Genomic DNA, 115,343 nt, shown 5'->3' with positions numbered 1-115,343 from the left:
GAGCTTTATCAGAAAATATTATTGAATACTATTAAACAGTTCGATGTAGTGGTAGGGCAGCAAGTTGAAGTGAAAAATGCCTTTTATGATACGCATGAAGCGGCTGTAACTGACGTTCGGAAAACACACGAAGCGGCGTTGGTTAAAAATGATAGCATTGATATTTATGATTTAATGAATGATCTAATTGCTGCCGATGATCAGGCTGGAATAGATTATTTGGTCAGTCTCATTAATATGAAAAATCCTGTTGATGATGTAAGCTTTGATGAAAGTAGTATCACAGAGGCTGCATCCAGAGTCTATTATTATGATGAAAGTGATGAAAGTAAGTTTGAGCAGAAAAATGTGGATGGAAAAACTATATTTTCCTTACCTACATTCTATGTTACAGAAGAAGCTAAGAAACAGAAGAATATGAATAAAAACAGAGCCACCACCTATGATCAGGCTCTGTTAAATAAAAAAGTTAAGGTTTATTTCGATGTAGCTAAAAGTGATTTGAAAGAGTCATATTATGAAGAATTAAATAGCATACTTCAGACGCTAGAAAAACATCCTGAGCTAGGTATTCAGATATCTGGATATGCTTCTGCTGAAGGAGATAAGGATTTTAACCGAGAGCTTTCTAACAAAAGAGCTATAGAAGTATTAGATTATATCAATAGAAAAGGTATAGTTAGAAGAAGGATTATAGCGCGTGGACAAGGCGTAACAAAAGACGAAAATGGCTCTAAAGAAGAAAGTAGAAGGGTGGAGGTGCAATTTGTAGATCTTAACGAACACGGTAGAGTGGTGCCTCAATAATTGACTTTAAATGATAATATGTAGAAGGAGCTGCTCAAATGACAGCTCCTTTTTTTATGCTTTATATTGATTGTGGTATGAGCAAAGAAGAGTCTCCGTAGCTCAAAAATCTATAATCATTATCAAGAGCCTGCTGATATACTTCTCTCCATTGGGCGCCAATGAAGGCGGCAACTAATAGTACCAATGTAGAACCTGGTAGATGATAATTGGTAACCAGACCCTTTACTACTTTAAAGTTGTATCCGGGAAAGATGAATATTTCCGTGTGACCTGTAATTTCCTGTACACCCTCTTCTTTCATCTTATGTTTTATGGCTGTGAGAGCTTCTTTTGTAGTAGGCAGCTCTGCGTCAGTGTACTTATATGGAAATAGCTTGGCAATAGTAAAATCGGCATTTTTTTCTTTAATGAGCTTCACGCCATACCAGTACAGACTTTCCAGCGTTCTCATAGAAGTGGTACCAACTGCTATTACCTTGGGGTTGTTTAGTAAAGACTGTATATTTTCAAGCTTTACAATTACCTGTTCAGAATGCATAGGATGGTTCAGCACATTTTCTTCTTTTATTGGCTGAAAAGTGCCAGCGCTTACATGCAGTGTGAGATAGTTTAGGGTTACGCCTTTATCTTTGAGTTTATCCACCACGGCATCACTAAAATGCAGGCCTGCAGTAGGTGCAGCTACAGCTCCTTCAGCATGAGAATATATGGTCTGGTAACGCTCTTTATCTTCCTTACTTACATCCCTATCAATGTAAGGAGGCAGCGGGATTTTACCTGCAGCTTCTACTATCTCCACAAAATGATTTGCCGTAGACCATTTGAGTCTGATAATCTGTTTCTCTCTATCAGCAATTTCTGCAGTAAGTGTTACAGGCTTGTCATTAATAAGCAATGATAATTGCAGAGATTGGTGATCTTTCCACTTTTTGAAATTACCCACCATACAGCACCATTCGCATTCATGCGCTACCAGCATGGCTTTAGCAATGTCATTGGTGGGGGAATGGGGCTCTAGGAGGAAGACTTCTATACTGGCTCCGGTGTCTTTTTTGAAATGTAAGCGAGCAGGAATTACCCGGGTGTCATTAAAAAAGAGGTTAGCATCATCAGGTAAATAATCATCTAAATGAAAAAATTGTGTATGATTAATGTTTCCTTCGTTATATACCAATAGTTTGGAATTCATACGCTCAGCTAATGGATGCTTAGCAATTTTCTCCTTAGGGAGGTCATAGTTATAATCACTTAATCTTATCTGTTGGTCTACCTTGTTGCTCATTTGGCAAATATACTTGGCATCTGTTGATTAAATAGGATAAAACTTCCAAATTGTGGCCGAAATAAGAGATTTAGATATGAGCGTGAATACATCTTACCAAAAATATACCCTTAATTTTAAATTTGATGCAGGAACTTCAAGAGGGGTTTTAAAGACAAAGGATACTTTTTTTATTAAAATATGGGATGGTAATGATCCTGAAAAATTTGGCTTGGGAGAATGTGGGCCGCTAAAAGGATTAAGTGTGGATGATCGCCCTGATTTAGAAGAAAGAATTTCGAAAATCCTAAATTTACTCACAGAAAAAGAATCTCTTCCAGAAAATAAAGAGGAAGCATACAAACTGGCCAATGAGTTGGCAGGAGAGGACTTTCCCTCCATAAGATTTGCACTGGAAACAGCCTTTTTAGATCTATTAAATGGAGGAGAAAGGCAGCTCTTTTCTAATGATTTTGTGTTCAAAAAAGAGCCTATTCCTATCAATGGATTGATCTGGATGGGAGAAATGGATTTTATGAAATCTCAAGTAGATAAAAAAATAGAGGAGGGGTATAGCTGCATAAAGCTTAAGATAGGAGCTATTGATTTTGAAAAGGAAATTGAGCTTCTGTCTTATATCAGAAGTAAAGATGCTGAGTGTGTATTGAGAGTAGATGCTAACGGCGGCTTTTCCCCTGAGGAGGCAATGCAGAAATTGGAGAGATTGGCAGAACTGAAACTTCATTCTATAGAGCAGCCCATAAAACAGCATCAGTGGAAAGATATGAGTCGGTTATGTGGTGCTTCGCCCATCCCTATAGCATTAGATGAGGAGCTTATTGGTGTTTACTCTAGGGCCGATAAAATAGAGCTATTAGAAGAGCTTAAACCACAATATATTATTCTGAAGCCAACCTTACTCGGAGGCTTGGAGTCATGCCTGGAATGGGTGTCTTTGGCTGAACCAAGAGGGATTGGCTGGTGGCTAACCTCGGCATTGGAATCCAATATTGGATTAAATGCCATTTCGCAATTTGCCGCTGAGCTACAAGCTCCGGGACATCAGGGACTGGGAACAGGTAAGCTGTATCATAATAATATTGATTCTCCATTAGAGGTGGTAGGTGATTTTATTCGTTATAACTCTCAACTTAAATGGGATTTGAGTGCGCTTCAACTTTAAAGGAAAAATATAAAGAAGTTTCTTCAATCAGATTGATCTTTAAGTGTATTGAATTTGACAATCAATCTGTTAAGTATTGGTAGGATGAAGTATTACTCATGACTTTTTTGTAGGTCATGAGCAATACTTTTTTAGTTATTTAGGAGAAAGCCGACCTATTCCTTTAGCCTCTTAAAATAGTCATTAGATGCTTCTTTTACTTTTGGAGATAGTAAGAGAGCCCCAATCATTGTGGGTATAGCCATAAGTGCAAAAGCGGAGTCTATAATACTGATAATAGTGTCTAGCGATGAAATAGCCCCAAAAATAATCGTGGATACGTAGAAGTAATTATAATAATGCTGTCTTTCTGCCCCTATAAGGTAACCTAAACATTTGGAGCCGTAATAGGAATAAGAGAATAGTGACGTTATGGAGAATATCAGGATACAAACCATCAAGATATAATGTCCCACTCCCGGAATGGCTGTTTCAAAGGCTTTCGCTGTAAGTGATACGCCGTCATTATCTGTTGTTTTCCATACTCCAGTTATTAAAATGGCTAGTGCAGTGAGGGTACATACTACAATGGTATCAATAAATGGCCCGAGCATCGCGACTAGCCCCTCTCTGACTGGTTCTTTTGTCTTGGCCGCCCCATGTGCCATAGGTGCTGTACCTATACCTGCTTCGTTAGAAAAGGCAGCTCTACGTGCAGCTAAGATTATCAAGCCTCCAAGCATACCTCCGAAAATAGGATCACCATCAAATTTGTCTGCAGTGAAATTGTAATTTTCTGCTGTAAAAGCATTTGAAACGATCAGCTTTAAGTATTCTGGTATTTCAGAAGCATTAACCAGCAAAATTCCAATCACTGATATAAAATACACCACTACCATTAGCGGAACCATCTTGCCGGCTACTTTTCCTATTCGCTTTATTCCTCCAAATATTACCAGTGATACAAAGAGCAGAATGGCTATACCTATGTAAAGATCGGTGCTGTTAAATTTAAGTGTTCCAGAGGTGATTTCAGTGCCTTTGACTCCGTTTGGGATGAATAAAATATCTTGTAATGCCTGAGTTAATTGATTGGCTTGAAAGATAGGAAGGCAACCAATTAGTCCGAAAATAGAGAACATAACTGCCAGTGGCTTCCAGGATTTTCCTAGTCCTTCATCAATGAAGTACATTGGCCCTCCCTGTATTTTTCCTGCCGAATCTTTGCCCCTATAAAGTATGGCCAAGGTACAAGTGAAAAACTTGGTAGCCATACCAACAAAAGCACTCACCCACATCCAGAAAATGGCTCCCGGGCCGCCAACAGTAATAGCTACTGCCACACCGCTAATATTTCCCATGCCTACAGTGGCTGCAAGAGCAGTGGAAAGTGCTTCATAGTGGCTAATCTGGCCAGGATCATTTGGGTCATCATACTTGCCCCTTAATACATTAACGGCATGTAAAAAGTATTTGAAGGGCAAAAATCTTGAGTAAATCAGAAAATAAAGACCTCCTCCCATCAGAAGAAAGAGCAAAGGAGTTCCCCAGATCCATTTTGCAAATTGGACGGGATAAATTTCTATGTATTTCAAAGTTATGGTATTTCGTAAATCACTAATATAGAAAATTTTCAGTCTTTTCTGTTTTTAATCTATTAAATGAAGTCTACCCATAGAGGCACCCATTAGGCTGCCTAGCTGATAAAGCAGTCTAGCACCAACATTGGCATCCCATTCATCTTCTCCGGGAGATACTTCATTGAGGTCAAAGCCGATAATCGCTCTGCCTGATCTCACTATTTCTTTAATTAAGTGAATTACTTCATTATATTCCAATCCCCCAGGTACAGGTGTGCCCGTATTAGGGCAGAGCTTCGGATCTAGTCCATCAATATCAAAGCTAATATAAACAAGCTCAGGCAGCTGGTTTATAATTTCTTTGCATATGGTGTGCCAGGCTACTCCTTCAAAAAGAGCTCTTTTTATATCTTCGTCATAGTAGGTTAATACCCTTCCATTGGAATTATTAATAAAGGCCGCTTCTTCTTCACACAAGTCTCTTACTCCTACCTGCACTAGTCTGGTGATATTAGGATTTTTAAGTACGTTATACATAATTGAAGCATGTGAATAGTTGAAGTCCTCATAAGAGGCCCTCAAGTCTGCATGAGCATCAAATTGTAGTACAGCAAAAGATCCGAATTTCTCTGTTAAGGCATTAATATACCCTAGCGGAGTGCTATGATCTCCTCCTAACAGAGCTACCATTTTACCTGCGTTAAGGTATGCGGTGGCTTGCGACTTAATGAAAATATTTACCTTTTCACATATTTCGTTAATGGCATTAGGGATAATTTTTAAATTATCGGTAATCCATTCTTCTTCATTGCTTTCGAGCCACTGTATATATTTCATGGCCAAGTCTCTGTACTTTCTGTTCTCCTCCTCAAATCCTTCAGCCACTGGTAATAGATGCATTCCCATTTTCCAGGCGTCTGGTATGTCTCTTAAAAAAAGATCTACCTGAGTAGATGCTTCTAAAATAGCTTTAGGAGCATCTGCCGTACCTGCCTTGTAAGATACTGTTACCTCCCAAGGAGCAGGTATAATTATTAACTCAGAGTGTTCCATACCAAACGGTAGCCCATAAAGACTACCGGGAACGCTGGGGCCATTAGGATCAAACTTGGCTATTATTTCTTCTTTACTAACCATAAGGTTGCAAAAAAAAATAATATTAATGACTTTGTACTGACTAAAGCAGATTAAAAGTTCAGAAGATCAGGGTATTGGTAAGAAATTAGCTCTCCTGTGCCCTCTGAGACTAATGACCAATCATCAAAGTCAAATTCAATTCTTACTACTCCGCAAGTAGTCATGTTACCTATTTCCTCTTTGGTAATATATTCTGCCAGGTAGCTGATAGAAGGGTTATGTCCCGTTAAGATAACATTAGACCATTCATTTTTAAATTGATTGATCACCTGAAGCAAAGTCCTTGTAGAAGCTTCGTAAATCTCAGGATTATGGTGTATCTTACTTGTATCATATTTTATTTGCTCTGCAATGAGAGAGGCGGTAGCATGAGCTCTAAGTGCCGGACTAGATATAATGATATCAGGGCGTACATTTTGATGTTCCAGGTTCATGCCCATACGGGTAGCATTCTGTAAACCAACAGAGTCGAGCTCTCGCTCACTGTCTGGTTGATTATTTTGCCTGTCCAAAGCTTTGGCATGACGGATAAGAAATAAAGTCTTACTCATAACTTTTGTAAAAATAGAGTTGTTAATTTGCCATTCATAATCTAATCTAGCAAATGTCAGCTCGATTATGTAATTACCACAAAAATTTTATCTTTATAAAAAATATAGATATTTGAATTAGGCAACGAGTATTAACGGAGTTATATGGCGAAGAATTTAGTAATAGTAGAGTCACCAGCAAAAGCGAAAACAATAGAAGGCTATTTAGGCAAAGATTATAAAGTAACTTCGAGTTACGGCCATGTGAGAGATCTGCCTAAAGGCGATAAGGCTATTGATAAGGAAAACGGGTTTAAACCTACTTATGAAATTACGGCCGATAAGAAGTCCGTTATTAAGGAGTTGATGAAATTAGCGAAGGATTCTGAGACAATCTTCCTCGCGAGTGATGATGACCGTGAAGGAGAGGCCATTTCCTGGCATTTAAAAGAAGCTCTAAACCTGGATGATTCTAAAACAAGAAGAATCGTTTTTAGAGAGATTACTAAAAATGCCATTGAAAACGCTATAAAAACACCAAGAGGTATCGATATAGACTTGGTAAATGCTCAGCAAGCACGTAGGGTGCTGGATAGACTTGTGGGGTTTGAGCTTTCGCCTATCTTATGGAAAAAAATAAAGACAGGTCTTTCTGCCGGTAGGGTACAGTCTGTGGCTGTAAGATTAGTGGTGGAAAGAGAACGTGAGATAGATAAATTTGAGCCTAAATCAAGCTTTAGAATAACAGCTATTTTTGATTTGGGCAATAAAAAGGAGCTGCATGCAGACCTTGCCCATAGGTTTGACACCGAAGAGGAAGCTACAGCCTTTTTAGAAGCCTGCAAAGAAGCTGAGTTCTCTATTACTGATCTTCAGAAAAAACCATCTAAGAAATCTCCTGCACCGCCATTTACAACCTCTACTTTACAGCAGGAAGCCAGTAGAAAATTAGGCTTTTCTGTTTCTCAAACCATGACTATTGCTCAAAAGCTTTATGAGTCTGGGATGATATCTTATATGAGAACAGACTCTGTAAACTTATCAGATGAGGCAGTTAACGGTGCTGTGGCTGAAATTAAAGCTGAATTTGGAGAGAAGTACGTTAAGGTAAGGAAATATAAAACCAAGTCATCGTCTGCTCAGGAGGCTCACGAAGCTATCAGGCCTACCAATTTTGCTGTTTTAAAGCCGTCGGTAGATCGTAACGGTCTTCGCTTATATGAGTTGATCTGGAAAAGAGCTATCGCCTCTCAAATGGCTGATGCAGAAATAGAAAAAACAACCGCTACGATTGGCATTTCTACTGTTCCTCAGCACCTTACTGCTACTGGTGAAGTGATTAAATTTGATGGATTCCTCTCTGTTTATTTGGAGTCAACTGATGATGAGGATGATGCCGAAGACCAAAAAGGAATGCTACCTCCGTTAGAAATAGGGCAGAAGTTAGAGCTAGATGAAATGAAAGCGAGGCAAGGTTTTAGTAGGCCTCCTGCCAGATATACAGAAGCCAGCTTGGTGAAGAAATTGGAAGAAATGGGGATAGGAAGACCTTCTACTTATGCGCCTACTATTTCTACAGTGCAGAAGAGAAACTATGTGGTAAAGGAATTTAGAGAAGGTAAGGAAAGAGAATACGCTGTAGTTCGATTAAAAAACAAAGAGATTAAAGCTACTAAGCTTACTGAGGTTACTGGTACCGAAAAAAATAAGCTTTTCCCTACCAATGTGGCCATGGTGGTTACTGATTTTCTAGTGGATCATTTTCCCAATGTAACTAATTATAGCTTTACGGCAGAGGTAGAAAAACTATTTGACGAAATAGCTCATGGCAAGAAGGAGTGGGATAAGATGATAGAGGATTTCTATTCTGAATTCCATTCGAAAGTAGAGGATACTGAGAATATAGAACGATCTGCTGTGCCGAAATCCAGAGAGCTCGGTGTAGACCCTAAAACTGGTAAGAAAGTTATTGCTCGTTTAGGTAGATTTGGTCCTTTGGCCCAGCTAGGCGATGAGGAAGATGAAAAACCTCAATATGCCAGCCTGAGAAGTGGGCAGTTTATAGAGAGTATTACACTAGAAGAGGCTCTTGAATTATTCAAGCTACCAAGAGATTTAGGTGAGTTTGAGGAGAAAAATGTTCAGGCCAATATAGGTAGATTTGGCCCTTACGTAAGGCACGATAATAAATTTGTTTCTATACCTAAAGGCGAAGATCCATATGCCATAGAGCTAGATAGAGCGATAGAGCTTATTAAAGCGAAGAGAGAAGCCGATGCGAACAAATTCATTAAATCATTTGAAGAAAATGAAGATGTGCAAGTGCTTAATGGAAGATTTGGTCCTTATATCAAAATAGGTCGTAAAAACGTTAAAATTCCTAAAGATAAAGATCCAAAAGAGCTTACGCTGGAAGAGTGCCTGGAATTAGCAGAAAAGGCGCCGGCAAAAAAGGGAAAGGCAAAGAAAAAGACGAAATAAAAAATGTCTCGTAAGCCCAAGGTAGTGGTACTTACTGGCGCTGGTATTAGTGCTGAGAGCGGCATTCCTACTTTTAGGGATGCCGACGGATTATGGGAGGGGCATGATGTTATGGAGGTGGCCTCTCCTCAAGGATGGAAAAAGAATAGAGAGCTGGTGCTTGATTTTTACAACCAAAGGCGAAAAGCGGCCCTTCATGTTAAACCTAATGAAGGGCATATGGCACTGGTGCGAATGGAAGAGCATTTCGATGTGACCATTATAACTCAAAATATTGATAACCTTCACGAAAAAGCAGGCTCATCTAAAGTTCTTCACCTACACGGTCAGCTTTTTCAATCACGCAGTACGTTAGACGAAAACCTTGTTTATGACATGGATCATTGGGAACTAAAGGTTGGGGATAAGTGTGAAAAAGGCTCACAACTAAGGCCTAATGTGGTTTGGTTTGGAGAAATGGTTCCCATGATGGAGCAGGCTACCAAAGAAACATATGAGGCAGACTATTTTATTGTAGTAGGTACATCACTGTATGTTTATCCTGCAGCGGGCTTACTCGATTTAGTAGATGAGTCTATTCCTAAATTTATTGTTGATCGAAAAATCCCTTCAGTACAAAGAAAACCAAATTTATTTCTATTTGAAGAGTCTGCTTCTTCTGGAGTAGAACGGGTGAGACAACAGCTTGTATCTCAGTATATTTAGTTTATTTGTGGTTATATTTTTTTTCTTAATATTGGAGTTTTTCTTGATTAATAGGAAAAAAACCAGTAATATCATTAAACTAACCAACCTACTCAACCTAAACTAAAATTAATAAGCTGTTAAATTTACTTTCAAGTTTTTATGAGAAAGTTTCCCAAGTTTATAGAAACTACTGATAGAGAAATATTGGATATAGACCAATATCGTAAGGGCAGGTTTAAGATTCTTACAAATAATGGATTGATTATTTACGATATCCATGATGGGCAATTTTACAAACGTGTGACTTCCGAAAAAGAAAACAAAGATGTGGAGGTAGCTTTAGAAATGAAGCCACGGTTTCCTGATTTATACAGAGACTGGTTGGCTAGCTATAGACATAGATATCCGCATGAAGATAACTAATTGGCAAGCTTATTTAGAAAGCGTCTGTACTTTTTAGTGTCATAATTTTTCATTCCCACTTCTTTAGCCACAATTTCACCTTCTGGCGAAATAACTAATGTTGTAGGGATAGAATTTGGTCTATATATCTCAGGTATTCGTCTGCCCAAGGGCGTGTATGCAGGAAAGGTGTATCCGAAATGTTTTAGGTAGCTTTTAACCTTGCTTTCAGAGTCTAAAGCTAGCATTATAAAAGTTACTTTATTACTTTCGGAAAAGTCTTTGTATAGATTTTCTATGCCAGGCATCTCTGCTTTGCAAGGTGGGCACCACGTGGCCCATATGTTCATAAAGATGACTTTGCCTTTTAGTTCAGAAAAATGCAGTGTATCTCCTTGAGTAGATTTTAAGGTTAGGTTATAATCTATTTTTTCTTTGGCTACATACTCTGTGTTAGCATCAAATGCTCCGGTAAGCAAAAGACCTTTTTGTAGAAATACAGCAACCTCTTTATACCATCCGGTGAAATAGAGTACACCGATAATAATTATGATTAAAAGCCATTCGCTGAGCTGTTTTTTCATGTTTTATAAGCCTAAATTTACAACAAAGTTATGGTTGCATAGATCAATCTATAATCATAACACCTTTTAAATTAAAAGAATTTATATTAAAACATCTTGCTGGCAATTGGAATAGCACTATGTGTATAACTTTTGACTGGCAGGTCCGTCAGGTACATCAATATTTCATAAATTTGCAGGCTTCAAAATCGAATAACCTTTAAATATTTAAAATGGATAAGAATATCTCAATCATCGCTCAGGAGCAAGGAGTGAGTGAAAAGCAGGTGGTTTCAGTAGTTGATCTGCTGGATGAAGGGGCTACCATTCCCTTTATTTCCAGGTATAGGAAAGAAATGACTGGTAGCTTAGATGAAGTAGCTATTACTTCCATCAGAGACAGGGTAGAGCAGCTTAGAGATCTGGATAAGAGGAGGGAGGCAATCTTAAAATCAATAGAAAAACAAGAGAAGCTGACCCCTGAGCTAGAGAAAGCCATTAACATGGCTGAAACTATGGCTGAGTTGGAAGATATTTATTTACCATATAAGCCTAAGAGAAAAACCAGAGCTACTAAGGCCAAGGAAAAAGGTTTAGAGCCATTGGCAGAGCGTATTTTTAAGCAGGAAGATTTTGATCTGGAAGCATATGCTGCGGAATATGTGAGCGAAGAAAAAGAAGTGGCTAGCCTGGAAGAAGCATTACAGGGAGCTAGAGATATAATTGCTGAGTGGATCAACGAAGATCAGGAAGTGCGTAAAAGCATGCGTCAGCTGTTTGAAAATGATGCCGTAATTGTTTCAAGAGTTATTAAAGGAAAAGAGCAGGAGGGGCAGAAATATAAGGATTATTTTGAGTGGGATGAGCCTATTTCTAAAACTCCTAGTCATAGGCTGTTGGCCATGAGGAGAGGGGAGAAGGAAATGATTCTGACACTGGATATTGCTCCTGATGATGAGCCTGCTCATCAGATTCTGAAAAGGAACTTTGTAGAAGGTACTAATGAAGCTAGTAAGCAAGTAGAAATGGCTGCTGAAGATTGTTATAAGAGGCTATTGAAACCTTCAATGGAAACGGAAATCCGTATTAACTCTAAAAACAAGGCAGATGAAGAGGCTATAAGAGTATTTTCTGATAACCTTCGTCAGCTATTATTGGCAGCTCCACTGGGGCAAAAGAATGTGCTGGCCTTAGATCCAGGCTTTAGAACGGGTTGTAAAGTAGTAGTTATGAACAAGCAAGGTAAATTGCTTCATAATGATGCTATCTTCCCCAATGAACCTCAAAAAAGAGTAGCCGAATCGGGAGCTTTAGTGAAATATCTTTGTGAGCAGTACGACGTGGAGGCTATAGCCATTGGTAATGGTACAGCTAGTAGAGAGACTGAGAGCTTTGTGAAGAGCCTTGGCTTACCAAAGAGCATTATGGTAATTATGGTAAATGAGAGTGGAGCCTCTGTTTATTCTGCTTCAGAAGTGGCTAGAGATGAATTCCCAGATCATGATGTAACTGTAAGAGGTGCTGTGTCTATCGGTAGAAGATTAATGGATCCATTGGCCGAATTAGTAAAGATAGATCCTAAATCTATAGGTGTGGGGCAGTACCAGCATGATGTTGATCAAAATGCGCTTAAACATGGGCTTGATGATGTAGTGATGAGCTGTGTGAACTCTGTTGGTGTTGAGTTGAATACGGCTAGTAAGGAGCTATTGAGTTATGTGTCAGGTCTGGGGCCACAATTAGCTAAGTCAATAGTAGAGTTTAGAAATCAAAATGGGCCTTTTAAAAATAGAAAGGCTTTGATAGATGTGCCTAGGTTAGGAGCAAGGGCTTTTGAGCAAGCAGCAGGTTTCTTAAGAATTAGAGAGGCAGAAAATCCTCTTGATAGTTCTGCGGTACACCCTGAAAGTTATCATATTGTAGAGAAGATGGCTAATGACTTGGGTTGTGATGTAAAAGATTTGATAAGTGATGTTACACTTAGAAATAAAATAAATCTGAAAAGTTATGTTACCGATCAGGTTGGGCTCCCTACTTTAAATGACATCATGAGCGAGTTAACCAAGCCAGGTAGAGACCCTCGCGAGACTTTTGAGGTGTTTACTTTCCAAGAAGGTGTAAACAGTGTAGGGGATCTTAGAATTGGTATGGAGTTGCCAGGAATAGTAACCAACATTACTAATTTCGGAGCTTTTGTGGATATTGGTGTGCATCAGGATGGTTTAGTGCATGTTAGCCACTTGTCAGACTCATTTGTGAAGAATCCTGCCGAGGTGGTGACGGTACAGCAGCAAGTGAAGGTTACGGTAATAGAGCTGGATCTTAATAGAAAAAGAATTGCTTTATCCATGAAGAGCGATCCTTTTGGTAAGCAACCAGCTAAGCCTAAGAAAAAAAGACAGGAGAATATTCCTGACGGCGATTTTCAGGATAAGCTTAGCCAGTTAAAAGGTCTGTTTAAATAGATATTTAATAATTCAATACATTAGGGATAAGTAAATTGATTGAAATATATAAATCATCTTACTTATCCCTTTTTTATTTTAGGAAGTTTTAAAGGCTTCTTTTCAAGGAAGTTATGGGAGAGGGTCTTTTGTGCGAATTTAAGCTCTGGTGAAGAATAGGAGTTCTTTGAGCAAAGAGTGCTAGATGCATTTATAGAGTCAACTATGTGTCAGCAAACTGACCAATCAAAAGAATAAGTTATTCAGTGAGTAGAGCTCTCACTAATAAGAATTGAAAGAGGGAAAAAGAATGAAGGCACCGAGGGTGCCTTATTGTTTTGCTTTAAGAATTATCCAATAAGTTTTTTCCAATCCTGGAATCTTACGTCTATTCTGTTTTTGATAGATTCATAATTGTCCCATGAATCGTTTACGTGATAAATAGAAGGTAATTTTTTTACAAGTACTTCATCGTAATCATTTTTAAAAAGGCCACCACCATAGTAATAGTAGGTAAACATGTTTCCTGATTTGTTGAATAACTCATAACCTAAGTAACCATCCCATATTTCACTTAAGATAGTACAAGATATCTCTCTTCTCTTGAATCTGAAAATTTGCATTTCAGCTTCTTCTTCAAAGTACTCTGAATACAATTCATTTTCTATAACCCAACCCAGGTACATTCCTATATGTACATAAGCTTGTTCTATGGGCAGAGAGTCTGGGAAGTTACCCAAAAAATGACTCTTAGCATTGTCATAAATGTTCTTTTGAATGTTCGCCTTCTTGTCGTTCGTCATATGAAATACTTATTTAAAGTTTGTTCTTGTTTGAAATATCACTTAAATAGAATCAGCATGAAAAAATAGATACCCAAAAAGAATAGCAGAAATGATTCCTGCAAAGTCGGCAATTAAGCCAGCTGTAACGGCATATCTTGTTTTTTTTATGTTCACTGATCCAAAATAAACTGCTATAATAAAAAAAGTAGTTTCGGTTGCACCTCTTAATACGCTAGCGAGCTTTCCGGTAAACGAGTCAACCCCATAAGTTTCTATAGTTTCTAACATCATACCCCTTGCAGCACTACCACTCAATGGCTTCATAAGTGCTGTGGGTAAGGCTTTTACGAAGTCTGTGTTCATGCCAGTGAGGCCTATTAAATATTCTATTCCTGCCAATAAATAGCTCATAGCTCCACTAGCTCTGAATACACCTATGGCCACCAAAATAGCTACCAGATAAGGAATTATTTTAATTGATATCTGAAAACCTTCTTTTGCACCATCTATAAATGTTTCATAGATGTTAATTTTTTTTCTGATTCCGAGTACAATAAAGCTAATTATAATTGTAAATATAATAAAATTACTAGCTACTGTTGATATAGTACTAACTTGTTCTTGAGGAATATTTGTGAAATAATAAATTAAAGCAGCTATAAAGGTTGTAAAACCTATTAAATAAGCCATAATTACTTTATCCCAAAGGTTGATTTTCTGATATATCGCTACTGTAATTAGCCCTACCAGTGTGCTACAGAAGGTAGCTAGTAAAATAGGAAGGAACACATCTGTAGGATTAGCGGCGCCCAATACTGATCTATCCGCCAAAATCGTAAGAGGGATGATTGATAACCCACTAGTATTTAACACAAGAAACATGATCTGAGCATTAGAGGCTACTTCTTTATTGGGGTTCAGGTCCTGAATTTCCTGCATAGCTTTCAGGCCAATAGGCATGGCAGCGTTGTCTAAGCCAAGCATGTTAGCCGAAAAGTTCATAATGATGGCTCCAGTAGCAGGGTGATCCTTAGGTATATCCGGGAAAAGTCTGCTAAAAAATGGGCCTATTAGCTTAGAGAGTATCTTTACCATCCCACCTCTTTCTCCTATTTTCATTAGACCAAGCCATAAAGACATAACCCCAGTTAAGAAGATAGAGATTTCAAAGCCTGTTTTGGCCATTTCAAAAGTGGAGTTTACAATGGATGGAAATATCTCCGTATCCTGAAAAAATACGAGTCTGAAGAGTGCTATGACAAATGCAATAAGGAAAAAGGCAATCCAGAGGTAGTTAAGAACCATATAATAGTATTTGAGCTAACGAAATTATCAACTTGGTTGAATAATACAACTTAATTTTTAATATCCCTTAAATATGATGGGAGTAAAATTAGATCTTAACATTTAAGATGTGAAATAAGAAAGGAGTAGGGTATGATTTTAATTGAAAAAAGCTTCCATCTTCTGAATAGATATAAGAAAGAGAAAGCTTTAATGTTTAATCTCTTACCAATTCAATAAATTCAAAGTATGGCAAGCGGCAAGGCCGGCGGTTTCCGTTCTTAACGTGCTGGGACCTAGACTTACCATGTTAAATTGATGGTCAAAGGCTGCTTGTAGCTCCTCTTTGGTGAAATCTCCCTCAGGGCCTATAAGTATACAATAATTGCTTTTTGCTGAAGCAGCTTTATGTAAAAATGATTGGTTGCTCTTGTCTACATAGGCAATAAACTTTTCCTCTTGCACAGAATCAGATATGAACTTATCAAAAGAATTGAGCTCGTGAATTTTAGGTAAATAGAATTGCCCGGACTGCTTCATGGCGCTTATGGCCTTTTTTATTAGGCGGTCTATCTTTAACACTCTTCTTTCTGAGTTTTTGCAAAGTATAAAACTTACCTCTTGCACACCTATTTCTACTATCTTTTCTATCAACCATTCCATACGATCCATATTTTTTGTAGGAGATATGGCTAAGTGAATATAATGAGGCGGATGCTGTTTTTTTATGGCTTCAGTAATATTAAACTCGCACTTTTTATGATTAGCATTGGTGATAACTGCAGTGTATTTGCTGCCGTCACCATCAATAATCTCTATTGCATCACCATTAGAATGTCGTAATACTTTTACGCAATGTCTTGACTCTTCTCCATCAAGAAAGTGCTCTCCACTAGTGACGTTAGGTTGATAGAATAGGGGCATTTAAGCGTATTTGGTTTGTAATTCCTGTACGAATTCAATGTAGTTTTTTTCTGCTTCTTGCGAAGACATGCCTTTTAATTCATTCCAGGCATCATGCTTGGCTATAGCTTTGAAGTCAAAACCTCCTGGGCGCTCACCTGTGTTATCTCCTTCTGAGGCTTGCTTAAATAAGGCATAGAGCTTAAGGAGTTCTTCATTAGAAGGGCGCTTAGTGAGCTCTTTTGATTCTTTAACAGCTTTTTCAAATTCCGCATTCATAATAGGTAGATTTTGGTTTAAATGAAAAAAGAGGCTTTGTTACAAGCCCCTTTTATTATGTTATGTTCGTCCTTTGTTGGCTTATCTTTTGTCTACGTCAACGTAAGGTCTGAGATTTTCTCCTACATATATTTGTCTTGGTCTTCCGATAGGCTCTCCATTTTCTCTCATTTCTTTCCACTGAGCTATCCATCCTGGTAAACGACCTATAGCAAACATTACTGTAAACATATTTTCAGGTATTCCTAAAGCTCTGTAAATAATTCCAGAATAGAAGTCTACATTAGGATAAAGTTTTCTTTCGATGAAGTACTCATCGTTAAGAGCAACCTCCTCAAGTCCTTTAGCAATTTCTAATACAGGATCATTAACTCCTAATTTATTAAGAACATCATCGGCTGCTTTTTTGATGATTTTAGCTCTAGGATCAAAGTTTTTGTATACTCTATGGCCAAATCCAAATAGTCTGAAAGGATCATCTTTATCCTTAGCTTTAGCCATCCATTTTTTGGTGTCACCACCATCTTCTTTTATGTTTTCTAACATTTTGATAACCGCTGCATTGGCTCCTCCATGTAGAGGCCCCCATAGGGCGCTTATACCTGCAGAAATAGAAGAATAAAGGCTGGCATGAGAACTGCCGACTATTCTCACCGTACTTGTAGAGCAGTTTTGCTCATGATCTGCATGAAGAATAAGTAATTTGTCTAATGCATTAGCGATTACTGGATCTTCTTCATATCGCTGATGCGGAAGTCTAAACATCATCTGCAAGAAGTTAGAGCAGTAATCAAATTTATTATCAGGGTAATTTACAGGGTGCCCCATCTGGTGCTTGTAAGCCCATGCTGCAAATGTTGGCAGTTTAGCCAAAAGTCTGATAATGTTCAGGTTAACGTCTTCCTCAGGCCTGTTAGGGTTTAAAGATTCAGGGTAGAATGCAGTAAGAGAGGTTACTAATGAAGATAGAACGCCCATTGGGTGCGCTGTAGTAGGGAAACCTTCCAGTATCTTATTGGTATTTTCTGGTACTAGCGTGTGGTGCTTAATGTCGTTTTGGAAATTAGAAAGTTCTTCCTTAGATGGTAACTCTCCATAGATTAGAAGATAAGCTACTTCAATAAAGCTCGATTTTTCTGCCAAATCTTCAATAGAGTAACCTCTATATCTTAAAATTCCTTTTTCACCATCGAGAAAGGTAATAGCACTTGAAGTAGAACCTGTGTTTTTAAAACCTCTGTCTAGGGTTATGATTCCACTTTCGCTTCTTAACTTTCCAATGTCAATTCCCTTTTCACCTTCTGTACCTTCGGTAAGAGGTAACTGAAAGGAATCGTTTCCAATTTTTAATTCAGCCGTATTTGACATATTTATCTTCTGTTTATAGTCTTTTTTGTTGAAAAATAGACCGTGAAATTAATTAAAAAAAGGTTTAAATAAAAACCTCAAAATTCATCTAATTGTTGCTTTAAATCGACTTTAAATCAGCTTATGCCCCTATTTTGTGAGGAAATTCGGGTTTTCACAACATTGTCAATGTTGAAGCAAGTTCTATGTCTCTGATTTTCAGTCTCTCTGATATTTAACTCTTATGAAAATGTTTTGTTTCATAAAAAAGGAGTTTTATCAGTCGTGAAAGCTGTTTTTTAACATAGCTTAACGGAATTTATATTATTAAGGAGATTAAGACTCTATTTATCGTAGAAATCACAGTTAGGAAGGTTGTCTTCTGATGAGGTTTCATGTCCAAGTTGGTTGGCTTTAAGCCAATTATCACAGGCTTTTTCTTTATAGCCGAGAGTCATCAGACATTCTGCTTTTTTTGCGAAATAGCTGCCAACAGTGGAGTTAAGTTTTATAGCTTGATCAAAATCAGACATAGCCTTGTCACAATTCTCTAACTTTTGATAAGTTTTCCCTCTCTTATAATATATGCTATCATCTTCGGCCTTTTTCATTGCGGCTATATTATACATGAATATGGCCTCATTATACTGTTTCAATGAATAGAGTTCATCTCCTTTATATATATAATATAGATAGAATGAGGGTCGCAGACGTATAAGTTCATTGATTGCTCCAAGTGCTTCTTCATACAAGCCTGCCCTGTCCAATTGTAAATATCTGTAGTATTGGAACTTTTCGTGTAGTGGTTGTAGTTCTATACTCATGTCTATAAGAGACTGAGGTTTGAAATGGCCGGTTTCATGAGGAGCCGTTCCGCTGAGTACATAGAAATAAGCAGCAGTATCCTGAGGATGCTTTGAGATATATCGATAAAAAAAGATTTTAGCACTGTCGAGTTTTCCGGTTCCCTGGAAGGCAAAAGCAGTATATATATCGTAGTTGTTTGTAGAGGCAGATTTATTTGTATGTAAAAAATCATGGAGAGCATTTTGGTAATCTCCTAGCTTAAGGTATGCTATGCCTCTCTGGTAAAAAGCTTCGGAATAATTTGAGTCGAGTTGGATGCTTCGTGAAAAAGCTTTGATAGCCATTTCAGAATTATTTGAAAGAGATTGATACCCTTTTGAGAAAAAATGCTCTGAATCTATATCATTTTGGGCATTTAGGCCGTTAGATAACGTGAGAAGAAGTGTGAGGGCAATAATGTGCCATTTACAAGCCTTAAACTTAAGCATTGTAAAGATCATGTTTAGGGTGAGAGCTATATGAGCTATATGAAAGTGTTAAATTAGCATTTAATTAAAATAATTCTAAGCAGTTTAACAAAAAATTCGTATTATGCGAAGTTTCCCGTAAAAAGGGGTTTTGTAGGTGCAAAATTATAAAATTATTTTGGTATTCTACTACTCTAAATTTACATAATTATCAGAAGAAGGGAACAAAATAACAATTTTTTTGTTATTAATAGTTGTATATAAAAAAGGACGTAAATATATTAGGATTAAGGAGAATGAGACAACTTAAGATTACACAGTCTATTACCAACAGGGATAGCAGAACCCTGGAAAAGTACTTTAATGAAATATCTAAGGATGAGTTACTCACGCCTGAAGAGGAGGTTGACTTAGCGCAGAGGATTAGAGAGGGTGATGAGGCTGCTTTAGAAAAGCTGGTGAAGGCCAACTTAAGGTTTGTGGTTTCAGTTGCAAAGCAATATCATTACTCTAATAAGATACCTTTGAATGATCTTATTAACGAAGGTAATTTAGGTTTGGTAAAGGCTGCTAAGAGATTTGATGAGAAGAGGGGATTTAAGTTTATTTCATATGCTGTATGGTGGATCAGACAATCAATTATCCAAGCATTGGCAGAGCATTCAAGAATAGTACGAATACCTTCTAATAAAATTGGTGCTCTTTCTAAAATAGATCAGGCTTCTTCATTATTGGAGCAGCAATTTGAGCGTGAACCAACCGATGAAGAATTAGCAGAATTGCTTGATATGTCAATAGATGAGGTAAGAACAACAGTTCGTTCTCAGACTAAACAAGTATCTATTGATAAGCCATTTTCAGAAGATGAAGGTAGTTCCTTATTGGATGTAATGGAAGATGAAGATAGTAACGAAGTTGATAATATTGTTTATAGTGATTCTTTAAGAAGAGAGGTTACTAGATTACTATCTACCCTTACTGAAAGAGAGAGAATAGTAATCAGTCAATATTTTGGACTTAGTGAAAACACAAGTCTTTCTCTTGAAGACATCGGAGAAAATTTAGGTCTTACTCGTGAAAGGGTTAGACAGATAAAAGAAAAAGCACTTAGAAAATTATCTAAGAATCCTAAGAACGAGTTATTGAAGCCTTACTTGGCTAATTAATACGTCGTTTTTGAAAATACTAAGAAGCTGACTCGGACTCCGGGTCAGCTTTTTTGCTTTTTAGTATTAGAGGCATATACTTATGCTTGTTTTCAATAATTATCCAGGCTTCTATAATTACCAAAGCTATGCTAACGGGTAGTCCGGAAGTGTCGGTAATGGTGTTAAATAATACTATACCGATAAGTATCGGTAATATAACTAAGGCTCCTAATGCTCTGAGTTTTGGGATGATGAAAAGTGTTCCTCCTATTATTTCTGTAATACCAATTAATGGCATTAGCCAACTGATTTGTGACATGGCTTTCATAGCATTTATTGCGGCTTCCGGCAATTCTTCAGGCATAGGCATGTAGTTAAAGAATTTATTGAGCCCTGCATTGATAAACAATAAGCCATATAGGAGAGCTACGACAAAGAGTATTTTTCTTTTCATTATCGGAAGAAGCTTTAGCCTTGTTTAAGATACTGAAAGTAGATTTACTTAGCCATAATTAGTGCTTAAATTATTTTAGGTGGTATGAAAATACCCTGAAAGTATCAGTTTCAGGGTATATATAATTATTTAGAGAACTACACCTATGCTAAAGGCGTTGAGTTTGGGTCCTTTGTTATCTGCGAATAGTTCGTTCAGGTCATAATTAAAGAATAGGTCTATTCCTCGAAATCCTGCTTGTACACGTAAACCGTAACGGAAGTTGTTCAGGTAAAAAGAATCATGATCTTTGTCTTTGTCCTTGTCTCCACCTTCTTTGGTGACTACCTTGGTGTAGCTGCCAATCTTATAACCGGCGTACATACCTGCGCCTATTCGAAATCCTTGACTTTTGTCCCAAAGTTTCCAATGGCAGTTTTTAGAGTTTTTGCTATCTCCAAAAGCAAGCATAGGAACCACACTTGCATTAACATAGGCAGCCGTAAGCTTACTTTTTTTGCTATTTACGTCGCCCTCTTCAACAAAGAAAACGCCATCATCTCCTTTAAGCATTCTGATATCTTCATTTTCAAATTTGAAGTTGTACCAGCTGATGTCTCCGCCCCAAATTAGGTGTAGGGGCCCATTGATATGCGTATTGTTAATGCTTTTTAAGGCTACATACCAGCTGCCAAAAGGTTTTACTGTATAAGGGGCGTCACTATCAGAAGGAGGATTCCCGTTTTCCAAATAATTATTGATGCCTAAATCAATTCCAAAATCATGTGTAGTGCCTTTTCTTTCTTTGTCATCATCGTTATTATCTTGAGCATATGCTGATCCTGATATGATAACAAATAGTAATATGATGCTGATTTTTGAGATTTGAGTTTTCATGGTGTTGTTATTTTATGCTTGATATAGTTTTCCTGTTTCGCTTAGTAAGCGATTATTTTTAATGAGTTTATATATGATGAATGTTTAAAAAATAATGCCGAAACTAATAGCTTTGAGTTCCGGACCCCTGTTTTCAGAGAATAGGTTATTTAAATCATAATTAATGAATAAATCCGTTTCTCTATAGCCAAGTTGAAATCTTAAACCATAGCGAAAGTTATTAAGGTGATAATCTTCATGGTTTCTTTTCTTCTTTTTATCACCATCTTCTTCAAATACAATTTTGCTATAGCTATCAATTCTGTAGCCAACGTAACCTCCAGCTCCTATTCTAAAGCTAGATTTACTGTTGTTATCATGAATATTGAGCCATTTGTTTTTTGGTTCAACATAATTCTCACCGAAAATTAAGGTGGGAACCACGGTAAAGTTGATGTAAGCTACTGTTAGTTTACTTTTTTTAAAATGGGCATCTGGGTATTCGCTGTCCTCTATGAAAGCTACCTTTTCGTCTTGATCATAAATTCGCATGGCATCATTCTGAAACTTGAAATTATACCAGCTTACACCAGGGCCCCATTCTAAGTACAATGGTCCTGAAATGTATGTCTGATTTACCGAATTAATAGCCACGTACCAAGACCCCCAAGGGCGCACAGTATACGGTTCATCAGTGGCATCTGGGAAGTTCCCTTTGCTGAGGTAGTTATTAGTGCCTAATTCGAGATTAAAATAATGGTGAGATTTCTTTATATTTTCTTTATTTTCCCATTTTTCTTCCTTTTTCCATTCGGTGTCATCATCGCTTTCAATGGTGTCAGTCTTTGTTTTTATAATTACGATAGTAGTATCAGTAATGAAAGTTTTTTCCCCATTGTTTTCATTTACCAATGTTTGTTGTTGCGAAGAGTCAGTTTCTAGTTTCAAACTGAGCTCATTCAATATGGCATTTAAATCATAGTTTTTAATGGTATTAAGATCTTGCTTGTCATTGATCAGAAAGATGATTTTGCTTTTGCCTACATTAATTATGACAGAATCTGTCTTTTCTTGTGCCAGGCCCGAGAATGCCAAAAGCATTCCCAGGCTTAGCATGACCGCTTTGAGTGTTGTTGTTATTTTATTTTGAGTAGTCATTTTTTTTAGAATTGATCAACAAAAGTTCATTTTTAGCCTTTCTTAGCTCGCCTAGTCCGTCACTTTCTTTTAGGTCTTTGGCAAACTGAAGCACCTTTTTAAAAGCAGACTTATCTTCATCACTGTTATTTTCTTCTGATCCCGTGGCTATACTTTCTTCTTTCTTCTTCTGAAAATCTTCTATGTTGAAAGTATAGGTCTGTCCTTTTTCTTCCATTTGTTTAGTAGATGCTATTTCTGATTCGGTGGTTGCATCAGGAATAGAAATTTTTTCTTCTTTGATAGTAATAGGTTTATTGACTTCAGAAAGAGCAATAGTTTCTTTTAATGCAGGCTGAGGTTTAACTGGAACTTCTTTCTGTGTTTTTTCGGTGCTTGGTTTAACCTCTTTTTTTGATTCTGTGTTTTTTGAGTTAACGGCTTCAGTATGATTTTGCTTGCTGATGTTATCTTCTTCTATGGTATTAATGGAGGCCTCACTGGCAGTGTCTTTAGGTTTAGTAGTTGGCTCAGGGGCTTGCATGGCGCTATCTTTAGGCTGGTGATTGTTATTGGCTAATCTACCGGAAGTAGGAAATAAGCGCTCATCTTTCAATACCATGATAGATACTGAGATTAAAAGTAAGATGGAGGCAGCTATTCTTATATAAAACCAGACTCCTCTGCTCTTTTTTTGCTGCATTTTAGAGTTTAGCTTAATCCAAGCGTCAGAAGAGGGTTCTTTTTTAATATCCTCTAGTTTGTTTTTGAATAATTTATCTAGCTGTTGATCACTCATAGCTTAATTAAATTGATTTTTCATGTTCTGCTCAGTGGCTAATAATTGCTTTTGCAATAAAGCCCGGGCTCGGCTCAATTGTGATTTAGAAGTGTTTTCGCTTATGCCCAGTTGCTCTGCTATCTCTCGATGCGAAAACCCTTCTACAGCGTACAGGTTAAATACCGTTCGGTAACCTGTTGGCAGTTGTTGAATCATAGTGAGCAAATCTTCTGCTTCTAATTGATTATCTAGCGAAGAATAATCAGGCTCCAGATCTGCTTTTTCTATATCTACCTCCAGGTACATGCTCTTATTTTGCCTGAGGTAGGTTAGCGAATCATTCACCATAATGCGTCTGATCCAACCTTCGAAACTGCCCTCTCCTTTAAACTGATCGATCTTTTCAAATACTTTAACAAAGCCATTGATCATTACATCTTCGGCTTGACCGGGCTCTTTAATGTAACGAACACAGATACCCAGCATAGTAGAGGCATATTTTTCATACACTTCTTTCTGTGCCTGGTTATCCTGCTTTTTACATTGCCGGATTAAAGTATCTTCTTCTGACCGATGTATTTTCAGTTTCATTTTGCGTTCTCAGCAGGAAGATGCGAATATTTCGCTAAAGGTTGCATGGAACGAAAATGAAAATCAGTTTTTTATCGAAGAGTTATTTAACTGCTTCTTTTTGAAAGGAATTTTGATTGTTTTGTTTGCGATCATTAAGCCTATGAGAATAATTAATGCACCAATTATGCTCTCTGATGAGATGCTTTCTTTAAGAAAAATAACGCCAAGAGCTATTCCATAAATAGGAATAAGGTAGGTGACATAAGAGAGGTAAGATGCACTTGCACTTTCTATTATTTTGAAAAAGATTACATAGGCCACGGCGGTTCCAAGCAAGGCAAGAGCGAGTATTGAAGAAATAGAGGAACCCGAAAGCTCCCTGAAATGGGGTAAGCCAACGGTTGAAATACACAAGGGTAGCATGTAAGCTGAAGCTACTAATAGCTGAGCAGCGGGGGCATGTAATGGAGGTACGTTTCTCAGCTTCATTCTGGAATAAACCATACCTATACCATAGCTAACGGCTGCCAATACTACAGCTATTATCCCCAAGAAAGAACTGCTCATGTGGCTAGAAAAATGAGGTGAAATAAGGGTTAAAAGCCCGACAAAGCCTAAGAGTGTTCCTATTACTTTATGTTTGGTCATTTTATCATCTGCTATTAAGAAATTCGCCATGATAATGGTAAATAATGGGGTGAGACCGTTGAGGATAGAAGCTAAGGCGCTGTCGATATGTGTTTCTGCCCATGATATGAGCATAAAAGGTAAAGACAAAGAGAATATGCCTGAAATGGTAATATCTCGCCAAAACTTTAGGCTCTTTTTAAAAGGTGTACCCGCTATTTGCAGAAATAAGTTCAATGCTATGGCAGCAATAAAAATTCTGAAAGTAGCTACATGTACTGGGCTCATTTCCTTAACGGCTATTTTAATGAAAAGGAAAGAAGGGCCCCAAAGTGAGGCCAATACAAACAATAAGATTAAGTTTTTTGATGATGCTTTCATTTGTTGAATAGGGCTAGTGCAATATTGTAACTTTTTATGTTTTTCAGATAATCATATAGATCAAATGAATTAGGAGATTTCTTCTTTTTGTTATTTGAAATCACTTTTACTTTAGGAGTTGGTGCTGAGGTAGTTTGCATAATTTTGAGTTTTGACATGTGCAATTTAACGAGGTAGCTAAGAGGGCGTTCTATGAATACGATGAATAAAATTCTATCTTTATATGAAAATCATTAATACATATGGAGGTTCGTCATTTACGTCTGATCAAAGAGGTAGCAGAAAAGGGAAGTCTCACCAAGGCTAAAGAAAGCTTGTTTCTTTCTCAGTCAGCACTGAGCCATCAGCTGAAAGAGGTGGAGACTAAGCTTGGAGCACCATTGTTTCATAGGGTGAATAAGAAACTAGTGCTTACCGGTGCAGGCAAAATATTGCTGGAATCGGCTGAGCGTATCCTCAATGAGTTAGAGCAGGCTGAGTTGGCCGTAAAAAAATATGTAGGAGGAGACAAGGGTACTTTGAGAGTGGGTACAGAATGTTATACCACCTATCATTGGCTGCCAGGCTTAATGGTGGATTTTCAGAAGGAATTTCCTAATGTAGATATAGAAATATCTCCAGACCCTAACGGTGAGCGTACAGAACAGTTGCTTAACGGAAAGCTTGATTTGGCCATAGTGAGTGGAGAAGTGAATAATCCTAATTTAAAATTGACGGAGCTTTTTATGGATGAGCTATTAGCTTTAATGCCTAAAACTCATCCTTTTGCTAAGCAAAAGTATGTAGAGCCTCGTGATTTTGAAAATGAAAAGCTGATTATACATTCTTTACCTTTAGAATCAGTAACACTGTTTAGCAGAGTACTTATACCTGAAGATGTTCAGCCCAAAGGAGTAATACCTATTCAGGTTACGGAGGCTGCGATAGAAATGGTTAAGGCGGGCATGGGAATAAAAGTAGCTGCCAAATGGATTTTGGACCCTTACCTGCGAGATGAAAAACTTGTGGCCGTGCCTGTAACTAAAAAAGGCCTATTTAGAACCTGGTATGCAGCTACTTTAAAGCAAACAGAACAGCCTCAGTATATCGAAAATTTTATTGGGCACTTGAAGGGGCACTTAGTAGGTCTGTGTAACTAGACTTTCAACTTTTTATTTTATTAGTAATCTCCTCTATAATCTTTTCAGTAGAGTTAGTGCCATCTACAGTATAACCATTTTCTGGTGGCTCTAATATGGCAAATTGAGAGGACACTAAGCTTTTATTCATAAAATGATTTTTCCTGGCTTCTATTCTTTCTTGAATAATTTCTTGCGGTACTCTCAGGTAAATCCATTGGATAGGAAGCTCAGATTTAGACTGTAGCTTTTGTCTATAACTTTTTTTAAGAGCACTGCAAGCGAGTATTGCTCCTTCATTTTGCTGCCATTTTGCAATTTCTACTGATAAATTCTCTAACCATCCTTTTCGGTCTTCATCGGTTAGAGGGATACCCTCTGACATTTTAAGGATATTTTCTTGTGAATGGTATTGGTCTGCGTCATAGTAAGGGATGTTGATTTTTTCGCTTAATGCTTTTGCTATAGTTGACTTTCCGCTGGCCGTTACCCCCATAATTATGATTACCATACACAAATTTTTCTTAAATGATTAGTGGGGTTAAAGATAGGGAGTTAAATGTTTTTTTTAATCATGCTAAAGGTGTGATGAATGGATTTCTTAAAGTAGCACAATTCTTAACCATCGGCTTAAAGCTATAATAGTAATAACAGCTCATGTAGCGCCGATTATAAAATTCGCTACATGAGCCGTTTGAAATTATTCAGGTATTGAAAGTATTGCTCTGTTGGTACTTGGTCTTCTGTCTATAGAGGATGAGGGAAGCTTTTCGAAAGATAATTTTTTTAATGGCTGTGATATCCTGCCATTAGGATTTGAGCCTGTAATGAGTTCAATAGCTCTGCTCAACAATACTTCGTGAGTATCGCCAAGGTCTCTTATAGGGGAATCAAATTCCTTGATATAATTATCTCCTAATGGGGTAAAGCCGTCTTCAAAATCAGAATAGCCCTCACTATTTTCTAACCTGGCTATAATAGGTAGTAAACCATAATTGTTATTAGGATTTTCCTCATCTTGAATAGAAGTAGAGGCTACATTTTTACCAACTGTGGTTTCTCCTATGATGGTTATATCCATGTAAGGATCTAATCCGTTGATTATTAATTCACTAGCTGAGGCTGTGTGACCAGTTACTATAATGTATAAGTGATTAATTTGTTTACCTACATTATTGGCTTTATCTATAAAATTGGTTTTTAGTCGCTTAGATAATTCTGGGTCACTTTTATAATAACTTTGAAAAAGATCATTGTACATACTACGAAAAAATATCTTTTCGGAGTTGACGTCTGTGCCAATTAAGCTGCCCATGTTGATGGCTGAATTAACGCTGCCACCGCCATTATATCTTAGATCTAACACTAATTCATTAATTCCTTCAGATTGGAAGGAAGCTATGATGTCATCCATTTGGTTGTCATACTTATCATTAACACCCTCTGCAAAAAAGTTATATACGTAATAGCCTATTTTGCTATTGTTTATGGTGTATACCGTATCTAAGTAATTGGGATTCTCCTCTATTACTTTTACGGCTAAGTTTACCGTTCCTTTAGTTTCGTATAGTTCTGAAGCTCTATTATACCTGGAGTATGAAGCTGAGAAATTGCTATATACCTGAGGTACTATAGTCTCATAATTATCAATGGTGATAGCAGTGTTGTTAACTTTGGTAATAATGTCGCCTCTTTTTAGTCCAGCATCTTCAGCAGGAGAGTCTGGTTTTACATATAGAATCAACATTAGTACTTCATTACTTCCCGGGGATAAGCGTGAAAGTTGAAATTCAAAGCCAGCCTCATAAGTTACACCATTAAGTTGGTTAAGTAGTTCTTGATAGTTTGGGTGGATTACTGAAAAGCGGTCTCCATTATAAAGAAGGCTTTTGAAAAAATCTGATGGATCAGCTTGTATCTCTACATTGTTCTGGGAAGGCATGGAAGAGGTCCATAGATATATCTGATCCATTGTATTGTAAATCCAGCTATTAATTTCCTTGTTCTGATTATTTGAGCTATCATCATCATTACAGGAAGTGACGCTAAAGGCTATACATATAAGTATAATTAAAAGTGGAGAATGGAGTATATTATGTTTCATTCCTTTGAGATTTAAATATTTATAGTGTTAGATAGTTGAAGCTTGACCACAATATCGTGATTATTGAGATAATAAGAAAAGGCTGATTTTAATATACAGCCATATAATTAATATTGATAGTCACTTCTGTTACCTGATCCTTCTTTACTTCTACCGGTTCTATGTAGCCTTGTCCGTCAGTATTGTTAGCAAATAAACCTTTTTCTTCTTTAGTGAAAATGGAATATTTACCTGCGGGTAGAGATATCATGAATTCCCCGTCTTCATTGGATTGTACTTTAGCAGCTAGTTTGGTGCTTATGTTTTTATAAAAAGTGCCTTCGTGTTCTGTATCGTTAATTTTGGTAGCTTCATAAATGTGAATTTCTCTCTCTACAGGGCGATTAGTTCCACTCTTTTTGCCTGGGCCGGGCATTAAATTGCCTTCTGACCACGTAACGGTTCCTTTTATTCCTTGTTCCATGGTTTCGCTTTGTGTGCCTTTGCAGCTACATATAGTGTAGATAAGGCACAGTAATAATAAGTTGATGTTTTTCATAATTAGATATAAAACAAGAAATCCGGGCTGAAGTTCAGACCGGATTCCTAAGATAATTTATGAGAATTAGTTTGTTGGTTTACTCATTTATAACTTGAGGATTGCCTTTATATTTTATATCGCTGGCAAAATTTTCTTCTTTTCTTAATTTCTTTGTCACAAACACTCGCGCAGAAGAGGCGCCATGAGCTTCAATATCAGCTATTTCTGTTTCAAAATTCATCGCATCAAGTTGTGATGCTCCCTGCATTTCTACTGATAAATTTTGTCCTGTACCATCTATATTCAACTCTGAAGCGCCAGATAAGTCTACAGTTAATTCTCCAATATTTACATCAGAAAGTTTGGCAAATGAAGCACCGGATAAATCAATATCCATATTTTGCTCTGTAAAATCAGATAAATAAATTCTGCCCGCTGTTTCTGATTTTATAGATTGTAATGACGGTGTGTAAACGGTTATGCTAATATCATCTCTAAGGAAATCATTAATCTTAAGCTTAGAACCTCTATTGTAATCTATATACAATTTTTCTCCTTTTACATATATATCAATATTATCCCGGTATTTTCTATTAGCATTTATACCCACCTGAAAGCTGTCTGCTTTTACGATATGTACCACAAATGAATTAGAAACTTCCAGGGCGTTAAAAGATGGAAAAGTGTATAGCTGATCAAATTTGCCGTTTGAGCTTTCATGACGGCTTTCAGAGATTTCTTGGTCATGGCTTTCTTCTCTATTGACCTCTTCTTCTTTTTCTACTATTGGGCACTGAGCGCATTCCAGCGTGCCGTCTTCTGTATATTCAAGCTCAAAATTGTCATTATTATAAAGACTGTAACCTTCTACATAAGGAGTACTTCTTAGTATGTGGCGCATATCATCATCTAAAATGAATTTATGGTTATATGGTACATACAAGGTCATTGATAGCTCTTGAGCATGGAATGTGCTGTTTTCATTAAATTGAATATTTGAATCGAAGTATAGCACAGAGTCTTCTTGTCCTACATTATAGGTTACATCTTTAGAGTTTTCTATAGCTTCTTGTCTAGAGCGGCCACGGGCACTAAAATATTGATTGAGTTTATAGTTATCTCCATCATAGCCTTTTATGGTCAGTTGGGTGATGTCATAGTCATCAAGACCTACTTCTGTTAATTTAAGTACTGCAGTTTTCCCATGTATGTCAAAATGTTTTACTACTTCTCTATCTCCATGTTCTTTAAATTGAAAAGCTATATCAGTGATGTTGATCGATACCAAAATACTGCTTACAATAAATAAGGCTAATAAAGACCATCCTGTAGGTGCAGAGAAAATTATTCTTTTGGCGATAACAGAGGCACCTATTAATATTAATAGCAATGCCGGTATGGCTAATACAAAAAATGCTAATAGCGATGTGAAAGGAGGAACTAACTTTAAGAAGGCTTCTATAGGAAAGTCTATCCATACTCCCCAAGTATAAAAGCCAAGGCTTACTCCTAGCAATATAATAAAGCTAATAGCAAAAGAAGACCCTATAAGAATAAGCATTGTTCCTAGTGCGATCCTAACAAAATCAACTAAAAACATGAGGATAGGGCCTAATGTTCTTCCTATGCCGTTGAGTACTGCTGCGATTAATCTAAAGGGGAAGAGTAATATTTTTACAAATATATTTTCTTCATTTTCATCTACATTGAGGCTTTTTTTTATATTGGTTTCTATATTACTAAGGGTAACAGGATCACCCTCCATTTGCACTTTGTCTGTGATGGTTTTAGCTTCTGGAAGTATAATCCACATGATGAGATACACTAATACTCCCGAGCCAAATACAAAGGTAAAAATGATAAAAAGCAGTCTTATTACCGCTACATCTACACCAAAATAGGTAGCTACGCCAGATGAAACCCCACTGATGACTTTCCCATTAGGGTTCCGGAACATTTTTTTTATTGTCTGGTCCTCATCCAGTTCGGTGTTTTCTGGTAGCACTATCCATAAAATAACATAGGCAATCAAAAAGATGCCGTAACTACCAATCGATAATATGACGAGGAGTAATCTTACCCAAAGAGGGTCAATATGAAAATAATATCCAAGGCCTGCACATACACCGGCTATAATTTTTCTCTTGCTGTCTCTATAAAGTTTTTTGGTGCCAATGTCAGACCAGCTGCTTGTTTTTTCTTCACTATGCTGCTGCTGATAGCTATTACCACTATTATCATTCTCAGTATCTTCCACAGCCTGAAAGTCTTTAATGCTACCCATTGTAGCTATTAGGGAGTCTACGTCTTCGGCGGTTATTATTTGCTTTTCTTCATTAAGCTTAGCTAGAAATATTTCAGCTATTCTGCTTTCTATATCAGCTATGATCTCCTGGCTGCCATCAAAAGAAGAAAAGTACCTGTTAATGGAATCAAGATAATCACGCAATTGCTCATAAGCGTCTTCCTCTATGTGAAATATGATACCGCTTATATTTATGCTAATGTTCTTTTTCATGGGTTTGAGTTTTGATCTTGAGAAGTGCTGTTGTTGTTATCGTTGTCTTTTTCTTTTCTTGAAGTGATTAATTTCGTTGAATTCATCAATTCATGCCAAGTAGTATCTAAATTTTCAAGAAAAGACTGACCTTGCTCTGTGAGTGTGTAATATTTACGCGGAGGACCAGAGTTTGATTCTACCCACTTATATTCGACTAATCCTGCTTTCCTCAGGCGAGTAAGCAAGGGGTACAGCGTACCTTCTACAACCATGATCTTCGCAGTGGTGAGTTCATCTAGCATATCTGATGCATAGACTTCACCTCTGGAGATAATATGCAGGATACAGTATTCTAAAATACCTTTCCGCATCTGCACTTGCGTGTTTTCCAGATTCATAAATTATTATTTTGAGTTTTGACCTATACAATTATACGGCAAAGTACTATGTATGGCCAAGTACTAAGTAACAAATATTAGCTTGTTATATTGAATAATTGAAATATTTATTCGATATATTTGTTTTGTTATATTAAATTGCTTCTTTGCTCTAGAGAGTTTATAGATAAATGAGCAGAAACGCTGGTACATTAAGGGTAGTATTTATAAATTTAGGTCTTGTTCTATGGGTAAAGTGAATAGTTAAGGGATTTGATCATGAGGCTTTTTTTCTCCTTTATTTTAATTTTTTTATGTAGCGCAATTCATGAATTGTTAGCTCAAAGTACTCCTAAGTATAGTAATGAGTTTTTGTCTATTGGTGTGGGGGCCCGAGGTTTGGCCATGTCTAATGCTCAAACGGCAGTGGTTAATGATGTAACCTCCGGGTATTGGAATCCGGCAGGTTTATTAAGTATTAAAGATCAGTATGAGGTGTCTCTCATGCATGCGGAATATTTTGCAGGCATAGCTAAATATGATTATGCCGCTTTTGCTACTCAGATAGATTCTGTTAGTCATTTGGGTATTTCCATTATAAGGTTTGCGGTAGATGATATACCAGATACTCGTTTCTTATATGATGCTAATGGAGCTATTAACTATGATAATATTCAATTTTTTTCAGCGGCAGATTATGCTTTTCTATTTTCTTATGCTCGAAAGCTTTCACTTATTAAAGGGCTAAAAACAGGGGCTACCTTTAAGGTTATTCACCGTATTGCAGGTGAGTTTGCCACAGCGTGGGGGTTTGGGTTAGATGCGGGAGCCCAACTGGAACGCAAGAATTGGAAGTTCGGGTTAATGTTAAGAGATATTACTGGCACTTTTAATTCATGGTCTCATAATACCGAACTGGTGGTAGACGTGTATACTCAAACGGGTAACATAATTCCTGAAAATTCTACAGAAGTTACAGTTCCTAAGGCAATTCTAGGTGTTGGTAAGCAATTTTCAGTATTTAAGAATTTTGGGGTATTAGCTACGCTGGACCTTATCAGTACTTTTGATGGACAACGTAATACCGTGGTTAGTTCAGATTTAATTTCGGTAGATCCTGCGGTAGCAATGGAACTAGATTATAAAAAAGTGGCTTATTTAAGGCTAGGGATGGGTAACATACAGGAATTAACAGATTTCGATGGCTCTAACTATACTACCATGCAGGCTAACTTCGGTATCGGTGTTAAGATAAAAGAGATTTCCATTGATTATGCACTTACAGATATAGGAGATCAGTCTGAATCATTGTATTCACACGTGTTTTCACTAAAGGCCAGTTTAAATAAGAAATGAGAAGTAGAGTAATAATTATAGCACTAGTGGGGGTAATCACTGCCTTAAGTGGTCAGGCTCAGGAATATGGAAATGAGTGGATAGACTATAGCAAGCAGTACTATAAAATACCGGTGGCTCGTGAAGGGATGTACAGGATTACTTATGCCGATTTAGAGAGTGCTGGATTTCCGGTAGTGGCAGTGGATCCTAGGCGAATTCAGATTTTTCATAGGGGAGTAGAGCAGGCTATTAATATTCCTGGACAAGGAGATAGTAGGTTTGACCCCGGTGATTATATAGAGTTTTATGGCCAAAAGAATGATGGTACAATGGATCGGAAACTTTATAAGCCTGAAAATGCTCAACCACATAGCTTTTATAATATATACTCAGATACTACCGTTTATTATCTTACTTATAACATTATTCCTCCCTTAGCAGGTAAGAGGATGGATTCTTTCAAGGAAAATAACATTAATGGCCTGCCTGCTCAGACAGCACATAATGAAACTGTTCTTTCTTTAATGACTAATCAATATTCTGCTGGTCGTAGTTTCAATGTGGGTGATTATACCACCTATTCTTATTTTGACTATGGAGAGGGCTGGACAGGGAGAATGATACAGGAAGGTCAGCAACTTGATTATACTATTAGCGGCATCAGTAATGCCGTTCGTACGGCGGAAAATCCTCAGCTAGAAGTACTTTTAATGGGGCGAGACAATGTAAATCACCTGGTAGAAGTATTGGTGGGTCAAAATACGGCTAGCCTTAGGTCATTAGGTACAGCAACCTGGTCTGATTATACGGCGCATACTTTTCGATCTACTATTAGTTGGTCGGATATAAGTGCTTCAGGCAATCTTTCTGTTCGCATTAGAGACCTGGGAGTGAGTGGTGGAAATGATCGTATTAGTACTTCTTATCTCAACTTGGTCTATTCACAAAATTTCAACCTGGGTGGCGCTAATTCCAAAAAAATATATTTAAAGTCAGAGTCAGGAAACAGGTCTTATGTAGAGATGACCAATGTACCTGCTTCACCAAGCATCTATGATATCACAGATTCCGATAATGTAAGAAAAATTGGCTTTAATTCTTCAGGGTCGTCATTAAACACAATAGTAAATAATACGGCCTTAGACCGCCAGCTTTGGGTGAATGGTAATGATTATCTCACTCCTGTTTTGACCAAGATCGAATTTACAAATATTGATGCTTCTGCATATGACTATATCATTATCTCTAACAAACACCTTAGAAAGGAAGTAGATGGGACTTTAGATCCGGTCGAGGCTTATGCAGAATACCGGCGCTCTATAGAAGGAGGCTCTTACAAACCTTTGTTAGTAAATATGGATCAGCTCTATAATCAGTTCAATTATGGAGAAAAAAGTTCGCTAAGCATTTATCAGTTTATGCGCTATTTGGTGGAAAATGGTTCTCCTCGTTACCTGTTTTTAATAGGCAAAGGGTTAGATCCCTCTGTTAATTTTTTCAGAAACACTAATGGCTTTTATTCAGTGACCAAGCTAGGCGTGACCTATCAAATACGTGATTTAGTGCCATCTGCAGGAAATCCAGGCTCAGATGTTTTGTTTACAGCAGGCCTTGATGGTACTACTTATGAGCCAGCTGTGCCTGTAGGAAGGCTGCCTGCCGTAAATGCACAACAGGTTTTGAATTATCTTAACAAGGTTAAAGAGGCCGAAAGCTTACCCTTTGATGCTCTGTGGAGGAAAAAGCTGCTGCATTTAAGTGGAGGTGCAAGTGCCTCGCAGCTAACTATTTTCAGAAGATATACAGATAGTTTTGCCGCCGTGGCAGAACAAGATTATTTGGGAGGTGATGTAAAGACTATATCTAAGGAAAGAAGTAGCACGGTAGAGCTTATTAATGTGGCTGATGAGGTAAATGACGGGTTGAATTTGATAACCTTTTTTGGTCACTCTGCACCTTCTGTAACAGATATTGATATTGGTTTTGCTACTGATCCGGTATTAGGATACGATAACCCTGGTAAATACCCTATGTTTTTAATTAATGGGTGTAACGCAGGTCAATTTTTCAATGTTAATGTGCTCTTTGGAGAAGATTGGATTTTGGCAGATAATAGAGGAGCTATTGGTTTTGCAGCCAGCACGTCGTATGGTTTTGCTGATAGACTCAGGAAATATTCAGATACTTTTTATCAGACCGCTTATGGAGATTCTTTGTTTATTCATAAGCCTATTGGAGATGTAATGAAGGAAGTAGTAGCCAGATATATGAATAGCACGGCGGCGAACCCTACTAATATTACTCAGGCACAACAAATGGTTTACCTCGGAGATCCGGTTTTGACTTTATTTGGAGCTGATAAGTCGGATTTTGAGACTAATGACGATAATGTTTATGTAGAACCTTTTAATGAAGAGCCTGTTTCTGCTCAGGTAGATTCTTTTGCGCTTAAAATTATTGTAAGAAATTTTGGTGTTACCATTAATGATTCTCTTCGGGTGCACGTATCTCGCTCTTTTAGTGATAATACCACAGCCGAATATGACTCTGTATATGCCAGTGTTCATTTTCAGGACACCTTGGTGATGATAATTAATAATGAGGTAAATAATGCTGCAGGAAATAATCAGTTTCAAATAGATATTGATTATTTCAATGAAATAGATGAGCTGGATGAAACTAATAATTCGGCTACTCTTAATTTATACATTCCATTATTCGGAACTAAGAATTTATATCCGATCAATTATGCTATCGTAAATTCTCAGCCCGTGGAATTGCTGGTTCAGGCCAGCGATCTCTTGTCAGGCAGGCGAGATTATATTGTAGAAATAGATACGACCAATACTTTCAATAGCCCTTTTAAAAAACAACAGACCGTACAGGCTAAGTTATTGGCTAGCTGGAAAACTGACTTGCTGCCTAACGTGCCGGCTAATGATAGTGTGGTTTATTATTGGAGGTCAAAGTTTGCTATGCCAGAGGAGGGAGAAAGTACAGAATGGGTTAATAGTAGCTTCACTTATATTAATAATGGTCCTAATGGTTGGTCGCAAAGAGAATATCCACAGCTTGAGAATAACCTCTTAAGCGGATTAGAGCTTAACGACGGGGGACAAAGGATCGATTTTAAAACTAATACCTTAGATGTATTTGTAAGAACATTTGGTTCCAGTAATGGTAGTGGTATAGCGGATGTCTCTTTAATATTAAATGGTATAGAATATATAATTAATAACGGATACTATTGCCGAAATAATACGGTTAGTTTAGTGGCATTTGATAGAAATACTACACTTCCTTATCTGGGAGTAACTACAAACAGAGGTTGCGGAAGGCAGCCTCAGGTTATCAATAACTTCACTTTTAATGAGTTGGATATTGCTGATGATGGTTTGATGGAGTACATAGACAATGTAAATGTAGGTGACTCTGTGGTGATGTTCTCCATTGGTAATCCCAGGTTTGAATCCTGGTCACCTGCTGTAAGGTCTAAATTAGAGCAAATAGGAGCTTCAGCAGCCAGTCTGGCTACTTTGCAAAACGGAGAGCCAGTAATTTTGATAGGTAAAAAGGGGAGTCCTGCAGGTAGTGCTACTATGCTCAGAGCTTCTACTACTCCCAGAAATGAGGCGCAGCTTTTTACTAACCTTACTATTACAGGGATATTTTCATCAGGTAATATGACCAGTACAGCCGTAGGGCCTGCTTCTAATTGGCAAACGCTGGTTGCTTATGCGGAATCAGACGAAATACCGGTTACTGATAATAATTATTTGGAAGTATGGGGTGTAACCTCTAGTGGAGATGAAGTGATGCTCAAGGGTAACCTGCCTATGGGTAGTACGGATCTTTCAGATATTGATGCCACCCAGTATCCACAATTAAGGGTCAAGTTATATTCTGAAGATAATGATAATCTTACTGCTGCTCAGCTGGTGAAATGGGAGGTTTACTATACTGGAGTGCCTGAAGGTATACTCTTAATTCCTGATGAGGCGGCAAAAGACAAGGAGCTGTCAGAGGGTGAGGTTTTTGAAGCTGATTATGCCTTTAAAAACATATCATCATATACTTTTCCTGATTCTATATCGATAGAGTACTCACTGTTTAATAATTCTACCAGAACATCGGTCAAATATAATAAGAAGGTGCATGCTCCACAACCTGGAGATACATCACAATTTTCTATATCCATGCCTACTTTGGGTAGAGCAGGGGAGAATGATTATAACTTATTTGTTAATCGCTACCAAGTGCCAGAGCAGTATTATGATAATAATATTTTTGATAAGTCTAATTACTTGAAAGTAAAGGCAGACAATATAAATCCGCTGATTGATGTCGCTTTTGATGGGCAGTATATTCTGGATGGTGATATAGTAGCGCCAAGTCCATTGATATCTATTCGACTTAAAGACGAGAATCAATTTATTTTTAAGAATGATACTAGCAATATAAATGTCTTTTTACGTAAGCCTTGTGAGACCTGTGTGTTTACCAGAGTGCCTTTTTCTTCAGGTGAAGTGCATTGGTTTCCGGCAGATGAGTCTAATGAATTTAGAATAGAATATAAGCCAGAAAGTCTTGCGGATGGTGTTTATACTTTGCGTGTAGATGCTGAAGATGCCAGTGGTAATAGTTCGGGTACTGAGCCTTATCAGGTGAACTTTGAGGTAGTTAATGAATCTGCTATAACTAATTTTTATCCTTACCCTAATCCTTTTTCATCCAGTACAAGATTTGTTTTTACACTTACAGGTAGTGAGATTCCAGATCAGATCAAAATACAGATTATGACTGTTTCTGGTAAGGTGGTGAGAGAGATTTTTCAAGATGAATTAGGCCCTATTCATATAGGTAACAACATTTCCGATTTTGCTTGGGATGGACGTGATGAGTTCGGTGATCAGCTAGCAAATGGAGTCTATCTCTACAGAGTGATAGTAAGGCAGAATGGTCAGGGCATGGATCATCGAGAAACTTCAGCAGATAAGGCCTTTAAGCACGGCTTTGGTAAGCTATACATTTTAAGGTAGCAGAAGTTAATGGGCAGTTAGTTTAAAATTTGCCTGATAAAATGGATCGTGGCCATAGGGAGATTCTGGTATTCTGATAATGGAATCTTTTGACTTATTTTAAGAAAGTCAATTTTGGAAGAAAGTGCCGGTTGTAAATTGATTCGCTCAACGGGCTGAGCTGATTCTAGACTGTGGTCCCATTGGTCTCCATGGGTTTGAATGTATAATGGATAAGAAGATTGAATAATGGTATGAGGTAATCGAGTTAATGCAGAGCCTGTTACATGTAAAGTATTACAGAAGAAATTCCCCCACCACATCATGGTTCTATAAGCGAAAATAGATTCTGAAGAAAATAGCCTGGGGTAGTCTAAAATAAGATAGGGAAGACCTCTAAAGTTCTCCCCCTTAGAAATTTTGCCTGATTTCAGAAATGTATTATCGGGGAATTCAAAGTCTGAAGAGTGAATTTCTTGCTTGATTTCACTCTCCAGATTTGACAAATATTGAGTAATCTTATCAATAATCTCCCTTTTAGTTAGGAGAAAGTCTTGATCGGATAGGTATGTAAATTCTCTTTCAGTAAACAAAAATTAGAATTTGTCTGGGGTCTGAATCACTTTTACTACTATCTCGTGAGGATCTCCATCCGTATCATTGATTTTGAATTTCAAGATAGGATTATCCTCTTTAGAGCTGTTCTCCACTTCAATAATTCTACTGCCCGGAAGGTTGCTTTCTAAGATAGATGCTACGTTTTCCAGAGCTTTAGCAAATTGAACTTCAAGTTCGCTGGGGTTGTATACTGTTGTTTTCATTTTTGTCTTTTAGTCGGTTTAAATACACCGAAACGTAATTCATTTTAAATAGTTACCATTGAATGAGAGCTGATGCCCAGGTAAAGCCACTACCAAAAGCAGCCATGCATAAAATATCGTTTTCTTTTATTTTACCTTCAGCCCAAGCCTCACTCATAGCTATAGGAATGGAACCAGCGGTGGTGTTACCATACCTCATTATGTTATTATAAACTTTTTCATTGGGCAATCCAAGTTTTTCTTGAATGTAGTTGCTTATTCGCAAGTTGGCCTGATGGGGTATGAGGAGGTCGATATCTTCTTTTTGCAGTTGGTTGGCTTCCAGAGCTTCCATAATTACTTCGTGAAATTTAACTACGGCATGCTTAAAAACCATATTTCCATTCATATGTACTTTGAAAGAAGAAGTGTCTAGTATCTGATCTGGTTGTCTTTCTTCATGAGGACGACTGCTACCAGGATCTTTTATGTACAATTCTTCAGCATAGTTGCCGTCTGAGTGTAGATGGGTAGACAATATTCCAGGATTTTCTGATCTCTGCACCACCGCTGCACCTGCTCCATCACCAAAAATAACAGCCGTACCTCTGCCCCGAGTGGTGAGGTCAAGGGCGGTAGATTGTATTTCGGCACCTACTACTAACACGTTTTTGTACATACCTGTTTTTATAAATTGGTCGGCTGTAGATAATGCATAGATGAAGCCAGAGCAAGCATTTCTAATATCCAAGGCAGGGATAGAGCCTAAGCCAAGTTCACGCTGCAAGAGCACTCCCGATCCAGGAAAGAAATAGTCTGGGGTTATGGTAGCAAATACAATAAAATCAATTTCTTCAGCTTTGAGATTAGCTCTTTCTAAAGCCATTTTGCTGGCCTTGGCTGCCATGTTGGCCACAGTATCCGTTTTAGGATCTATAAATCTCCTTTCGCTGATGCCCGTTCTCTCAATGATCCACTCATTGTTTGTATCCATGAGTTTAGAAAGGTCATCATTGGTAACTACTCTTTCAGGGACATAATGCCCTAGTCCTGTAATTTTCGAATAATGCATTTGTACTTTTTTGGTAAAGGGTGCAAATATAAGAAAATTAACTAATGTTAGTTAGCTTTAATGGTGAGCTGAAAAATTCCGCAATTATATGCTCTTGCTACTAATTTTCTTCAAAAAAGCAGGTTTTTATTTAAACAACCTGTTTAAACTATAATTTCTATTATGGAAGGGGGTTGGTTTCAGCTAGCGTTGAAAAAAATGATGAAGTAGATTGGAGAAATATTTTCTTATTGGGATAGACTTGAGTAGAGGAGGAGAAATTCTGCATACTGTTGTGTATATTTAGAGAAATAGGCCAATAGGTGAAAGGTCAGCTTTTTTGAGAGTAATGTAAACCGGCCTAGCATTCTTGCTAGTACAATATGAATATGGTTAATGATAGGATTATATTTGAATTAAGGCAAATATTCATCTTTGTCCAGGCTTATTACTTTATGGCACTCTTTAAGTTAAAAATGAGAGAGTATATTGAAAGAAATAAGTTTTTGCAACTATTTTCTGGTACTTGTGTTTTTGTCTATATCGTAATAATGGCATTATTGTTTCGTAAGTATTTATAAACCAAAAGGTAAGAGGCAGCTAGCCAGTAATTTTAACGGATCATTTAGCATGGAATTGAATAAAAGGGAAGTATTGAGTAGTAAGGTGTTTGATGTGCTTATGCATTCACCCACTTTTACGGCTGTTTTATCAGGCCCGGATCATGTTATTGAAATGGCTAATGATTTATATATGCTCACTGTTGGGCCTGAAAGACAAATTGTGGGTAAATCTGTTAAGGAGGCGTTTCCTGAGTTAGAAAGTCAGGGCTTTATTGATTTATTAGATGAAGTGTATACTACAGGCAAGCCTTTTATAGGTAATGAACTTGGAGTTGATCTGTTAAGAGAGCCAGGAAAAGCGACCGTTAAAGTTTATGTCAATTTTATATACTACCCTCAACGAAATGATCAAGGAGATATTATAGGTATAGTGGTTCACGGAATAGATATTACCGATCATGTATTATCAAGAAAAAAGCTCGAAGAGAGCAGACAGACATTGCAAAATCTTATAACCAATATACCTGGTGGCGTTTATCGTTATAATTATTCTGATCCTTGGAATTTTGTCTTCGTCAGTCATGGAATGAAAAGTATATGTGAATACGACATGATGGACCTTGAAGGACCTGATGTGGTGTGGCGAGAGCTTATTCATGAAGAAGATAAGCAAAGAGTTTTAACTGCCTTGGAAGAATCATTAGGTGGGTCTGAAGGCTATAATGTCACCTATCGTATTAAAAGTAAGAGTGGTAAATATCGATGGGTAACTGATAGAGGTCAGGTTGTGTATGATCAATATTCTCACCTCATAGCTGAGGGTATTATTTCCGACATTACGGATAAGAAGCTGGCGGAGGAACTTGACCAGAAGAATCAGTTACTATTTAGGACTTATGCAGAAGCGATGCCTCATATGGCATTTGTGGCTAATGCCAAAGGTGATATTATCTACTACAATAAAAGGTGGTATGATTATATAGAAGGCTTAGAAGGAACTGAAGGTTGGGGGTGGAAGGATAAGTCCATACACCATCCAGATGATTTGGCTAGAACGATTGAAAGCTGGGGGAAATCTTTAGAGAGTGGAGAGTCTTATGAAATAGAATACAGGCTAAGACGCTTTGATGGAGAATATCGTTGGCACTTAGGTAGGGCTGAGCCAATAAGAAATAAAAATGGTGAAATAGAGCTATGGCTTGGAAGTAATACAGATATCCATAACCAAAAGCAAACAGAGGAAGAATTGAGGATTTCCCAAGAGAGGTTTAACCTTATGACTCAAGCCACTAATGATATAGTTTATGATTTTGATGTAAAGAAGAGGTCTTTTTGGTGGAATGATAATCTGGTGACAATTTTTGGTTACCCTACTCAGGAATTGGGCCGGGATGTAGATTGGTGGACTAATAGAATTCACCCTGATGACATACCAAGAGTTAATAAGTTAATTAAGTCTGTTCTAAAAGGATCTCAGGTTTCATGGGCAGCTGAGTATAGATTTAAGAGTGGCGATGGTGCTTATACTGATGTTTTGAACAGAGGATACGTTTGGCGGGAGGATGGCAAGCCGGTCAGAATTATCGGAACCATGATAGATATAACTCCTAGAAAACAGATAGAAAAAGCCCTGCAGGAGAGTGAGGCCAGGTTTCGAGCATTAGCTGATAATATATCTCAATTGGCCTGGATGGCAGATGCTAACGGAAACATACATTGGTATAATAAGCGCTGGTATGATTATACGGGGTATGGCTTAGAGGAGATGAAAGGTTGGGGTTGGAAAAAAGTGCATCACCCAGATTATGTAAATGCAGTAGTAGAAAAGATCAGTATTTGCTTCAAAAACGGTCAAGTCTGGGAGGATACTTTTCCTTTAAGGAATAGAAATGGAAATTATCGATGGTTTTTATCCAGGGCAATACCAATTAGAGATGAAAATGGTTTAATTACTCAATGGTTTGGTACGAATACAGATATTACAGAACAGCTAGGTATTGAAGAAGCACTTAGAAAAAGTGAAGAGTTTAATAGGCGTATATTAGAAAGCACCCCAGATGGTATTAAGACGCTCGATCTTGATGGTCGGCTCCTCTCTATTAATAAACAAGGTCTGAAAATGCTCGAAATTGATGATTTTACACAGCTAAAAGGACATGAGTGGTTTGAGTTATGGTCTGGAAAATATAAGAAGGAGGCTATTAATTGCTTCAGAAAAGCGAAGAATGGTGAGCTTGGTCATTTTGAGGGTACCAAACCTACTTTAAGAGGTAAGCAAAAGTGGTGGGATGTGTTGGTGGCTCCTATTTATGATGGGCAGGGAAATGTAGATCGTGTAATTGAGGTGTCCAGAGATATTACTGAGCTTAAGGAGGTGAACAGGCAAAAAGATGAATTCTTAAGTATAGCTTCTCATGAGCTAAAAACGCCAGTAACTAGTATTAAAGGCTCCATACAAATTATAGAACGTCTGTTAGAAGATCAAAACTATGAACTAATCGGAAAATTTGTTACTAAAGCTGAGCTGCATGTAGATAAACTGCTTAGTCTTATTCATGACCTTTTAGATGTTTCCAAGATACAGTCAGGCAAGTTAGAATTTAATTTTAGTGAGTTTTCTTTAATAGATATTGTAGAAGATTGTGTGGAGCAGATGTCTCATCAGAGTAAAAAGCATATAATAAATGTAAAAGGAGACCTTTCTCAGACCATTAGAGGTGATAAGGTGCGTTTAGAGCAGGTGATGTGTAATTTACTTACTAATGCTATAAAATATTCGCCTGATTATGATATCATAGAAGTAGAGGTGACGGATGCTGTAGATGAGGTGAAAATAGCCATAATAGATAAAGGTATTGGGATTCCCGAAGAGAAAATTTCTCAGATTTTCGAGAAATTCTTTAGAGTTGAAGATGCCTTGCATCAGTTTCAAGGTGTAGGCCTAGGCTTGTATATCTGTGCTGAGATAATATCAAGGCATGATAGTAAACTAGAAGTTTTCAGTGAACTAAATCGGGGTTCTACCTTCTTTTTCAGCCTTCCTAAGGCTTAATTTTGTGAATGTTTTTCTATTCTTTATAACCATTCTTTTTAATTTTTGTTAGCCATAGAAATAACATTACATTTATACCTATGGCTTCAAAAATTTTGGTTTATGATGATGACAGTGATATACTTGAAATATGTAAGTATATTCTGGAGAGCAGGGGATATGAGGTTTTTACACGACAAACGTGCGGCCAGGTATTAGATGACCTTAAAGAAGTGAGGCCAGATGCTGTTATTATGGATAATTGGATTCCTACCATTGGTGGTGTGAGGGCTACCCAACTCATAAAGCAAGATGAGGAGTTCTTTAAAACACCGGTGCTATTATTTACTGCTAGTAAGAATGCGCAGGCTTTGGCTATTGAAGGGGGAGCAGATGATTACATGGAAAAACCATTTAGTTTGAAAGCGATGGAAGAAGCGGTGAAAAGATTATTAAGCGCTTCTAACTGAGAAGAAGCTTCAAATAGAAGGTAGGATTTAGTAAATGCTTCTTCACACTTACATTGGCCAAAGACTCCACTAAAAACTGATGTACATGTTTATTTCTGTTAGCTTTGTTGATAACCAAGTTAAATAACCAAGGATACGCACACAATCTTTGTAGAGCATGGCTTATTCTAAGCTCATTCCATATTTTGCTGTATAAATATTGATCATAAGCTTTGTTAAAAGCTGCGGAATAATCAGCTTTTTCAATGCATTTCAAACTATGCTCTGCAGCTATTCTTCCACTTCTTATGGCATTAGCTATCCCTTCTCCGCTAAAGGGGTCTATGAGGCCCGCTGCATCTCCAGTGAGTAAATAATGATTTCCTGAAACACGTCTCTTTTTCGATCCTAATGGTAAACCGAAACCTTTAACAGTTTCTAATGGTCGGGCATTTTCAAATCTGTGCTTTAAGGAAGGGTGCTGTTTAATTAGCTTTTCTAACACTTGTTTTAAATTTACTTTTTTAGCAGCAATAGCAGAAGAAAGCATACCAATGCCTACATTGGCTTTGCCATCGGGCAGAGGGAAAATCCACAAATAGCCGGGTAGGATCTCTTTGAAAAAGTGCAGTTCTATCTTGTTGTCTTGGGTAAAGCCTTGTACATTTTCATAATAAACTCTTAACCCTCCGCTATGATGTTTTTTGTCAGGCTGCTGTAGGGCAATCTTTCTAGCAACTACTGATTGAGCACCATCAGCACCAATGATAAGTGGTGCTTTCAAAATACCTGAAGAGGTATGAATCTCGTAATATCCATTTTGTAGCTCAAATGAATTTACTTTTTCATTTTGAAATACTGAAACACTGGAATACTTACAAGTATGCTGAAAGAGGAGGTTGTCAAATTCATATCTGGTGCAGATGTACCCGCATTTAGGCTTACCTTCATTGATAAAAGGGATTTCGGTAGATTGTAAATTAGGAGCGAATATTTTCACGCCGTAAGAGGCTATTTTCTCTTTATGCTTTTTGAAATTAGAGGCTAATTCTGGAGATAATTTCTTTAGTTGATTAACCACATCTACACTAAGGGCATCGCCACAGGTTTTATCTCTAGGGAAATGACTTTTATCGATTAGAGCTGTTTTTTTTCCTGCTTTTCCTAGCTCTATAGCTGCGGCACATCCGGCAGGCCCAGCGCCTATAATCACAACTTCGTAAGAGGTTACATTGGTCTCTTCCACTGTTTTAAAAGCATTTTTTAAATAACTTTTTATCAATGTTTTGCTCTTTCATACCAAGATTTATCGCCTGTTCAAGGTCATCGCAAGCCTCCTTGTTTTTGCCTAATCGCCAATAGGTGAGCGCTCTGAAGTAGTAGCCCAGGTAATAATTATTCAATCCTTTCAGTCCATGGTTTAGGTCTGCCAAAGCTTGCTGAGGCTTATCTATTAAATAGTAACTATAACCTCTATTGATGTAAGTGTAAGCTTCTTCAGGATTGTATTTCAAAGCCTTATCAAAGCTCATGATGGCAGAGTCATAGATATTAAGTTGAAAATAGCCAAGCCCTTGGTTTCTCCAAGCTTCAGCGTTGTCCGAGTCCTGGTTTAATACCTTGTGCCAATCATTAATGGCTAGTTTCCAGTTCCTGAGCTCACTGTGAATCACTGCTCTTCTGAAAAAGACTTCTTCATTAGTACTGTCTATAGCCAAAAATTGATCATAGTTATGTAATGCGCTATCGTATTTCTCTTCGCGGGTATATAAAATGCCGCTGTAGAGATAAGGCCATTTTAGCTCAGGGTCGTACTTTATGGCCTTTTTGTAATTGGCTAGCGCACTATCTGGTTCCTGTAGTTTGTTGTAAATGTTGCCGAGGTTGAAATAGCCTTTTGCAAGGTGTGGCTCTTGAGCTATAACGTTCCTTAAAAGTTGAATAGCATCTCTTTGTAAACCCACTTCTAGGTATGCCAGTGCCAGGTCTATAGTCACTTCTGTAGATGGTTTGAGTTCTAGCGACTTTCTGTATTCTTCTATGGCTTCATTTCTTTGATACTGTCTTACTCTTATATTGCCTTTGAGGTGATGTATATCTGCTCGGTCAGATACATAGTGGGAGATCTTTTCATTTTCCAATTTCTCGCTGTCCGGAGCTTCATCTATTCTTTTTCGGGCATCGGCCTGGTAGTTATCAGTAATGTCTATGGCTATGTTGCAATATTGCACGGCTTTATGATAATCTCCTAGAATAAAATAGGTTTCGGCCAGTCTTTGGGCAGCAGTAAAACTTTGTGGGTATTTAGTTAAAATGTAACGAAACTGTTGAATGGCCGTGGTAGTATCACCTTTGCTAATGGTAGATTCTGCTGCTTTTAATAGATCAGTTTTGTCTTGAGTAAAGGATATTAGCGGCAAGCATAGTAGTGCAAAAAGGATAAATTTTTTCATTAAAAAGAAAGCGAATTTTAATCAAATAGAGAATAGTTGCCATGCTGGTCGGCAGGAGCCATAGGTTCTATCAAAGCAGGTTCATTAACCGATGAGTCTGATATTTTTGGAGAAACAGAATAGGTTTTCATTTTATCAGCAGGGTAGGTTTTTAGTACTTCCATAAGCTCCTCTTCTGTTGATTCCTTGTTGAGCCAAATAGCTTCTTCTTTCTCAGTCATAATTACCGGCATTCTTGTGCTCATAGGGAGTATACTGGAGTTGGAAGGGGAGGTGATGAGCTTAAAAGTATGCATGGTATTTTCATTATCATCTTCAAATTCTTCCCATAGCCCGGCAAAAGAGACGATACTCTTATTTTCAAAAATCACTCTATAAGGAATTTTTCCCTTTTTACTTACTTGTTTCCAGCCATAAAAGCCATCAGCTGGCACGGCACACCTTCTACTGAGCAGTGCCTTTTTAGTAATAGCTTTTTCTACTAAGGTTTCCATATTAGTAAAAAGGAGCTTATTACTGATGGCCTTATTTTTAGACCAATCAGGAATCTGCCCCCAGTAAAAAAAGGAAAGCCCTTTGCTGCCCTGAGTGATAATAGGCAATATTTGGGTGGGAGCTGCATTGTAGCTAGGGGAGTAAGCATCAGGTATGTCTACATTAAACCTGTTGGCTAGTTCTTCACTACTGTTTGTTATTGTATATCTGTCTCCCATATTGCTAATTTAATAAAAAAACGACTCTACGTAAGTATCAGATTAATTCTTATTAATAAAACTTAATGCACGTTTCTCAGACCAGTATCGCTTTTCAGTATTGAACTCGGTAAAACCTACATGGCCACCTCTTTCTGGCATTTCAAAGGTGACATGAGGGTGCTGAGCCAGCTCTTCTTCCGGATAACATTCATCTGAAAGGAAAGGGTCATTTTTCGCATTCACGATTAGCGTAGGAATAGCAATATGTTTTAAAAAATGAATAGAGCTACATTGATGGTAATAGTCTGCGGCATTGTCAAAACCGTGTAGTGGTGCGGTAAACATCTCATCAAAATCACGGATAGTTTTCACTGTGTTTAGTTGCGCTACAGATATTTGATTGGGCATTAGCTCTGCCTTTCTTCTGATCTTATTCTTGAGATTTTTTAAAAAGCGGCTGGAGTAAATGACGTTTGATGATTGTGCGATGGTGTCACAGCTAGAGCCTAAATCTAGTGGAACTGAAAAAGCAACCGCTTTTTTTACTTTTGGATTAATATTTTCGCCTTGTTCGCCTACATATTTGAGGGTAAGGTTGCCTCCCAGGCTGAAGCCAATAAGGTGTATGCCTGTATATCCTTCATTTAATGCATGCTTTACTACATGGTCTAAATCTTCAGTAGCTCCACTATGGTAGAAGCGTAGCTGTTTGTTTATTTCTTCGCTGCAACCTCTGAAGTTCCAAGCTAATACATCAAAACCTTCTTCAGAAAATGCTTTTGCCATGCCTTTTATATAAGGGCGTGTGGAGCTTCCTTCCAATCCATGTGAAATGATGACCAGATCTTTATTTTCTTTTTTAACCCAGTCAAGATCAAGAAAATCATCATCAGGAGTAGGAATGCGCTCTCTTGTATAATGTAAATCTTTCACCTTTCTCATTAACGATGGAAATATAGTTTCCAGATGTGGTGAAAAGTAAAATTTGGGTGCTTTATAGTTTAGTTTATCTTTCAAATTATTATTAATATTATTTAATAATTATATTACGGTGCCTCTGTTTTTATAATAGGTCTATTTTAATTTTTTTTAACGTTCATGGAAACCTTCTCTTTTTCGATCCGTCTCTAGCTAAAGTTCTCAAATCAAAAACCAAAACTATCAACACTATTTACAATGACAAGAATTCTAATCTTTATTCTTTTAATACTTTCTTCTTTTGCGCTGAGGGGCCAGAGTAAATACACTCTTAATGGCTACATCACAGACGTGCAAAATGGAGAAGAATTAATAGGAGTAACTGTATATGTTAATTCGTTAAAAACAGGTACAGTAACTAATGTTTATGGCTTTTATGCCTTAAGCTTACCTGCAGGATCTTATGAGATTACTTATAGTTCTGTAGGTTACCAGCCTCAGGTAAAGCAGGTCAACCTCAACAGTGACACTGAGCTTAATCTGGAGCTGGCCGAAGAAGTAACTACTATAGATGAAGTAGTGATTACTGATAAGGCCTTGGATGCCAATGTTTCAGATGTTAATATGAGCCGTAATGAGGTGGATATCAAGCAAGTAAAAAAGTTACCTGCACTGTTTGGTGAGCCAGATATTATTAAATCCATACAGATGATGCCTGGTGTAGTAAGTGCGGGTGAGGGTACATCCAGCTTTTTTGTGCGAGGAGGTAGTGCTGACCAGAACCTCATCCTTATCGATGAAGCTCCCGTTTATGATCCATCGCACCTTTTTGGGCTGTTTTCAGTGTTTAATGCTGATGTTATAAAAGATTCTGAGCTTTACAAAGGTGGTATTCCAGCTCGCTACGGAGGTAGGTTATCATCCATTTTAGAAGTGAGAACTAAAGATGGTAATAGTAAGGAATTTGGTGGAGCAGCAGGTATCGGAACATTAGCTAGTAAGGTAATGCTGGAAGGACCTATTAAAAAGGATAAAGGCTCGTTTATCTTATCAGGAAGGAGATCATATGTAGATTTGTTCTTGAAAGCAGCTGATCAAGATAACTTGGTGCATTTTTACGATGTAAATGCTAAGCTCAATTGGAAACAGAATAATAAAAATCGATATTTTGCCGCCTTCTATTTAGGTAGAGATTCTTTTTCATTTGGAGATGATTTTGGTTTTAACTGGGGTAATGCCACAGGTACCATTCGCTGGAATCACCTTTTTAATGACCGCATATTCTCTAACACTTCTTTAATAGTTAGCAATTTTGATTATGGGCTGGAGATAACTGACCCTACCTCTGGCTTGGATTGGGATTCTAACTTGCAGGAATTTAGCCTTAAGGAAGATCTGAATTATTTTATTAATCCAAGAAATCAACTGGATTTTGGTTATCAGGTCACCTATAGACGATTTTCGCCAGGAGAGGTGAAACCTAACTCAGACAGGTCTATTTTTACCGCTCGTGATTTACCTCATGAATATGCCCTGGATCATGCTTTGTATTTGGAAAATCAGCAAAAGCTGACAGACCGCTTCACCATGGTTTATGGACTACGACTTTCCTTTTTTCAAAACATAGGCAAGGCAACTGTTTACGATTATGAAGATCCCCAGGATAACATCAACCCTACTCGTATTGACTCTACGCGCTATGATAGCTTTGAAACCATTGAAAGTTATATGAATCTGGAGCCTCGTTTTTCTGCCAGGTATATGCTGAATCCATCTAGTTCATTGAAAATATCTTATAACCGGATGGTGCAAAATACTCACTTAATAGCTTCTGGTACGGTGCCTATTCCGTTTAACACCTGGAGCCCGAGTAACAGATATTTAAAGCCTCAAATAGCTGATCAGTTTGCCGCTGGCTATTTTAAAAATTTGGCAGATAATAAATATGAAGTGTCGGTAGAATCTTATTACAAAGACATTCAAAATGTTACTGACTTTGCTGATAATGCTCAACTTTTCTTTAACGATGATTTGTCTACGGAATTCCGTCAAGGAAAGTCATGGTCATATGGAGCAGAGTTTATGCTCCGTAAAAATGAAGGTAAGCTGACAGGGTTTGTCAGTTATACCTGGTCTAAAACAGAAAGAAAAGTGCCAGGAGTAAATCAGAACAGATCCTTTTTGGCTAACTATGATAGAAGGCATGTGATGAACATGGCAGCTACGTATGACCTGAATGATAAATGGTCTTTTGGAGCTAATTTCACTTATACTACGGGTAGACCAATTACCCTACCTGCAGGTAGATATGAATATCAGGATTATCAGGTAGATCTAATTACGGAGCGAAATGGATATAAGCTGCCTAACTATCACAGAATGGACTTTTCAGCTACGCTTACTCCTTTAAAGAATAAACAAAGGAAATGGAAGAGTAGCTGGGTGTTTTCAATCTATAATGTCTATAGCAGAAAGAATCCATTCACTGTGTATACCAGGGTAGAAAGTGATGATGATGGAGATGTAATAAACCCTAATAAAAAGGAAGCCAGGTTGATATCACTATTCCCAATTTTACCTTCAGTAACTTATAATATTAATTTTTAAAGGATCATGACAAGGCAATTATATACATTTATTTTATTGGCAATAGTAGGCCTTAATCTGATAGGCTGTGATGAGCCATACCAGATAGATGAGCAAACTACAGAACCCAAGGTAGTAATTGAAGGACTCGTTACCAATGAAAGCAAGAGGCATTATGTGAGGGTCACTAAAACAGTCGATTTTTATTCAGAAAAAGGGTCGGTACCCGTATATAATGCTTCTGTGATGGTATCAGACAATCAAGGTAATACTTATAACTATAGCTATCAGGCTAATACTGAAGGAGGAGGATATTATTATTCTGATGATATTTTTGCTGGCGAGGTGGGCGTAGCTTATACGCTCAATGTAGCGCTGGATGGAGAGGAATATAGTGGTAGGGATTCTTTGAGAAGAGTAACTCCTATAGACAGTTTAGGAGTTCGATTCGATCAGGAGGAGTTTGATGATCCTGAAGATGAAGGAAGGTACTATGAAGTGCTCTTATATATTCATGAGCCCCAAGAAACCGAAGATTATTATTTGTTTAGGTATTATCTTAACGGATCTACTTTCAAAGATGAAACTTCAGATATATACGTTTCTGATGATTCGTTTTTAGGTGAAAATATAGATGGATTGGCTACTCCAGGCTGGTTTGCTCTTAATGATAGTGTTACTGTAGAAATGTATAGTCTTACTTTAACAGGGTATAAATATTATGCTGATCTGAATAACTTACTCAATAATGACGGAGGCTTTTTCGGTTCGCCACCAGTAAATCCTCAAACCAATATTTCAAACGGTGCCATGGGCTTTTTTCAAGTAAGTTCAGTAGTAAGAAAATCAGTGATAATAGAGGATTGATGCCTTTTTCTTTTAGGTAAGTGAACTTTTAAGATTCTTTGAGGTATTAAAAGAATCACTTACTTACTTAATATGTACTATCGCATTTTTTTTCTAACTCTGTTTTTATGTGTGCTTGGTAGCACTTCGTATGCTCAGAGAAAAGTTACCATTAGTGGTTATATTAAAGATATTGAAAACGGAGAGGCTCTAATAGGGGCTACCGTATATGTAAAAGAAGTAGAAGCCGGCACAGCTACCAATGTATATGGCTTCTACTCTCTCACCTTGCCAGTGGGTAGTTACCACATAGATTATGGTTATGTGGGGTATAATACCCAAACCCAAACTGTAAACCTCAATGCTGATAAAAGAGTAGACGTGGAGCTTAGCACCTCTACTACCGAGTTGCAGGAAGTGGTTATTACAGGTGAATCAGCTGATGCTAATGTCACCAGTGTGGAAATGAGCACCGAGAAGGTAGATATCAAAACCATAAAAAAAATACCTGCCTTTATGGGAGAAACTGATGTGCTGAGAAGCATTCAGCTTTTGCCGGGGGTTAGTTCTGTGGGTGAAGGTTCTTCAGGATTTAACGTAAGAGGAGGTAATGTAGGTCAAAATCTGGTTTTGCTAGATGATGCACCCGTTTATAATTCTTCTCACCTATTTGGTTTTTTCTCCGTTTTTAACCCTGATGCGGTGAAAGATGTTACGCTCATAAAAGGCGCTATGCCTGCTAACTATGGGGGCAGATTAGCTTCTATTCTGGATGTGAGAATGAATGAAGGGAATTCTAAAAGATATGAAGTAGAAGGAGGCATAGGCACTGTCTTCAGCAGATTGGCAGTACAAGGCCCCATAAAAAAAGATAAAGCATCATTTCTGGTTGCAGGTCGTCGTTCATACGTAGATATATTCGCTAAGCCTTTTATTGATGATGCTACCCTGTACTTTTATGACCTAACCGCTAAGGTTAATTATAACTTAAATGACCATAACAAAATATTTCTTTCAGGGTATTTCGGTAGAGATGTTTTCAAATTTGATGAGCAACAAGGCTTCGATTGGGGGAGTATAACAGGTACCTTAAGGTGGAATCATATTTTCAATAATCAGTTATTTTCCAACTTTTCTTTTTTTGTAAGTACCTATGACTATGGCCTTGCCTTTGGAGAAAATGACAGAGATAAATTTGAGTGGGATAGTAGGGTCTTAACTTATACGTTTAAGCCTTCTTTTAATTATTTTCTCAATACCAATAATGAAGTGCTTTTTGGAGGAGAGGCTACTTACTATAACTTTAATCCTGCAGAAGCTAAAGTGGTTTCTGACGGTGAAGTAACTGATATCAGTCTTACAGATAGACATGCTTTAGAAAGTGCTTTGTACATAGATAATACTCAGAAGGTAAATGAAAGGCTAAGTCTTAAATACGGATTGCGATTTTCTTCTTATCAGTACCTAGGGCCAGGAACCGTATATGAGTATGAAGAGAATGTGCCAGGAGAAAGAAAAACACTGGTAAGTACTAGCACTGCTGATGATGGAGAGGTAATAAAGAATTATTATAACTGGGAACCAAGAGCGTCAATAAAATATCAAATAGGAAAAGGTTCCGTAAAAGGTAGCTTCACACGTACCTCACAATATATCCATCTGGTTTCTAATACAGCGGCGTCTACTCCCATAGATATTTGGACACCAAGCACCAATAATATAAAGCCACAGATAGGTATTCAATATGCCTTAGGCTATTTCAGAAATTTTGGTGCAGGAAATGACTATGAAGCTTCTGTAGAAACCTACTATAGAGATACTGATAATCAGGTTGAATATGTAAAAGGGGCTGATTTGTTTATCAATGAATATCAGGAAGGAGATCTTATAAGTGGCATAGGCAGGGCTTATGGGGTTGAGTTTAACCTTAAGAAGAATGTAGGTAAATTAAACGGCTGGATAAGCTATACCTTAGGCAGAACGGAGCTAAAAGTTAATGGAATTAACAGAAATGAATGGTATCCTACACGTTTTGATCAAACTCATAATCTCAAGGTTTTTGGTAATTATGATATAAGTAAAAGATTATCAGCGTCGGCTAATTTTACTTTTATTTCTGGCACTCCTTTTAGTGCGCCTACCAGTAGGTTCGTTATCCAGAATATGGTTATTCCTTACGATTATTATGAGTCTCGTAATGGACTCAGGGTGCCAGCTTCACATCGGTTAGATTTATCTGTGACCTTGCAAATGAAAAGGGTGAAAAAAGGGGAGAAGCGAAAAAATCAAGATGAACTGGTGTTTTCGGTTTACAACGTCTACGGTAGGAGAAATCCCTTCTCTATATTCTTTGCCCAGCAAGATGGCTATACCTCGCCAGGGGACAATATCAATACTATGGCATACCGCTTTTCTATAGTAGGAGCTCCCGTGCCTGCCATATCTTATAACTTTAAGTTTTAAAATCATGTCTAGACTATATTACATATTTTTAGTTATACCATTTATCTTTTTTTCTTGTGAAGACGAAGTGGCCATAGATCTGAATGATGCCCCTCCCGTATTGGTAGTGGATGCCTGGGTTAATGATATGCCGCAAACACAGGAGATTCGGCTAATGATGTCTCAGCCTTATTTTGACTCTAGTCAGCCACCCGAAGTGAGCGGTGCTCAAGTAAGAATTACTGATGATCGTGGTCAGACTTTTGATTTTATAGAAAAGGAAGCGGGAAGTTATCAGTGGGATCCGGCTGCTGATAGTGCAGCATTTGAAATTGGCCGTTCTTATCATTTATCTATTACCTACGAGGGTAATGCCTTTGAAGCAGATTCTGAATTGAAAAGAGTGCCAGCGCTAGATTCTGTAGTGTATACCTTCTACGAAGAACGCAATGCTTTTCAGCCAGAAGGGTACTATGCACAGTTTTATGCTCGAGACCCGGAAGGTACTGGTGATGCTTATTGGATAAAAACTTATAAAAATGGGCAATATCTCAATAGGCCTAGTGATCTTAATATTGCCTATGATGCAGGTTTTAGCTCTACAACAACCATAGATGGAGTAATATTTATAGAACCTATCCAGAACAAAGCAACTCCACTAAATGATGATGAAGATGCCTATGAACCTTATGTATACGGAGATTCGGTATACATAGAAATCTACTCTATAACTACTGAAGCTTTTAGCTTTTTAGATGCTGTGGCTACACAAATAGAACGTGACGGTGGTTTTTCGGAAATTTTTGCTGAACCGCTAGAGAATGTACCTTGTAACATTTCATGTACTAGCAATGAAAAGGAACAGGTGGTAGGCTTTTTTAATATGTCTGCTGTATCTTATAAAGGTGAAAGGCTTGAAGAATAAATTTCACTCAATAGATTTTGTTAATTTCGCATTCAGGTCAATGTACTGACCTGATAATCTATATTTTATAAATTTAAATACTGAAAATATGAACCTAAGAATATCAAAACTACTACTAGTGGCTTTGGTCGGTTTACTTTTTACCCGATGTGGGGGACCAGGAGATAAGTCTGAAGAAGAGTCTCAATCCTCATCCGAAAATCAAATGGACTCTACTTACCAGACTTTGCTAGATAAATATACTGAAGTAGAGCTCAGTACTGATGTGAGTAAGCTTTCTGATAATCAGAAGAAAATGCTGCCCTTACTTATTGAAGTAGGGCAGATCATGGATAGCCTGTTTTGGTACGAGGCTTATGGTCATCGCGATTCCCTTTTTACTTCAATCAATAGCGCTAAGGCTAAAAAGTACGCTACTATTAATTATGGTCCTTGGGATAGACTGAATAATAATGAGCCTTTTATTGAGGGGGTAGGTGCCAAGCCGGCAGGAGCCAATTTTTATCCTGCTGACATGACTAAGGAAGAGTTTGACAATGCTAATATTGATAATGGTAAATCTCAATATACTTTTATTAGAAGAGATGATAATGGAAAACTGTTGGCCATTCCTTATCATGAAATGTTTGAAGCTCAAGTTACTCGTGCGGCTAAGCTACTAAAGGAGGCTGCAGAGTTAGCTAAAAATTCTCAGTTAAAGAATTACCTTAATTTAAGGGCAGAGGCTTTGCTTACTGATGAGTATTACGAAAGTGACATTGCCTGGATGGATATGACTACCAACCAGATCGATATTATTACCGGACCTATAGAGAATTACGAAGATCAGCTATATGGCTATAAGACCTCTCACGAGACCTATGTTTTAGTGAAGGATATGGAATGGAGCGAAAGATTATCTAAGTATGCCGAGATACTTCCCGAATTGCAAAAAAGCTTACCTGTAGCTGAGGCTTATAAAAATGAAAAGCCTGGCACAGATTCACAATTAGCGGCTTTTGATGTGGTTTTTTATGCGGGTGATTGTAATGCAGGAAGTAAAACTATAGCCGTGAACCTTCCTAACGATGAAAAAGTACAGCTTGAAAAAGGTACTCGCCGTTCGCAGCTAAAGAATGCTATGAAAGCTAAATTCGATAAAATTTTGGTGCCTATAGCCGATGAACTTATAGATGAAAGCCAAAGAAGTCATGTGAAGTTTGATGCTTTTTTTGCTAATACTATGTTTCATGAGGTGGCTCATGGGCTGGGTATTAAAAATACTATCAACGGTAAAGGAACCGTAAGAGAAGCTTTAAAAGAAAATGCATCTGCCTTGGAAGAAGGTAAAGCTGATATTTTAGGGCTATATATGATTACCTGGCTGCATGATAGGGGGCAGGTCAATGGAGAGCTGATGGACTATTATACCACCTTCTTAGCTAGTATTTTCAGATCAGTGAGGTTCGGAGCTTCCAGTGCTCATGGAAAGGCTAATATGATCCGTTTTAATTATTTTAAAGAGCAAGGTGCATTTTCCAGAGACTCAGAAACGGGTAAATACAAAGTAGATTTCACTAAAATGCAAGCTGCTATGAATTCGCTTTCTGATAAAATCTTGACGCTTCAAGGGAACGGTGATTATGAAGGCGTGAGCCAACTGGTAAGTGAGAAGGCCCTGGTGCCTCAGCAGTTACAAGATGATTTAGATCTTCTTACCGAAAAAAACATACCTGTAGACATTGTATTTGAGCAGGGAGTAAAAGTACTGGGATTGTAGTATTCCTTGATTAAAGTTATAATGGTCTTTCTATTTTACTAAATGCTTTTACTGAAATAGAAAGGCCATTTTTTATGTGTGGAATTTTTCTACGTGTGCAACGGTCTCAGTTGTGGTATTAGTTCCACTGTTATAACATTGAAAAACATTGAATTATCCTTTTGCAGACGTTTTTTTATTTTGGCACGCTTTAAGCACTTGGACAAACAGACTAATTGAACCTTTTGAAAAATGCCATACGTAGATAACGCCATTTTAGATATGTCGGTTTTAAACCAAAACTCTTCATCATCTCGTGAAAACGTTTTGCAAGTTAATAAACCGTTAAATAAGAAAGCTACTAAAGAAGCTGAAAACACCTTCGAGTTTAATCACTTAGTACACGACCTTAAAAGCCCTGTTAATTCATTAAAGGGTATTGTAGAGTTAGCTAATATTAACTTGAAAGGAGATGAGGCACAGGAATATCTGAGTATGATAAGAAATTGTGTTAATTCTCTAGAGAGTAGAATTACTTCTACATTAGATATGTACCAAAAAGGTACCTTGGGGCGTGATGGAGAGCTAATAGACTTCAATGTATTGGTTAATAACGTTCTGGCGTCTATGGATCATGCCGAAGGTTATAGTGATGTTCACTTTGATGTGAATGTAGACGTACAAGGTCAATTTTATTCAAGTTACGCTACGTTGGAATCTATTTTACAGAATCTTTTGGAAAATGCTGTTAAGTACCGTTGCCAGGATACAAAGCAATGTAAAGTGAAGGTGCATATAAAGAACAATTACGAAGGTGTACAGATCCGCGTTTCTGATAACGGAATTGGTATTTCTGATGATAAGTTACCTCACATATTTGATGCTCATTTTAAGTCTGATCTGGTGAAGAGCAGTAATGGCTTAGGGCTTTTTATCGTGAAAAAGGCTGTAGAAAAGATACATGGCGACTTAAAGGTGTATAGTAAAGAAGGGCAGGGAACCACCTTTTTAATTAATCTCCCTAATTTGAATGACTAATTAAGGTCTTTTAGATCTAAAATAAATATATAAAAAGAATAGCCCGCCGTTTGGCGGGCTATTCTTTTTATGCTGACATTTTATTATTTTTTGAGTAATACAGTGGCAATCTCAATTGTTTTTACACCTTTATCGTCGTTAGGATCAGTAATAACTTCTATTTTCTCAACTTCAGATAAGCTAAAAACTCTTTCTCCTTGTGCCTGAAACCATAGCGGGTGAAAGGCTGGGTAAGGTCTTGGTAGTAATAAATGTTCTTTGGCTTTTAGTTGAGAGAGATCAACCTTTACTTCCTTCATTTGATCAGTTAAAGTGGTAGTGGTACTATATGAAAAGGCATCCTTGGTGATAAAAGTGATGTTAACTTTCAGTTTAGAGGCAGCAGCCGTTTTCCCTTTTATAACCACAGTTTTTAGGTCACCCAATTCAGAAGATCTTTCATTCAACTTATCGGCTACAAATAATTGAAAACCTACGGTTTGAGATTCTTTAGTATCACTTTGAAGTTTTAAGCTGAGTTCGCCAGGAGTAGCTGTGGTTTGGAAAGACTTTTCTTCTGGTTTCCACAAGTTAGGGTAAATCATAAGTTCATCATCTGTAGCAGCATTAAATAGTACTAAAGGTGTGGCTTCAGAAGCTACTTGGGTGATCCAATGATCATCATGGTAATTATCCCATGCCCAGGGATCTCCCTCATGGCCACCAGGGTAGGTATAAATATGATCTTTGTTTTCCACTTTAATTCTATACTCTATCACGCCAGGCATAGCTACCTCAGCAGGAACTATGGCTTGGTATTGATAGGCAGAGGTTTTCTTCATGTCCAATGTTTTATATACTCCAGACCAGGTTCGTAATAAAACAGATAAGTGAGCTGAAGAATCTAAGCCAACCGTAGTAGCTGTAATATTGAAGGACTTATTTTGACTCACTACATGGTTAGGCTGGTGTTTCACATAGGCAGAGTTGAAGTTAGCTTTCGGAGCTATGAACTCACTTAATTTGAGGTTGTTACTTTTCTTGTTCTCATTCCATTTGTCTGCTTTTTTACTCTTTTTAGTCGAGTATACAAGATAAGTTCCTGGCTCTATGTTAAAGCTGCCATCCTTAGTGCTTAGGCTTTGGTTATTACCTATATTCAATGCTTTAATATTTAGCTCACTTCCTAAATCAGATAGTTTAATGGTCATTTTATTTGGCTGCCATTGAATGCGAGTTACTTCTTTTTTCAAAGAGGCTTTGGCAAAAGGATCTTTTATGTGGATGGCGTCAGGCATTACTTCCAACCTCCAGACACCATTTTCCAGCTTATCAAGAAAATAAGTGCCTGTACCACTATATTGAACTACTGGCGAAGAGCCAACACCAGCCAGATGTTGAAGCTTTTTCTCTGATAGAGGAACTGTAGAGGTGGTGTTAGAATAGTAAAATTCCTCGTTAGAGTTCATTTCGCTTAACTCTTCTTTATAGCTAACTCTGAAGTTTTCAAATGTGCTGTCTTGAGGATATTTACCATATTTTTTGAGTAGTGGTAATTCATGAAATACCTTTCCGGCTATTAATAAGCTGATAGCTTTCTTAGGCGTATAAGCTAGATTAACGTAATGTGTTTGGTATTCAGTGTTAGCGTACGCTGTTCCTAAAGGATCATACGCAAATTGAGTAGCCCACTGAAAGCCGGCTTCTCTAAAGCTTTTAGCCATAGCTGGATACATATATGAGCTGAGTACATCACCCGCATCGAATTCATACACCATTTTGGCTTTGTTTTTATATTCTGGAATGGTGTCGAAGGGAATGTGGTAGGTATCTACATTGGGGAGGTAGTTACCATGTAAAGTATGGTTAGCTACCAAACCAGTAGGGTACCACTGAAAACTAAACCCGTCTACATTGCCTTTGGCTATGGCATCAGCATAATAGTATGATTCACTAATGTTATAAAATACTGGTTTATTCCAACCTGTGCTTCTAATCGCAGTAGCCATTCTGTTAATATATTCGGTAGTTCTTGCCTTGACGCCGGAGTGTTTAGGCTCATTGTTAATTTCTGTAGCTATTACATCATTATCTTCCTGAAAGGTGAGACCGGTATATTTGTTTTTGTGTTGAAAAAATTGCTTTAAGAAATTCTCCTGAGCTATGAAGGCTTTTTCCTCTGTTACAGCCTCAGGCTTATTATATATGTCTGAAAAGGCATAAGTTCTTTCGTCTTTTTCAGGGTAGCCATTACCCCAGAATGCAATAGGAGTAACTATAATTTTGATATTTCTTTCTTTGAGCTTGGCTATAAGGTAGTCATATAACTCCAGATGTTCATTTTGTTTTAAGTTTCCTAAAGAGTCAGATATTTCCGTGTCCCAAACGTGTACTCTGAAAGCATCGAATCCTAAGCGGGCAATGTGGTAAACATCTGCATCTATTGAGTTCTTGATGTCTAGCCCCAGTTGCTGGTGTGAGCGATATCCATAGGCAAAGGGTAGTGTATAATTAACTCCGAAAAATGAAGCTTCCTGGTTGCTATCCGTCCAGCGCATGATACCTTGATCATCTACAAACACAGAGTTGGAGCTTTGCTGCGCATGAACAGAGAGAGAATAGGATAATAGTGCAAATGAGGTTAATGTGTATAATAATAGTTTTAAGGTACTATTAGTGTGCATATTTATTGAGTATATGGTAAAGAAAAAGCTGCTATGATTCATCTAATAAATATGATTCATAGCAGCTAATCAATTATTTTGAATTAATTATTTTACTTGTATTCGGCTTCCATGTAAGTGATGCCTAAATTTACTTCACCATCAAACTTGAAGAAAGTGGCATTTTCCCATGAAGAGCCTGTTCCCCATAAGTCTTTCATATTAGAGGTGATCCATGCTGGCTCCCAGTATATAATCCCTCTTCCACCACCATCTTTCATCTCTTGAGTAAGTTTAACCATTAAGTCATACTGGCCTTGCTCAGTGAATGGATAACCCGCTAACGGAGTTCCTCCTAATTGGTTATTATAATTATCATTATACTCATCAGTCCAAGGGTAGGCGGTTTCTAACATGATAAGCTCTTTGTTAAACTTTGACTTAGCCGCACTTACTAATTCGCTAATGCCGTTAGGAGCAATTTCTGGATGCCATAACGGATAGTAAGAAAAACCTATAATCTCGAAATCAGTGACTTTCGATTTATTAATTATATTTTCTGCGAAATAATCAATGTTTATCGGGTTAGCTACATGAAGAGCTATACTAGGCGTATTAGTAGGTAAAGCCTCTCTTACTCCTTTAATGGCCGAATTTAGTATGATTCCCAGATTAATCCACTCGTCATCACAACTGCTAGCTGTGGGGAAATTAGTTGAGTTAGCTTCATATAGCATACCACAATTAATTTCATTACCCACTTGAACCATTTCAGGAGCTAAACCTTTATCTGCTAAATATTTAAGAGATTTAAAAGTATAATTATACACAGAATCTGCCAAAACATTAATATCGGTGATGTCTTCCCATGCTTCAGGAACTTCTTGAGAACTTGGATCAGCCCAAGTGTCTGAATAATGAAAATCTAAAAGCACTTGCATATTATTTTGCTTAGCTTTTTCAATAGAACGAGCCACATCGGCTATATCGTTATACATTTGCTCACCATCAGGGCCATAAGCTTCCTGAGTCCAAGTTGGCGTATGCCACAACCTTAGTCTAACAATGTTAGTACCATGATTAGCAAAAATGACGAAGGGATTCTGAGCTACACCTTCATCCATATAAACACCATTATGATCCTGAATTTGATTAGCATATGATAAATCAGCTCCAAAGTAGAAATCGTTTATAAGTGAAGAACTATCATTAGGGATACTATCATTAGGAATGTCAAAATCAGGAGGTGTAAGTCCTTCATCATCACAGCTTACTACTGCTATGAAACATAGTAGTAGTAAGAATTGTATAAATTTATTTTTTTTGTTCTGCATCATCTATCACTTTATAAAAATATATTCACCTGTTAAATCGTTGAAAACTACTAGGTAAGAGCCTCCATTTAACCATATATTTTGGGCGGATTCTCTAGCGGTACCATATAGAGCACTTTGATCACCCACGGTTCCCCACCACTCAGAACCAGCTCTAAATTGAATATCTGAATATTCGTCATAGTCATAATTGAGTGTCCAGATGTGAGGATTGAATGATGAATTAGTCATAGGAACAATGTCAGTCCAATCATTAAAAAGTGATCCAGATAAACCAGCACTGGAGTATACAGGAGAAGAGTTAACATCGTAGCTTTCTATAGTATAGGTCATGGTTTGGATATTAACTGTAATGGTTTGATATCCAGCTGTCATTGTAATACCTGGAGGTTGTGAATCATTACTGGTTTCCTGTAAAGCTAATTTTCCCGATCCTCCGGATCCCATGGCTGACCCCCATTGTGGCTGCCAGTTTCCTCTTTCACCTAATAGCTTAAGTTCACCTTCATTGAAATTACCAGTGAAAGTATAAACAAAGCTATTTTCAGGATCTCTGAACATAGGAATAGCATCACTGGCTGCTCCCCAACCAATTTCAGTAGCAGGTCCTATCATATACAGGTCAGCGTAAGCTGACACCTCAGATGATTGATAAGGAGTTACTGAAAGTTCAATAATGTTTGAATACACAAATACATCTTCAGAAACCGAAGCTTTTAACCTGACATATAATGTGTTTACTTCATTAGGAGTCAGTCCTAATTGTACACTTCTGCTGTTAAAAGTAGCTACAGAGTATGAAATTTTCATGGTAGTGTCAAATTCTATCGGTGTCATATTAGAAGCAAAATTAGATACCGTATCGAATTGAATTTCATAGCTTTCAGCACCATCAAAGCCAAAGTCTGTTGAAGTGCGTGTGAAATTAATAGCTTCTTTTTCAGCTTGTTCTTCAAGAAGTACGATGGTACTGTTAGATATCATAAGCTCAGGAGGAACAGGAGAATGAGCTACCACTAAATCATCATCCTTATCGCAGGATATTAGTCCTATAAAAAATAGAGCGATTATATATAAATATTTTGTTTTCATCTTATAAAAATTTGTTTGATAAATGATCTACTAATACCCATCATGTTGCTTAAGATTAGGGTTTGCTAAAATTGCTGCTGTTGGTATTGGGAATAAATCAAAACGTGAATTTACAGGCCTACCTTCTTGAACTCCTCCCTTCCAAGGCCATACGTAATCACTATTAGAGAATTTACCAAACCTAATGAGATCAGTTCTTCTATGCATTTCATAGCAAAGTTCACGCGCTCTTTCATCAAGTATAAAATCTAATGTAAGATCTTCGGCTGAAATGTTGCCAGATTCGTCTCCATAAGCTCTTTCTCTTAGTGCATTAATATACTCCAGGGCAGTAGCAGTACTACCTCCAGTACCACCTCTCAGAACTGCTTCTGCGTACATAAGGTAAACATCCGCTAGTCTGAACATTGGAAAGTCGGTATCTGGGAAGCTGTTTGCCATATTTGACCCAGGCTCTCCTGTAGAAGTTATGTTTTTAAATTTTGTAACAGGATAACCTTGAGTAGTTTTAGTAAAGTCATTTATTTCCAGGGTCTGTCCATCAGCATGAAACATAGCTCTTGAATCGGTAGCTCCAGTGATATCATCAAAAAGATTTACAATATTTTTGGTTGTTCTCAACCCAGGCCATCTCTCTGACATACCATAGTCTGCTTGGTTCATACTACCCGTAATAGAACCTAAAATGAGGTATTTCGTTCCTCCATTGGTTTGAGTATTTGTACCATCATAATTAATAGAGAAAATAATGCCTTCAGCACTGTTATTATCGGCTAAAAACAAGTGATCATAGTTGGGATCAAGGGTATAGCCTGCATTAATCACATGAGAGGCATAAGTGATGGCTTCAGAGTTTCTTTCTACTCCGGTATACACCTGCGCATTAAGGTATAATTTGGTGAGTAAAGTCCATGCTGCAGCTTTATCGGCTCTACCATATTCATTTTGTTTAGCATCTATTAATTCATTCTGGATAGCTAATAACTCTGATTCAATATATTCAAATAGAGCAATACGTTCTACTCTTTCTGGGAAGTAGCTACCTACACCGTCTTCTTCTTTAACAAGAGCAATATCACCAAACATATCTAGTGCATGCCAGTAGCTCAAAGCTCTTATAAAACGAGCCTCTGCTCTGAAAATACGAGCTTCAGTTTTTTGAGCTTCTGTTAATCCTCTACTGTCTAAATTTTCATCAGACATTTCTCTAATAAATTCATTAGCTAATGCTACTTGAAAATAGATGCGACTAAACATTGCGCCAATAAATTCGTTGTTGGCAATCCATTCAACAGTTACTATATCAGGTAAAGAGCCATCATTCCAACTTATTACAGCTTCATCTGTTGATAACTCTTGTAAATTGTAATATAGTCTTAAGTAGTCAGAGAAGCCTTCATCAAGCCCTATGATGTCAGGATCTCCTCCTTGATTACCTTGCTGTCCTGTTAATGCATAACCTCCATACAATTTGGCTAAAACATTTTTATAGTTACCAAAATCATCATATACTACATCGGAGGTGATTTGATTTTCTGGTTTAAGGTCTAGATCACCGCAGGATAGTGATAGTAATGACAAAATACCAACCAGAAATAATCTATTAATATTTAATTTTTTCATCTTTTTAATTTTTAGTTTGAGAAATCAGGAATGCTCCATCAAATTCAAATCATTAAAAGTCCACATTTACACTAAGTGAGTAAATTCTTGGTCTTGGGTAGATGTTGTTATCTATACCTCCTGATATTTCGGGATCAAGACCACTATAGTTAGTAATAAGGAATAAGTTTTGTGCGTTAGCAGCTAACCTCAAACCAATTTTTTCATTCCACAATCTGCCCACATCATAAGACAGGCTCATGTTTGACATTCTTAAGAAAGAAGCATTTTCTACGTAATAATCAGATAGCCTCCTATTGGTTTCATTTATACTTCTGAAGTTAGTTTCTTTAACGTTATCTGTGAGGTTGGTTATGTAATTTGCATAATTGAGGTTTCTATATGTAGCGTTACCAGAATTTATGTTATTATAAACATAATTTCCAACGCTTCCACTGAGTAGAAAACTCAATGTCCATTTATCATATGATAGTGTACTGTTAAATCCAAAGTAGAATTTGGGTGCAGGTGACTTATATCGATACAGGTCATCACTATTTATGATGTTATCATTATTCCTATCTACATAAACATCTTCTATTGGTTTCCCATTTTCATCATAAACCTGTTGGTATACATAGAATGCGAATGGTTGGCTGCCTACAGTATGTATTTGTACTGTATTACCATTACTGAAGTTCCCTACAGGTATTCCTTCAGAGTTTTCGTCACTTGTTTTACTCAGATTAACGATTTCTGTTGTGTTGTAAGTAGCATTAATGCCTAAATCCCATTCAAATTTATTGGTTGTAATAGCATTGTAGTTCAAGGCTAATTCAACTCCTTTATTTTCGATGCTTCCAACATTGGTAAATAGCCTGTTAGTAAGGTTAGAGCCAGCAGCTACGGTTACCACAGCTAATAAGTCATCAGTTTTCTTATAGTAGAAGTCTAAACTACCAGTTAGTTTGTCATTCCATAAACCATAATCAATACCGGCATTGTAGGTAGTGGTTTCTTCCCATTTGATATTTTTATCATATGCTTCCGGCCTCAAAGTGGTGTAAAATTGATCACCTAATTGATACTGTGCATTTTCATTACTGTAGGTATATCTTGGCAAGTAAGGGAAATAATCGCCAAAGTCTTGCTGTCCGGTAATACCATAACCCACACGAAGTTTCATGTCAGAAACCAGTTTAGAATCTTTAAGGAAACTTTCACTCTTAACCTTCCAAGCTAGGGCTAGTGAAGGGAATAAGCCCCATCTATTATCTTCGCTGAAGCGAGATGAACCATCAGCTCTTAAAGTAGCAGTAAGTAAATACTTATCCATGAAACCATAGTTTAATCTACCAAAGTATGACTTTAGTCTATATTTTGGGTTCATAGGTACTGCGGCGGGAGTTACTACAGCGCCTTCAGCATTAAGCTCATCATAAGTATGGTTATCTATTTTAAAATCCTGATATGAATAACCTGCTGTGAAATCAATTTTACTATTGATAGAAACTAATTCGTGCTTGTAATTCAAATAGAAGTCAGCCAAGTAGTTCGATTTATCTTGTCCGTACTTTGTAAAACTACCTCCTTGAGTATATGCGAAAGCGGCTTCTGCTGGTATATCATTAGAACCTTCACTTGTAGATACATCATAACCTAAGTTAAGATTAGCACTTAATCCGTTTAAGAAAGGTAATTGATAATCTAGCTGAACATTACCAATGCTTCTTTTGGCTTCTCCAACATTGTGACTTTGAGCTAACAAACTCACAGGGTTGTACGAGGTTTGGGTAATGGGGTTGCCTTCATTATCTCTCCATTGAGTATAGTTTCCAAACTGATTTTCACTGAATACAGGTTGGGTAGGATCATAAGAAATGGCACTGCTAATAGCACCTTGATCCGCAAATCTATTTTTAGAATAGATTCCTTTTACATTAAAAGTGATTTTTAAAGCATCATCTAATAGGTAAGGAGTAAGCGTAATAGCCGCTGTAGTTCTTTCCAGATTAGAAGTTTTTACTACTCCATCTTGGTTTAAATATCCTAAAGATACCCGATAAGGTAGATTTTTTAAAGATCCTGATACGCTTAGGTTATTGTCAGAGCTGATGGCATCTTTAAAAATTTCATCTTGCCAGTCAGTGTTAGCATTGCCTAACAGATTTTCTTGTGTTGGAGCGTATTCAGCTACTACTTTTCTAAATTCATCTGCTGAAAGCACATCTACTTTTCTTGGTACAGTAGACACTGACGTCAGTGTGCTGAAGTTTACTTTGAAGTCCTGACCTGACTTACCTTTTTTAGTATTGATAATCAAAACACCGTTAGATGCTCTTGAACCATAAATAGCAGTAGCAGAGGCATCTTTAAGCACGTTTACAGATTCTATATCATTAGGGTTAATGAAGCTTAAAGGATTTGAAGATCCTGCAACATTATTATTATCCAAAGGCACGCCATCGATAACAATCAAAGGATCATTACTAGCGTTTAATGAAGAACCTCCACGTATTCTGATAGTACTACCTGAGCCAGGAGCCCCTCCATTAGACGTAATCTGAACACCAGCTACTTTTCCTGAAATTAATTGATCAGGAGATGTAACTTGTCCTGGGTTGAAGTCTTTTTCAGAAATACTTGCCACTGAACCTGTTACATCACTTTTCTCTTGAGTACCATAACCAATTACTACCACTTCAGTAAGTGAAGTAACATCAGGCATAAGCATTATATTAAGGTTAGTCTGATTTTGAACAGTTACTTCTTCCTTTATATAGCCAATGAAAGAGAAGATTAGAACACTGCTCTCATCAGGTACTTCAATAGAAAAGTTACCTTCAAAGTCCGTAATGGTACCCTGAGAAGTACCCTTTATAAGGATGTTTACACCAGGTAGAGGATTACCTTCCTCGTCTTTTACTATACCTTTTACGGTTTGTGACATTATCACCTCTTCCACTATTGGGGCTTCTGTAGTCACTGATTTTGATACATCAATTTGGTTATTAACTCTTCTGAAATTTAAAGAGGCCGATTCTCCTACCTCTTTTAGAATAGTAGCGATAGATTGTTTATTTCCATTAAAACTAAATGTGATGTCTGTAGGTAAATCTTGAGATTCATATGCGAATTGGAATCCTGATTGATTCTCTATTTCGCTGAAGACATCCTTAATAAGACCATCTTTAAGTTTAATTGATACTTTTATTTCATCAATGCTTAGTTGTTGTGAATTACTTTTGGCAGAAGCAAATGAAAAAAATAAGGCATGCATAACAAAAATGTATAAGCACCATCTAGATAGCATAATCATTTTTTTAAGTACTTTGAATTTCATACTTTAATGAAGTTTTTTAATATTTTTTATAAAACAGTAATAAGTCTATGGATAGGAAACTGATCCTTTCCTATTCTGGGCTTATTGCGCCTAAGAGGTATTAGCAATCATTTTCTTTAACTATTCAAATTTTAATTCCACATGATTTTTATTGATTTTGAAAGTGAAGCGTTCTGTGAATGCCATTCTTTCTAGGACCTTTTCCAGGCTCTGGTTGTTAAACTGTCCTGTATATGATATTTTCTTATTAAGATTTTTAACCTGAATGTTTACCCCATACCAGCGTTCTAATGTTTTCTTTATGGTATCAAAATTGTCTTGAGAAAAAGCAATGATGCCCTCTTTCCAAAGTAAGGAAGTGGCGGGGTCGAATTTAGATTTCTTTAAACTGCGTTTTGTTTTGTTAAAACTGACTTGTTCTCCTGGGGTGATGTATAGGGCAGAGTCTGTATTTTGAATAAAGGCCGAATCAGTCACTGTTACTTTTCCAGTAACAAGTTTTACTTGAATATCGGCATCTTCTTCAAATGCATTTATATTAAAGCTTGTCCCTAAGGCAGTAGTAATTATTCCTCCAGAATTAACTCTGAATAGTTTCTTCTTATCTTTTCTCACTTCAAAAAAGGCTTCTCCTTTAAGATTTACCAATCTCTCTTCTCCAAACTCTGATGGATACTCAATTCTGCTGTCACTATTGAGCCATACTTTACTCCCATCAGGAAGAACTATTTTCGACTTTCTTCCCATGGGGTTACTCTTTATTACTTTAGATATTACATTTGTAACCTTTTTTTCTTTTGTTAACTTTTTTGGTAGATAAAAAATCAGCGATGTTACGGCTAAAAGGATGGATGCTGCAATGCCTAAAGGCCAATATTTTTTTCTTTTAACAGGTGCTCTGTGTCCTAGTATAGCTTTTAGCACTTCGCTTTTTTCTTCTTCAGATACTGTTTCGGCTTCTTTATGTTGAGAGGAAAGTAGAATCTGTCTGGCTTTGTGAATGTTAGATAGCTCTTCAGGATGGGCCTCAATCCATTTTTTCCAAAATATTTGATTATTTGGGTTTGGATTAAGTACCCATTCTTTAAACTCTCGGTTGAGTAAATAGTGTTCTATGCTCTTTTTCTCCCCTTGCATAATTTGTGTTTTATACCCCTAAGAGTATAAAGGGGATAAAACACCATCACCAATTATTAAAAAAGATCAGAAAAATTTTCTAAGTGTAGAAATAGCTCTGTAGAGTAGGTTTCTTGTAGCCTCTATACTTTTGAAACCCATGATATCTTTTATTTCTAAGTATGTGAGATTATTGTAATAATAGTAATAAATAGCTTCTTTTTGTCTCGAGGAAAGCTGGTTTATTGACTCTTCCATTTTCCGAATCTGACTTTCTTGTATTTGCTTTTCTATCAGGATATGTTCTGCCGATGCTTGTAAGTCAAAATCTAGAGGGGCAGCTTCATTGGAGATCTTCCTGTTACTTTTCTTCAATTCTCGCAGAAGATTATTTCTAAAAGATTTTATTAAATAAGCTTGAACAGAAAGGACAGCAGGCAGCTTTCTCCTAGATTTACGTATAGTAATAAATGTGTTTTGGATACAGTCTTTAATCAATTCTTTATCGCCGCTAAGTTGTCGGCCATAATTATATAGAATCTGAAAATAACTATTGTAGATGGCTATAAAAGCAGACTCACTTCCTTTTCTGAACTCATCCCACACTTTTTCATCTGGAAGTAGTGTTACGCCTTGCGTTGCTGAATCCTTGGTATCTAATCGGCGAATCGTTTCTTTCTCTTCTCTATATCCAACCATAGCTACCGGAAATTTAGTGAAATTTAATTAAAGAAGTGTTTGATTGACATTTATTATTTTTTGTTTTTCAATAAAAGGTAAATGTCTGATATAGGGGAATATTCCCCTTTTTCATTGTCTTTAAATGCTATTAACGAGATTATATATATAATTGAACCTAACTTAAATGTTGGTTCATGAATAAATAATTAAATACCAGCCTGTTAATCGATGGTATTAAGTAATGTTAGATTAAAGAAATGGTTGGATTTCACAACAAACCACATAAAGTGATTATAGAGTAAGAGTAATATTACTTTGTAATTCATCACCTCATTAGTTTAAGGCTTTAATATTGAATGATTGTAAAATAAAAATGATGAAATAGGGGAGTGCAAAACATTGATCAAAATATAATTATGGGGGTGATTGTTGTAATAATTTTTATCATGGTCCTAGTCGTTTTTTATCTAGTTTTTATAAAGCGAAACCACAGATTTTTGGAAGGTAATAGTGAAGTGGAAAGGCAGTTTGAAATAGAAGTGATGAAAAGCCGTATAGAAATTAAAGAGCAGGCGCTAAAGAATTTTGGCTGGGAACTGCATGATAATGTAGGTCAAATATTGTCAACGGCAAGAATGCAATTGAATTTATTAAGTTTGGATGTTTCGGATGAACTGAAAGGGTCTTTAGATGAAGTGGGCGATTTGATAGGCTCAAGTTTGAGTCAAATAAGGCTTATATCTAAAACGCTTAGCCCAGACAAGATAAAGGGGTTAGGTCTGCTAGAGGCTGTGAGGTTGGAAATGGAACGTTTTAATCGGTTAAAGTTTCTGGATGCAACCCTGAATATTCAAGGAGAGGAAGAGGAGCTTGGAGAGCGAGAACGGTTAATCATGTTTCGCATTTTACAAGAATATTTCTCTAATGTAATCGGGCTGGCTAAGGCGACTCAGTTAAAGGTCAATTTCGAATATTCAAAAAACAGTCTGACCGTAGTGGTTTCTGATAATGGTATAGGGTTTAGTTCTAATAGCTTAAGTGATGGCAGATGGTTAGAGAATATTGGAACCAGAGCCGAACTAATAGGAGCTAAGTACTCTTTTAAGTCTCAAAACTTGCAAGGGACTCAGATGATTTTGAAGTATAATATATGATTAGCATGTCTGAAGACATGCGATTTTATGCTTATCTTTAACAAAGATAATTATCCATGAAATATAAGGTAGTAGTTGTAGATGATCATATCTTGTTTGCGCAAGCGCTTGAAAATTTGGTGAATACATTTGACGAATTTGAAGTGCTTTACCATGCTAAAAATGGTCAGGAATTTCTGCAAAATCTAGAGCAATCCGAAGCTCCCCACATTGCACTTATGGATATTAATATGCCTGTTCTTAACGGCATAGAAACCATGAAGGTGCTTAATACAGATTACAGCGATATTAAGGTGTTGGCTTTATCTATGGATAATGACGAGCAAACCATTATAAGGATGCTTAAGGCTGGGGCCAAAGGTTATTTGCTTAAAGATATTCATCCAGTGGCTTTTCATAATGCACTAAAGACCGTGGTTAAAAAGGGTTTTTACTATTCAGATGAAGTGGCAAATACCGTAATGACTTCTATGCATAAGCCAGAAAATGATGAAATTCAATTGAAAGAAAGGGAAATTGAATTTCTCAAACTGGTTTGCTCAGAGAAGACCTATAAAGAAATTGCCTCCGAAATGTTTCTTAGCCCTAAGACCATTGATGGATATAGAGAGAATTTATTTGAAAAATTGCATGTAAAAAGTAGGATAGGCCTTGTACTTTATGCGATAAAAAACCATCTTTATAAGATATAGTATTAATTCAAGGGGGTTTTTCCCCTCTAGATTAGTGCTTTTCCCTCTAGATATTCCGCTACTCAAGCTATACTTTGCGAAGTATTAAGATTGTCTGTTGTTGACATGACCTAAAACTTATATGGCATGAGTACGAAATTTACATTAAAAAGAATACTGACTTATTTAACCTGTTTGGATACTATTCTCAAATTGCTCCTTGTAGCCTGCATTTTGATTACCACTTTTTCTTTATTTAGTTCATCTGCTTACATTTCTATAAGAAGGGTAAGGCTAGAAAAGTCAACGGGTCCAACAGCCGGTTTGGATTCAGTATCTACCATAATTTATCCTGAAATACTCTTCACGTCTATCCCATATTATTCAGGAGAGCCGTCAGATATAGATTCTGTACTAAGAGCAAATCTTTGAAAGAGTGAAGTATGTTTTGTACCATATTGGCATATTTATTTCCCTTTTTTTGATAAAAATTCTCTTTTTGGGATGCTAAATTACTCATTTCTTACATTCTATAGTTGTAACTGTCTGATAATCAGTGTTAATGTGATGTTGGCATTGTACATGTTATAATTTATTCAAATATCAAATATTTACAATTATGAATAACAAGAGTGGAAAGAACATCGTGCCGGTATCAGGGTTAAATTCATTATCAGAAAATGATAAATTAGATTTCTTAGTATGTATCGATAATACATTAGAAAGAATCAGATATAGAGAGATTTCGATTAATGAAGGATTTATCGAAATGCACCAGAAGCTGAATAGCTTAAACTAAAGCTACCTTCAGCATTTTATAAACATTACTTTAATCAGACAGTTTTATATACAAAAACGTGTATAAATGGCTGATGAAGAAAATGCATCTGTAAAAAAAAGTAAGTTACCTCTTATTTTATCTGTAGGTTTAGTAGTAGCAGTAGTGTTATGTTACTTTCTTATACCAGATGTAAAGCAATTTTGTCAGGAGGCATGGAATGTACTCTTGAGTGAGGATAAAGAAAAAACCAGCAAGTGGGTTAGCCAGTTTGGTGCTTTTGGGCCAGTAGTAATAGTACTGGCTATGATTGTGCAGATGTTCTTAATAGTAATTCCATCACCATTATTGATGGTAGTATCTGTACTGGCCTACGGTCCTTGGTGGGGGAGCCTAATTATATTAGTGTCCGTTTTTTGTGCATCTAGCATTGGTTATATTATAGGTGCGTACTTAGGGCCGCCTGTAGTGAAGAAAATATTAGGTCCCAAAGCAGAGGGAAAAGTTGAATCTTTTTTGGATGAGTATGGTTTTTGGGCCGTTATAGTGACTAGACTTAGTCCATTTTTATCTAATGATGCTATCAGTTTTGTGGGCGGTATGCTCAGAGTGGGGTATTGGAAATTTATTGGGGCCACCCTTATAGGAATTACACCACTTACAATTTTCATTGCGTATCTAGGAAAAAATACAGACCGATTAAAAACGGGTATGATTTGGGCATCTGTAGTGAGCCTTGTCCTATTTTTTGTATATGTATGGTGGGATAAGAAAAGGAATAAAAAGTAAAAAGGCCTTCAATTGGTAAGAAGACCTTTAGTAAATTAGCTTCCTTTTATAAGCCTATTTTAACGCCTAAGGCTAAGGTGAATATATCTGAAACCGACAGATAGTCCATATTTTGTAAATAACTAAGTGCTTCCAGATCATAAGTGCCTAATTCATAGTAAAGCGCTACATGATTAATGTTACCAGGTAGGTCTCTTGTTACTCTACCCCCAATATATGCACCAAATCTCAAAGATGTAGCCCACCAGTAGTAACCATCCGGGTACTCATTAGGTAAAAGTGTGTCAAACTGACTTCCGAAGGAATAACTGAGATATGGGCCTATTGAAAATGGAACTATAGAATAATCTGAATTCGTTTTTATCTTCCAAGGTGAATATGTGCTTTTTAGGGTAATGGAAATGATGTCATCTCCTCCAATGGATTTAGGTAAATATCCTACCATGAAATCAGTCTCTAGTTTATCATGTCCATGCAAGTAGCCTGCTCCGGCAGAAAGGAAGCCAATATTCCCTGCGAACTGTAGCTTGTAATGATCAGGCACATACCATGGTCTCTCTGAGGTTTGGCCAAATGTAGTTGCAGGTAATATGAATAGTATTAAGTAAAAAATATATTTCATAGCATTAAAATTCCATTTGTTCAATTTCCAATCCGTTGTCCCAAAGTTTTATGAGGGAGAACCCTCTATGAAGCATGGCTGTGGTTACAAAGTACCTTATGCCATCATTGTAGTATTCCTTGTCTAAAAAGGAGTGGGTGTGAGCGTGTAAGGATAGTACCACTTTGGGATGGGTGGCCAAAAGGTCTGCATAATCATGCTCTAATTCAGGGTCAAAATCACCATCAAAAGGAGGTACATGTGATACAACAATAATATTTAAGTCATTAGGATTATCTTCGATTTCATTTTGGAGCCAATTAAGATCAGGAATTTTGCCATTGAAATCATATTCTCTGGAATTGGTATTGATCATTATGAACTTATAGTTTCCGTATTCGAAACTATAATTACTTTCTCCGTACATCTTTTTGTATACTTTTCGGCCATTGGCTAATAAATCATGGTTACCGACTACTGTCAGGTAGGGCACGTATAGCTTAGACATGATCTTATTAACCCATTTATATTCTTGAGAGAGGCCAAAGTCAGAAATATCACCACCATGGATTACAAATGAGAGTCCTTTTACGGAATTGGCCTTGTTAACAAAATCATCTGATTCGTCATAAAAACGCTGTGTATCACCCATGAAAATAAATCGCATGGTGTCTTCAGGAGCTTCTTCTGCTTGAATCTTTTGAAGATTCTTTACTGTTAAATCCTTTTCATCACTATCCAGGATGATTTGATTTGGGTTGTACTCAAAACAGGCCGATACTAAAAGTATCAGGCCTGCCATCAAAAAAACTTTTTTCACTTAATTAATTACGTTCTATTTAAAATGTATATCTAACACCCACGTTAAGGCCTATACCACTAGCATTAACAAATTGGGTAGGTAAGGTTCTGGCTTCGTTTTCGTTTTCTGAAACTTTAAATTCATCAGAAAAAATAAACTTCTTTTCTGACATAGGTAAATCCTCAAGTTGTCCACCGGGAGTCGGGTTGCCATTTATAGTCGTACGGAAAGATTTGATTTCAGCTTCATCACTTCTCAGAGAAACGCTTTTAAATTCTACTTCTGTGAATATATCAAATCCAGAATTTACAGGGAATAATACACCTATAGCACCTTGATAACCTACACTAAATTTAGGTTGTACTTCAGATTCTGCACGAATCATGACAGTTTCTCCATTTGGTCCGGCATTCATTTGATCTACACTTGTATCAATGGTAAGATCACCTGCAACAGGAATTAGTAAACCTACACGAGCATAAGGGTTGATGCCTTCAAAACCAGGTGTTACTACAAATGCTGGTGCCACATCTATTCCTCGTATATACGCATTCGCAATAGAATGAGATAAAGGTGTAGTCGTTTCTCCTATGGTTTGCTCAGAACCATGGAAATAATAAACACCTAATTCAGCCCCAATGTATTGGTTGAACATATATCCTGCTACTGCTCCCAACTTAAAACCTTCTCCTAATGTTCCTTTAAGTGATTCCACTGTAGTACCGTCCTGATTAACGTTAATTCTGGTAGAAGGTTCGATCCCGGTAATTGAATTTGGATCAGAATCGTTATACTGAGAGCTAGATGCTTTAATAGAATAACCACCTCCCGCTCTTACATAAAAGCCTTGTCCGAAAGAGACCGTAGAGATGAAAAATGCAAGCGTTAAGATTCCTAAAAACGGAATGAATTTCATACGTGATAATTTTTCTTTGTTCATGAGTATTTTTAGTTAGCGTTATGATCTTTCGATCCATTTGTTTACAGATGTCAAACATACCTCCAAAATATTACTCATATGACATTTTGGGTCTAAATTATGTTTAGACATTCGTTAGGTGCAGGTTTTCCCTTCAGAAATATATTTTGTGCTATGTTTTAATTTCTACAGAGTGTAGGTATAAATTCCCATTATACAGCAGGCTATTTTGTTAAACCTCTGTTTTTTGAATTAAATGACTAATCATATTCCGGTATAATATTTTTATAGGATAGGATATGAAATACGATATTGATCAACTAAACCTGATCCCACAAATTCCTCGATGGCAATTATCAGAGTATCCTCAAGATGTAATGCTGGCCAAAAGACGGCAGGATAAATGGATTTATCACTCAACCGAGCAGGTGGTTGATAAAATAAATCGGATTAGTGCGGGGCTGTTAGGCTTAGGAGTAAAGCAGGATGATAAAATAGCTATTATATCAGGTAATTGTCCGGAATGGAATTTCATTGATTATGGAGTGCAGCAAATTGGGGCTGTTACAGTGCCACTGTATGCCAAAATGAGTACTGATGAAATTCAATATATCTTAAATGATGCAGAAGTAAAAATAGTATTTACTGATAATGAAGCGGTGATTGAAAAGATTAGTCGGCTGAAAATTAGTTCTAATACTACCCTCCCGGTTTATTTGCTAGAAGACTATCATAAGCATTCTTATATCAAATTACTCAAAGAATATACGGTTGAAGTAGAGAATGAGATAGCCAGCAGGATGCAACGCGTGCAGGAAAATGATACAGCTACCATCGTTTATACTTCTGGTACTACGGGGCAGCCAAAAGGAGTAATGCTTAGTCATAAAAACATACTTTCTAATGTTAAAGCCTGCTTGTCACTCATGCCTGTTACTACAGAGCATAATGCTTTAAGTTTTTTGCCGTTAAATCATGTTTTTGAGCGGATGCTTAATTATTTGTATATGGCGGCCGGCATATCTATCTATTATGCTGAGAAGGTAGATACCATTGCTCGAGATATTAAAGATATAAAGCCTCACATTTTCACCACCGTACCACGCTTATTAGAAAAAGTATATGAAAAAATAGTAGACAAAGGGAAGGAACAAAAGGGTATCAAAAGGATTATTTTCTTTTGGGCACTTCGTTTGGCCCAGCGTTATGATTTCACAGGAAAGAGCTGGTGGTATAATCAGCAGTTGAGCTGGGCTAATAAGTTTGTGTTTAATCAATGGAGAGATGCTTTAGGGTGTAATATAGTAGCTATTATTTCGGGAGGAGCTGCTTTGAATGAAAAAGTGAATCGTGTTTTTAATGCCTCAGGTATATCAGTAATGGAAGGCTATGGTCTCACGGAAACTTCACCGGTGATTGCAGTAAACAGGTTTGAACAAGATCAAAGAAAAATAGGCACGGTAGGGCCGCCATTAGATAATGTTGAGGTAAAAATAGCGGAGGATGGTGAGATTTTGTGTAAAGGACCAAGTGTGATGAAGGGATATTATAAGCAAGAAGAAAAGACAGCGGAGGTGCTTAAGGAGGGTTGGTTTTATACAGAGGATATAGGTGAGTTGAATGATGGTTTTTTGAAAATCACAGATCGCAAAAAATCTATTTTCAAGACTTCTGGAGGAAAATATGTAGCACCTCAAAGCATAGAGAAAGTACTGAAAGAGTCTCACCTGGTGGGGCAGATGATGGTGGTGGGAGAGGGACGGAAAATGGTTACAGCCTTAATAGTTCCTGATTTCGATAACCTAAAAAACTGGTGCGAAAAGAATAATATAAAATTTGATTCAAAGGAAAAAGCGATTAAAAGTGATGAGGTCATAGCCCGATTTAATGAGATGATTGATAGAAAGAATCAAAAGCTCAATCATACAGAGCAAATAAAGGACTTTAGGCTACTGGCGGAAGAATGGTCAGAAAATAGGGGAGAACTTACTCCTACTTTAAAAGTGAAAAGGGCTGTGGTTGAGAAAAATTATAAGGATTTGATAGATTCTATGTATGCTGAAGTCAGTAGAAATCATAAAAAAGAATCTACAAAAAGAGAGGCAGAGCAGTCATGATAGCATACAAATAAGTAAAACGAAACTAACCTAAATTAAAATATTCATGATTCAAATAATAACAGACAAATATGAAGATACCGTGGCTATAAAAATGTCCGGTAAGCTTACTCAGGAAGATTATCAGGTGGTAGTACCCCTGCTAGAGAATAAAATTGATCAATACGGTAAAATCAACATCTATTGTGAGGTGATAGAAGTGTCTACCATGAAGCCAGGAGCCATCTGGGAAGATTTGAAGTTTGATGCTAAACATTTTAAGAATTTCAATAGGGTAGCCATTGTAGGAGAGAGGGGCTGGCTGAACTGGTTTTCTACGTTTGCTAAACCTTTCACTACCGCTGAGATCAAATATTATGATAACTATGAAAAGGCACAAGCAATGGATTGGGTAGTAAGAGGAAAGGAGGAGTATGAAACGCAACATTAAACATGTAACTGTACTAGGTTCCGGTACTATGGGCTCTCAGATAGCCTGTCATTTTGCCAACATTGGTGTGAAGGTGCTACTGCTGGATATCTCTCCTAAAGAATTGAATGAAGAGGAAAAGAAAAAAGGCCTTACGCTAGAAGATAAAGAGGTGAGAAACAGGATTGTCAACGGTAGCCTGCAAAGAGTATCTAAGATGAAACCGTCTCCTCTGTATAAAAAGGAGTACATTAATCGTATTACAACAGGAAATTTTGATGATGATCTAGAAAAAATTGGCGAATCTGACTGGGTCATAGAGGCCGTGGTAGAGAAGAAAGATATTAAAGCCTCTTTATATGAAAAGGTGGAAAGCCACCGGAAAGAAACCACTATCGTATCCACCAACACGTCAGGAATTCCCATTCATGATTTGATAGAGGGCCGAAATGAAAGTTTCAAGAAGCATTTTCTGGGGACTCACTTTTTTAATCCTCCCAGGTATCTTGAATTATTAGAGATCATTCCTTCGCCAGGCACTGATCGTGATTTGGTGGACTTTATAAGTGAATACGGAGATAAGTATTTAGGAAAAACTACTGTGGTATGTCATGATACTCCAGCATTTATTGGTAATAGAATAGGGACCTATTGTACCATGCTCACGCTTGAGCTGATGCAAAAAATGGAGCTTTCTGTGGAGGAAGTGGATGTACTAACAGGAAAGTTTGTAGGCAGACCCAAAAGTGCTACTTTTCGAACGGCCGATCTCGTAGGGCTGGATATTTTGGCAGATGTAGCTGGAGGTATTTATAATAATTGCCCTCAAGATGAAGAAAGAGAAATATTTAAACTTCCTGATTTTATTCAGACCATGCTTAAAAATGGCTGGTTGGGAGAGAAGAAAGGCCAAGGCTTCTATAAAAAGGAGAAGGATAAAGAAGGCAATACTACCATACTGGCCCTTAACTTGGAGGATATGTCTTACCATGAAAAAGATAAGCCACGGTTTGCCATTATAGATGAGGTAAAGAAAAAAGATAGCACCGAGGATAAACTGGAAGCCTTTGAGTCTGGCAGTACTTCTACCGTAGGTACTTTTAAAAAGATGTATCTCAATGTATTCGGTAGTGATAACGATAAGGCTATCGCTTTTTTTAGAGAGTTTTATTACCGTCTATTTGCCTATTGCTCTCATAGAATACCAGAAATTACAGGTGACCTATATAAGGTAGATGAGGCTATAAAAGCTGGCTATAATTGGGAGTATGGTCCTTTTGAAATATGGGATATTCTTGGCTTTGATGATACCTACAAGCACATGGAAAAGGCAGGATGCCTGCCATCCGATTGGGTGCACTCCATGAAAATGAAAGGCTTCAATTCATTTTATAAAGTGGAGGATGGCTACAGGAAATACTATGATCAGGAAGCTGGAGCTTATAAGATAGTGCCAGGTAGTGATGAGGTGATATCTCTGGATAATTATCGTGATAAGCATACTGTTTTTTCTAATGACGAAAGTAATGTTTTGGATATTGGAGATGACATTTTATTAGTAGAGTTCACCTCGAAAAGTAATTCCATAGGCTTGGGCGTGATGGAAGGTGTTAATAAAGCCATTGATTTGGCTGAGGATGAGTCCACAGATTATAAAGGAGTGGTGATAGGAAATGAAGGAGAGAATTTTTCTGTAGGTGCTAATCTGGGAATGATAGCTATTAATGCTTTTAAAGGTAAAATTGATGTAGTTGAAAAGGCTGTAGAATCATTTCAGGAAATGTCTATGAGAATCAGGTATTCGTCTATTCCTGTAATTAGTGCAGTGCATGGGCGCGTACTGGGCGGAGGTGCTGAAATAGCCATGCATTCTGATGCTGTGCAGGCTGCGGCAGAGAGTTATATTGGCCTTGTAGAAGTAGGTGCTGGGCTTATCCCAGGAGGTGGAGGAACAAAGGAATTTGCTAAAAGAGCGGCAGATTCTTTTGAAGAATCGGATCCAAATACAGAACATGTGCAGCACAGGCTCATGACCATTGCTCAGGCTAAAACAGGCACTTCAGCACATCAAGCCTTTGATTTGGGGTATCTCGATACCTCTCGAGATGGCATTTCAATGAATAAAAGAAGGGTGGTTACTGATGCTAAAATGCGCTTGTTGCAACTTTTGGATAAAGGTTATGCACCACCAGATAAGACTAAAGTGAAGGTATTGGGTAGAAGTGCATTATCATTTTTCTACACCGCTATTGTAGGTATGAAATATGGCCATTACATCACCGAGTATGAGGAAGAAATAGCTAGAAAGCTAGCCTATGTAATGACTGGCGGTGACGTAACCGGAGAAATGGAAGTGTCGGAGAAGTACTTGCTCAATCTTGAAAAAGAGGCTTTTATGGAATTGGTTCAGAATAAAAAGACCCTCAAGCGAATAGAAAGTTTATTAAAAAAAGGTAAACCATTGAGAAATTAATGATGAACCGATCATAAAGGAATGGTGAATTGACCACTCCGTCTAATATTTCTCAATACTTAACTAAGAATACAATGGACGCATATATTGTAAAAGGATATAGAACAGCAGTAGGAAAGGCTGATAAGGGAGGCTTCAGGCACACGCGCGCTGATGACCTTGCTGTATCAGTAATTAAGCATATTATGGAGCAAGTGCCAAATCTGGATCCTAGCCAAGTAGATGATGTAATAGTGGGTAATGCCGTTCCTGAGGCCGAGCAAGGCCTTCAAATGGGACGGTGGATTGCTTTAATGGCATTGGGTAAAGAGGTGCCAGGAGTAATAGTAAATCGTTACTGTGCTTCCGGGCTGGAAACTATGGCTATGGCCACAGCTAAAATACAGTCAGGTATGGCTAGCTGTATCATAGCGGGCGGAGCAGAATCTATGTCTCAGGTGCCTACCAGAGGTTGGAAAACATCTCCTAATTATAAAACCTCTGTAGATCATGCCGATTATTTCATAGGAATGGGACTCACTGGAGAAGAGGTGGCTGCCCAGTATAAGATTTCCAGAGAAGATCAGGATCAGTTTGCTTATAAAAGTCATATTAATGCCATCAATGCTATTGAAAATGGCTTTTTTAAAAATGAAATAGTGCCTGTAGAAGTAGAAGAGGTCTGGGAGGAAGAAGATAAGAGAGTTTCCAGAAAATTCATAGTAGATACAGATGAAGGACCTCGAAAAGATACCTCTATGGAAGTGCTTGGTAAACTCAGGCCAGTCTTTAGAGAAGGAGGCTCTGTTACCGCAGGTAATTCTTCTCAGAGGTCTGATGGTGCAGCTTTTACTTTGATCATGTCAGAAAAGATGGTGAAAGAGCTCGGTGTAGAACCAATTGCACGCATTAAGGCCTGTGCTTCCGCAGGAGTAGATCCAAGGATAATGGGAATTGGGCCAGTGGAGGCTGTTCCTAAGGTTTTAAAGCAGGCTGGCATGAAACTTTCAGAAATACAGTTAATAGAGCTTAACGAAGCTTTTGCTGCTCAATCAGTAGCAGTAATAAGAGAACTAGATTTGGATCCCGATATTGTGAATGTAAATGGAGGGGCCATAGCACTAGGGCATCCGTTAGGTTGTACAGGCTGTAAACTGTCAGTACAAATGATACACGAGTTGAAAAGAAGAAAGCAGAAGTATGGAATAGTGACCGCTTGTGTAGGCGGAGGACAGGGTATAGCTGGTATTATTGAAGTCCTATAAAATTAAAATTATGGAAGAGTTAGTGTTAACAGAACCCAACGAAGAAACTATTGTAGAAGAACAAGCTCCCAAAAAGGTTAATGTAGACCTTGGCGTGCCTAAGACACAGCGCAAGAGGCTGGTGATAATAGGCGGAGGGTTTGCCGGTATTCATTTGGTAAAGAAGTTAAGTAAATCTAGCTATCAGGTAGTTTTAATTGATAAACATAATCATCATAATTTTCAGCCATTGTTGTATCAGGTGGCTACATCAGGTCTGGAAGCGGATTCCATCGCTTATCCCATTAGAAAAGTACTCTCTGATCATGAAGATTATCATTTTCGAATGGGAGAGGCTCAGGAAATAAAGCCTCATGAGCATGTGCTTGTTACAGATAAAGGAAGTATAGCTTATGATTTCCTCGTGATAGCTACTGGAGCTAAAACTAACTACTTTGGGATGGAGAATGTAGCCAAGCATGCGTACCCCATGAAGAGCGTGGCACAGGCTATGAAGTTGAGGAATACCATACTTGAAAATTATGAAAAGGCTCTTTTAACCAATAACCTTGATGAGAGAGAAGAGCTAATGAATATAGTGATAGCTGGTGGTGGACCTACTGGCGTGGAGATGGCGGGTGCTTTGGCAGAATTTAAAAGGTACATTATGCCAGCGGACTATCCTGATTTGAATATTGAGAGATCAAAAATATATTTGGTAGAGTTGTTACCTGAGCTACTTCCTCCTATGTCTGATGAAGCTTCTAAAAAGTCAGAAGAATACCTTCGAAAGATGGGGGTAATCATAAAAACAGAGACTAAGATAGAAGACTATGATGGGCAGGTAGTAAAAACAGATAAAGGAGATATTCCTTCACGTATGCTCATTTGGACGGGTGGTGTTTCTGCTGCCAGCATACCTGGACTGCCAGATGAAGTGATGGCCAAAGGAGGAAGAATTAAATGTAATGGCTTTGGGCAAGTAGAAGGTTTTGAAAGGATCTATGCATTAGGTGATGTAGCTCAGTTTCATTCAGAAGAATTTCCCAAAGGTCACCCTCAGCTAGCAGCTGTGGCTGTGGATCAAGGTGAATTTTTAGGTAAACACTTTAGCAGAATGCATAAAGGAGAGGACTTAAAACCATATAAATATAATAACAAAGGTAGCATGGCCACTGTAGGTAGGTCTAAGGCCGTAGTAGATCTGCCCAATTGGAAATTTCAGGGTGCTTTTGCTTGGTTTGTATGGCTGGGGGTTCATTTGTTTTCTCTCATAGGCTTCAGAAATAAGATAGTGACCTTTACTAATTGGGTGTCAAACTATTTTAGTAGAGATAGACATAGCAGAGTAATCATAAAAGACTAGCCAGATCAAAAAACTCGTATAAAGAATAACATGAGGCCTTTTCCTTTTAAAAAGAGAAAGGCCTCGTTCTTTATTATGGATTCCAGGTTTTAAGCTTATCTAACTTTTTCTGTATTGAATGCTTCTCTGTAGGTATTTGAGCCGCATTAAGCGCTTCAAGGTAGTAATCAATGGCTCTTTGATGTTGATTAAGGTGCTTATATAGCATGGCCTTTGTGCATAAATAGGATAGGTTATACTCTAATCCATCTATTTTATTTAATAGTTCTAATGCCATTTCTGAGTCTCCATGATAATGTAACGCTATACAGTAATTAAGCTGAATAAATGGAGAATTATACATTTTTTTAAGTTGCCTATAAAGCATAAGAATTCTATTCCAGTTAGTCTGTTCAAAATTTTTAGCCAGGCAATGTATAGAGGCAATGCCTGCTTCCAAATGATAACGAGATATTACCTGTTGTATTGCCAGATTTGCTATATTCAAATGTTTAACCCCTGTCATAATAAGCTGGTGGTCCCAAAGGGTTCGGTCCTGATCTTTTAGCTCTATCATTTCACCCTCTTCAGAGGTTCTGCTGTTAAATCGTGCTACATTAAAAAGCATAAGTGAAAATAAGGCATGAGTATCTGCCGTGTTTAGTTGAGGGCTATCTAATAAAAGCCGGACAAGACGCATCGCTTGCAGACAAAGATCTTTTCTGATGATATTATTACCAGAAGAAGCCTTGTACCCTTCATTGAAAATCAGGTATAGTACTTGGTGTACTATGGTTAGCCTTAATTTAGATTGTAGTCTAAATGGTACCTTGAGTAAGAGATTGTTGTTCTTGATATAAGCACGAGTGCGCGTTAGGATTTTTTTTACAGCTTCACGAGTCATACCCAAACCCACGGCTATTTCATTTTCCTTAAAAGAAGCTACAGTTTTCAGCGTAAGAATAATTTGGGCTTTGGTAGAGAAATCAGGGTGGCATGTAGCAAAAAGAAGCCTAAGTTGACTATCTCTAAGCTCGTTAGGTAGCCATATTTCAGGAGATTCTTGAGTTTGATCAGATGTAATATTTAAGGAGACAGTTTTTTTTCGGAGTTCATTAATGCATTTGTTTTTACATACTTTAAAGAGCCATGCCTTAGGCGAATGAGGCATACCATTGATCTGCCAGTTTTTTAGGGCAGAGATAAAAGTGTCTTGTACTATATCTTCTGCCACCTGCAGGTTGTTTATTTCAAAATAAGCCACCAGAGAAGAAACGAGCATGCCAGAATACTCCCGGTATAAATGATCGACTTCTCTGGTGATATTCATCTTAATATTTCATAATAGGTCTTACTTCCAATGCTCCGCCATTGCCTTTGAAAATAGGACAGGTTTTGCTGAGTTCTACGGCCTCATCAAGGTCTCGAGCTTTAATAAGAATAAAACCTGTTACTACTTCTTTGGATTCTATAAATGGTCCATCGCTTGATACTTGTTCTTTAGTCATGTATTTACCCTTTGCTTCCAGTGGTTCTCCAGAAACAAAGTGATCGTGGGCTGCCAGATTTTCTACCCATTGGGTGTAGGCTTCTATATCAGCCTGCATTTCTACCTCAGACAAGTTACTTACTTGTGCAATGTCTTCTCTTATTAGGATTAAAAAGTTGTCCATATTTTTTCATTTAATTTAATGATTTATTTACTCTATAGACAGATGGTATTGGGAGATGGGGACAAAAAGTACTAAATTATTATATATGATTTTGTGAGGTTAAACAATCTAATCACCGGGAAATGAATAAGCGTGATATTGAGCTGGTAAAAAGGAGCTATATGAACTGGGCTGATAATCCTAACCTAATACTTACTTTTTATGACCAACTGCTTAGCATGGCGCCTCAGCTTGCACCCATGTTTACTCATACTGACATGGGAAAGCATAACGAGCTTTTAAGGCAGGTGATAAGAACAATTATAGAGCATGAGGAGGGGGATGCTAAGGCTACTTTATGGCTGGAAAAATTGAAGAATATGCATGCCATGGATTTAAATATTGACCCAAAGTATTTTAAAGAATGGAGGAATTCTATGCTCTTTGCTATTGCAGCTCATGATAAAGATTGGGATGCAAAGGTAAATAAAGCCTGGCATCATTTGTTTGATTCAGCAGAGAAGTTTATGACTCAATAAAATGAATAAATACTGATAAATATCATGTTATAATCTTATTGATGGTTTGCTATGTTTAAAAATAAACCATGTAATTTCCCGATTCTTAATAGAATAATATGGATAATACATTAGATGAAAATTTAGTCCAAAAGGTTAAAGATAGTTATGGTAGATGTCTTAAGGACGGTAACCTTATAGAAACGTTCTATAATTTTTTTTTAAATAGTAGTGAGGAGGTAGCCGCTAAGTTTGCTGATACAGATTTTGAACAGCAGTATAAACTTCTAAAGCATGGCTTAAACCTCATGATTCTCTATGCTAATCAAAATGTGGTGGGCAAGGCTGGCCTGACAAGAATTCAGGAAACTCATAATCGTTATCATATGAATATAGAGCCTTATTTTTATGATTTATGGAGAGAGAGTCTCATAAAAGCCGTGGAGAAGCATGATACTAAATTTGATGAAGAGGTGAAGATAGCCTGGCAAAAATTAGTAAGTTTTGGTAGTGATTACATCATTGCAGGCTACTGATAAATAGAGCTAAAGAGCCTATTGTAAATCTGTTTTTTTAAGAATTTTCCTTATCACGTCATCCATATCATGAGCCGATTTGATCATATGATCTAACAGCTCAGATAAGTTTTCAGGATTGTTCTTTTCCATTTGAATGAGCTTTACAAGCCCCATGATTCTGGCAAGTGGTGCCCTGGTTCGGTGAGATTGTATCCAGGCAATTGATTTGAGAGCATTATTTTGCTTTTTAATCTCAGCTAAATATTTCCGACTATCAGTAACATCCAAAATAGCACCCACAGATCTGATAGGTTTCCCTTGCTCATCCCTTATTATAAATCCTCTATCTACAATATAAGTAATCTCATTCTTTAAGTTGAGGACTCGATACTCTTTCTGCCAATAGGTTTGGCTTTTGTCTTCCATTACCTGAGCTATTGAACTCCATACGGTGTCTTTATCTTCCCTATGAATAATGGAATGCCAGGAGTTATCAATAGATTGCATTGATTCTTCTAGTTTGTAGCCGAGTACTTTTTGATAAATAGGACTTCTTTGTATTATATCAGCCTTGTGATCCCAGTCCCAGATAATTTCATTAGTGGCCTGCATAGCCAGTTCAAAGCGCTCTTTACTAAGCCTGAGTTCTTCTTCATATTCTTTTTGCTTGGTGATGTCTTGCACCGTACCTTCCACCAGGTAGGGTTTCCCGTTTTTATCCTTTTTAATAGTAATGTGCTGATGAACCCATTTTATCTTATTGTCACCAGTAATGATCCGGTTTTGAAAATCATAATCAGCATCAGTTTTTATCTCTAATAAGTGTCGGTCATTTGGGTGAAAAATTTTGGTAACATTTTCCAGGGTAGGAACAAACTCCCCAGGAGGAAAACCATAAATTTTATAGGTCTCGCGAGACCATTCAGCAAAGTTCTCATCTAATTTTTTGCTCCAATAGCCGAGCTGTGCTATTTCTTGCGCTTTCTTTATCTTTTCATTAGCCTGGCGCAGATTGATTTCTACTTCTTTTTGAGTGGTGATATCTTTGCCAACATTAAATATTACCCGCTCTTCTTTTTTAATTTGAGAGGTGAAATGAAACCAAAGTACTTGTTGGTTTTTGCCTATTAACCTGAGTTCACTGTGATAATCACGATTGGTATCAATCGTTGTATCTAACATTTCATTAAAAGTATTCAAGTCGTCAGGGTGAATAATGTTTTTCACTTCTGTATTAATAAGTTCTTCTTCCTTATAGCCCAGTAGTTTGTAGAAGGTGCTATTTAGCTTTTTAAAACGGCCGTCGTAACCAATAATACTTAGCAGGTCAGATGAAATGTGGAAGAAGTTATTGAATATATCTTCCGTTATTTTATGTTTTACTAGCGCCCCGATCTGTAATCCCACATTAGACAACACACCTTTTAATTGACGCATTTCATTATTAGTTTTAGAGAGCAGTAGAAAAGCCCCTAAAAACTGATCGTTATACATAATGGGTACACCTAATGCAGTAGTTAAACCTGCCATGGCTGCAGATGTTTTTCTGATAAACATGGGGTTTTTATGGATATTATCCCATAGTTTGGCTTTTTGTATTTTCCATACATGACCGGGTAATCCTTCTCCATATTTAAAAGAAGAAATATTATTTGAGCTCTGATAAAAACTAATGTTTTTATCTTCCTTAATGGCGTAGCTAATCATGTTGATTTGACTATTATCAATGGACTTTATCCAAGCTTCACATGATTCAACTTCCGGCAGCTGAAGTAAGATTTCTAAGGCGGCATATATGCGTATTTCTAAAGAACCAGGATGACCTATGCAGCTAGATAGGGAAAGAATTAACTGTTCTTCTTCTTTTTCTCTTATTTGCTCACTAATGTCTCTTACAGCACCAATAAGCTTTAAAGCTTTTCCCTTTTCATTTCGCACAATATAACCTGAATCTGTCACATGAGCATAGGTTCCGTCTCCACGTTTTAAGCGGTATTGCTGAAAACATTTACTTTCTTCTTTATCGTTGAGCTTATTGTGTAAGTCTTCATAACAGCGTTCTACGTCTTCGGGGTGTAAGTGCGATTTCCAAAATTCACTGTTGAATTTTATGTCTTTAGGGTAGCCAAATATTTTATTAAGAGACTCCCCAGTTCTCATCACTTCTCCTGTTTCTAGATCCCAGTCGTAGATATGATCCTGTGTGGCAAGAGAGGCTAATCGGTACCTCTCATTAGCCATTTTTAGCTCTTCAGCATGTTTTATGTCTTTAGTTACATCATAAGAAGTAGTGAGTATACCGCCTACTGCAGGGTCATTAAGTAGGTTGGTGAATTTGCTATGCAGCCATCTCCAATTACCGTTAGAATCTTTAAAGCGGTAAGGAGAGATATCAACCGTTTTTTTATGAATAGATTCTGATAATGAGATTTTCACCTTTTTTATATCTTCAGGGTGGAGGTAGTCAAACACCGTGTGGTTATAAAACTCTTCTGGTTTGTATCCCAGACCTGAAACAGAAGCTGGTGTAACATAAAGGTAATTGCCATCAGTGTCCATTACTGCAATAAGATCCAGGCCTTCCTGTACCAATGATTTGAACTTGTTCTCCTCGTCCTGTAATGCCTTGAAAGTATCTTTAATTTCAATAATCCGGCTCATAGAGTCTATACAAGTGTTGAGAAAGTTGATGTCACTATCTTTCCATAAGCGTTCTATGCCGCAATCATCAATGCAAACCACACCGTAGAATTTACCTTTTAAATGCATTGGTAGCAAAATCATAGACTTTACACCCTCTGATTCCAAAAAGCTCTTAATGTTTGATTCATTTAACCCTGAAACATTCGTAATTATCTTTTTTCCGCGAGAAAGGGTATTAACAAAACGCGGAGCTTGATTATATTGTATCTTTTCTAGTGATATGGAAGGCACAAGCTTATACCTCCATTCTACTGTTTTTTTGGCTTCCCAGTTGTTTAAATGGTGAAATGCTTCATTTTTGAGGAAATAAACCCGATCAACTTGTAGCGTGTTCCCTATAATGTTAAAACTTTGTTCTAAGGCAGATTCAATATCAGTGTTATTAATGAGTACAGAGTTAATATCTGATATGGCTGCCAATATTTTTTCATGATTTCTAATCTCAGCCTTTTTCTTGATCTCTTCAGTGATATCTATGATTAAAAGAGCCGCAAGTTTTACGTCATTTTCATAATATAATTCACCTAATACTTTGGCATAAAAGTATTGGCCATTCTTTTTAGAGTGGTTCCAGATGGCTTCTTGAGAAGGTGGGTTATTGTTGAGCCAGTGTATGTATTTAAATTTATCAATAGGAGTGAAGAGGTCTGTAATTTTCAAGGAAGTGAATTCTTCCTGAGTATATCCATACTTTTGCTCAGCAATAGGGTTAGCCCTAATGATATTATGAGATTCCGTATCAAACACTAACATGGGAAATGGTGATAAATTAAATATAGCCCTACGTTCAGAATTATATCCATTTCTCTCTGTTACTTCATGCTTACTCATATCAGTAATTTAGGTACAATGGTTTGTATATCAATTTAGTGAAAATTATATATAATTGATAGTTGCAGGTTTTATTTGAACCGATTTTAGAGGATGTTTAAATAATGTTTAAGGCCCTTTATTTCTTTTTATTTAATGCTCAGAGGGCATAAAAAAAGCCCTTTAACAACCATGGTGTGGAAGGTAAAGGGCTTATTAAGAGTTAGTTATTAATATATAGAATATTATTTACTCCATATGTTATTATCTCTGTTAATATCAGGCAGTTGTTTTTCAGGATCTAATTCTGCTTTTATAATATTTTTACCAAACTTATCCTTAAATGTGTAGGTATTACCCTGCATCCATACCTCTACAGGTAAGTGGTAATTTTTTTCTTCCCCACCTTCCAGTGTTACTTTTAATAGTACAGGCATAGGCATTTTTTCATTGTTCTTAATGGTAATCTCTTTTTGATCTTTTTCATTATCTACTTTAATGATCTCTTGATCTAGCTTCCAGTTTTCTATAAACCAGCCTTTCCAGAACCAATTTAGTTCTTCACCGGTATAGCTGTTCATTATTTTAAAGAAGTCTTCTGGTGAAGGGTGTTTATAGGCCCACTCATGCGTATATTTTTGAAAGGCATAATCAAACTGATCATGGGTAAGAATTACCTCTCTTAATAATACCAAGCCATAAGCGGATTTGAAATATTCTAATGGATGCACATCTTCTCTTCTGAGTGCGTCTGCTTTGCTCATTACAGGCTGCGCACCTTCTTTAGTGATTATAGGTATAATCTCATTAGCAGGATTGCCTCCTCCTGGAGCGTATTCTCCATCCCTCTTGGGAGAAAATTCGCCATTGTTGTATTCTTCATGAGCATAGATATCTATAAATGTGTTGAAACCTTCGTCCATCCAGGCATCTCTTCTTTCGTTAGTACCTACTATCATAGGGAACCAGTTATGTCCTATTTCATGAGAAACTAATAGAAAGAGTGTATATTCAGCGGCTTTATAACTATCAAAAGTTATTCCTGGGTATTCCATGCCTCCCACAGGGCCACCTACATTTATTGCTGCTGGGTAAGGGTATACAAACCATTTTTCGGAAAATATTTCTAAGGATCGTTTTAAAAATTCTGATGCTCTTCCCCAAGCCTTATCACCAGCACTTTCTACTGGGTAATAGCTCATGGCTAGGGTGCTTTTTCCGTCAGGAAGGTTGGCACTAACGGCATCCCACATAAAAGCTTTAGAAGCAGCCCATGCTACATCACGGGTGTTTTTCATAGTATAATGCCAGCTCACCCAACCGTCTTTGCCTTTTTGAGTGGCAGATTTCTTCAGGTCTTTTTTAGACCTGATCATCACGGTCTCATCAGAGGTTTTGGCTTTTTCATATTGTTTCAGCTCCGACGTGGTAAGGGTTTCTTCTGGATTCATAAGTTCTCCTGAGCCTGCCATTAAATAACCTTCCGGCAATAGCACCGTGTAGTCTATGTCTCCGTAATCGAGGTAGAACTCACCGCTGCCCAAAAAGGGTAAGGTATTCCAGCCTCTAAGATCATCGTATACGCACATGCGTGGGTACCAGTAAGCTACTTCGAAAATTTCACCATTTTCAGAGTCCATATATCCTGATCGACCTCTTTCGGCCAATAGAAAATCATAGTCGATTCTTATTTTTATCTTGCCACCTTCAGCCTCAGTGGCATCTTTTAGCCTGATATGCATACAGGTTCCTATTATTCTGAAATCCGCTTCTTCCCAACTATTACCCTGTTGTATTTCCACTTTTTTAATAGTGAAACCATTGCTGCCATCTTCTTCAGCATAAGATCCTTGCATAGCAGCACCACGGCTATCTTTTTTATTGCCATTGTGTACTAGTTGTAACCAAAGTTGATCGAGCCTGTTAGGGCTTTCATTCGTGTAATCGATGGTTACTATTCCGCTCAGCCTTTGGGTGGAAGGGTTAAATTTGGCATTTATATTATAGTTAGCACTATTTTGCCAATATTCTGGACCTGGCCTGCCGTCAGCACTTCTGAAGAGATTCCCCCCGGTAGTATAGAAGGAAGGGGAGAAGGCTTCATGATAATCATACAACGACTTATCTTGTGCAAAGGCTAGTATATTGAAGCATAAAAGAGCTAGCAATAAGTATGGTTTCTTCATAATTAGTATTTGGTTAAAATAAAATGAAAAGTACCTAGTAGAGCTTAACTAAAGGGGTGAACAAAAATGCCTATAATAAATATGCCGAACAAAAGTGATGATATAAGTTATATGAGCGGTACTTTATAATGGATAATTACTAAGTTTCAGTGTTTTTAAGCTGTCTTGCTGTATGAGTTTAAACTCTTCTTGGTGGCTTTCAATAGATTTATTCCAAAATGGTATTATCTCATTGAGCTTTTCTTCGTTCTCTTTTACTTTTTCAGGAAAAGCAATCTGTAAAAGTTCAATCATAATATGTACGGCTGTAGATGCTCCTGGCGACGCACCAAGCAGAGCTGTGATTTTGCCATCTTTACTATGCACTATATCAGTGCCAAATTCTAGAGTTCCTCCTTCTTCTTCATCTTTTTTAATGATCTGCACACGCTGACCAGCTACTTTGAGCTTCCAATCATCAGATTTGGCATCTTTAACAAACGACCTTAGCTCTTCCATCCGGTCTTCATGTTTCATGCTTATCTCCTTAATGAGGTACTCTACTAGTGGTAGGTTATGCCAGAATACTCCCCACAACGAAGGAATATTATCAAAACGGATGGATTTGGGTAAATCTAAGTAAGATCCTTCTTTTAAAAATTTAGTATTAAAGCCTGCAAAAGGACCAAATACAAGTTCTTGCTTACCATTAATGTAGCGGGTATCTAAATGGGGTACAGACATAGGAGGGGCTTTTACTCCTGCTTTACTGTATACTTTGGCTTGGTGTTTCTTTATTACATCCGGATTGGTACAATAAAGCCATTCTCCACTTACAGGAAAACCTCCATAGCCTTTCTTTTCTGGTATTTCTACTTTTTGTAATAGCGGTAGTGCGCCACCTCCAGCTCCTATAAAAATATGTTCAGCATCATAGTATACCTTTTTGTTGGTGGTAAGGTTTTTCGCCTCTACCATCCAGCCTTTATGACCATCAGGATCTACGTCAAGTACTTCATGTGCCAAGTGAACAGGGGTGTCAAACTCTTCTTCAAGGATTTTAAAATACGATTTTGTCAATAATTCAAAATTCACTTCAGTACCCATTTCCATTCTGGTAGCAGCCATTACTTCAGAGGGTTCTCTTCCTTGCATAATGAGTGGAAACCACTTTCTTAGTTGAGAATGATCAGAAGAAAAAAGCATCTCTTCAAAGGCAAAATGCTCTTTCATGGTTTCATATCTTTTCTTGAGAAAATCTACGTTTTGCTCTCCCGTTACCCATGCATGATGAGGTACACTGTGTATGAAGGCCTGCGGGTCTGTGATTAAACTGTTTTTGGTGAGGTGGGTCCAAAACTGCTTAGACTTTTCAAACTGTTCAAATATGCTGATGGCTTTTGAAATATCTACTGAGCCGTTTTCCTGCTCAGGAGTGTAGTTGATTTCGCAAAAAGCAGAGTGCCCTGTACCTGAATTATTCCATGCTTCTGAGCTTTCTTGAGAGACCTGATCTAGCTTTTCTAGAATTAAAACAGACGTTTTAGGGTCTATGAGCTTTACCATTAGCGCTAATGTAGCGCTCATTATTCCGCCACCTACACAAATGAGGTCGTGCTTATTTATTTTGTTATCTGCCATAAGTATAGTGATTTACACTTATAACAGGTGTGGAGTGGGAGTGTTATTAAAAAAGCCGCTTGAAAGACTTTAGTAACGTCCTATTGCAAGCGGCTTCATTATAGTGGTTCTGGTATTGTATAGTCTGCTGCCAATAAGAGCAGGCATGAGTGTTTTACTTGAGTAGTAGAGCTTCTACTCGTTTGTCTTTGGCTTCAATGGCCTTAGGCATTATTACATTACCTTCCTCATCAAGAATGAGATATCGGGGAATCCAGTCTAGATTAATGTAGTTAGTAAGTTCGTTTTTCCAGCCTTGGTTGAGCCAATAATGATCCCCCACTAGTTCATATTTTTCCAGTGCCGAAAGCCACTGTTCTTCATTACGATCAAGGGACAGGAATACGTAATCTACTTTACCATCAGTTTTACTTATAAGCTTTTTGAGGTCAGGCATACCTGCCAGACAATCTTTACACCAGCTGGCCCAGAAGTCTAAAAACACTTTCTTTCCTTGGTGTTTTTTTAGTATTTCCTCCAATGTAACTTTAGCACCTGTAGTGGTGGTAAGCTGCATTTGGCTTACACTATCAGGAAATTGCTGCTTTGTAACATAATCAGGCACTGGCTGGTTTTGGGCATTGCAAAACCCTGCTATTAAAAATAACAGGGTGAGGGTAATCAAGCTTTTTTTCATCTAAAATTAATTGCTTCTAATATCATCTAATTTATTTCTCTCGGTTTGAAGATCTCTACGTAGCTTCATCTGTTTCTCCAGCGCATTTCTTTTGTATTCTTCAAACTCTTCATGGAGTCTTTCATAGTCTCCCGTTTTCTTCTTGGCTACTTTATTATTGTCTTTATACTTGAAAATAATTAAACCAAGAGCTATCATTAACGCAATAATAATAGTATAGGTTATGATTTTGAAGCTTTCCTTTTCGAAGTCTATGCCTAAAGCCTCTATATGGGTGGCTAGATAATCCTTCGCCCCAATAGCTTCATCTTTCTGAGAGATAGTAGTTTTTAGTTTTGCGATTTCACTTTGCTGGTTGATAATTTGAGTGTTAGCATCTGATAATTTTTGCTTAGATTGGCTCACAGAATCCTGAACTACTCCCCAGAAATCGGCCAATTCGGTTTGTTCTATTACTTTATAACTTTTGTATGTTCCAGAGTTTTCTTTTAGGTTCGCAAACTGGTCATCTAGGGTTTGAGCTGATACACTGTAACCGACCATACAAAAAATTATGAATACTAGTTTAATTTTCATCACTCAATATTTATACTATAGTTTAAATTGCAAAATTGTGCTGCTAAACTAACCAACAAATTTTATAAAAAATAAACTCACTTAAAGCAATAAAAATAATTATCGTTTAAACACTTTTTTTTTCGGTAAGTGAGCCAAATTATTGCAATATTTTATCCTTATCAACTAAACAATCAAAAACACATTACGTTAGAATCTTAAATTTTAAAAAATGGCAAATATGTCCGATAGTATTAAACCTTACATGTCTCACCCATGGCATGGTATCTCTGCTGGTACGCAGTCTCCTGAAATCTTAAATGCTTTTATAGAAATGACACCAGCTGATTCTGTTAAATATGAAATTGATAAAGAATCTGGTTTTTTAAAAGTAGATAGACCACAAAAATTTTCAAACATTGTTCCTGCTCTATACGGTTTTGTGCCACAAACGTACTGTGCGGAGAATGTAGCCTCTTTATGTATGAGAGCTACTCAAAAAACGGATATTATCGGAGATGGTGATCCATTAGATATTTGTGTACTTACAGAAAGAACGATTTTGCAGGGTAATATTCTAGTGCCTGCAATTCCTATTGGCGGTTTTCGTATGATAGATGGAGGAGAAGCAGATGATAAAATTATAGCTATCCTTAAAGGAGATGAAGTATTTCAAAATTGGCATTCTTTAGAGGATTGTCCTGATTCATTGATCAACAGACTAAAACATTACTTCCTTACTTATAAGCAAATGCCTGGTGAAGAAGGGCATGAGACTGAGATTGCTGAGATTTATGGCAAAGAAAAAGCTTATGAAGTAATAAGAGCTAGCCAGATGGACTATGATTTGCACTATAAAGGTGAGAAATTAGTCACTAAATAAAATTTGTTATGAATAATTTGAATGTTCAACATGATATTATAAATCATCTTTTCTATATAAAAGTAAAGGACGGAACGGCTGTGCTGAAGTATGATCAAATTGATGAAAATCACCTTGATTATATCTCTACCCATGTTCCTGAGTCCGCACAAGGCTTAGGTGTAGGGAAGAGCTTAGTAGAGCATGCTCTTGATTATGCTAAAGAAAGAAACATGATGGTTAAGCCCACATGTCCTTTTGTAAAGCACATTGTTGAACATTCTGATGCCTATGAGCAAATAGTAGATTAATGTAGAATATTTTCTACCATTTGTGAAGAATCATCTATGATTATTTAAATTGTTTAATCAACCAAACTAGCTATGAAAATTATAAATTTTGCTTTTACGCTTCTTTTAGGTTCTGTTTTAATGGTATCTTGTGGGCCATCCAAAAGTAATGAGGATGCTACCGATACTGATTCTACTGATGTTGCAGAAGAAAACACTTCAGTCTCTTCAGGAGAAAAGGTAATGATGCAAGCGAAGGCAGTTATTAACCCAGCTAGCGATAGTAAAGTTAGTGGTGAAGCTACTTTTACTGATCTAGGTGAGGGTAATGTAACTTTTAAGCTAACCGTAAACCATGCCGTGCCTGGAGAGCATGCCGTTCACTTGCATGAAACTGGAGATTGTAGTGCTCCAGATGCCAAATCAGCTGGTGGTCACTGGAATCCTTCTGATGTAGAGCACGGTAAGAGACCTGTAGATATGCAGTTTCACGCTGGAGATATTGATAATATGGAAGTAGGAGAAGATAGTACAGGTGTACTTACAATGACTATTGTAGGGTGGTCTATAGGAGGTGCTGATAGTACGAATATTGTAGGAAAGGCACTTATTATTCATGGTGGCGCAGACGATTTCGAATCACAACCCTCAGGGGCCGCTGGTAAGAGAGTAGCATGTGGCGTCATTGAGAAAGTGGAATAGTAAAAAGATGTTTGAAATATTATAAATAAGACAGGCTGAAAACAATTTTTCAGCCTGTTTGCTTTTATAGTAGTAATGAATCTAAACTACTATAAATTATGGACCAACCTCTTAGTGCAGCGCACAAGCTGATAAAATCTCACCTTATAAGCGGAGCCATGACTCCCGGTAAAGAAATAGGTTTAAAAATTGACCATGTTCTCCAGCAAGATGCTACAGGTACCCTGGTAATGCTGGAGTTAGAGGCCATAGGCTCGGTAGATACTCAGGCAGAAGTGGCCGTGCAGTATGTAGATCATAACCTATTGCAGACTGACTTTAAAAATGCTGATGATCACCTGTTTTTGCAATCAGCCGCCAAAAAGTTTGGCTATTGGTATAGCAGGCCAGGTAATGGAATAAGCCATGCCGTGCATATGGAAAGATTCGGTGTGCCTGGTAAGAGCTTATTAGGTTCAGATAGCCATACTTGTGCCGGTGGAGGTCTGGGCATGTTAGCCATAGGTACAGGAGGGTTAGATGTGGCACTGGCTGCAGTAGGAAAACCTTATTATGTGAAAATGCCCAAAATAATGGGTATAAAACTCACTGGTAGCCTACCTGAATGGGTTAGTGCTAAAGATGTGGTGTTAGAGATGCTCAGGCGCTACGATGTTAAAGGAGGTAGAGACTTTATACTTGAATATTATGGCCCCGGAGTGAAGGAACTCAGTGCTTGGGACAGGCATGTGATTGCTAATATGGGTACGGAGCTTGGTGCTACCGCCACGGTCTTTCCTTCTGATGAAAGAACTAAATTTTTCATGGAGTCTGAAGGAAGAGGAGATCAGTGGCAAGAGCTTAAAGCCGATGAAGGAGCTACTTATGATGCTGCTGATGAAATTAACCTTTCAGAGTTGGTGCCTTTAATAGCTTGCCCTAGTAGTCCGGGTAAGGTAGTGCCAGTAAGTGAAGTGGCTGGTAAGCCGGTTTCTCAGGTCGTAATAGGTAGTTCTGCTAACCCTGGTTTCCGAGATTTTTGGGTGGTGAGTGAAATCATTAAAGATAAAGAGGTAAACCCTGAATTATCTTTAGATATTAACCCATCTACCAGACAGGTTATTCAAAACCTAACGGCAAAAGGTGCATTAGCTAATTTAATACAGTCTGGAGCTCGCTTTCATCAAACCGGTTGTATGGGTTGTATAGGTATGGGGCAGGCACCTGCATCTGGTAAGATAAGCCTGCGTACTATGCCACGCAATTTTCCTGGCCGCTCTGGCACTGATGATGATCAGGTCTACCTCTGTAGCCCGGAAACAGCCGCGGCCGCTGCGCTTACAGGAGAGATTACCGATCCGAGAGATCTGGCTAAGAAATATGCTATGAATTATCCGAGTTATCAAGAAGCTAAGGAGGTAATAATTAATACACAAATGCTGATTCCCCCTGCTCAAGAAGGTGAAAAAGTGGAGCTGACTAAAGGGCCAAATATAAAGTCAATCCCTGAGTTTCCTCAATTAGAAGATAAAGTAAAGGTGCCGGTGATTCTAAAAATGGGTGATAATATTTCTACTGATGAAATTCTTAAGGCAGGTACCGAGGTGCTGCCATTGAGAAGTAATATACCTGAGATTAGCAAATATGCCTATCAGGTAGTGGATAAGCAGTTTCATGAAAAATCTATTAAGGCTAAAGAGAAATATACGGGACATATTGTGATAGGAGGAGAGAACTATGCCCAAGGATCTAGCAGAGAGCATGCTGCGCTTGCTCCAAGATTTTTAGGCCAGAAAGCCGTAATAGCTAAGAGTTATGCTAGAATTGGCTGGCAAAATCTTATTAACTTCGGAATAGTACCTTTTGAGTTTAAAAATCCTTCTGATTATGACAGTATTGAAGAAAACGATGTAATAGTAATAGAAGGCTTAAGGGAGGCAATAAAAAATAATAAACCTGTAGTAGCCAAAAATGAAACCAAGAATAAAGAAATAGAACTGACTTATAATATCAGTTCTAGACAGCAAGATGTTATTTTAAAGGGCGGCGTAATTAATTTTCTGAAGAGTAATTTGTAAAGTAGTAGCGTTCACTCATAGAAATTAAAAGTCCAAGTAAGAGATGAGAATCTCTTACTTGGACTTTTCTAATGCGATTTTTCTGGCAGCAATTTCCATTTTCATATAGGTTAATACCTTGTCTAATCTTTCTTCAATCTCCTTTGTAGATAAATATTTAGAAGCTTGAGGTATTTTTCTGAAGTGATTTCTAATGTCTATGATCATAGTCTTTATATTTAAAAGTTATCTCTATTGAATTCCAATACTATATAAACGAAAATCATACCATTAGAGTGCTGCATTTTTCATTAAATATTATTGATGGATCAAAACTACCTGTTTGAGCAGGCTATCCTTCTTTTTTCTTTTTTGATGAAGGTTCCATGCGTTTTCAAGTAATTGAATGAATTGATCGCTATGGAAGTTGTAGAATTTTTTACCCTTCAATATGCTGTATTCCTGCAACTGTTGCCTTTGATGTTCTATAAGAGCCATTAAAATGCTTTTTTCAGTAGTGCTCTTAAATTGTACGTCGGAGTTGTTTATCTTTTCTGTGAGTAAGTATAGGTCATGGTCCGTACCCAGATAATCTGTAATGTCATGTAGTTCTTTGGCAAAAGCTTTCATTGGCTTTGGCCATATTCTATTGAGAACTTCCATTTCGAACCTTAGATATTTTGCTCTTTTTCTCCATTCATGAAAATCTTGAGGAGATTTACTCTCTATTGATTTAGCTAATCCTTCTTTTCCTCGCTTGTACACCCTACGTAAGCTAGGAGAAAGGTCAGTGAATGACTCAATTTCAGGAATCCATTCTTCACTAGCGATGAGTTTATCATACAAAGCACTCTGAATAAAACTTAATTTATCTTCTTGGTCAAGCTGCTTTTTTGTAGCCTGTCTTCTATAATAAGTTAGGGATTCTAGAGGAAGTTCAAAGGCATCTGTCTCTAGTTCTTTTTTATGCTTAATTCTTAGATCATCAAGTACTTCAATAATCGAAGTAGAATCTCGTAGGTCAGATATTTGCCTCCCAAGGTCACGATAGAAGGTGTTTTGCTTTTTGTACTCTTGCTTACCGATTTTTTCTCTAATGAGCCGGAGTATCGCCCTTATCCTTTTGAAAGATTTGCGTAAACTATGAATTGTTTCGTGTCGGGTTTCCGTAGTCACTTTTTCGATAGCTTCGTAAGATGATGTCAACTCTTCATTAATGAGGTGTTTTATCCCCATGGTAAAATTTTCAGTATCTGAAATCTTCAGTCTCATGTATATTTTTTCTGTGATGTTGAGTTTAAACCTAAATCTTAAGCTTTAATAGGATCAAATATTGATCCACTCAATAGTTAGGATATTATCTGTTTATGTTGAATTTCTTGGGTAAGCATATACACGTAAAGTGTACTATTATTCACACTTAAAAAGTAGAATTAGAGGTAATAATGCCTTGGGCTCTCATAGATGTAATGGCATAAAATTTATTCATAATACTTACTAAATGAATAAGTAAACTGAAGAGGAGATGAACTGTAGATGTGTAATAGTAATAATATTATTGGCTTTAACTATTAATGCGACTGCTCAGAAAGCGAAGGTGCCTGAAACCATAAATTACTATAAGGCTCAGAGTGATGCTAATATTCCTACAGATCATGAGTCTGTACTCCACGGTCAAAAGCTATTTAGTAATCAATGCGCTGAATGCCATGAGTTTTGTAAGCAGAAAACCGGGCCATCTTTGAGTAGTGTTACAGATCGTAGACCACTGCCTTGGTTGCTAGATTTTATAAAGAGTTCTCAAACTGTGATAGGTAATGGAGATGAGTATGCACAATACTTGTATAACAGCTACAGCCATACAGTGATGCCAGATTTTAGGTATTTATCAGATGAGGAGATACTTGATATTTTGGCCTATATCAGGCAAGAATCTTCAGCTCCTAACCGTGTATCTGGGGTGAACAGTGGTGCTACTAATGCCACTGAAATAGACAAGCATGAGGCTAATTTAAATAAAAAGCTTACGGAAGAAGAGCAGGAGGATAGAAAGGGATATGAAGAATATGAAGAATCTAAGCTTACTGGATTTAAGATCGGAATCCTAATGGTAATTATACTTACTGTTGCCGCAGGCCTATATCTGATGTTTTCTATTTGGAAAAAGACTTCAAACTAAACATAACTAAAATTAAAATATGAAAGAACATGTGGGGACTACCCCTGTGGATTATGTTAAATCTACAGCTAAAAATTTTGCAGATAGAGAGACCGTAGGAGGGCTTTTGCTCATATTAGCCACTCTGATAGCTGTGGGTATTATGAATAGTTCATGGGCGGAAGCTTTCGAGCATTTTTGGGAGGAAAAGTATGTTATTGCTAGTCAGGAATTTGGTATAAACAGATCACTACACCATTGGATAAACGATGGTCTCATGGTGATCTTTTTCTTTGTGGTAGGTCTGGAGCTGAAGCGCGAATTTTTGGTAGGGGAGCTGGCCAATTTTAAAAATGCCACTGTGCCAGTAATGGCCGCTATTGGTGGTATGGCAGTGCCCGCTTTAATATATGTGTTTTTTAATGCAGGAGGTGATCATATTAATGGCTGGGGAGTGCCCATGGCTACAGATATAGCGTATACCTTGGGTATTATAGCTCTTTTAGGTAAAAGAGTGCCTCCAGCACTTAAGATTTTCCTTACGGCTCTAGCCATAGTGGACGACATAGGTGCCATATTGGTGATAGCCTTATTTTACAGCTCTGATATATCATGGATAAGCCTGGGTATTGGAGGTGGAGTAATGGTAGTGCTTTTTGCCCTAAATTTTTTAGGCGTTCGAAATATAGGCATTTATCTTATTCTGGGTATTGTGCTTTGGGTTGCATTTCTCATGAGCGGCGTGCATGCTACTATAGCGGGAGTGCTACTGGCGTTAGCAATACCTGTTAAGGTGAAGATGGGGACTAAGACCTTTAAAAAGAAAACGAAGGAGAAACTAGATGAGTTGAATGAGACAGATTTGGATCATAAAAGTGCATTGAAAGATAAAAGACAACTGGATATAGTTCATGAAATTAGAGACTACACTATCGCTACTCGCTCACCTCTTTTACGGTTGGAGAATAGTTTAAGTGGATTTAATGCCTTTTTTATTATACCATTATTTGCTTTGTCTAATGCAGGTGTGGCCTTCGAGTCAGGGTGGACTGATGTGTTTACAAGTGATACAGGTCATGGTATTATGATTGGTCTCGTGGTAGGTAAGCTAATGGGAGTATTCTTATTTTCCTGGCTGGCCGTTAAACTTGGTTTAGGGCAGTTGCCAAAAGGGGCCAATTGGGGAGCTATGGCTGGCACCGCTATGTTGGCAGGTATTGGCTTTACTATGTCTTTATTTATTACAAATTTGGCTTTTGATGATGGTGAAATAATAGAGGTAGCCAAAATATCCATTCTAATTGCTTCATTTCTAGCCGCTATTTTAGGGCTTATCATATTGGCTCTATCACTTAAAAAGAATACTGAGAACAAGGAAAACGTATAATGAAGAAAATTTTATTAATGGCTCTGCTGGTATCTTCGCTGGCCGCAAGAGGGCAGGAATCAATTATTGCAGATACAGCTAAGCAAGAGGAAGAAACAGTATTCTTACCGTTGATCTATGCAGATAGAAAGCTTACCTATCTAACACTTTTTCAAGGGTTAGGAAATTTACCACCTTTAATCACGGAGGCAAGGTTTTCTGGTAGTTACTTCGTGAAAAAAAATGCTCGAAACTGGGCCTTAGAGCTTAATCTCAACCTAACATTGAGAATTCATGATGATTATTCTTTTCCTATTTATACCCCTTCTTATAATCCTGTTTTCACTTATTATAGGGAGATGCCTGAGTGGGATAACTCTTTTATGAGTAGGGTGCTTTTTGATCACGCTTATTGGGAGGTGTCTGCAGGCCATCATTCTAATGGCCAAAATGATCCCTTTTATAAAGAAGATAGCTTAGGGAATGCTACCGATGAAATTGATCTTAAAGCCGGTAATTTCTCTGTAGAATATTTGGAAGCGGGCATATCTACGTTTAAAAACAGGAAAAGGGATGATATTGATTATATTAGTAACCTAAAATTAGCCTTTAGATTTTATCCTTCTAAATGGTACGTGCCTGAAGTGAATGATCTCTATGGTGTTTATCGTTTTTTTGGTACGTATAATATTTATAGGATACCCTTGGGTAAACGCAATGATAACTTCTTTTCTAGGTCTCGATTTAGAATGCATGCCGGTTGGATTTTTGGGAATATGGGAGGTTACTCTCCAGCAGATGTTTCTAAGAGACTTATATCAGAAGTTACGTATTTCTATTATCCTGAATGGTTAGCGGAAATATCCTTTTTTGCTAAATATTACCACGGACAAGATTATTACAATGTCAATTTTAGACGTACCCTGGATGTATTTCAGATTGGCATAGCTTCTAATCCTATTAACTTTAAAGATTTTAGCAAGTATCTGAAAAAATAAATAAAATTAATGGCTGGAGAAAGGTCTATTCTTTATTCAAAACTTGGGATAGCTTTTCTCCTCCTTTTATGCCAAAATCTAGCGTTCTGATAGGGAACGGAATAGTAATGTCGTTTTGATCAAAGGCCTTTTTGAGGTTTTTTATTCCCTCACTTTGTGCCTTAAGATAATCCGGTTGCCTCCGGAAGTCTACCCAATATCTGATTACAAAATTAATAGAGCTGTCTCCGAATTCTTTGTAGAAGAACTCAACATCTCTGCCTGGTTGTAAAGAAGTGATTTTTTTGATGGCTTCTATGCTCACCTTTTCTACCTTGTCCAGATCATCTCCATAAGAAATGCCGCAGCTTAAATCAATCCTTCTTTGTCCGTTTATGGTATAATGGCGATAGAGGTTTTGAAAAATGAGGCGATTAGGAATTACCACGTCTTGTCCTTGAGGGTCATAAATAGTAGTGGCGCGAAGACCAATGCTTTTCACAGCACCGAAAGTATCGTTAGATTCAATAATGTCTCCCACATTGATGGGGCTTTGCACCGCCATAATTACCCCAGATATGAGATTGGCAGCGGCATCCTGAAAAGCAAAACCCAGAGCCAGGCCTAATACTCCTATACCTGCCAGCATGGAAGTGACGGTTTTGTCTAGTTTAAGAACGCCTAATGCTACTGTAAGACCTATTAATACAATTAGAAATGAAGTAATGGATAATATCAGTTTGACCACAGACTCATTCTGCATCAGTTTATGAAGGATTTGTCTGAGTATGCGATCTACCAGTTTGGATAAAAGGTAGAATGAAGCTACTACTAAAATGGCAATTACCAGGTTAGGTAGCATGATTATTAGCTTATCTAACCACCCCTCCAGTTTGCTTACCACTAATTTAGATGCATCGGAAATCTGACTGAACATATGACGTTGATATAGGTTATAGGTTTAATGAAATATAATAAAATAATTTAACAGCAAATTTTCAACAGAGTTTGACTAAATGTGTTTTCATAATAGCAATTTTTAAATAAGCATTGAAGTCGAACCAGATTGTTACCAAAGGAAATGAGGGATCACAGGCATTATTTTGCACGAATTAGAACTCAAATGGCAAATGAGAGAACGCTGATGTCATACTATCGGGCGGCTCTGGCTTTATTGGGTATTAGTGCCTTTATTTTTAAATTTTATGTATCAGTACTGTTTACTGTACTTTCTGTAGTAGTTCTACTAGCAGGTCTGGGGCTTGCTATTTATGGTACTTTGCGTTATTTCAGATTTCAGAAAAAGATACTTCGTAAATAGTGAGTATAGAAATTATTATGCTATTTGTTATCCTGGGGATAGCATTAGTGCTATTTGTTACTGGTTGGGTGGCGGTAGATGTGACCTCTATGCTGGTAATGGTGGGCTTGATGGTTACCGGTATTCTAACAGTAGAAGAAGGCACCTCGGGCTTTAGTAATGGCGCTACACTTACCGTATTGGCTCTACTTATTATCAGCGAAGGACTCAAAAATACAGGAGCTGTAGATGCTCTGGGGTATCGGATTATTAAGATTACGGGTAATAAAGAGTGGTGGGCTCTAATAGTCTTGATGGTTACAGCAGCAGTAGCATCTGCTTTTATAAATACTACTGCGGTAGTAGCAGTTTTTATACCAGTAGCCTATAAAATAGCTAAAAGTTCTAATCTGAATATTGGCCTGCTATTAATGCCCCTATCTTTTGCCGCCATGGTAGGAGGAGCATCTACCATGATAGGTACTTCTACTAACCTCTTGATTAACTCAATTAGCCAGGGATATGGATTGGAGAGGTTCCGAATCTTCGATCTTACTTTAATGGGGGTAGCTCTATTCGTGGTATTGATGATATACATGCTCTTTGTTGGCAGGTTTATGCTAAGAAAAAAAAGAGAGAAGATGCAGTTGATAGATGGTGAGTTAGAAGTTAAAAATTACCTTACGGAAGTAGAAATAGTGCCAGGTTCTAATCTTATAGGAAAACCACTTGCCGATGCCCTTAAATTATCAGATACTGAAAATTTCGACATCCTTAGAATTATCAGGGAGAATGCTACTTTGCCTACCTTACAAGTAGATAAAATAAAAGAAGGAGATGTTTTAGTTATCAAAACTAACATTCATGAGATTTTAAGGTTAGATCAAGACAAAGGTCTGGTGATCAGGAGTCATAAAAGACTGGAAGGTGAGGAGGAAGACGAGAAGCAAACATTATGGTTTGAAGCTTTAATCACCCCAAACTCTAACTTGCTTGATCAGAAGATTAAAGATATAAGTTTTTTAAGATACTATAAGGCAGTGCCTCTGGCGGTACGCAGAAGTGGTTTTATTAGTCATCAGAAAATGATGGATCATAAGCTTAAATCAGGAGATATATTGCTGATGGAGGCTGCTATGGACTATGAAGATAGCTTGTATTCTCACCAAGATTGGGTAACCATACAGAGAATGGCTAGAGAGAGTATTGAAAAACATCTGTATCGGAGGGATAAGCTGGTTATGTCAGTTTTCATACTGATGGGTATAATATTGCTAGCGGTCAGTAATATTCTACCCATATTAATCAGTGCTTGGCTAGGAGTTATTGCCATGGTTTTTACCCAATGCATATCTTTTAAAAAGGCCTATGAAAATGTAGAATGGAAGGTTTTCTTTCTTTTAGCTGGTCTTATTCCTCTTGGTACAGCTATGTCTAAAACAGGAGCTGATCAGTTAGTGGCCGATTTGATCACACATCTGGCTTGGGGTACAAACCCTCGTTTTGTTATTTCCATATTATTTCTTTTTACGGTTCTTTTTACCGGTATAGTTTCTAATCAGGCTACAGCAGTGTTACTGGTGCCCATAGCTATTAAAGTGGCGGCAAGTGTTTCTATGCCTCCCGAACCATTAATAATAGCCATTCTTTTTGGAGCTAACACTAGTTTTCTTACGCCGGTAGGCTACCAGACTAATGCTATGATTTACGGACCGGGAGATTATAAGTTTTCGGATTTTGTAAAGGTAGGTGGGATCTTGTGCTTGCTGTTTTGGGGCGTGGTCACATTCCTCATCCCTATTTTGTTTGATTATTAAACGCCTCTTTTATTACCATAGATATGAATGTGAAGCCGGTCAGTATAGTTAGTGCCCAATGCTTTACATTCTTCTATAAGCCATTGCTGTTTAGCATTGAGCTTTTCCTGTGTGGTTCCCTCTGGCATTAAGTATACTTTTTGAGTATCAATGTTGTGGTCAGAGATCAGCCTTTTTACTTCTTCTAAATCTTTACTTGTAGCAATTACAAACTTAAAAACGGCTTTTTCATTACTGCTAAAGAAGCGGTAAACATCCTCTTTTTCTCTTATCTTTTGAGGGTTATTAGAGTTAGCTAGTTTTGGAGATACATTATACTGATTAATAAGCCTGTCAAATTCCTCATGAGGAGTAATGGTTCCATTGGTTTCGGTTTCAAACCAGTACCCTGAGTCCACTTTTCTTAGAGCGGCCATTAATTCACTCAGTTCTGTTTGCTGTAAAAGGGGCTCTCCTCCAGTAAGCACCAAATTCTTACAAGGAATTTCTTTAAGAATAGAAGTAATTTCGGAGATATTTAGCTCCTCGATATACTCCGATTTACTGTATTTTTTATATCCGGGCAAACTATCATAGTCATGTGAGAAAGGGGTTCCTTCCCAGTTCCAAGTATAATCAGTATCGCACCAGCGGCAATGAAGGTTACAAAGCGAAGTTCTTACAAAAATGCTTGGCTTTCCTATGTTCTTCCCTTCTCCTTGTATGCTATAAAATATTTCTGCTTTCCCGTTGAGTTTGGCCAATTTCATAGGAGCAAAGTTAACTGTTATTCTATTAAAAATACCCGTTAATTATTATAGTAATTACTAATTATATTAGTAATTTTGATTTAATGAAACTCTCCATTAATGAAAAACTTCAAATACTAGCCGATGCTGCCAAGTATGATGTGAGCTGTGCTTCCAGTGGGAGTAATAGGAAAAATACCAACAATGGCCTCGGGAATACCTCGCAAATGGGTATTTGTCATAGTTATACAGAAGACGGACGATGTGTTTCTCTATTGAAGCTCTTGCTTACCAATTATTGTATTTATGATTGTGCTTACTGTGTGAGTCGTAAAAGTAATGATGTGCCACGCGCTGCTTTTACTGTAAAGGAGGTAGTAGACCTGACAATTAATTTTTATAAGAGGAATTATATTGAAGGCCTTTTTCTCAGTTCTGGCATTTTTAAAAATGCTGATTATACTAATGAAAGGTTAATTAGAATAGCTAAATTGCTAAGAACAGAGCATAATTTTAACGGTTATATTCATCTGAAAATAATTCCCGGCTGTAGTGAAGAGGTTATGGAAGAGGCTGGGCTATATGCTGATAGGCTCAGTGTTAATCTGGAAATCCCAAGTGAAAGGTCATTGAAGAAGATAGCTCCTGAGAAGAATCATTCTTCGGTGTACAAACCTATGAATTACCTTACTAACCGTATCAGTTTGTATAACGATGAAAAAAGAAAGTTTAAATATGCGCCACGTTTTGCTCCGGGAGGTCAGAGCACGCAGCTGGTGATAGGTGCCAGCCCAGAAACTGACTTTGATGTTTTACACTTGGCTAATAATTTATATTCTGATCAGAAACTGAGAAGAGTTTATTACTCTGGCTACATTCCCATAAGTGATGATAACCGCTTACCGGCTCTTAAAACGCCACCATTGATTAGAGAAAACCGACTTTATCAGGCAGACTGGTTGATGAGGTATTATGGTTTCGAGGTTAATGAAATTGTTAATGAGCAGCACCAGCAACTTGATCTTACCATGGACCCTAAGATGAGCTATGCCTTAAGAAATATGCATCTTTTTCCTGTAAATATAAATATGGCAGATAGAGAAATGCTGCTCCGAATACCAGGTGTAGGGGTGAAGTCAGTAAATATGATTATAAAAGCCAGAAGGTTTAGTAGGCTGGGCTATGAGCACTTGAAGAAGATAGGGGTGGCTATGAATAGAGCTCAATATTTTATTGAAGTATCAGGAAGACCTCTCAATGAAGTGGCTAGTGATCCTGATAAGATTAAAATAGCCTTAGCGGCTCGTGAGAAGAGAAATCAATTAACCCTTTTTTGAGCCGTGATCTACATTTACGACGATAGTTTTGATGGATTTCTTACAGTCATTTTTGATATATATGATCTGAAAATTCAGCCTGCGGATATTTGCAGAGAAAGAAATCATCAACCCAGCTTATTTGCTGAAAAAAGGACTATAATTACTGATGGTCACAAGGCCGGAAGAGTGCTCTCAGGTATTAAAAAGAAGCTTTCTTTACATGGTGTTCATGGCATATATAAATGTTGGCTATCAGAGCAGGTAGGCATAGAGATGATGCTGTTTCGATATATTTCTTATGCAATAAAGTCTAAGAGAAATATAGAAAATGATTTTTCTGATTCTGATGTGTTAGAAGTATCTCAGGTGGTAAAGAAGATTAATAGAGAGATACATCGTATGCATGCGTTCGTCCGGTTTCAAAAAACGCGAGATGGGGTTTATGCCGCCACTATAGCCCCTGATTTTGATGTGGTTACGTTATTGGCTCCCCATTTTAAAGAAAGATACAAGAGCCAACAATGGTTTATTTATGATACCAAGAGGCAATATGGTATTTATTATGATTTGAGCGAGGTAGTGGAGGTTAAGCTAGAAAATGCACAGTGGCAAGGGCGTAATAAGGTGAGCAGGTTAGTGCTAGCCGAAGAGGAAAAGGAATTTGAGTTGTGGTGGAAGAGTTATTTTAAGGCTACGTCCATAGAAGAAAGAGCCAATATAAAGCTACATTTAAAGCACGTGCCCAGACGCTATTGGCGCTATTTGCCAGAGAAGGTATAACTCTTCCTTTTATAAAATTAACTATTAAAGTGAGAGTAATTGTGCGTATTAACGCTTTCTCCTTTACCTAATTGTTGTATAACGTCTTCTAGTTTTTCTTCTGTGAAAATAAGCTCATTGTTCTTTTTAGCTATGATTTCACAAATGCTCAATACGCAATTTTTTTCTTCTTGACTCAAATCATCAACCTCTTCTGCATATAGTACCAGGGAGGTTAATTTCGACCTTAAGTCCAGAGATTGGTTTTTAAGCTTCCTGGCATATTCTGTGATTTGCTGAAAAGCTTCTTCTTTCTGTTTACTCATAGCGTTTTTATTTAGTTAAAACTCATTTAGAAATAAGTGGCTTTTTCTAAAATCGTTTACTTAATTGATCCCTTTAGAAATTACAAAAGAGACTTTCTTAATATACTAAATTCAAACATGCAAAGGGTGATGAAAGTTGAGAAATTAGGTCAACAATTTTAAAATTGTCATAGCTTGGGGCCTTATCACGGTTTTATTCGATTAAAGGGTGATCATGAAAAATGATCACCCTTATTAATCGAGCTTGTGAAAATCATAAATGTGGTTAAGTTTATGATGGTCACTTATTAAAGGTGTAGGTTAGTTTGTCAGACGGCTTATGCGGTCATTAATGGAGTAGAGGAAAGTGGTGATAGAAAATAGTGGTCAGGGTGTATTTCTTCTTCCAGGTAGAGCTTGCAGGCACTCACACTTTTTAAACAAAGGTTTTTAGTATTATTGACTTCCGATCCTTCATACTTATCACATTTTTTAGCCAAATCAGTGCAAATTTGACTGAATTGTTTAATCATTGTTCTTGGTATTTTATTGTCAGATAGTTTCATGATTAGCATCATTCCAGCATCTGCACAATCTATAGTGTCGCCCAGACAGTCCATATATTTACATTGGTTAGAACTAAGAGTAGCTAGGGCTTCGCTCGCACTTACGGTTTCATTTATTGTGAATAGCAATTCTGATTTTTCCATAGTCATGCTTATTAGGTTTCTACACTCCTATAGAATTATTATGCCAAATGTAATATTTGTCGATGAATTGCTCGAAAAACGGGATTAAGCGTAAGATTTAACTTTAAAAGTGTGGAGAAATTACACGATTAGTGGAATAAAAAGGCCACCTAGATCCTCATTTCAGAGATGTGGCAGCCGTGTTTTTAATTATTCTGAGTTGTAATTGTGATTGGATGGCCATTTTCCTTGGCAGGCTCTACATGTATCATTGCTTCTAAAACTTGCGGTAAATCATGCTGCACTGCATCTTTTACATTGTGGGCAATTTGGTGCCCATCTCTCACGCTAATATGACAGTTTACCCATATATGAAGGTCTACATGGTACATAAGTCCCATTTTTCTGAGGTTGCATTTTTCTACCTTAATCACGCCTTGAACACCTTCGGTGATATCTATGATCTGTTTATTCAACTCAGGATTCATAGATTCATCAAGTAGTTCGCCTATCGCGGGTCTTATGATGTGGTATACATTAATGAGGATGAAAATAGCAGCGAATAAAGCGGCATAATCATCGGCTTTTTCATAACCTTTTCCACCAATTATGGCTATTGAAATACCTATAAATGCTGCAGCGGAGGTAATGGCATCGCTGCGGTGATGAAAAGCATCTGCCTTCACTGCACCACTTTCTATTTCGTCTCCTGTTTTTAAAACAAAGCGATATAGAAGCTCTTTAGTGACAATAACTACTACCAAAATTACTAAAGTATAAGGCGCAGGTGTTTTATGAGGTTCAATAATGTGGTATATACTGTCTTTTACAATAAGATAGGCGGCAAATGTAAGTGCTATGCCTATTCCTACAGATATCAGTGCTTCTGCCTTGCCATGTCCATAAGGATGATTTTCATCTGGAGGTTTAGAAGACCATTTTAAACCAACCCACATCATGGCAGAGGTGAATACATCAGTGGTAGATTCTATAGCATCTGCTATTAGCGCGTAAGAATTACCCAAAATACCACCTAGTGCTTTAATAATAGCTAAAGCTGCACTGATGATAATACCAATAAGTGTGGTTTTCAGGGCTTTTTTATTTTTAATCTTGCCCTGATGATCCCTCTTTGCCATGTTTTTGTTTCTATTAGTTATTCTATGATAGAATATACTTAAATACGTCTAAAGCGAATATTTATCAATTAACTGTAGTTCTTCTTCCGTAAAGCTGGGCTGCTCAAGTGCTAACACGTTTTCTTTGAGTTGCTCAGGAGAGCTGGCGCCGATGAGTACAGAGGCCACCTGCTTTCGGGTGAGCAACCAGGCTATGGCCATTTGAGATAGTTTTTGCCCTCTCTGATGGGCTAACTCTGCTAGCGGCTTCACCTTTTGCAGGTTTTCTTTTACCACTTCAGAATCAAGATAAGTGAAATTTTTGGCAGCTCTGGAATCTTTGGGTATTTCTTTCAGATACTTATCAGTAAGCATGCCCTGAGACAACGGTGAAAATGCAATACATCCCAGATTATGGTCTTCCAGCGTATCTAAAAGATGATCTTCTACCCAGCGATTTAAAATAGAATATTTGGCCTGATGAATTATAAAAGGCACTTTTAGCTCTTTTAATATTTTAGCCGCTTCAGCTGTTTGCTTGTGTTCATAATTAGATATGCCTACATATAAGGCCTTTCCTTGTCTCACTATATCGGCTAAAGCCAGCATGGTTTCTTCCAATGGAGTTTCCGGATCAGGTCTGTGGTGATAATATAAATCCACATAATCCAGGTTCATTCTTTTTAAGCTTTGATCAATGCTGGATATCAGGTATTTTCTGCTGCCAAAATTGCCGTAAGGTCCAGGCCACATATCGTAACCCGCTTTGGTAGATATAAACATCTCGTCTCTCAAAGAAGAAAAATCTTTTTTTAGAATTGTGCCAAAATTGGTTTCTGCAGAGCCGTAGGGAGGTCCATAGTTATTAGCAAGATCGAAATGAGTAATGCCCAAATCAAATGCTGTTTTAAGCATATTACGACCATTCTCAAGGTTGTCTACAAACCCAAAGTTGTGCCATAACCCTAATGATATAGAAGGAAGCAATACACCACTTTTGCCGCAGCGGTTGTAGCTCATGTGGTCATACCTTTCAGTTGATGGCAGGTAAGGTTTATTGTTGGTTTTGTCGTTAATATGCATAAACTTATTAGTTAATCATTTTTACTATCGGTTTCATCTATGTCCACTCCCGGAGGATTGAATAATCTCCATTGATCTTTGATATAATTTCGCTGATCAAAAGTATTTACCCAGTCAATAAATAGCAGTCGATACTCTTCAATGGCTTCTCTGATCAGTTTGAGATAGACTTTTTGAGAGAATCCCATACTTTCAAGGGCTCCACAGTGAGCTATTAGGTCACGAGCCGCTTTTCTTATGAGCACAGCATTTTCCATGCGTAAGTCATATAGATCCGCCGCTTCAGCTCCAGCTACCTTTGCCGTGAGCTGGCAAGCATCCTCTAACATGTATTCCCTATAGGTATAGAGCATTAACTCATTCTCTGGTATCAGGTCAGTGATCTGTTCTGTAAGGTGGTAGATCTCTTTTCCTTTAAGATAAATAGGCAGCTCCTGCGGGTTTACATTATTCTCTTCATCACGATCGTACATGGTACATTTACTTATTGGGGTTTCAAAATTAACATTTCACCCCTAAAGGGCATAGGTAACTTTAGTATTTATAATGTTGGTGCTATATATTTATGATTATGACTACATATTCAAAGCAACACTGGATAGATAATTTAGGCTTATTACCACACCCCGAAGGTGGATATTATAAAGAGACTTATCGATCAGGTTTAAAGGCGGATTTTTTCGGTTTTGAAGGAGGAAGAAGCGTAAGTACGGGTATTTACTTTATGTTAGGCAAAGGTGATTTCTCTGCTTTTCATCGTATTAAGTCAGATGAAATGTGGCACTTTTATGATGGATCTGCTTTGGAGATACACATTATACATCCTGATGGTAAGTATGAAATGGTAAAGCTAGGAAGAAATATAAGTGATGGAGAAGTGTTTCAGTATGTAGTGCCAGCTGATAGTTGGTTCGGCTCGCGTTTAGGGCAATCCGGAGATTTTGCTCTGGTAGGCTGCACGGTAGCCCCAGGTTTTGATTTTAAAGATTTTGATATGCCTTCAAAGGCACATTTGATAAATAAATATCCTGATCATGAAAAAATTATAAGAGAACTTTCCCGTCAGTAGTAAAGGTTGCCTCATTGTAACTGTGAGAATAGAGAAAATGAGACAACCCATATTTCATGCGTTTTGCATTTCTTCTATATGTACAAAGTTGATGATGGATTTATTAATATTCTCCATCATATTATAGTAAGATCCGTGAGCAGCATTATCATATACTATGTATTCCGCACTAGGCAGTAGCTTAGTGGCTTGGTCTGCAGTAGCTTTAATGGGAACGGTAGTGTCTTTTTTTCCATGTATGACCAGAGCGGGCACCTGAATATTTTGAATCTCTTTTCTGAGATCTGTTTTCCCCCAGGTGTTAATGCTTTCTAAAGTAGCGTTTAAGTCTGCTTCCATCGCCATTTGATAAGTCCAGTCTAATACAGGCTGGCTTACATCGAGGCCTTGGTCAGCTCCATAGAAGCTTTTGAAAAAATCGTTAAAAAAGGCAGCTCTATCATTTTTAATATTGGCGGCTAATTCATTGAGAGCACTTTCAGGAACTCCTTCAGGGTTATCTACAGTTTTTAATAAAAATGGAGCTATTGAGCTGAGCAACACTATTTTAGAAATGCGATCTGAACCATGATTTGTGATGTATCTCACTACTTCTCCTCCGCCCATGGAGAAGCCTACCAATATTACATTATTAAGATCCAACTGGGTGAGAAGTGCGTTAAGGTCGGCCGCTAACGTGTCATAGTCATAACCAGACTTAGGCTTGTCTGATTGTCCGAAGCCTCTTCTGTCATAGGCAATACAACGGAAATTTTGCTGAGAGAGCTCCTGCATCTGAAATTTCCACATATCATGGTTAAGAGGCCAGCCATGTATGAAAACTACAGGTTGACCATGGCCTTGTTCTTGGTAGAAGAGGCTAATTTCACCTTCATCGGTTTGTGATTTAAAATATTCCATGTTTTTAGCTGTTATGTTTAATGTAGGTAATGAACCACGAAAAACTTTATATTGTTCTTTAAATTGATTTAATTTTAGAATCGTGTAAGGTATTGGTGTAAATAGTTGAAATTATATTCTTGAAATTGAAGTATTTAAAGCTATCGACATGATTCAAATATGGGTTCCATTAATACTAGGAGGCATACTTTTTATAATAGGCCTTTACTTTTACCTTAAATGCCAGGAGTTAATGTCTAAGGGCAAGCGCACCATGGCGAGGGTAAATGATTTTGTTCTACAGAAAAATATGTATTATCCTATCATTAATTATACTACTGAAAACGACGAGGTATTTATTGAGAAATTAAATATTGGTTCAAACCCTCCGAAATATAAGAAGGGTGATCAAATTCCTATCATTTATAGCGCACAGAACCCTCAGGACTTTATGATAGACGACCCGGTGTATACCGAGGTGGTTTATAAAATATTAATGGCTGTTGGTTTAATAGCAGTGGTCATTTGCGGTATGCACTGGCTGGGATACATTAATATTTTTCCTGATTAAATCTTAAATTATTATATTGATGGAAGCAGCTGATAAGGTTGTGTCCAATTTATCTAATCTACCTAATACTTTAATGTTAAAACCTAAGCCTATGGAAATGATTCAGGAAATTATTCCTTCTAAGTATCAAATCAAAGAATTGATTCATCAAAACACCTATTTGGTCAATGGCGAGTTAAAAAAATGGAGTGGAAAAACCACTGAAGTATACTCGTCTATTATTTCGGAAGGTGAAAATGGTGTATCCGGACCTACTTTGCTCGGGAGTATCCCTTATATGACCGAAGAAGGAGCCTTGGAAGCTCTACACTCAGCCTGCGATGCTTATGGCAAAGGGCAGGGTATATGGCCTACAATGAAGGTGACAGACCGTGTAAGTTGTATGGAGCGTTTCGTGGAGCAGATGAAGTTAAAGCGAGATGAGGTGGTGAAATTGCTCATGTGGGAAATCGGTAAGAGCCTGCCAGACTCGGAGAAGGAGTTTGATAGAACGGTAGAATATATCTACGATACTATTGAAGATTATAAGCAGCTAGACCGAGATAGTGCTAAGTTTCATAAACACCAAGGTGTGCATGCGCATATACGCCGAGGCCCGTTAGGGGTAGTGCTTTGTTTGGGGCCATATAATTATCCGCTCAATGAAACCTTCGCTTTGCTCATACCAGCTTTGATCATGGGTAATACCGCTATTTTTAAGCCTGCTAAGCATGGCGTGTTACTAATTACGCCGTTGTTAGAGGCTTTTAAGAGCAGCTTTCCGCGGGGTGTAGTGAATATTATCTATGGTAGAGGTAGGGAAGTAGCGGCTCCTATTATGAAAACAGGACGCATCGATGTGTTAGCTCTGATAGGCAATAGTAAATCCGCTATAGCACTTCAAGATCAGCATCCGCATAAAAACAGACTGAGATTGGTGTTAGGTCTGGAGGCTAAAAATCCTGCCATTATATTGCCAGATGCCGATCTGGACCTGGCTATAGATGAATGTATTGCAGGCACGCTTTCATTTAATGGGCAGCGCTGCACTGCTTTGAAAATCATTTACGTGCATGAGGATGTCAGAGAAGAATTTAATAGGAGGTTTTCTGCAAAGGTGGATGCTCTGAAGTTTGGGAATCCTTGGGATCCGGAGGTGAAGTTAACCCCGCTGCCCGAGCCAGGAAAACCAGCTTACATAAAAGAACTTATTGATGATGCAGAAGCTAAAGGCGCTTCAATTATTAATGAGCGAGGAGGGAAGACTACAGAAAACTACATATTCCCCGCAGTATTATATCCCGTTACTAAAAATATGCGAGTGTATGAAGAGGAGCAATTTGGGCCCGTAATACCAGTGCTGTCCTTTAAAAGTATAGATGAGCCTCTTGATGATATGGCTGATTCCAGCTATGGGCAGCAGGTAAGCTTATTTGGTAAAAATGTAAATACCATTGCACCACTAATAGACACTTTGGTGAACCTGGTGTGCAGGGTGAATCTGAACAGCTCCTGCCAGCGAGGACCGGATGTTTATCCTTTTACAGGTAGAAAAGATAGTGCAGCAAGTACTCTGAGTGTTCATGATGCCCTTAGGTCTTTCTCTATCCGT

The 115,343-nt window shown here is 37.5% G+C and carries 100 protein-coding genes (2 of these 100 cut by a window edge); 44 read left to right on the top strand and 56 right to left on the bottom strand.

Annotated features, from left to right (window positions below; all coding sequences use genetic code 11):
- Nucleotides 1–807 carry the final stretch of an OmpA family protein gene (locus JL102_RS04110; RefSeq protein ID WP_202242902.1) on the top strand. Its footprint begins 1,533 nt before the window's first position, so only the last 807 of its 2,340 coding nucleotides appear in the window; its start codon lies off the left edge, out of view; the stop codon is at nt 805–807.
- Between the two features lie 61 nt (nt 808–868).
- Here JL102_RS04110 and JL102_RS04105 read toward each other — a convergent pair whose 3' ends face one another.
- Nucleotides 869–2,092 carry an S-adenosylmethionine:tRNA ribosyltransferase-isomerase gene (locus tag JL102_RS04105; protein ID WP_202242900.1) on the bottom strand — a complete coding sequence of 408 codons (1,224 nt, stop codon included), beginning with the start codon at nt 2,090–2,092 and terminating at the stop codon, nt 869–871.
- A gap of 52 nt (nt 2,093–2,144) precedes the next feature.
- Between JL102_RS04105 and JL102_RS04100 the strand changes: the two genes are divergently transcribed.
- Complete coding sequence (locus JL102_RS04100; protein ID WP_317191612.1) at nt 2,145–3,254, top strand: o-succinylbenzoate synthase; 1,110 nt, start codon at nt 2,145–2,147, stop codon at nt 3,252–3,254.
- 155 nt (nt 3,255–3,409) lie between these two features.
- On the opposite strand, the gene JL102_RS04095 is transcribed toward JL102_RS04100, so the two are convergent.
- Genes JL102_RS04095 through JL102_RS04085 form a run of 3 tightly spaced genes read right to left on the bottom strand, consistent with a single transcriptional unit; the run spans nt 3,410 to nt 6,501 of the window.
- Nucleotides 3,410–4,828: an alanine/glycine:cation symporter family protein gene (locus JL102_RS04095; protein ID WP_237390383.1), complete on the bottom strand. Its 1,419-nt coding sequence runs from the start codon at nt 4,826–4,828 to the stop codon at nt 3,410–3,412.
- Between the two features lie 54 nt (nt 4,829–4,882).
- Complete coding sequence (locus JL102_RS04090; protein ID WP_202242889.1) at nt 4,883–5,950, bottom strand: agmatinase family protein; 1,068 nt, start codon at nt 5,948–5,950, stop codon at nt 4,883–4,885.
- A gap of 50 nt (nt 5,951–6,000) precedes the next feature.
- Nucleotides 6,001–6,501: a SixA phosphatase family protein gene (locus JL102_RS04085; protein ID WP_202242887.1), complete on the bottom strand. Its 501-nt coding sequence runs from the start codon at nt 6,499–6,501 to the stop codon at nt 6,001–6,003.
- Between the two features lie 144 nt (nt 6,502–6,645).
- Here JL102_RS04085 and topA point away from each other — a divergent pair, with 144 nt between their 5' ends.
- The 3 genes from topA to JL102_RS04070 all read left to right on the top strand — a co-directional run bounded on the left by topA (nt 6,646) and on the right by JL102_RS04070 (nt 10,071).
- A complete protein-coding gene (gene topA, locus JL102_RS04080; protein WP_202242885.1) occupies nt 6,646–8,961 on the top strand; it encodes a type I DNA topoisomerase in 2,316 nt (771 codons plus the stop codon).
- A 3-nt stretch (nt 8,962–8,964) separates the two neighbouring features.
- On the top strand, nt 8,965–9,666 hold the full coding sequence (locus tag JL102_RS04075; protein WP_202242883.1) for an SIR2 family NAD-dependent protein deacylase: 702 nt from the start codon (nt 8,965–8,967) through the stop codon (nt 9,664–9,666).
- Between the two features lie 141 nt (nt 9,667–9,807).
- Nucleotides 9,808–10,071, top strand: coding sequence for a hypothetical protein (locus tag JL102_RS04070; RefSeq protein WP_202242881.1), 264 nt, complete (start codon nt 9,808–9,810; stop codon nt 10,069–10,071).
- Here the strand turns inward: JL102_RS04070 and JL102_RS04065 are convergent.
- Nucleotides 10,068–10,634: a TlpA family protein disulfide reductase gene (locus JL102_RS04065; protein ID WP_202242879.1), complete on the bottom strand. Its 567-nt coding sequence runs from the start codon at nt 10,632–10,634 to the stop codon at nt 10,068–10,070. The genes JL102_RS04070 and JL102_RS04065 overlap by 4 nt on opposite strands.
- 212 nt (nt 10,635–10,846) lie before the next feature.
- Between JL102_RS04065 and JL102_RS04060 the strand changes: the two genes are divergently transcribed.
- On the top strand, nt 10,847–13,078 hold the full coding sequence (locus JL102_RS04060) for a Tex family protein (protein ID WP_202242877.1): 2,232 nt from the start codon (nt 10,847–10,849) through the stop codon (nt 13,076–13,078).
- 329 nt (nt 13,079–13,407) lie between these two features.
- Here the strand turns inward: JL102_RS04060 and JL102_RS04055 are convergent, their stop codons facing one another.
- From JL102_RS04055 to JL102_RS04030, 6 genes are all read right to left on the bottom strand, one after another.
- Nucleotides 13,408–13,860 (bottom strand): DUF7832 domain-containing protein, encoded by a 453-nt coding sequence (locus JL102_RS04055; RefSeq protein ID WP_202242875.1) that lies wholly within the window; start codon nt 13,858–13,860, stop codon nt 13,408–13,410.
- 42 nt (nt 13,861–13,902) lie between these two features.
- On the bottom strand, nt 13,903–15,147 hold the full coding sequence (locus JL102_RS04050) for a nucleoside recognition domain-containing protein (protein WP_202242873.1): 1,245 nt from the start codon (nt 15,145–15,147) through the stop codon (nt 13,903–13,905).
- A gap of 204 nt (nt 15,148–15,351) precedes the next feature.
- Nucleotides 15,352–16,050, bottom strand: a complete 699-nt coding sequence (locus tag JL102_RS04045; RefSeq protein ID WP_202242871.1) for a 16S rRNA (uracil(1498)-N(3))-methyltransferase — start codon at nt 16,048–16,050, stop codon at nt 15,352–15,354.
- Nucleotides 16,051–16,308 carry an acyl-CoA-binding protein gene (locus tag JL102_RS04040; protein WP_202242869.1) on the bottom strand — a complete coding sequence of 86 codons (258 nt, stop codon included), beginning with the start codon at nt 16,306–16,308 and terminating at the stop codon, nt 16,051–16,053. It lies immediately after the preceding gene.
- A gap of 81 nt (nt 16,309–16,389) precedes the next feature.
- A complete protein-coding gene (locus JL102_RS04035) occupies nt 16,390–17,676 on the bottom strand; it encodes a citrate synthase (RefSeq protein WP_202242867.1) in 1,287 nt (428 codons plus the stop codon).
- Nucleotides 17,677–17,999: 323 nt separating this feature from the next.
- A complete protein-coding gene (locus JL102_RS04030; protein WP_202242856.1) occupies nt 18,000–18,950 on the bottom strand; it encodes a tetratricopeptide repeat protein in 951 nt (316 codons plus the stop codon).
- 275 nt (nt 18,951–19,225) lie between these two features.
- Here JL102_RS04030 and JL102_RS04025 point away from each other — a divergent pair, with 275 nt between their 5' ends.
- On the top strand, nt 19,226–20,095 hold the full coding sequence (locus tag JL102_RS04025) for a sigma-70 family RNA polymerase sigma factor (protein ID WP_202242854.1): 870 nt from the start codon (nt 19,226–19,228) through the stop codon (nt 20,093–20,095).
- A 19-nt stretch (nt 20,096–20,114) separates the two neighbouring features.
- Here JL102_RS04025 and JL102_RS04020 read toward each other — a convergent pair whose 3' ends face one another.
- The 6 genes from JL102_RS04020 to JL102_RS03995 all read right to left on the bottom strand — a co-directional run bounded on the left by JL102_RS04020 (nt 20,115) and on the right by JL102_RS03995 (nt 24,885).
- Nucleotides 20,115–20,531, bottom strand: coding sequence for a DoxX family membrane protein (locus tag JL102_RS04020; RefSeq protein WP_202242852.1), 417 nt, complete (start codon nt 20,529–20,531; stop codon nt 20,115–20,117).
- A gap of 129 nt (nt 20,532–20,660) precedes the next feature.
- Nucleotides 20,661–21,407 carry a hypothetical protein gene (locus JL102_RS04015; RefSeq protein WP_202242850.1) on the bottom strand — a complete coding sequence of 249 codons (747 nt, stop codon included), beginning with the start codon at nt 21,405–21,407 and terminating at the stop codon, nt 20,661–20,663.
- Nucleotides 21,408–21,491: 84 nt separating this feature from the next.
- Nucleotides 21,492–22,544 (bottom strand): hypothetical protein, encoded by a 1,053-nt coding sequence (locus JL102_RS04010; protein ID WP_202242849.1) that lies wholly within the window; start codon nt 22,542–22,544, stop codon nt 21,492–21,494.
- Nucleotides 22,528–23,322 carry a hypothetical protein gene (locus JL102_RS04005; RefSeq protein WP_202242847.1) on the bottom strand — a complete coding sequence of 265 codons (795 nt, stop codon included), beginning with the start codon at nt 23,320–23,322 and terminating at the stop codon, nt 22,528–22,530. Before JL102_RS04005 ends, JL102_RS04010 begins: the two co-directional genes overlap by 17 nt.
- Before the next feature lie 3 nt (nt 23,323–23,325).
- Nucleotides 23,326–23,895, bottom strand: coding sequence for an RNA polymerase sigma factor (locus JL102_RS04000; protein ID WP_202242845.1), 570 nt, complete (start codon nt 23,893–23,895; stop codon nt 23,326–23,328).
- 63 nt (nt 23,896–23,958) lie between these two features.
- A complete protein-coding gene (locus JL102_RS03995) occupies nt 23,959–24,885 on the bottom strand; it encodes a DMT family transporter (RefSeq protein ID WP_202242843.1) in 927 nt (308 codons plus the stop codon).
- 242 nt (nt 24,886–25,127) lie between these two features.
- Here JL102_RS03995 and JL102_RS03990 point away from each other — a divergent pair, with 242 nt between their 5' ends.
- Nucleotides 25,128–26,024 carry a LysR family transcriptional regulator gene (locus tag JL102_RS03990; protein WP_202242840.1) on the top strand — a complete coding sequence of 299 codons (897 nt, stop codon included), beginning with the start codon at nt 25,128–25,130 and terminating at the stop codon, nt 26,022–26,024.
- A gap of 4 nt (nt 26,025–26,028) precedes the next feature.
- Here JL102_RS03990 and JL102_RS03985 read toward each other — a convergent pair whose 3' ends face one another.
- The 5 genes from JL102_RS03985 to JL102_RS03965 form a co-directional block, all read right to left on the bottom strand.
- The gene (locus JL102_RS03985) at nt 26,029–26,514 is read right to left on the bottom strand and encodes a gluconokinase (RefSeq protein ID WP_202242838.1); all 486 of its coding nucleotides are present in this window, start codon (nt 26,512–26,514) and stop codon (nt 26,029–26,031) included.
- Nucleotides 26,515–26,703: 189 nt separating this feature from the next.
- Entirely contained in the window at nt 26,704–28,107 is a 1,404-nt protein-coding gene (locus tag JL102_RS03980; protein WP_202242836.1) for a S41 family peptidase, read from the bottom strand.
- Between the two features lie 88 nt (nt 28,108–28,195).
- The gene (locus JL102_RS03975; RefSeq protein ID WP_202242834.1) at nt 28,196–28,645 is read right to left on the bottom strand and encodes a carboxypeptidase regulatory-like domain-containing protein; all 450 of its coding nucleotides are present in this window, start codon (nt 28,643–28,645) and stop codon (nt 28,196–28,198) included.
- Between the two features lie 79 nt (nt 28,646–28,724).
- On the bottom strand, nt 28,725–31,145 hold the full coding sequence (locus JL102_RS03970) for a PspC domain-containing protein (protein ID WP_202242832.1): 2,421 nt from the start codon (nt 31,143–31,145) through the stop codon (nt 28,725–28,727).
- Entirely contained in the window at nt 31,142–31,525 is a 384-nt protein-coding gene (locus JL102_RS03965) for a PadR family transcriptional regulator (RefSeq protein WP_202242830.1), read from the bottom strand. Before JL102_RS03965 ends, JL102_RS03970 begins: the two co-directional genes overlap by 4 nt.
- Before the next feature lie 258 nt (nt 31,526–31,783).
- Here JL102_RS03965 and JL102_RS03960 point away from each other — a divergent pair, with 258 nt between their 5' ends.
- On the top strand, nt 31,784–32,860 hold the full coding sequence (locus JL102_RS03960) for a putative type IX sorting system protein PorV2 (RefSeq protein ID WP_202242828.1): 1,077 nt from the start codon (nt 31,784–31,786) through the stop codon (nt 32,858–32,860).
- Entirely contained in the window at nt 32,857–37,881 is a 5,025-nt protein-coding gene (gene porU2, locus JL102_RS03955) for a putative type IX secretion system sortase PorU2 (protein WP_202242826.1), read from the top strand. The genes JL102_RS03960 and porU2 overlap by 4 nt, the downstream gene beginning before the upstream one ends.
- 17 nt (nt 37,882–37,898) lie before the next feature.
- On the opposite strand, the gene JL102_RS03950 is transcribed toward porU2, so the two are convergent.
- From JL102_RS03950 to JL102_RS03940, 3 genes are read right to left on the bottom strand one after another with little or no spacing between them, the layout of a single operon-like run.
- Entirely contained in the window at nt 37,899–38,453 is a 555-nt protein-coding gene (locus JL102_RS03950) for a hypothetical protein (protein WP_202242824.1), read from the bottom strand.
- A 3-nt stretch (nt 38,454–38,456) separates the two neighbouring features.
- A complete protein-coding gene (locus JL102_RS03945) occupies nt 38,457–38,681 on the bottom strand; it encodes a hypothetical protein (RefSeq protein ID WP_202242822.1) in 225 nt (74 codons plus the stop codon).
- A 52-nt stretch (nt 38,682–38,733) separates the two neighbouring features.
- The gene (locus tag JL102_RS03940) at nt 38,734–39,732 is read right to left on the bottom strand and encodes a beta-ketoacyl-ACP synthase III (RefSeq protein WP_202242820.1); all 999 of its coding nucleotides are present in this window, start codon (nt 39,730–39,732) and stop codon (nt 38,734–38,736) included.
- 609 nt (nt 39,733–40,341) lie between these two features.
- Here JL102_RS03940 and JL102_RS03935 point away from each other — a divergent pair.
- Together JL102_RS03935 and JL102_RS03930 are read left to right on the top strand one after the other, a co-directional pair.
- A complete protein-coding gene (locus tag JL102_RS03935; protein ID WP_202242818.1) occupies nt 40,342–43,326 on the top strand; it encodes a PAS domain-containing protein in 2,985 nt (994 codons plus the stop codon).
- 80 nt (nt 43,327–43,406) lie between these two features.
- A complete protein-coding gene (locus tag JL102_RS03930; protein WP_202242816.1) occupies nt 43,407–43,775 on the top strand; it encodes a response regulator in 369 nt (122 codons plus the stop codon).
- Here the strand turns inward: JL102_RS03930 and JL102_RS03925 are convergent.
- Genes JL102_RS03925 through JL102_RS03910 form a run of 4 tightly spaced genes read right to left on the bottom strand, consistent with a single transcriptional unit; the run spans nt 43,768 to nt 47,844 of the window.
- Nucleotides 43,768–45,000, bottom strand: a complete 1,233-nt coding sequence (locus tag JL102_RS03925) for an NAD(P)/FAD-dependent oxidoreductase (RefSeq protein WP_202242814.1) — start codon at nt 44,998–45,000, stop codon at nt 43,768–43,770. The genes JL102_RS03930 and JL102_RS03925 overlap by 8 nt on opposite strands.
- Before the next feature lie 4 nt (nt 45,001–45,004).
- Nucleotides 45,005–46,207 carry a DUF6584 family protein gene (locus JL102_RS03920; RefSeq protein ID WP_202242812.1) on the bottom strand — a complete coding sequence of 401 codons (1,203 nt, stop codon included), beginning with the start codon at nt 46,205–46,207 and terminating at the stop codon, nt 45,005–45,007.
- 17 nt (nt 46,208–46,224) lie between these two features.
- Complete coding sequence (locus JL102_RS03915) at nt 46,225–46,920, bottom strand: SOS response-associated peptidase (RefSeq protein WP_202242799.1); 696 nt, start codon at nt 46,918–46,920, stop codon at nt 46,225–46,227.
- 42 nt (nt 46,921–46,962) lie between these two features.
- Nucleotides 46,963–47,844, bottom strand: a complete 882-nt coding sequence (locus JL102_RS03910; RefSeq protein WP_202242797.1) for a YheT family hydrolase — start codon at nt 47,842–47,844, stop codon at nt 46,963–46,965.
- A 234-nt stretch (nt 47,845–48,078) separates the two neighbouring features.
- On the opposite strand from JL102_RS03910, the gene JL102_RS03905 reads away from it, so the two are divergent.
- The 6 genes from JL102_RS03905 (at nt 48,079) to JL102_RS03880 (ending at nt 57,395) form a co-directional block, all read left to right on the top strand.
- Nucleotides 48,079–50,427, top strand: coding sequence for a TonB-dependent receptor (locus JL102_RS03905; protein ID WP_202242795.1), 2,349 nt, complete (start codon nt 48,079–48,081; stop codon nt 50,425–50,427).
- Between the two features lie 6 nt (nt 50,428–50,433).
- Nucleotides 50,434–51,273, top strand: a complete 840-nt coding sequence (locus tag JL102_RS03900; RefSeq protein WP_202242793.1) for a DUF4249 domain-containing protein — start codon at nt 50,434–50,436, stop codon at nt 51,271–51,273.
- Nucleotides 51,274–51,345: 72 nt separating this feature from the next.
- Complete coding sequence (locus JL102_RS03895) at nt 51,346–53,715, top strand: TonB-dependent receptor (RefSeq protein ID WP_202242791.1); 2,370 nt, start codon at nt 51,346–51,348, stop codon at nt 53,713–53,715.
- Between the two features lie 4 nt (nt 53,716–53,719).
- Nucleotides 53,720–54,619, top strand: coding sequence for a DUF4249 domain-containing protein (locus tag JL102_RS03890; RefSeq protein WP_202242789.1), 900 nt, complete (start codon nt 53,720–53,722; stop codon nt 54,617–54,619).
- Nucleotides 54,620–54,707: 88 nt separating this feature from the next.
- Entirely contained in the window at nt 54,708–56,378 is a 1,671-nt protein-coding gene (locus JL102_RS03885; protein ID WP_202242787.1) for a dipeptidyl-peptidase 3 family protein, read from the top strand.
- 231 nt (nt 56,379–56,609) lie between these two features.
- Nucleotides 56,610–57,395, top strand: coding sequence for a sensor histidine kinase (locus JL102_RS03880; protein WP_202242785.1), 786 nt, complete (start codon nt 56,610–56,612; stop codon nt 57,393–57,395).
- Nucleotides 57,396–57,478: 83 nt separating this feature from the next.
- On the opposite strand, the gene JL102_RS03875 is transcribed toward JL102_RS03880, so the two are convergent.
- From JL102_RS03875 to JL102_RS03845, 7 genes are all read right to left on the bottom strand, one after another.
- Nucleotides 57,479–60,058, bottom strand: a complete 2,580-nt coding sequence (locus JL102_RS03875) for a cellulase family glycosylhydrolase (RefSeq protein ID WP_202242783.1) — start codon at nt 60,056–60,058, stop codon at nt 57,479–57,481.
- 92 nt (nt 60,059–60,150) lie between these two features.
- Nucleotides 60,151–61,374: a glycoside hydrolase family 53 protein gene (locus tag JL102_RS03870; protein WP_202242782.1), complete on the bottom strand. Its 1,224-nt coding sequence runs from the start codon at nt 61,372–61,374 to the stop codon at nt 60,151–60,153.
- Nucleotides 61,375–61,377: 3 nt separating this feature from the next.
- The gene (locus tag JL102_RS03865; protein ID WP_202242769.1) at nt 61,378–62,463 is read right to left on the bottom strand and encodes a SusE domain-containing protein; all 1,086 of its coding nucleotides are present in this window, start codon (nt 62,461–62,463) and stop codon (nt 61,378–61,380) included.
- A gap of 30 nt (nt 62,464–62,493) precedes the next feature.
- Nucleotides 62,494–64,086 carry a RagB/SusD family nutrient uptake outer membrane protein gene (locus tag JL102_RS03860; RefSeq protein ID WP_202242767.1) on the bottom strand — a complete coding sequence of 531 codons (1,593 nt, stop codon included), beginning with the start codon at nt 64,084–64,086 and terminating at the stop codon, nt 62,494–62,496.
- 52 nt (nt 64,087–64,138) lie between these two features.
- On the bottom strand, nt 64,139–67,408 hold the full coding sequence (locus JL102_RS03855) for a SusC/RagA family TonB-linked outer membrane protein (RefSeq protein ID WP_202242755.1): 3,270 nt from the start codon (nt 67,406–67,408) through the stop codon (nt 64,139–64,141).
- A gap of 120 nt (nt 67,409–67,528) precedes the next feature.
- Nucleotides 67,529–68,545, bottom strand: a complete 1,017-nt coding sequence (locus JL102_RS03850; protein ID WP_202242753.1) for a FecR family protein — start codon at nt 68,543–68,545, stop codon at nt 67,529–67,531.
- Between the two features lie 66 nt (nt 68,546–68,611).
- The gene (locus JL102_RS03845) at nt 68,612–69,223 is read right to left on the bottom strand and encodes an RNA polymerase sigma factor (RefSeq protein WP_202242751.1); all 612 of its coding nucleotides are present in this window, start codon (nt 69,221–69,223) and stop codon (nt 68,612–68,614) included.
- A gap of 479 nt (nt 69,224–69,702) precedes the next feature.
- Here JL102_RS03845 and JL102_RS03840 point away from each other — a divergent pair, with 479 nt between their 5' ends.
- The 5 genes from JL102_RS03840 (at nt 69,703) to JL102_RS03820 (ending at nt 72,597) form a co-directional block, all read left to right on the top strand.
- Nucleotides 69,703–70,359: a sensor histidine kinase gene (locus tag JL102_RS03840; RefSeq protein WP_202242749.1), complete on the top strand. Its 657-nt coding sequence runs from the start codon at nt 69,703–69,705 to the stop codon at nt 70,357–70,359.
- A gap of 56 nt (nt 70,360–70,415) precedes the next feature.
- Nucleotides 70,416–71,051 carry a response regulator transcription factor gene (locus JL102_RS03835; protein ID WP_202242747.1) on the top strand — a complete coding sequence of 212 codons (636 nt, stop codon included), beginning with the start codon at nt 70,416–70,418 and terminating at the stop codon, nt 71,049–71,051.
- A gap of 126 nt (nt 71,052–71,177) precedes the next feature.
- The gene (locus JL102_RS03830) at nt 71,178–71,462 is read left to right on the top strand and encodes a hypothetical protein (protein ID WP_202242745.1); all 285 of its coding nucleotides are present in this window, start codon (nt 71,178–71,180) and stop codon (nt 71,460–71,462) included.
- 187 nt (nt 71,463–71,649) lie between these two features.
- Nucleotides 71,650–71,829, top strand: coding sequence for a hypothetical protein (locus JL102_RS03825; RefSeq protein ID WP_202242743.1), 180 nt, complete (start codon nt 71,650–71,652; stop codon nt 71,827–71,829).
- A 66-nt stretch (nt 71,830–71,895) separates the two neighbouring features.
- Nucleotides 71,896–72,597 carry a TVP38/TMEM64 family protein gene (locus JL102_RS03820; protein ID WP_202242742.1) on the top strand — a complete coding sequence of 234 codons (702 nt, stop codon included), beginning with the start codon at nt 71,896–71,898 and terminating at the stop codon, nt 72,595–72,597.
- Nucleotides 72,598–72,643: 46 nt separating this feature from the next.
- Here JL102_RS03820 and JL102_RS03815 read toward each other — a convergent pair whose 3' ends face one another.
- From JL102_RS03815 to JL102_RS03805, 3 genes are read right to left on the bottom strand one after another with little or no spacing between them, the layout of a single operon-like run.
- A complete protein-coding gene (locus JL102_RS03815; protein ID WP_202242740.1) occupies nt 72,644–73,219 on the bottom strand; it encodes a hypothetical protein in 576 nt (191 codons plus the stop codon).
- A gap of 4 nt (nt 73,220–73,223) precedes the next feature.
- Nucleotides 73,224–74,018: a metallophosphoesterase family protein gene (locus JL102_RS03810; protein ID WP_317191611.1), complete on the bottom strand. Its 795-nt coding sequence runs from the start codon at nt 74,016–74,018 to the stop codon at nt 73,224–73,226.
- Between the two features lie 19 nt (nt 74,019–74,037).
- Nucleotides 74,038–74,940 carry an outer membrane beta-barrel protein gene (locus JL102_RS03805; protein ID WP_202242738.1) on the bottom strand — a complete coding sequence of 301 codons (903 nt, stop codon included), beginning with the start codon at nt 74,938–74,940 and terminating at the stop codon, nt 74,038–74,040.
- 278 nt (nt 74,941–75,218) lie between these two features.
- Here JL102_RS03805 and JL102_RS03800 point away from each other — a divergent pair, with 278 nt between their 5' ends.
- From JL102_RS03800 to JL102_RS03780, 5 genes are all read left to right on the top strand, one after another.
- Nucleotides 75,219–77,036 carry an AMP-dependent synthetase/ligase gene (locus JL102_RS03800; protein WP_202242736.1) on the top strand — a complete coding sequence of 606 codons (1,818 nt, stop codon included), beginning with the start codon at nt 75,219–75,221 and terminating at the stop codon, nt 77,034–77,036.
- A 46-nt stretch (nt 77,037–77,082) separates the two neighbouring features.
- Nucleotides 77,083–77,466: a SpoIIAA family protein gene (locus JL102_RS03795; RefSeq protein WP_202242734.1), complete on the top strand. Its 384-nt coding sequence runs from the start codon at nt 77,083–77,085 to the stop codon at nt 77,464–77,466.
- Nucleotides 77,450–79,918 carry a 3-hydroxyacyl-CoA dehydrogenase/enoyl-CoA hydratase family protein gene (locus tag JL102_RS03790; RefSeq protein ID WP_202242732.1) on the top strand — a complete coding sequence of 823 codons (2,469 nt, stop codon included), beginning with the start codon at nt 77,450–77,452 and terminating at the stop codon, nt 79,916–79,918. The genes JL102_RS03795 and JL102_RS03790 overlap by 17 nt, the downstream gene beginning before the upstream one ends.
- Before the next feature lie 74 nt (nt 79,919–79,992).
- Nucleotides 79,993–81,162 carry a thiolase family protein gene (locus JL102_RS03785; protein WP_202242730.1) on the top strand — a complete coding sequence of 390 codons (1,170 nt, stop codon included), beginning with the start codon at nt 79,993–79,995 and terminating at the stop codon, nt 81,160–81,162.
- A 10-nt stretch (nt 81,163–81,172) separates the two neighbouring features.
- Complete coding sequence (locus JL102_RS03780; protein ID WP_202242728.1) at nt 81,173–82,507, top strand: NAD(P)/FAD-dependent oxidoreductase; 1,335 nt, start codon at nt 81,173–81,175, stop codon at nt 82,505–82,507.
- A gap of 73 nt (nt 82,508–82,580) precedes the next feature.
- Here JL102_RS03780 and JL102_RS03775 read toward each other — a convergent pair whose 3' ends face one another.
- Nucleotides 82,581–83,816: an RNA polymerase sigma factor gene (locus JL102_RS03775; protein WP_202242727.1), complete on the bottom strand. Its 1,236-nt coding sequence runs from the start codon at nt 83,814–83,816 to the stop codon at nt 82,581–82,583.
- A gap of 1 nt (nt 83,817) precedes the next feature.
- Nucleotides 83,818–84,159, bottom strand: coding sequence for a YciI family protein (locus JL102_RS03770; RefSeq protein WP_202242725.1), 342 nt, complete (start codon nt 84,157–84,159; stop codon nt 83,818–83,820).
- A gap of 122 nt (nt 84,160–84,281) precedes the next feature.
- On the opposite strand from JL102_RS03770, the gene JL102_RS03765 reads away from it, so the two are divergent.
- Both JL102_RS03765 and JL102_RS03760 read left to right on the top strand, forming a co-directional pair.
- The gene (locus JL102_RS03765) at nt 84,282–84,677 is read left to right on the top strand and encodes a globin (protein WP_202242723.1); all 396 of its coding nucleotides are present in this window, start codon (nt 84,282–84,284) and stop codon (nt 84,675–84,677) included.
- 98 nt (nt 84,678–84,775) lie between these two features.
- Nucleotides 84,776–85,192: a globin gene (locus tag JL102_RS03760; protein ID WP_202242721.1), complete on the top strand. Its 417-nt coding sequence runs from the start codon at nt 84,776–84,778 to the stop codon at nt 85,190–85,192.
- A gap of 18 nt (nt 85,193–85,210) precedes the next feature.
- On the opposite strand, the gene JL102_RS03755 is transcribed toward JL102_RS03760, so the two are convergent.
- The 5 genes from JL102_RS03755 to JL102_RS03735 all read right to left on the bottom strand — a co-directional run bounded on the left by JL102_RS03755 (nt 85,211) and on the right by JL102_RS03735 (nt 93,745).
- Nucleotides 85,211–88,708: a PAS domain-containing protein gene (locus JL102_RS03755; protein WP_202242710.1), complete on the bottom strand. Its 3,498-nt coding sequence runs from the start codon at nt 88,706–88,708 to the stop codon at nt 85,211–85,213.
- A gap of 224 nt (nt 88,709–88,932) precedes the next feature.
- A complete protein-coding gene (locus JL102_RS03750) occupies nt 88,933–90,873 on the bottom strand; it encodes a M1 family metallopeptidase (RefSeq protein WP_202242697.1) in 1,941 nt (646 codons plus the stop codon).
- A 123-nt stretch (nt 90,874–90,996) separates the two neighbouring features.
- Nucleotides 90,997–92,493, bottom strand: a complete 1,497-nt coding sequence (gene mqo / locus JL102_RS03745) for a malate dehydrogenase (quinone) (RefSeq protein WP_202242695.1) — start codon at nt 92,491–92,493, stop codon at nt 90,997–90,999.
- A 154-nt stretch (nt 92,494–92,647) separates the two neighbouring features.
- Nucleotides 92,648–93,169 (bottom strand): TlpA family protein disulfide reductase, encoded by a 522-nt coding sequence (locus JL102_RS03740; protein WP_202242693.1) that lies wholly within the window; start codon nt 93,167–93,169, stop codon nt 92,648–92,650.
- Between the two features lie 6 nt (nt 93,170–93,175).
- The gene (locus JL102_RS03735; protein WP_202242683.1) at nt 93,176–93,745 is read right to left on the bottom strand and encodes a hypothetical protein; all 570 of its coding nucleotides are present in this window, start codon (nt 93,743–93,745) and stop codon (nt 93,176–93,178) included.
- Nucleotides 93,746–93,965: 220 nt separating this feature from the next.
- Between JL102_RS03735 and JL102_RS03730 the strand changes: the two genes are divergently transcribed.
- The 4 genes from JL102_RS03730 to JL102_RS03715 all read left to right on the top strand — a co-directional run bounded on the left by JL102_RS03730 (nt 93,966) and on the right by JL102_RS03715 (nt 97,635).
- Entirely contained in the window at nt 93,966–94,607 is a 642-nt protein-coding gene (locus tag JL102_RS03730; protein WP_202242681.1) for an inorganic pyrophosphatase, read from the top strand.
- 8 nt (nt 94,608–94,615) lie between these two features.
- Nucleotides 94,616–94,897, top strand: coding sequence for a GNAT family N-acetyltransferase (locus JL102_RS03725; protein WP_202242679.1), 282 nt, complete (start codon nt 94,616–94,618; stop codon nt 94,895–94,897).
- A gap of 72 nt (nt 94,898–94,969) precedes the next feature.
- Complete coding sequence (locus JL102_RS03720) at nt 94,970–95,578, top strand: superoxide dismutase family protein (protein WP_202242656.1); 609 nt, start codon at nt 94,970–94,972, stop codon at nt 95,576–95,578.
- Nucleotides 95,579–95,676: 98 nt separating this feature from the next.
- Nucleotides 95,677–97,635, top strand: coding sequence for an aconitate hydratase (locus JL102_RS03715; RefSeq protein WP_202242654.1), 1,959 nt, complete (start codon nt 95,677–95,679; stop codon nt 97,633–97,635).
- Between the two features lie 54 nt (nt 97,636–97,689).
- Here JL102_RS03715 and JL102_RS03710 read toward each other — a convergent pair whose 3' ends face one another.
- The gene (locus tag JL102_RS03710; RefSeq protein ID WP_202242652.1) at nt 97,690–97,842 is read right to left on the bottom strand and encodes a hypothetical protein; all 153 of its coding nucleotides are present in this window, start codon (nt 97,840–97,842) and stop codon (nt 97,690–97,692) included.
- Between the two features lie 90 nt (nt 97,843–97,932).
- A complete protein-coding gene (locus JL102_RS03705) occupies nt 97,933–98,886 on the bottom strand; it encodes a CHAD domain-containing protein (protein WP_202242650.1) in 954 nt (317 codons plus the stop codon).
- 253 nt (nt 98,887–99,139) lie between these two features.
- Between JL102_RS03705 and JL102_RS03700 the strand changes: the two genes are divergently transcribed.
- The 3 genes from JL102_RS03700 to JL102_RS03690 are packed head-to-tail and all read left to right on the top strand — an operon-like array spanning nt 99,140 to nt 102,136.
- On the top strand, nt 99,140–99,793 hold the full coding sequence (locus JL102_RS03700; protein WP_202242648.1) for a c-type cytochrome: 654 nt from the start codon (nt 99,140–99,142) through the stop codon (nt 99,791–99,793).
- A gap of 19 nt (nt 99,794–99,812) precedes the next feature.
- Nucleotides 99,813–101,159 (top strand): Na+/H+ antiporter NhaA, encoded by a 1,347-nt coding sequence (nhaA, locus tag JL102_RS03695; RefSeq protein ID WP_202242646.1) that lies wholly within the window; start codon nt 99,813–99,815, stop codon nt 101,157–101,159.
- Nucleotides 101,159–102,136, top strand: a complete 978-nt coding sequence (locus JL102_RS03690; protein ID WP_202242644.1) for a hypothetical protein — start codon at nt 101,159–101,161, stop codon at nt 102,134–102,136. Before nhaA ends, JL102_RS03690 begins: the two co-directional genes overlap by 1 nt.
- Before the next feature lie 25 nt (nt 102,137–102,161).
- Here the strand turns inward: JL102_RS03690 and JL102_RS03685 are convergent, their stop codons facing one another.
- On the bottom strand, nt 102,162–103,052 hold the full coding sequence (locus tag JL102_RS03685; RefSeq protein WP_202242642.1) for a mechanosensitive ion channel family protein: 891 nt from the start codon (nt 103,050–103,052) through the stop codon (nt 102,162–102,164).
- Nucleotides 103,053–103,238: 186 nt separating this feature from the next.
- Here JL102_RS03685 and JL102_RS03680 point away from each other — a divergent pair, with 186 nt between their 5' ends.
- Together JL102_RS03680 and JL102_RS03675 are read left to right on the top strand one after the other, a co-directional pair.
- The gene (locus JL102_RS03680; RefSeq protein ID WP_202242630.1) at nt 103,239–103,436 is read left to right on the top strand and encodes a DUF202 domain-containing protein; all 198 of its coding nucleotides are present in this window, start codon (nt 103,239–103,241) and stop codon (nt 103,434–103,436) included.
- Nucleotides 103,436–105,232 carry an SLC13 family permease gene (locus tag JL102_RS03675; RefSeq protein WP_202242628.1) on the top strand — a complete coding sequence of 599 codons (1,797 nt, stop codon included), beginning with the start codon at nt 103,436–103,438 and terminating at the stop codon, nt 105,230–105,232. The genes JL102_RS03680 and JL102_RS03675 overlap by 1 nt, the downstream gene beginning before the upstream one ends.
- Here the strand turns inward: JL102_RS03675 and JL102_RS03670 are convergent.
- Nucleotides 105,229–105,981, bottom strand: a complete 753-nt coding sequence (locus JL102_RS03670; RefSeq protein WP_202242626.1) for a 7-carboxy-7-deazaguanine synthase QueE — start codon at nt 105,979–105,981, stop codon at nt 105,229–105,231. The genes JL102_RS03675 and JL102_RS03670 overlap by 4 nt on opposite strands.
- 83 nt (nt 105,982–106,064) lie before the next feature.
- Here JL102_RS03670 and JL102_RS03665 point away from each other — a divergent pair, with 83 nt between their 5' ends.
- Nucleotides 106,065–107,297, top strand: a complete 1,233-nt coding sequence (locus tag JL102_RS03665) for a putative DNA modification/repair radical SAM protein (RefSeq protein WP_202242624.1) — start codon at nt 106,065–106,067, stop codon at nt 107,295–107,297.
- Between the two features lie 3 nt (nt 107,298–107,300).
- Nucleotides 107,301–108,059: a TIGR03915 family putative DNA repair protein gene (locus JL102_RS03660; RefSeq protein WP_202242622.1), complete on the top strand. Its 759-nt coding sequence runs from the start codon at nt 107,301–107,303 to the stop codon at nt 108,057–108,059.
- Nucleotides 108,060–108,076: 17 nt separating this feature from the next.
- Here JL102_RS03660 and JL102_RS03655 read toward each other — a convergent pair whose 3' ends face one another.
- From JL102_RS03655 to JL102_RS03635, 5 genes are all read right to left on the bottom strand, one after another.
- Nucleotides 108,077–108,364: a hypothetical protein gene (locus JL102_RS03655; protein WP_202242620.1), complete on the bottom strand. Its 288-nt coding sequence runs from the start codon at nt 108,362–108,364 to the stop codon at nt 108,077–108,079.
- Between the two features lie 317 nt (nt 108,365–108,681).
- Entirely contained in the window at nt 108,682–109,053 is a 372-nt protein-coding gene (locus JL102_RS03650) for a hypothetical protein (protein WP_202242618.1), read from the bottom strand.
- 185 nt (nt 109,054–109,238) lie between these two features.
- Nucleotides 109,239–110,171, bottom strand: coding sequence for a cation diffusion facilitator family transporter (locus JL102_RS03645; protein WP_202242617.1), 933 nt, complete (start codon nt 110,169–110,171; stop codon nt 109,239–109,241).
- A gap of 48 nt (nt 110,172–110,219) precedes the next feature.
- Nucleotides 110,220–111,233 carry an L-glyceraldehyde 3-phosphate reductase gene (mgrA, locus tag JL102_RS03640; RefSeq protein ID WP_202242615.1) on the bottom strand — a complete coding sequence of 338 codons (1,014 nt, stop codon included), beginning with the start codon at nt 111,231–111,233 and terminating at the stop codon, nt 110,220–110,222.
- Between the two features lie 11 nt (nt 111,234–111,244).
- Complete coding sequence (locus JL102_RS03635; protein WP_202242613.1) at nt 111,245–111,706, bottom strand: hypothetical protein; 462 nt, start codon at nt 111,704–111,706, stop codon at nt 111,245–111,247.
- A 98-nt stretch (nt 111,707–111,804) separates the two neighbouring features.
- On the opposite strand from JL102_RS03635, the gene JL102_RS03630 reads away from it, so the two are divergent.
- Nucleotides 111,805–112,302 carry a cupin domain-containing protein gene (locus tag JL102_RS03630; RefSeq protein ID WP_202242602.1) on the top strand — a complete coding sequence of 166 codons (498 nt, stop codon included), beginning with the start codon at nt 111,805–111,807 and terminating at the stop codon, nt 112,300–112,302.
- A gap of 54 nt (nt 112,303–112,356) precedes the next feature.
- Here the strand turns inward: JL102_RS03630 and JL102_RS03625 are convergent, their stop codons facing one another.
- Complete coding sequence (locus JL102_RS03625; RefSeq protein WP_202242600.1) at nt 112,357–113,202, bottom strand: alpha/beta fold hydrolase; 846 nt, start codon at nt 113,200–113,202, stop codon at nt 112,357–112,359.
- Nucleotides 113,203–113,350: 148 nt separating this feature from the next.
- On the opposite strand from JL102_RS03625, the gene JL102_RS03620 reads away from it, so the two are divergent.
- Both JL102_RS03620 and JL102_RS03615 read left to right on the top strand, forming a co-directional pair.
- Nucleotides 113,351–113,752 carry a DUF3592 domain-containing protein gene (locus JL102_RS03620; RefSeq protein ID WP_202242598.1) on the top strand — a complete coding sequence of 134 codons (402 nt, stop codon included), beginning with the start codon at nt 113,351–113,353 and terminating at the stop codon, nt 113,750–113,752.
- 73 nt (nt 113,753–113,825) lie between these two features.
- A protein-coding gene (locus JL102_RS03615; protein ID WP_237390379.1) for an NADP-dependent glyceraldehyde-3-phosphate dehydrogenase crosses the window boundary here: on the top strand, nt 113,826–115,343 show its 5' portion. 102 nt of this gene lie beyond the right edge of the window; 1,518 of the gene's 1,620 nt are visible here — the first part of the coding sequence; the start codon lies at nt 113,826–113,828; its stop codon lies off the right edge, out of view.

This window comes from Fulvivirga sediminis (assembly GCF_016757215.1).
Taxonomy (GTDB): Bacteria; Bacteroidota; Bacteroidia; order Cytophagales; family Cyclobacteriaceae; genus Fulvivirga; species Fulvivirga sediminis.
Note: the sequence above shows the minus strand (reverse complement) of the source record. Positions and strands in the feature narration are given on the sequence as shown.

Coding starts and splice junctions, on each gene's coding strand:
- JL102_RS04105 (WP_202242900.1), bottom strand. CDS start 2,092: ATGAGCAACAAGGTAGACCAACAGATAAGATTAAGTGATTATAACTAT.
- JL102_RS04090 (WP_202242889.1), bottom strand. CDS start 5,950: ATGGTTAGTAAAGAAGAAATAATAGCCAAGTTTGATCCTAATGGCCCC.
- JL102_RS04085 (WP_202242887.1), bottom strand. CDS start 6,501: ATGAGTAAGACTTTATTTCTTATCCGTCATGCCAAAGCTTTGGACAGG.
- topA (WP_202242885.1), top strand. CDS start 6,646: ATGGCGAAGAATTTAGTAATAGTAGAGTCACCAGCAAAAGCGAAAACA.
- JL102_RS04075 (WP_202242883.1), top strand. CDS start 8,965: ATGTCTCGTAAGCCCAAGGTAGTGGTACTTACTGGCGCTGGTATTAGT.
- JL102_RS04070 (WP_202242881.1), top strand. CDS start 9,808: ATGAGAAAGTTTCCCAAGTTTATAGAAACTACTGATAGAGAAATATTG.
- JL102_RS04065 (WP_202242879.1), bottom strand. CDS start 10,634: ATGAAAAAACAGCTCAGCGAATGGCTTTTAATCATAATTATTATCGGT.
- JL102_RS04060 (WP_202242877.1), top strand. CDS start 10,847: ATGGATAAGAATATCTCAATCATCGCTCAGGAGCAAGGAGTGAGTGAA.
- JL102_RS04055 (WP_202242875.1), bottom strand. CDS start 13,860: ATGACGAACGACAAGAAGGCGAACATTCAAAAGAACATTTATGACAAT.
- JL102_RS04050 (WP_202242873.1), bottom strand. CDS start 15,147: ATGGTTCTTAACTACCTCTGGATTGCCTTTTTCCTTATTGCATTTGTC.
- JL102_RS04045 (WP_202242871.1), bottom strand. CDS start 16,050: ATGCCCCTATTCTATCAACCTAACGTCACTAGTGGAGAGCACTTTCTT.
- JL102_RS04040 (WP_202242869.1), bottom strand. CDS start 16,308: ATGAATGCGGAATTTGAAAAAGCTGTTAAAGAATCAAAAGAGCTCACT.
- JL102_RS04035 (WP_202242867.1), bottom strand. CDS start 17,676: ATGTCAAATACGGCTGAATTAAAAATTGGAAACGATTCCTTTCAGTTA.
- JL102_RS04030 (WP_202242856.1), bottom strand. CDS start 18,950: ATGCTTAAGTTTAAGGCTTGTAAATGGCACATTATTGCCCTCACACTT.
- JL102_RS04025 (WP_202242854.1), top strand. CDS start 19,226: ATGAGACAACTTAAGATTACACAGTCTATTACCAACAGGGATAGCAGA.
- JL102_RS04020 (WP_202242852.1), bottom strand. CDS start 20,531: ATGAAAAGAAAAATACTCTTTGTCGTAGCTCTCCTATATGGCTTATTG.
- JL102_RS04015 (WP_202242850.1), bottom strand. CDS start 21,407: ATGAAAACTCAAATCTCAAAAATCAGCATCATATTACTATTTGTTATC.
- JL102_RS04010 (WP_202242849.1), bottom strand. CDS start 22,544: ATGACTACTCAAAATAAAATAACAACAACACTCAAAGCGGTCATGCTA.
- JL102_RS04005 (WP_202242847.1), bottom strand. CDS start 23,322: ATGAGTGATCAACAGCTAGATAAATTATTCAAAAACAAACTAGAGGAT.
- JL102_RS04000 (WP_202242845.1), bottom strand. CDS start 23,895: ATGAAACTGAAAATACATCGGTCAGAAGAAGATACTTTAATCCGGCAA.
- JL102_RS03995 (WP_202242843.1), bottom strand. CDS start 24,885: ATGAAAGCATCATCAAAAAACTTAATCTTATTGTTTGTATTGGCCTCA.
- JL102_RS03990 (WP_202242840.1), top strand. CDS start 25,128: ATGGAGGTTCGTCATTTACGTCTGATCAAAGAGGTAGCAGAAAAGGGA.
- JL102_RS03985 (WP_202242838.1), bottom strand. CDS start 26,514: ATGGTAATCATAATTATGGGGGTAACGGCCAGCGGAAAGTCAACTATA.
- JL102_RS03980 (WP_202242836.1), bottom strand. CDS start 28,107: ATGAAACATAATATACTCCATTCTCCACTTTTAATTATACTTATATGT.
- JL102_RS03975 (WP_202242834.1), bottom strand. CDS start 28,645: ATGAAAAACATCAACTTATTATTACTGTGCCTTATCTACACTATATGT.
- JL102_RS03970 (WP_202242832.1), bottom strand. CDS start 31,145: ATGAAAAAGAACATTAGCATAAATATAAGCGGTATCATATTTCACATA.
- JL102_RS03965 (WP_202242830.1), bottom strand. CDS start 31,525: ATGAATCTGGAAAACACGCAAGTGCAGATGCGGAAAGGTATTTTAGAA.
- JL102_RS03960 (WP_202242828.1), top strand. CDS start 31,784: ATGAGGCTTTTTTTCTCCTTTATTTTAATTTTTTTATGTAGCGCAATT.
- porU2 (WP_202242826.1), top strand. CDS start 32,857: ATGAGAAGTAGAGTAATAATTATAGCACTAGTGGGGGTAATCACTGCC.
- JL102_RS03945 (WP_202242822.1), bottom strand. CDS start 38,681: ATGAAAACAACAGTATACAACCCCAGCGAACTTGAAGTTCAATTTGCT.
- JL102_RS03940 (WP_202242820.1), bottom strand. CDS start 39,732: ATGCATTATTCGAAAATTACAGGACTAGGGCATTATGTCCCTGAAAGA.
- JL102_RS03935 (WP_202242818.1), top strand. CDS start 40,342: ATGGAATTGAATAAAAGGGAAGTATTGAGTAGTAAGGTGTTTGATGTG.
- JL102_RS03930 (WP_202242816.1), top strand. CDS start 43,407: ATGGCTTCAAAAATTTTGGTTTATGATGATGACAGTGATATACTTGAA.
- JL102_RS03920 (WP_202242812.1), bottom strand. CDS start 46,207: ATGAAAAAATTTATCCTTTTTGCACTACTATGCTTGCCGCTAATATCC.
- JL102_RS03915 (WP_202242799.1), bottom strand. CDS start 46,920: ATGGGAGACAGATATACAATAACAAACAGTAGTGAAGAACTAGCCAAC.
- JL102_RS03910 (WP_202242797.1), bottom strand. CDS start 47,844: ATGAGAAAGGTGAAAGATTTACATTATACAAGAGAGCGCATTCCTACT.
- JL102_RS03905 (WP_202242795.1), top strand. CDS start 48,079: ATGACAAGAATTCTAATCTTTATTCTTTTAATACTTTCTTCTTTTGCG.
- JL102_RS03900 (WP_202242793.1), top strand. CDS start 50,434: ATGACAAGGCAATTATATACATTTATTTTATTGGCAATAGTAGGCCTT.
- JL102_RS03895 (WP_202242791.1), top strand. CDS start 51,346: ATGTACTATCGCATTTTTTTTCTAACTCTGTTTTTATGTGTGCTTGGT.
- JL102_RS03890 (WP_202242789.1), top strand. CDS start 53,720: ATGTCTAGACTATATTACATATTTTTAGTTATACCATTTATCTTTTTT.
- JL102_RS03885 (WP_202242787.1), top strand. CDS start 54,708: ATGAACCTAAGAATATCAAAACTACTACTAGTGGCTTTGGTCGGTTTA.
- JL102_RS03880 (WP_202242785.1), top strand. CDS start 56,610: ATGCCATACGTAGATAACGCCATTTTAGATATGTCGGTTTTAAACCAA.
- JL102_RS03875 (WP_202242783.1), bottom strand. CDS start 60,058: ATGCACACTAATAGTACCTTAAAACTATTATTATACACATTAACCTCA.
- JL102_RS03870 (WP_202242782.1), bottom strand. CDS start 61,374: ATGATGCAGAACAAAAAAAATAAATTTATACAATTCTTACTACTACTA.
- JL102_RS03865 (WP_202242769.1), bottom strand. CDS start 62,463: ATGAAAACAAAATATTTATATATAATCGCTCTATTTTTTATAGGACTA.
- JL102_RS03860 (WP_202242767.1), bottom strand. CDS start 64,086: ATGAAAAAATTAAATATTAATAGATTATTTCTGGTTGGTATTTTGTCA.
- JL102_RS03855 (WP_202242755.1), bottom strand. CDS start 67,408: ATGAAATTCAAAGTACTTAAAAAAATGATTATGCTATCTAGATGGTGC.
- JL102_RS03850 (WP_202242753.1), bottom strand. CDS start 68,545: ATGCAAGGGGAGAAAAAGAGCATAGAACACTATTTACTCAACCGAGAG.
- JL102_RS03845 (WP_202242751.1), bottom strand. CDS start 69,223: ATGGTTGGATATAGAGAAGAGAAAGAAACGATTCGCCGATTAGATACC.
- JL102_RS03835 (WP_202242747.1), top strand. CDS start 70,416: ATGAAATATAAGGTAGTAGTTGTAGATGATCATATCTTGTTTGCGCAA.
- JL102_RS03830 (WP_202242745.1), top strand. CDS start 71,178: ATGAGTACGAAATTTACATTAAAAAGAATACTGACTTATTTAACCTGT.
- JL102_RS03825 (WP_202242743.1), top strand. CDS start 71,650: ATGAATAACAAGAGTGGAAAGAACATCGTGCCGGTATCAGGGTTAAAT.
- JL102_RS03820 (WP_202242742.1), top strand. CDS start 71,896: ATGGCTGATGAAGAAAATGCATCTGTAAAAAAAAGTAAGTTACCTCTT.
- JL102_RS03815 (WP_202242740.1), bottom strand. CDS start 73,219: ATGAAATATATTTTTTACTTAATACTATTCATATTACCTGCAACTACA.
- JL102_RS03805 (WP_202242738.1), bottom strand. CDS start 74,940: ATGAACAAAGAAAAATTATCACGTATGAAATTCATTCCGTTTTTAGGA.
- JL102_RS03800 (WP_202242736.1), top strand. CDS start 75,219: ATGAAATACGATATTGATCAACTAAACCTGATCCCACAAATTCCTCGA.
- JL102_RS03795 (WP_202242734.1), top strand. CDS start 77,083: ATGATTCAAATAATAACAGACAAATATGAAGATACCGTGGCTATAAAA.
- JL102_RS03790 (WP_202242732.1), top strand. CDS start 77,450: ATGAAACGCAACATTAAACATGTAACTGTACTAGGTTCCGGTACTATG.
- JL102_RS03785 (WP_202242730.1), top strand. CDS start 79,993: ATGGACGCATATATTGTAAAAGGATATAGAACAGCAGTAGGAAAGGCT.
- JL102_RS03780 (WP_202242728.1), top strand. CDS start 81,173: ATGGAAGAGTTAGTGTTAACAGAACCCAACGAAGAAACTATTGTAGAA.
- JL102_RS03775 (WP_202242727.1), bottom strand. CDS start 83,816: ATGAATATCACCAGAGAAGTCGATCATTTATACCGGGAGTATTCTGGC.
- JL102_RS03770 (WP_202242725.1), bottom strand. CDS start 84,159: ATGGACAACTTTTTAATCCTAATAAGAGAAGACATTGCACAAGTAAGT.
- JL102_RS03765 (WP_202242723.1), top strand. CDS start 84,282: ATGAATAAGCGTGATATTGAGCTGGTAAAAAGGAGCTATATGAACTGG.
- JL102_RS03760 (WP_202242721.1), top strand. CDS start 84,776: ATGGATAATACATTAGATGAAAATTTAGTCCAAAAGGTTAAAGATAGT.
- JL102_RS03755 (WP_202242710.1), bottom strand. CDS start 88,708: ATGAGTAAGCATGAAGTAACAGAGAGAAATGGATATAATTCTGAACGT.
- JL102_RS03750 (WP_202242697.1), bottom strand. CDS start 90,873: ATGAAGAAACCATACTTATTGCTAGCTCTTTTATGCTTCAATATACTA.
- mqo (WP_202242695.1), bottom strand. CDS start 92,493: ATGGCAGATAACAAAATAAATAAGCACGACCTCATTTGTGTAGGTGGC.
- JL102_RS03740 (WP_202242693.1), bottom strand. CDS start 93,169: ATGAAAAAAAGCTTGATTACCCTCACCCTGTTATTTTTAATAGCAGGG.
- JL102_RS03735 (WP_202242683.1), bottom strand. CDS start 93,745: ATGAAAATTAAACTAGTATTCATAATTTTTTGTATGGTCGGTTACAGT.
- JL102_RS03730 (WP_202242681.1), top strand. CDS start 93,966: ATGTCCGATAGTATTAAACCTTACATGTCTCACCCATGGCATGGTATC.
- JL102_RS03725 (WP_202242679.1), top strand. CDS start 94,616: ATGAATAATTTGAATGTTCAACATGATATTATAAATCATCTTTTCTAT.
- JL102_RS03720 (WP_202242656.1), top strand. CDS start 94,970: ATGAAAATTATAAATTTTGCTTTTACGCTTCTTTTAGGTTCTGTTTTA.
- JL102_RS03715 (WP_202242654.1), top strand. CDS start 95,677: ATGGACCAACCTCTTAGTGCAGCGCACAAGCTGATAAAATCTCACCTT.
- JL102_RS03710 (WP_202242652.1), bottom strand. CDS start 97,842: ATGATCATAGACATTAGAAATCACTTCAGAAAAATACCTCAAGCTTCT.
- JL102_RS03705 (WP_202242650.1), bottom strand. CDS start 98,886: ATGAGACTGAAGATTTCAGATACTGAAAATTTTACCATGGGGATAAAA.
- JL102_RS03700 (WP_202242648.1), top strand. CDS start 99,140: ATGAACTGTAGATGTGTAATAGTAATAATATTATTGGCTTTAACTATT.
- nhaA (WP_202242646.1), top strand. CDS start 99,813: ATGAAAGAACATGTGGGGACTACCCCTGTGGATTATGTTAAATCTACA.
- JL102_RS03690 (WP_202242644.1), top strand. CDS start 101,159: ATGAAGAAAATTTTATTAATGGCTCTGCTGGTATCTTCGCTGGCCGCA.
- JL102_RS03685 (WP_202242642.1), bottom strand. CDS start 103,052: ATGTTCAGTCAGATTTCCGATGCATCTAAATTAGTGGTAAGCAAACTG.
- JL102_RS03680 (WP_202242630.1), top strand. CDS start 103,239: ATGGCAAATGAGAGAACGCTGATGTCATACTATCGGGCGGCTCTGGCT.
- JL102_RS03670 (WP_202242626.1), bottom strand. CDS start 105,981: ATGAAATTGGCCAAACTCAACGGGAAAGCAGAAATATTTTATAGCATA.
- JL102_RS03665 (WP_202242624.1), top strand. CDS start 106,065: ATGAAACTCTCCATTAATGAAAAACTTCAAATACTAGCCGATGCTGCC.
- JL102_RS03655 (WP_202242620.1), bottom strand. CDS start 108,364: ATGAGTAAACAGAAAGAAGAAGCTTTTCAGCAAATCACAGAATATGCC.
- JL102_RS03650 (WP_202242618.1), bottom strand. CDS start 109,053: ATGGAAAAATCAGAATTGCTATTCACAATAAATGAAACCGTAAGTGCG.
- JL102_RS03645 (WP_202242617.1), bottom strand. CDS start 110,171: ATGGCAAAGAGGGATCATCAGGGCAAGATTAAAAATAAAAAAGCCCTG.
- mgrA (WP_202242615.1), bottom strand. CDS start 111,233: ATGCATATTAACGACAAAACCAACAATAAACCTTACCTGCCATCAACT.
- JL102_RS03635 (WP_202242613.1), bottom strand. CDS start 111,706: ATGTACGATCGTGATGAAGAGAATAATGTAAACCCGCAGGAGCTGCCT.
- JL102_RS03630 (WP_202242602.1), top strand. CDS start 111,805: ATGACTACATATTCAAAGCAACACTGGATAGATAATTTAGGCTTATTA.
- JL102_RS03625 (WP_202242600.1), bottom strand. CDS start 113,202: ATGGAATATTTTAAATCACAAACCGATGAAGGTGAAATTAGCCTCTTC.
- JL102_RS03620 (WP_202242598.1), top strand. CDS start 113,351: ATGATTCAAATATGGGTTCCATTAATACTAGGAGGCATACTTTTTATA.